This window comes from Paraburkholderia sediminicola (genome assembly GCF_046030555.1).
Lineage (GTDB): Bacteria > Pseudomonadota > Gammaproteobacteria > Burkholderiales > Burkholderiaceae > Paraburkholderia > Paraburkholderia sediminicola_E.
Genome location: NZ_JAQQCH010000025.1, coordinates 1 through 106,464 on the forward strand (window position 1 = coordinate 1; position 106,464 = coordinate 106,464).

Consider the following 106,464-nt stretch of genomic DNA (forward strand, 5'->3'; position numbering starts at 1 on the left):
GCAGCGTTTGCTGGCCACGCGTCCGGCTGGTTTGCCGAAATCGCTGGCGCAGTCGTTGATCGTCGAGGTGCCGCAAACGGGCTCGAACGGGGATAATCGCAGCGACAGTCCGTCCGCTGCCTTGACGGCGCTGCGAGACTGGCTGATCGGCGAACAGCAGCCGGTGCTGGCAGCACGCTGCGACGGTTATCTGTCGCATGTGCCGGCGGGCGCAACTGCGGTATTGTCTGGGCCCACCGGCGAGCGCAACACGTACACGCTGGGCGCGCGCGGCACGGTGCTGTGCATTGCATCGACGGCGAGCGGGGCGCGCGTGCAGTTTGCCGCGGCGCTGGCTACGGGAAATCGCGCCTTGTTCGAAGGCGCGGCTGGTGAACAATTGGTGTCGCAGCTGCCCGCCGCGTTGAAGTCATACGCAAGCGTGAAGAAGAGCGCCGATACGCCGTTCGACGCCGTGCTGTTCGAAGGCGATAGCGACGAACTGCTGGCGCTGGTGAAGGAAGTCGCGAAACGTCCGGGGCCCATTGTCTCGGTGCAGGGCGTCGCGGCTCGCGCGCTGGAGAGCGGCGACGAGGATTACGCGCTTGAGCGTCTACTGACGGAACGCTCAGTCAGTGTGAATACGGCAGCAGCAGGCGGTAATGCGAATTTGATGACGATCGGTTGAGCGAACCTCATCGATTACTTCAAAAAAACGGAAGCGGTACGGCGACCCCGAAAAACCGCTCCATCCACACCTGGTACCAAGGAGAAGCTATGCAACACAAGATGAAACAGCTGGCAGGCGCAGCGCTGGTTGCGGCAATGTCGCTGGCGGGGACGGCCAACGCTCAATCGACTGAAGACGTGAAGATCGGCTTTGCCGGTCCGATGACGGGCGCACAGGCGCACTACGGTAAGGACTTCCAGAACGGCATCACGCTGGCTGTGGAAGACATGAACGCAACCAAGCCTGTGATCGGTGGCAAGCAGGTTCGCTTCGTGCTGGACTCGGCCGACGACCAGGCTGACCCGCGCACCGGCACGACCGTTGCACAAAAGCTGGTGGATGACGGCATCAAGGGCATGCTCGGCCACTTCAACTCGGGCACCACGATTCCGGCTTCGCGCATCTATGCGAACGCGGGCATCCCCGAAATCGCAATGGCGACGGCGCCTGAGTACACGCAACAAGGCTTCAAGACCACGTTTCGCATGATGACGTCCGACACGCAGCAAGGTTCGGTCGCCGGCACGTTCGCCGTGAAGACTTTGGGCATGAAGAAGATCGTGATCGTCGACGACCGTACGGCTTACGGCCAGGGTCTGGCAGATCAGTTCGAAAAGGCAGCGAAGGCAGCAGGCGGTCAGATCGTCGATCGTGAATACACGAACGACAAGGCTGTCGACTTCAAGTCGATCCTGACCAAGCTGAAGTCGGTCAACCCGGATCTGGTGTACTACGGCGGCGCGGATTCGCAAGCGGCACCGATGGTCAAGCAGATGAAACAACTGGGCATCAAGGCTCCGTTGATGGGCGGCGAAATGGTTCACACGCCGACCTTCATCCAGCTCGCGGGTAACGCGGCGGATGGCACGGTGGCATCGCTCGCCGGCCTGCCGCTGGAAGAAATGCCGGGTGGCAAGGACTACGTCGCGAAGTACAAGAAGCGTTTCAACGAAGACGTGCAAACGTACTCGCCGTACGCTTACGACGGCGCAATGGCAATGTTCGACGCCATGAAGAAGGCTAACTCGACCGATCCGGCCAAGTACCTGCCGCTGCTCGCGAAGACCTCGATGCCGGCAGTGACGGCAGCGAACCTTGCGTACGACGGCAAGGGCGACCTGAAGAACGGCGGCATCACGCTGTACAAGGTTGTCGACGGCAAGTGGACGACGCTGCAAAGCGTGGGCGGGAAGTAAGCGGCTTCTCGCATGAGCATTTGAGTGTCACGCGTGGTTTTGGCGTGGCGCTCGCTGCACAAAAAAGCCCTGCAGCTCTTTTGAGCCGCAGGGCTTTTTCTTTGGTGCTTCGCTATGCGTGCAGGTCACAACGCAACATCACTCCCCTCGCAGCTTCCTCCCCTGCTCGCGAATCTGCTCCAACGTCGCCCCCGGTGTGCTCGCTTCCTGCGGCATGCGAATCTCGATCACTGCCGCGCGCTTCGCTTCCATCGAACGCTGCAACGCCGGCAGAAAATCTTCAGTCCGCTCCACCGTCTCTCCATGTGCGCCGAACGACTTTGCGAATGCCGCAAAGTCCGGATTCGTGAGACCGGTGCCATGCACGCGATTCGGATAGTGCCGTTCCTGATGCATCCGGATCGTGCCGAAGTGACCGTTATTCACGACGATGAAAATCACATGCAGGTCATACTGCATCGCTGTCGCAAGTTCTTGCGCGGACATCATGAAGCAACCGTCACCGGCTAACGCAACCACAGCCCGTTGCGGGTACATCGACTTCGCCGCGATTGCCGCCGGTACGCCGTAACCCATCGCGCCACTGGTCGGCGCGAGTTGCGAGCGGAAATGCCGATACGAGAAATGCCGATGCAGCCATGTCGCGTAGTTGCCTGCGCCGTTGGTGAGGATCGCGTCTTCCGGTAGATGCGCGCGCAACTGCTGGATGACTTCGCCCATTTGCACGTCGCCGGGAATCGGGCGTGGTTTGCGCCAGTCGAGATACGCGCGATGCGCTTCTTCCGCGGCGCCGGTCCATGCGAGCTTGGCGGAGGACGGCTTTAACACTGCAAGCAGCGCTGCCAACTCAGGCATGCCCGAGACGATCGGTAGATCCGCTGCATAGACGCGCCCGAGCTCTTCCGCACCTTGATGCACATGCACCAGCGTTTGTTTGGTCTTCGGAATGTCGAGCAGCGTGTAGCCGTTAGTCGTTGCTTCGCCTAGCCGTGGGCCGAGCGTGAGTAGCAAGTCCGCATCGCGGATACGTTGGGCAAGCGCCGGATTGATACCGAGGCCGACATCCCCCGCATAGTTCGGATGCTCGTTGTCGAGTGTGTCCTGAAAGCGGAACGCGAGCCCGATCGGCAATTGCCAATTCTCGATGAAGCGTTGCAGGTCGGCACATGCCGCAGGTGTCCAACCGCTGCCACCGGCAATTACCATCGGCCGTTGCGCGCCTTCCAGCAATTGACGTAACGCTTCGATCTGCGCTGCGGATGGCGACGCCGCCACACGCTTATATCTCGGCGCACTGGCTACGGCTTCACACGCGTCGCTCAACACATCTTCCGGCAACGACAACACGACCGGCCCTGGCCGCCCCGACGTCGCCGTGTGAAACGCATGGCTCAGATACTCGGGAATGCGCTTCGGATCGTCGATTTGTGCGACCCATTTCGCCATCTGACCGAACATGCGCCGGTAGTCGATTTCCTGGAAGGCTTCACGGTCCAGATGCTCGCGCGCGCACTGGCCGATCAGCAGAATCATCGGCGTGGAGTCCTGAAACGCGGTGTGCACGCCGATCGATGCATGTGTCGCACCCGGTCCGCGCGTGACGATGGCGACGCCCGGACGTCCTGTCAATTTGCCGACTGCTTCGGCCATGTTCGCGGCCGCCGCTTCATGCCGGCAGACGATGGTCTGGATGTGGTCGGTTTCGTCGTGTAGCGAATCGAGCACGGCGAGAAAACTCTCGCCGGGTACACAGAAAACACGTTCGACGCCGTGCGTCAGCAAGGCATCGACCACGAGGCGCGCGCCGGTGGTTTGGGCGGCGGAAGAATCAGAAACGGGAGCGTTCGGCAGCGACATTGCGATGAAGCCTCCATATGGGTTGGTAATGCTTCTGATCTTGATCAAGCGAGTTGTCACCGATAGCTTACGCCGACTGAGAGGTCGACGTCACTGCATGGCGTGATCCGTCAGATTGCGCAAGAGAATTTTTCGAGATGAATTTGACGCGTAGGATTGAACTAGTTTTACTAGGCGCGTCGAAAACATCGAAACCACAAGGCACCGAATTCGCAATTTTCGTGACCATGAACATTGAATATGATAAGTAATGCTAATAAGCCATCCGTTCTTGCTACCAGTATCAGGTCACGAAATGGAATCCGCCGAAGCGGGAGATACCATCGTCTCAGATCACGATGTGTGTGCCGCTGGCATGCAGGAATGCGCGCCAGGAAACGGAGCATATCCGGTCAGCTACAACCTTGGCTGGCACGGTGGCGTGCACCTCATTGCCCCTCGTGATGCGCACGGCACCGCTGCTCCGGTGCGTGCCATCGCCGATGGAACGGGCGTCTATGCGCGACAAACCGACGCCAGTGAAAAGGCAGCTTTGTCCTATCGCAATGTACGGACGGACGACGGCTGTGTAGTCATCAAACATTCGACGGAGATCGGCGATGGTGATAGCGCAAAGGTGAACTTCTTCTCGATCTACATGCATTTGCAAACGGTCATATCGTCGCTGGTTGCGGGTGGGAAAGTCTATCGGAAGGATGTAATCGGCATCGCGGGACAGGTATATGGGCAGATCGGTCAGATACATTTCGAAATCGTCTGCAATCAGGCGGACCTTGAAAAGCTGGTCGGGCGCTGCACAGGGCCGCTCACGGCGGCAACTGGCCGCAAAGACGCTATTTACGGCGATATCTGGTTCAGGGTGCCGAAAGGGATACCGGTGTTCGAAAATCGCGAGCCGCATCCGTATCGAGTAGATGATAGAGAGTCGCCACCCTGTGCCCTCATCACGCCACAAGCGGCGCGTACGACCGAGCAGGAGTACGTGGTTCAGATGCGATATCAACGAGGCGAATGCACGCTGACCACGTTTCACAAGGGTGTCGATGGACGGTATGTCGTTTTCGGATCACTGACGTGCGGTAGTGGATATGAATATGGGCTATACAGGGAGGCCAACCGGCTGAGGGCGAAATATATCGAGTTGAATGACTCGGCGGGAAGCGGCTATGCGGTTGTGCCGACGCCATGTGCAATTTACGAAATACTGCGTTTCGGGCGTACCTCAGGTACCGACGCGCTGCCTGCCGGCGCTAAATTCGGTCACTGGCGAAAAATCACGATGCCCGAAGCGGTTGGGTGGGTAAATTTGAACCTTACCGCTATCGGCGTCTATAGCGATGCAGACTTGCCGCATTGGGCCGGCTGGGGTCTCATTGACGACGATACGATGGCGAAAAGCCTATGTGGTTCGTCAACGATTAGACGCTGGCTCGATGTGAACGGTGATGGTCACGTGTCACACGCTGAAGCAGTGCAAGGCCTCCATGCTGACGCAGTGCGCACACGGTTGTCGAAAGCGATCTGCAAATTTCCGATCGAGTGGTCCAGAAACGAGGACTCCATCGAACGCCACTGGGGATGGCTCAAGGAACCGAGTGAAAGCTTGCCTGTGGCGCTGCCTGCGAACGATTTCAATTTGCTGAAGGCTCATATACAAGCTTTAGCGTTTTGGGAGGAGGTCCACGACCCACATCTCCCGCCCGTCGACCAATGCTGGCACTTTCCGCCCAAGGCTTTTATAGAGCATTTCAGGAAATGTGGATGGCTGAGCGCAAACGAACTTTCCCAATGTCTGCCTAGGACATCGCTGTCCGGAAATATTCCGTGGAATGTCGCCTTCGCGCGCGGAAGTACACATGCAAAACCGATAAATCTCATCTACCGAAAGTATCTGAATGAAAGCCGGATTCGGTTGGTGCATTTCCTTGCGCAGACGCATATCGAGACAGATACGCTTCGCACGATGGTGGAGGACTCGACGGGCTTTGGCTACGTTTACGGGCCCTTCTATGGCCGCGGCTATTCCAACTAACGTGGCCGTTCAACTACGATGCGTACGGGCTATATCGGGGCGTCGCCAGTCACGGGGTGTCAACATACGTGGACCCGCGTATCACTTCAACGTCAACGCATGTCTGGGCGGACGGCGCTGCAGCGCAGCGATGGTCGCCTCGATTCGATCCACACGTCGTTGCCACCGATCCAAATCATGCTGCCGAATCCGCAGCGATGTATTGGCTAGCGAAGACATTTCGCGGCAAGCACAACATCAATCGCGCGGCTGATCTTGGCACGTCGCCGGCCATAGTGGGTTTCATCAGCTGGCTCGTCAATGGAGGCGGCCACGGATATGCGAACCGTCAGCAGTTTGCCCTGCTTCTTGCCGAAGTATTGCTGGACCAGCCGCGCAGAACCGGTAGTGGACCTCTCAGTTACCCGCCGTTGTCGCCGCCCGGGAGTCCTGCACTTTGCACTGCGTTTCCACCTGCTGCGGTACCTTCGACCCAAACTGTAACGATTATCTATGCAGCACAAAAATCTTAGTTTCCTGATTTTTTTCGCAGCGATACCTGCATTCGCCGATGGCCTCCCGCCCTTGCCTCAGGCGTGGACCAACTCGCATTACGGTGAATGCTATCGTTCAATCGAATTAGGTATGGCGGTCGTGTATGGGTCTGACTATGCGGCCGATGACAACGTGGTGGGCAAGACAGCCAAATACGTTACTGGCGAAATGCTGCTTACCCAAGACCGAACAACGGGTACCAATTCACCGAGGACGATCTTCGAGAAACGCGGTGGGAGTCGATGGTGCGTCGTTTTGACATCACCGCCCGTAGCCAGCATTGACGCAGTTACAAGCAGAGAGAGCTCGGCTCGGCCGGCGCAATGGGTCACGCTTACCCAAGCAGCCCCCGGTTTTCCCGGAACAAAGGTTGTTTATTTGTGGAATCGGGCGAGGGCGCTTTATCTCCCTTCGAAGTGTTTTCGAGTTTCCCGGACAAAGGCCACAGAGTTTGCCTGCAAAGACGCGTACAGCTGACGTGTGGCGGCGCGTGCCGATGTCAGGGCGGCGCACGCCTCCCAATTCACATTGGGCGTCTTGCGTTGGTCGCACACCTGCCGCAAACCAAGTGTTCTCAACACTCTACGATATTTACCGCCAACCCACCGCGCGACGTTTCCTTGTACTTGGTCTTCATATCCGCGCCGGTCTGCATCATTGTCTTGATCACAGAGTCCAGCGACACATAATGTGTGCCGTCACCGCGCAGCGCCATTCGCGCCGCATTGACGGCTTTCACCGAGCCCATCGCATTGCGCTCAATACATGGAATCTGCACCATCCCGCCGACCGGATCGCACGTCAGCCCGAGGTTATGTTCCATGCCGATCTCAGCAGCATTCTCGACTTGAGCAGGCGTGCCGCCCATCACCGCCGCGAGCGCGCCCGCGGCCATCGAGCACGCCACGCCGACTTCGCCCTGGCACCCCACTTCCGCGCCTGAAATCGACGCGTTCAGCTTGTACAGAATGCCGATTGCCGCCGCCGTCAACAGGAAGTCGATCACGCCTTGCTCGTTCGAACCCGGCATGAAGCGCGTGTAGTAATGCAGCACCGCGGGGATGATGCCGGCCGCGCCATTGGTAGGCGCGGTTACCACGCGCCCGCCCGCGGCGTTTTCTTCATTCACGGCGATGGCGTAGAGATTGATCCAGTCGACCATCGACAGCGGATCGCGCAGCGCCAGCTCAGGATTCCCCGACAACGCGCGGTACAGCTGCGGCGCACGGCGCTTCACCTGGAACGGGCCGGGCAAGTTACCGTCTGCACCCGGATTGTTGATGCCGCAACCGCGCGACACACATGACTGCATCACGTTCCAGATCTTCAGCAAGCCGGAACGTATTTCCTCTTCCGTACGCCAGACGCGTTCGTTTTCCCACATCAGTTGCGCGATGCTCTTGCCGGTCGAATTGCACAGTTCGAGCAATTCGTTGCCGCTGCGAAACGAATGCGGCAATTGTTCGACGGCGCTCAGCACCTTCGTGTTCGGGGCGCCCGCCGTCACCACAAAACCGCCGCCCACCGATAGATACGTCGACTCGCGCAGCGTCTCGCCCTGCGCGCCGTACGCACGCAGTATCAGGCCGTTCGGATGCTCGGACAGCGCCTGGCGATAAAACGAAATGTGATCTTTCTGGACGAACGGTACGTCGTGCGTGCCGAGCAAGGCGAGCTTGCGCGACGCCTTAACTGCTTCAAGCCGCTGCGCGATCGTGTCCGGATCAACTGTGTCGGGCGCATCGCCCATCAAACCGAGCATTACGCCGCGATCGGTGCCATGTCCTTTGCCGGTCGCGCCGAGCGAACCGTACAGATCCACTTTTACTGACGCCGTCGCCCCCAGCAGCCCGTCGCGTTCGAGCCCTTGCGCGAACATCAGCGCCGCACGCATCGGCCCAACCGTATGCGAACTGGACGGACCAATGCCGATTTTGAAGAGGTCGAACACACTGACTGCCATTTACTGCTCCCTGCTGATAAAAGTTGGTTTAGCGCGCCGGTAGCGGCAAACACACGGCGAGCCACGCGGGCGGCGTCGGTGCGAGCTGCAGCGCGATCGGCGTATAGCGTCCATCGAGACGCGCCGCCAGGTGAAACAGTTCCGTCGCGTTTTTCGGATCCCATTGACCCGAATAGCCAGGCAAACCGGCCTCGCGACGTTTGGCATCGAACGGAACGCTCGAATGCACGAATTCTTCATGCGTTTTGCTGCCGTCCGCGTACGGCGTGAGCCAGTTCAGCGCGGCTGCCAGCGAGGCGCCGTTCTCCCCCCTCTCCGGCAACCAGTTTCGGTTGTGGCGGCGCGCAGCGAGCGCGGCGGTCACAAGCGGCTGCAGGTCGTAGGTGACGTAGTGCAGCGCGTCACGCTCGCCGAAGTCGAACGTCGAGCCGTCCGGCGCGATGTTGTCGCCGATATGCTCGTCGAACAGGCGCTGAGCCGCATTGATCATCTTGCGGTTATCCAGCGTGAACGCGGCCATCGAGATCAGTTTGATCCGGTGGCTTTGCCAGTTGTTCTTAAACGTGCCCTTGAGTGGCCGCGGCTGGGCATCGATCTGCCCGATGTAGCCGTTCGCGAGCTTCGTCAGGAACGCCATCGATGCGTTGCGCGTTTTCACCGGTAGCGCGCTCGCGGTCATGTCGTAGGCGAGGATCAGGCCTTCGAAATGGGTTTCGTCGATCGGATTGAAACTGGGTTGATAAGTCGTGACCCACGCATACAGCAAGCGATCGACCAACTTCAGATAACGGTCGTCACTGGTCGCGCGCCATGCGAGCGCGGCGTCACGCAGCAGATCGAGATCCTTCTCCGCCTCGACGCTCTGATCGTAGATGCCTTCGTGAGGCAGCGTGCCTTCGGTATGCAGTTTTGCCAGCGCATGCGGCGGGTCGTTCAGATGCGCCAGCACGTTGCTCACCAGCGCTTTGACCCCTGGATCGGCATTCGTGCGCTCGCTGGTTTGCAGCGCGGGCGCTGCACAAAAATTCATCGCGGCTTGCGCCTGCCGCAGCGGCAGCAGCACCGCCGCGCCTGCTAACAACAGTGTGCAAGTCTGCTGCCATGTCTGGGCTCGCGTTGCTCCGGTCCGGCTTTGCATCAATCGCACCTTTCGCGCCATGCGAAACTCCTCGTTAGGCTGATTCGGTGTGTGATGTTAGCCGTTTGCGGACACAAGCGACAGAACCGCGCAACGCCTGCTTACAACCTTCGGGCGATGCGCGGTCAAGGCCACGCTTACTCGTAATCGGCGATCGGCACGCAGGAGCAGAACAGATTGCGGTCGCCGTACACGTTGTCTGCCCGGCCGACCGGCGGCCAGTACTTCTTCGCAATCAGCGTGGGCAGCGGATACGCGGCGGTTTCGCGCGCATACGCATGCTTCCAGTCGTTCGCGATGACCACCGCTGCCGTATGCGGTGCGTGCTTCAGCGGATTGTCTTCGCGGTCCGAGCGACCTTCTTCGACGGCGCGAATTTCCTCGCGGATCGCGATCATCGCTTCGATGAAGCGGTCGAGTTCTTCCTTCGATTCCGATTCGGTCGGTTCGACCATCAGCGTGCCCGGCACCGGGAAGCTCATCGTCGGTGCGTGGAAGCCATAATCGGCGAGGCGCTTGGCGACGTCGTCGACCGTAATACCACTGGTGTCCTTGATCGGACGCAGATCGAGAATGCACTCGTGCGCGACCAGTCCGCCCGGGCCCGAATACAGCACCGGATAGTGCGGCGCGAGTTTCTTCGCGACGTAGTTCGCGTTGAGGATTGCGGTTTCGGTGGCAGCCGTGAGGTTCTTCGCGCCCATCATCGCGATGTACATCCACGAAATCGGCAGGATCGACGCGGAACCGTACGGTGCGCCCGACACGGCGCCAATACCGTTCGGCGCGCGCTCATAGCCCGACGAAATCTGATTTGGCAGGAATTGCGCGAGATGCGCGCCGACCGCGACCGGACCGACGCCCGGTCCGCCGCCGCCGTGCGGAATGCAGAAGGTCTTGTGCAGGTTCAGATGCGAGACGTCGCCGCCGAACTGGCCCGGCGCACACAGGCCGACCATTGCGTTCATGTTCGCGCCGTCCACGTAGACCTGACCTCCGTGCGCATGCACGATCTCGCAGATTTCGCGGACGTTAGCCTCGAACACGCCGTGGGTGGACGGGTACGTGATCATGATCGCCGCGAGCTTGTCGGCGTGCTGATCGGCCTTCTTCTTCAGGTCCTCGATATCGACGTTGCCTTGCGCGTCGCAAGCCACGACGACTACTTGCATGCCGGCCATTTGCGCCGACGCCGGATTCGTGCCGTGCGCCGAAGCAGGAATCAGGCAGACATTGCGATGGGCTTCGCCGCGCGACGCGTGGTAAGCGTGGATGATCAACAGGCCGGCGTATTCGCCTTGCGAACCGGCGTTAGGTTGCAGCGACACCGCTGCGTACCCGGTTGCCGTGACCAGCATCTCTTCTAGCTGATCGATCATTTCGCGGTAGCCGACGGTTTGCTCGGCCGGTGCGAACGGATGGATCTGACCGAATTCGGGCCACGTGACCGGCAACATTTCCGAGGTCGCGTTCAGCTTCATCGTGCACGAGCCGAGCGGGATCATCGAGCGGTCGAGCGCAAGGTCCTTGTCCGACAGGCTGCGCAGATAGCGCAGCATTTCCGTTTCAGAATGATGACGGTTGAATACGTGGTGCGTGAGGTACGCGCTCGTGCGTTCAAGCGCGGTGGGCACCGATGCGGTGTTCGACGCGGCAATGGCTGCGTCGAGTGCGTCGACTTGCGGCACATCTTTGGCGCCCGCCGCTTCTGCGAACACCGCGAGCAGATCGGCCAAGTCACGGCGCGCCGTGGTTTCGTCGATCGACAGACCGACTTGCGTACCGCTGACGCGGCGCAGGTTGATGCGCTTCGCCTTCGCGGCGTCATGCAGCGCTTGCGTGCGTGCGCCGGCTTCGAACGTCAGCGTATCGAAGAAGGTTTCGTTGACGAGCGTGTAGCCGAGTTGCTTCGCGCCTTCAGCCAGCAATGCCGCGATGCGGTTCACACGCAGCGCGATCGTCTTCAGACCACGCGGGCCGTGATAGACCGCGTACATGCTAGCCATGATCGCGAGCAGCGCTTGCGCGGTACACACGTTCGAGGTCGCCTTCTCGCGGCGGATATGTTGTTCACGCGTTTGCAGCGCGAGACGCAGCGCCGGATTGCCTTGCGCATCGACGGTCACACCGACGAGACGGCCCGGCATCTGACGCTTGAATTCGTCGCGCACGGCGAGGTAAGCCGCGTGCGGGCCGCCGAAACCAACCGGCACGCCGAAACGCTGGGTGTTGCCGACGGCAACGTCCGCGCCCCACTCGCCCGGCGGCGTCAAAACGGTCAGCGCGAGCAGGTCGGCGGCGACCACCACGTGGCCACCCGCTGCGTGGATCGCATCGGCGAGCGCGCGGTAGTCGCGCACGTCGCCGTTCACGCCCGGGTATTGCAGCAGCACGCCGAACGCATTCGCGGTCGCCGCGTCCGCAGCCGGGCCGACTTTCACTTCGATGCCGACCGGCGTGGCGCGCGTCTTTACCACTTCGATGGTTTGCGGTAACACGTCGTCGGCCACGTAGAACACGTTCGACTTCGGCTTGCCCACGCGTTGCAGCAGCGTCATCGCTTCGGCGGCGGCGGTGGCTTCGTCAAGCAGCGAGGCATTCGAGATCGCGAGGCCGGTGAGGTCGACGATCATCTGCTGGAAGTTCAGCAGCGCTTCCAGACGACCCTGCGAGATTTCCGGCTGATACGGCGTGTACGCGGTGTACCACGCCGGATTTTCCAGCACGTTACGCAGGATCACCGTCGGGGTGTGCGCGTTGTAATAGCCCTGCCCGATGTACGAGCGGAACACCTGGTTTTTGTCCGCCAGTTCACGCAGCGCGGCGAGCGCTTCCGCTTCGCTCTTCGGCTGGGCAAAGGGGCCGAGCGGCAGCGTTTCGGTGCGGCGGATCGTCTTCGGAATGACGGCGTCGATCAGCGCGGCGCGCGATGCGAAGCCGAGGGCTTCGAGCATCGCATGCTGGTCGGCCGAATCCGGGCCGATGTGCCGTTCGGCGAAGGCATCATGCACTTCGAGCGCGGCGAGCGAGAGAGGAGTGCGGTTCATCAGACGATCCGGGTGTTCGAGCTTCATGAGGTGTTCCTGCCGGTGCGGGCGTCCGTTCGACTGTCGAATCGGACGCGCCGCGCCTGTCGGGTTTAAACGTAATGGTGCAACTTGCGGCGAATCAGGCGCCGACGGCCTTGGCGTAAGCGTCCGCGTCGATCAGGCGATCCAGCGATGCGTCCGCGGCCGGCTTGATCTTGAAAAGCCAGTTCTCGTACGGTGCGCTGTTGACGCCATCCGGCGTATCGGTGACGGCCGGGTTCGCTTCGATGATTTCGCCCGAGACCGGCGCGTAGATATCGGAAGCGGCTTTCACCGACTCGATCACGGCGACGGTGTCGCCAGCGTTGACGGTCTTGCCCAGTTCCTGGACTTCGAAGAAGACGATGTCGCCGAGCGCTTCTTGCGCATGGTCGGTGATGCCGACCGTCAGCGTGCCGTCCGCTTCGGTGCGGACCCACTCGTGCGATTCGGTGTATTTCAGATCGGCCGGGATGCTCATCGGATGCTCCTATGCGGTGTGATTCGGTAGTGACTTAAAAAGTTAAACGTACGCGCCGGCTGCTTAAACTGCGAGCACCTTGCCGTTGCGCACGAACGGCAGTTTTACCACGCTTGCGGGGACGTTTTTGTCACGAATCTGGACGTGAACCGTGTCGCCCGGCTGCACGCCTTTCGGCACGCGCGCAAAGGCGATCGATTCCTGCATCGTGGGTGAAAAAGTGCCGCTGGTGATTTCGCCTTCGCCATGCAGCGTGACGACTTTCTGGTGAGCACGCAGCACGCCCGCTGCCTTGCCGTTTTCCTTCAGCAGGATCAGACCGACGAACGCGGCCTGCGAACCGTCCGCTTCAAGCTTGCCCTTGCCGACGAATTCGCGTGGCGAGGTCAGATCGACAGTCCAGGCGAGGCCGGCGTCGAGCGGCGAGACGTTGTCGTCCATATCCTGGCCGTACAGGTTCATGCCGGCTTCGAGCCGCAGCGTGTCGCGCGCGCCGAGACCGGCAGGGCGCACGCCTTGTGCTTGCAGCGCGTTCCACAGCGCTTCGACGTGATCTGACGAGACAATGATTTCGAAGCCGTCTTCGCCGGTGTAGCCGGTGCGGGCGACGGTGAGTTCGCCGAACGGCGTGTCGTCCACGCGCGCGGCGTTGAACGGCTTCAATGCTTCAGTGGCGGCACGCGCGGCCGGCACGGTTTGCCAGACTTTTTCGCGGGCGTTCGGGCCTTGCACGGCGACGATCGCGTAATCGCGGCGCGGCGTGATGGTCAAGCCGAAGCTGCCTTCGGCGTTGAGCTGGCCGAACCAGGTAATGTCTTTATCGGCGGTGCCGGCGTTGACGACCACACGGAAATGATCTTCGCCGAAGTAATAGACGATCAGATCGTCGATCACACCGCCGTTCGGGTTCAGCAGACAGGAGTAGAGCGCGCGGCCCGGCGTTTGCAGCTTGGCGACGTTGTTCGCCAGCGCGTACTCGAAGAAGGCGCGCACGCGCTCGCCGGTGAAATCGACGACGCACATGTGCGAGACGTCGAACATACCGGCGTCGGTGCGCACGGCGCGGTGTTCGTCGATCTGCGAGCCGTAGTTGACGGGCATGTCCCAGCCGCCGAAATCGACCATGCGGGCGTTGAGCGCACGATGGGTGGCGTTGAGCGGAGTGTGTTTGAGTTCGGTCATGGGGCCTCGGGCATCTCGCGAAACAAAAAAGGCCACGCGGCGCTACGCCTCGCGGCCTGCTGGCTGCGAGCGATTGCGTTGCATGGCCCCTCTGTCCTCGATACCTGAGAGATTGCGCTGCCGTGCGATGGTGAAGCCGTAATCGCTACGGTGAAACGCGCGCCCCTTCGGTGGGCAGCTTGCCAGAATCTGCTCGACGTACGTTCGATGTACGCGACGCAGACGGCTACTGCCGCTCTCCAGAGTGCGAAAAACCTGGGCCGTGAGGCGGGTTTTTCGACGCGGTCGGTCCTTTTGCCTGAGAGTTTGCGGGTGTGCCCCTTCGGCGGCGCGGCCTGCGATTTTCTGCGGCCAGCACGCTCTCCCGACGCGTGCGGCGAATGTACGCGAGGGTCGGTGGCTTGTCAAATAAAGGCCCGTAAGGGGCGTGGGCGTTGCCGCTGCGGGCTCGCGAATGTCAAAAAAAAGCGCGGGACGTGATGCCCGCGCTTCTTTGCTTCAGTGCCTGAACCGGCGCGATTATTCGCCGATGGCGTGTGCCGCGTTGTCCAGTTCCTGGTTCAGCACGCGCTGTTCGTCGCCGGACAGGCCGCCGCCGTGTTGCGCCGCCATGTCATGCGCTTCCTGACGGATCACGTCGAGGCGGTGGTGCAGCGCGCCGCCTTGCGGGGGCGGATAGTAGCCTTGGTTGACGCGAACGTCGATGCGGCGGCTCAGGTTGTCGATACGGCCGTTAACCTGATTCAGGCGCTGATCCGCGATCTGCTGCGGGTTCGGGCGCGGCGCCGGCGCGGGTTGCTGGGGGGCCACCACGCAGGCGGCCAGGGAACTGAGCAATGCGCATACTGCTACTGCGCGGACGATACGTGGCATGGACTCTCCGGAAGTCGTTGTCGTTTTGTTGTGCTACTGGGGTAGCAACGGATTGCCGGGGATTCGCGCTGACCGCGAACACGGGGTTATTTGTAACGTTATGTTCCTTTCGGGGTTGTCAGGCTTTTTGCCTGGGGCGGCGGCATTGTCAGTGTGCCGCCGCCAGACAGGCAGAAAACGCCCCGTAGGCAAAAGTTAGCGAATACGCTCAAACGGCAGCCGGGCGCCTTCTTCCGAACTCCTGGCGGCCAGTTCGATAATCGTCATCACGTCGACCGCGTCCTGAGCGCTGACAGGAAATTTCACGCCGTTCTGAATGGCGTCGGCCAAGGCAATATAAAAGCCGACGTATTCCCCGTTGCGCGTAGGCACTTCCCGCTCCACTTGCTGATCGCCTTCGATCACACGCAGTACCCCCGCCGCATTGCCGGCGCCGAACCCGTCATCGCCAGGCCGCAAGCCGGCTTTCAACTGATCTTCCTGCGTATCGAGCCCGTGTTTCACATAGCTCCCCTGCGTGCCGTGGATCGCAAACCTCGGTGCGACAAGCGCAGTCAACGCGCTGGCATGCAACACCACTTCGAACTCACCGTACCCCAGTTGAATGTGCACGTAGTCCGGCGCGCTGGCCTGGTCGCGATGCGTCCGAACGGTTGCGGACACGGTCTGCGGTGCGCCGAACAACGCCAATGCCTGATCGATCAGGTGCGGTCCAAGGTCGAATAGCAAACCGCCACCACGCGAAGCCTCCTCGCGCCAACGCTGCCGAACCTCCGGCCGGAAACGGTCGAAATGCGATTCGTATTGCGTGACGCGCCCCAACTCTCTGCCGGCGAGCAGGTCCCGCACGGTCAGAAAATCACCGTCCCAGCGGCGGTTGTGAAAGGGCACGAACAGCTTGCCGCGGGCGAGCGCAATGTTGGCGAGCGTGTGGGCATCCGCGGCAGTCAGCGTGACCGGCTTGTCGACTACCACGTGCTTGCCCGCCTCCAGCGTGCGGCGCGCCAGGTCGAAGTGCGTGTCATTGGGCGTTGCGATCACGACGCAGTCGATTTCTTCCAGCGCCAGCAGCGCGTCGAGATCGGCCACCACCTTCGCATGCGGATAATCGGCCAGCGCGTGTTCGGGCTGACTCGTCGCGATGGCCGTGACGCTGGCTCGCCCGCAATGCTCGATCACCGGCGCGTGAAAGGTCGCGCCGGCAAAACCGTAACCCATCAATCCAATCTTCAGCGATGCGGACATGCGTGTATTCCTGCAAAAACGGCGCGCCGCTTTGCCACCGCGGCGACGGCGCGCAACACTGTAATTGTGGCATGTCCCGAAGGGAGACTGTCGGCGGTGTCGAAGGCGGTTGTCAGCGGCGTCTGTCTGGACGGCCGTCGGCCGCCAGTTGTCGCAGCCGGGGTGGCGAGTTCGAGCATCCGTTTTTTGACGTCGGGCGAGCCGCCATCGCGGACACGCTCGTAGCCGTTCGTCAGCTCGTCTGTCGCGGCGTCCGCTTCAGTCATCCGTGTTAACATCGCTTCTCTCGTGCGGGAACGCAGGGAGCCGGAACACCCTCGCTGCCACGCGAGTCGCCTGTTCCAGCCGCCCGCCCCGCGCAGCATGCCCCCGGGCCTTCGGTCTCGCGATTCCGCACCTAAGCGCCCTCAACCGCATTACCCATCCACAGACGATGTCCGCAGGCCTGAACCCCGCTCAAAATGAAGCGGTCCGTTATCTTGACGGTCCGTGTCTCGTGCTCGCCGGCGCCGGCAGCGGCAAGACGCGCGTGATCACGCAGAAAATTGCGCACCTGATCGAGGCCAAAGGCTTCGAGCCACGCCATATCGCCGCCGTCACGTTCACGAACAAGGCCGCGTTGGAAATGCGCGAGCGCGTCGGCAAACTGCTCGAAGGCAAGACGCTCACCACGCCCGGCAAGGAAGGCCGCAAAGTGCCCGTCAATCAGTTGACGGTCTGCACCTTCCACTCGCTCGGCGTGCAGATTCTGCGGCAGGAAGCGGAACACGTCGGCCTCAAGCCGCAGTTCTCGATCATGGATTCGGACGACTGCTTCGGCATGATTCAGGAACAGGTTGGCTCGACGGATAAGGGCTTCATCCGCAAGATCCAGTCGATCATCTCGCTGTGGAAGAACGGCATGATCATGCCGGAAGAGGCGATCTCGATTGCCGCGAACGAAGATGAACATCAGGCCGCCATCGTCTACCGGAATTACGTGGCGACGCTGCATGCCTATCAGGCGGTCGATTTCGACGACCTGATCCGCCTGCCCGCCGAATTGTTCGCGAAGAACGAGCAGGTACGCGACCGCTGGCAAAACAAGCTGCGCTATCTGCTGATCGACGAGTATCAGGACACCAACGCGTGTCAGTACGAGCTGGTGAAACTGCTGGCCGGCAAGCGCGCGGCGTTCACGGCCGTCGGCGACGACGATCAGGCGATCTATGGCTGGCGCGGCGCGACGCTCGAAAATCTCGGGCAGCTCAGCAAGGACTTTCCGAAGCTGCATCTGATCAAGCTCGAGCAGAACTACCGTTCGACGGTGCGCATTCTGACTGCCGCGAACAACGTGATCGCGAACAACCCGAAACTGTTCGAAAAGAAACTGTGGTCCGAACACGGCATGGGCGACACGATCACCGTCACGCCTTGCAACGACGAAGAGCACGAGGCCGAGTCCGTCGTGTTCCGCCTGTCCGCGCACAAGTTCGAGCGGCGCGCGAATTTCCGCGACTACGCGATCCTGTATCGCGGCAACTTTCAGGCGCGCATCTTCGAACAGGTGCTGCGGCGTGAACGGATTCCGTATGTGCTATCGGGCGGCCAGTCGTTCTTCGACAAAGCCGAGATCAAGGATATCTGCGCCTATCTGCGCCTGATCGCGAACGCCAACGACGACCCCGCGTTCATCCGCGCGATCACCACGCCGCGCCGCGGCGTCGGCAATACGACGCTCGAAGCGCTCGGCTCGTTCGCGGGCCAGGCGAAAGTGTCGCTCTTCGAAGCGGTCTACATGGGCGGCATCGAGGCGCGCCTGTCGCCGCGCCAGATCGAACCGATGCGCGTGTTCTGCGACTTCATGCAGCGCCTCACGGATCGCGCAGAGAAAGATGCCGCCGGCACGCTGCTCGACGAACTGATGGACGCGATTCACTACGAAGCCTATCTGTACGACGCGTTTGACGAACGTCAGGCGCAGTCCAAGTGGCAGAACGTGCTCGAGTTCATGGAATGGTTGAAGCGCAAAGGTACCAAGGCTGAGCCCGAGGGTTCAGGGAATAGCGAAGCAACCGGCTACGACACTGCCGACGGCCTCGGCGACACCGGCAAGAGTCTGCTCGGGCTGATCCAGACTGTGGCGCTGATGTCGATGCTCGAAGGCCGCGAAGAAGATCCTGACGCGGTGCGGCTCTCGACCGTGCACGCGTCGAAGGGGTTGGAGTATCCGCACGTGTTTCTGGTCGGCGTCGAAGAAGGCATCATGCCGCACCGCGGCGGCCCGGACGACGAGCCGATCGACGACGCGCGCATCGAGGAAGAGCGTCGTCTGATGTACGTCGCGATCACGCGTGCGCAGCGCAGCCTGCATCTGAACTGGTGCAAGAAGCGAAAGCGGGCGCGCGAGACGGTGGTGTGCGAGCCGTCGCGCTTCATCCCCGAGATGCTGCTGGACGACGCGCCGCCGCCGACACCCGAAGAAGCGCCGATGTCACCGAAGGACCGGCTTGCGAGTTTGAAGGCGCTGTTGCAGAAGCCTTGAATGAAAAATCCCTGCCCGTGTTGCCACGGTGCAGGGATTTTTTTTGCTCTGCGATAACTGCGCGGAAGCGGTTTATTTCGCCGCGCTCACCATGTAATCGACGGCGGCCTTTACGTCCGCGTCGGAGGCAGTGGAACCGCCTTTGGGCGGCATCGCGCCCTTGCCGTGCAGCGCGTAGTTGTAGACCGTGTCGATGGGGTCTTTCAGGCGCGGTGCCCAAGCTTCCTTGTCGCCGAACTTCGGCGCGTTCAGCACGCCGGCCGCGTGACACGCCTGGCAAACCTGCTGATACAGCGCCTTGCCGGCTTGCGAGGCGTCCGCGCTTTGCGCCCCGCCTGCTGCCGGTGCGGCCGCTTGCGGCACGCTTGCCATGGCCGCCATCGCGGCGGCAGCCTGTGCGGCTCCAGCGTCCGAGGCACCCGCCGGCGCCGCAGCGGCAGCGCCCGAGGCGGCGGCTGCCGCACCTGCGACCGGTTGCGCCGGTTCAGGGAAGCTTCCGCCGGAATTGTTCGCCATGTAAACCACCGCGCGGGCGATTTCGAAGTCGCTATAGTCGTCCGGGCTGGTGCCGCCGCGCGGGGGCATCGCACCCTTGCCGGTCAGGGCCGTGTGCCATAGCGTGTCGAAGCCCTGCGAAATGCGCGGCGCCCAGTCGGCGGTATTGGTGAATTTCGGCGCGCCTGCCGCACCCGACGCGTGACACGCGGAGCAAACGGCTTTGTAAACCTCTTCGCCGGTCTTGTAGACGCGCGGCGCATTGGCGTCGCGAATGTCGACTTGGGCGAACGGCTTGATGCGCGCGTTGACCTCGGCTTCGGAGAGACTGTCTGTACCGGCGCCGGTGCGTGTCGAATTATCGACGTAGATCACGAGCAGAACGATGATGACGATCGGTACCGCAAAACTGGCAATGATCGCGGCGATGAGCTGCCCGGGGGTTTTGATTGGGGCTTCGTGTGGTGCTTCGCTCATGCTTGTCTCGTCTCCGTGGGTATGTGAGCGGTACAGCGTGACGGCAACTTCTTTTTCTTAATTCAGGCACGGACGATTATAGACGCAAGGTTTCGATGGCGGCGAGGGGCGGCGGCGAGGTGTTCAGCAGGCGTTTACCCGCATCGCGGGGTGCGGCCGGCACCGTCTGGGGAACGCCCGATCCCGCCATGCGGGCCGTCCGGTGGACGGTTTGGCCGAAACCGGGTATCCTTTCGGTCTCGCTTTGGCGTCGCTCCTGTTCAGGTTGCCGCGCTTTCGTGTTGAAGCGCCCGTAGCTCAATGGATAGAGTACTGCCCTCCGAAGGCAGGGGTTGCTGGTTCGATCCCAGCCGGGCGCACCAAAAACAGGCCGTAAAATCAAGGGCTTTTGCGAAGCACCGCAACGCCGTTGAAATCTTTTCGGTTTTTTGCAGCAATTCTGCTGCAGTGACCCCGCCGGCGCACCTATACCCTGTTCCCCAACTGAATAAGGAACAGGCGATGGCATCCATCACCAACCGCGGCCCCTTCCAGTATCAAGCCCAAATTCGCAAGAAGGGCTACCCCAGCAAGACCGAAACATTCGAGACCCTTGAGCAGGCCCAAAAGTGGGCTGCCGCCGTCGAGGCCGAGATGACGCTCGGCACCTTCATCGACCGGTCCGTCTTGGAGCGCACAACCTTTGGCGACCTGCTGGAGCGGTATGCCAGGGAGGAGACGCCGAAGAAGCGCGGCGCGGAAACGGAACTGGTGCGCATCAGCGCGCTGCAGAACCACGTTCTCGCCGCCCGACCGCTCTCGAAGCTTCGGAAAGTCGACTTCGCAAGTTATCGCGACGAGCGTCTTAAGACGTGTTGCGGTGAAACCGTCCGGCGCGAACTCGTCATCATCTCGGCCGTTTTTAGAACCGCCCGCGAGTTGTGGGAACTGCCCACGGGCAATCCGCTGGAGGGCGTCAAGTGGCCTCCGAAGGGGCAGCATCGCGAGCGGCGCGTGGAAGGCGACGAGGAGGTCCGGCTGCTGGAGGCGGCTAGCAAAAGCCGCACACCGTCCCTGCGACTCTGCGTCATTCTGGCGATTGAAACCGGCATGCGTTCCCGCGAGATGGTGCATCTGTGCTGGGAGCAGATTGACTTGGCACGGCACGTTATCCGGCTGGGCAAAGGCGAGACAAAAAACGGCGACGCACGTACCGTACCACTGTCCGAACGGGCAGAAGCAGCCATACGCGAACTCCCGCAACAGGCGTCTGGGCGCATTACCACGTTCTACGACTCGCGCGGGTTGCGTGCAGCCTTCGCCCGTGCTTGCAAACGTGCCGGCGTAACGGGCTTGCGACCGCACGACCTGCGTCACGAGGCTGCGTCGCAATTGGCGCCGAAGGTCGAGACAGCGACCTTGGCGAAAGTGCTGGGATGGCGCACCTTGCAGATGGTCATGCGTTACTACAACCCCACAGACGAGGAACTGGTGGCGGCTGTCCGGCAGTCGAGCATTCAACCCGCAGCCGCTGATGGTCCCATTCCGGGCTGATAACGGCCCTGGCTCCCGGACGCCAATGCCGGGAGCCGTCTTGGTGAACCAGTTGACGGTTTGTGGGAGGTCAGGTGATACTCCTGCCTAGTTAGGCGATAGCTGTTCTTCTGCCTGATTCTCCTTAGCGCCTCCTCACGTGTTGGCGCTTGTCAAATTGCCCCGTGTATGCGGGCACAAAGAACTGCTGCCAACGTCAGCCGGTTTCTCTTGTCCTCAATGTGCCTCGAAGGCCAGCGAATAGTCTCGACTTATCAGTGAAGGGGCGCCGGTGCGCTCCCTTTGCAATAGCAGGCTTTTCCGTTGGCTTTTGAACAAGGCCCGGCAGGGTAACGGCTCGCACGTAGCCCTGTCGTTGACTTGTTATAAATATCACCTGTCTTGGTCATAACCGAGACAGGTGCGGACCCGCGTGGGTGCGCTCGACGATATCCGGGCACGCGCACTACGCGGCAGACATCTGCGGAAAGGAGAGAAAGCGTATGGCACATTTGAAACTGGTTGCTGGGACGGACTTTACGGGCGTCGGGCGGAGGTCAGGCATCTACGATTCCGTCACCATGCAGAAAGGAAGCGAGGCTGAGCGGGAAGCGGCTGCGCGCAAGATTTTGAGAAAAATCAAGCTGCCCGGCGAGAACGAGACAATCGCGGAACTGTTGGCCGAACTGGACAGGAACGCATGTGACGAGAAGGCGTCGGAGATTGACCGTCATTTTCACCACTCCGAAATTTCCCTGCGACTTCATAAGTTCGGCATAACGGTCGGTCACTCGTCGTATTACGGTTGGAGGTTACGGACCGGCAAGGTCGTCGCGTGCCTCGCAAGTGGTTCTGACGAGCTTCTGGATATCTGTCCTGAACTTGAGCCATATTTAGACGTATTGTGCTTCCTCACGCTGTGAACAAGCGCATGCGCTACGCGAACGCGAAACACTGACGTCCGCGGCCAGCTGCCCGCTCCGGCTATCGTGCCAACCTGTTCCCGAGGCTATGCTTTCGGCCGTGGCAATACGTCGGAGCGGGCCCGCAGGACTTGGTAGAAGTGTGCGGTCCTCATCACGATGTACTTCAAGCCGTCGCACAAGCGCTCGGAATCGAGCGCTTGTCTGCTCATGGCGGTATTCGCGTTCGGGCAGGACGGAGACGCGCTTGGGTGGGGTTATCGGCGCCGCTACGGTCGTGATGGTGCGCGTCGCTAAACTGGATGCGCGGCCGGCGAAGAGGGCTCTGAAAATGGCGACGTAATCAGGCCATCCGTAATTCCAACCTCGGTTCAGGCCGAGGTTTCTCTTATCCGTACGCTGATGTCAGTTCTTGCTGCGGATGCGGATGGACGTGGGCGACCACACTTCGACGTACATCGGAGCGAGTTCCGGCAGGGCCAGGAAGCGCTGCTGCAACTCACGTCCGCCGAATACGCGTGGGGTCTTGTTCCCGGTCGACGTCCGGTTAATCGTCCCGTGGATGGGCGCCGTCTCGTCGCCGAAGAAAATTTCGAGGCGTTCGCCGCCTGTGCCCAGCAGGTCATTCGCGGCGATGCCGCCGTTGAAGAAGCCGCTTTTCCGGTAGCTCGGTTGCAGCGTGAATTCGAACGACCCTTGGGGGGCGGACTCGACCTCCTGAGGTTCCGTATCTGAGCCGTGGATTGCTTCCGGTGTGTCCGCCCCGGAATCGACAGGCGGCGTGTCATCGGTTACCTCCGCCGGCAGCAGCTCCACCAGTTCCGCCTCGCCATCACGGCTCTGCTCCTTCATGAGCCGGTTCGCGATGATGTTCCACTCGGGGCGCAGTGAGGCGATGATGCTCGATTCAAGGCCGGCGGCGAGATTGAGGTGGAACGGGCCATAGTGCATCAGCCCGGAGTCGGGCAGCGCGTAGACCTCGACCGCCGCGCCCTGGGCCAGCAGGTTGCAGATGTTGCGATTGTTCCGGATGTTGGTCGTGCTCTTGGGTCCGGGCGACCGGTAACCGGCCATGCGTTTGCGCAGGGTCTGCGTGGACACGCCGACGTACTTGACCTCACCATCGCAGACGAATGCATAGAGGATGTTGCGCTGCTCCGCGTGCTGCCGGAACGAAATCCGCAGCGCGCCGTCTTCAAGGAACCAGTCGCCAGCGACCTGGAAGCCGATATGGAGCAGTCTGTTCATCCGGTTTCGCGCAGTGCAGTACGAGAGAGCCACAGTGTACGTGGCTCTGCTCACGTGGCGATACGGCCACGTAGTTGCTCCGACGCGTCGCCGTGTGCCGTGGAGCCGTTTTCTCCGGTCGTCGCATCGCGCATGATGTGGGCCTCAGTCGGCCGCGGCGGCTCCTGGAGAGCACGGGTAAATTGCCCGCTGTGGCGAGAAACTCGAGACGTGTTCGTTGTCGGAAGAAGCCCCGCCGCTGGGCGGGGCCGAGAGAGTTGTCGAGAACACTACGTTGAAATTCCAATGCCGCTGTTCTACCCGCCAAGGTAGAGGGTCGGACGCGATGCCGCCAAGCATCGCGTCCGGCATCGACTGCAAACGGGCCGCCAAGCCCTTCCCGTATCGGGTACATACACCTTTCAACCGCTGGCAGTTTTCAAGCGCCCCAATGGGGGCTCGCCTCATGCTTGACTGATTAGGTCTCGCAGTCGGCTCGAGCTTTACTATCCGCCGCTCCCTCTCTTGCGCCGTCCCAGGTGCCACCCTGGTCACATGGCCGTCAGAGATTCCCACGTTAGCTCAACGCGTCAAACCCACGATTTGAGATATGGAGCCTCGAGTTCCGGAAGTCGCATACGCTTCATGGCCGAAGGCCACTTTCGCCCTACGATGTTCCATAGCATCGGGTTACCGTCCCGAAACCTTCATCGACTCATCACCCCAGTGGGGCATATCCAAGGGTCTTTACTCAGATGGGGGACTCACACCCCCAATTACAGGCTTAAGCTATCCAGAGACCCACGCATTTCCGCGTGGTGCCGAGCAGTCCAGGTTTCCCCTCATGCCCCTGCGCCATTTCTGGCGCCTCATCAGCCCACCTGCTGAGACCGGGTAACGCCGTTCGCTTCCGAACGCCCCCCGGTGCGGATTTTCGCCGCTTCACGCTGAACAGGGTTCGGCCTGGTTGCCCAGGCTCCCGTGTCCGTGTCGCCCAACTTCTTCGGAGTGGGTCGAAGGATGACTGTCGTCACCCAGCGCCCGTTGCAGCCCTACCAGCCAGCATTACCCGGCATAGAGCTACGGCGGTTTGCGACGATTTGGCGAATCGTCGCGTGGGGTTTCCCCCGGTGTATGTATGTGTGCAGTTGGCGGTCTGCCCGCTGGCTCCTGAAGAGGAAAGAGCCATCAGGCAGACTGCCGTGCGTGCGGTTGTACATCAGCTTTCGCTGGCATGCTTCCCTTCGCGCTGCGTCGTGCCTACCCGCGTATAGCTTCATCGCGCCGGCCCGACGGATGGTATTTCTCGGAACATCATTACGTGCGTCTGCGCTGCACCACCTCACACCGCAGACACACGCTCCTTTCGCTATACGCAGGCATGAAAATTTCTCGGAGCATCGCCTCATGCCTGCCTCTACCCCGATTGCCCGCAGCAAGACGGCTGCGCTCGCTCGCGTGCTCGACAGCATTCCGAAGGGCTACAGCCGATACACGCAAGGCAGCGTGAATGCGAGCAAGGCCGAGGCACTGGCCCGAAAATTTCACCTGCGCTACGGCATTGGCTGCACGCCCGCGCAACGCGTCACCAGGCGAAAGCTTGGGATGGCCAACGTGCTACTCGTGATGTACTGGCCAGACGGGTGCCAGCAGGTTGAGTGGCTGATGCTCGCGACGGACGGCCAGGGCATGGATGGCGAGAAGCTGCTCGACATCGCAGACAAGCCGCGCATGGCGTGGCTAGGATACGAGCTTGTACGGCGACCGGAACGAGGCCGAACGGCATGGACCTGGCGTCGTCCGGCGAGCGAGATGGTGGAGCATTACGCGCTCATCGCCGAATTCGGCAACAGGCGCCACGCCAATTCGTTGTGTTCGCTGCTGCAGCGTCTCGCCAACCAGCCCGGATTTCACGGCGTTCGCGAACAATCGAAGCGACTTTTTGAGGAGGCTCGCCGGCGTGGGCACGCGGGTGACCTTCCCTATTTGTACTTCGTGCAAAAGGTCTCCCATGGGGAATGGCTGCGCCTAGGGTAGTTGGACGTTCTACCTGGTACTCGACCCTCTAGGGGGGCGGCTGCCAGCGGTCCCTCAATTCGCCGCGCTGGAGCGCTTCACACCTGGCGGGGTGCCCCGTCCGCAGCTCCCTAATGGGCGCACAGGCCGGCGTGGGCGCCAGCTTGCGACTCCGGCCGAGAGGCCTCCGTCGCCCTGCGGGTGCCGACCGTCCTCGAGGACGGTCGTTGGTGACCTGGACGGCTCCCGGCTGACGCCACTTCCATACTGCTCTGTTGGTCCCGCTGATAGCGCTCAGAATGGAGCACAGGTGTGCCGGTGTGTGATGGTCGGAAAGCGACCTCAGCTAATACAGGCCGTACGAGCAGACTAGACCGTTTCTACGCGACTCTGGCTGGCCCGCAATTTCGCGTATTCGACCTAAGCGGTGTGATGGCACCTTCGCGCTGCCCATCGCCCATCGCCCATCGACCGTCGCCCGTCGACGGAGAGCCGTTTGCGGTAGCGCGAGCTTAATTAACAATAAGCCGACAACCATCAATGCTTTTTTCTTGCCAGATAACGTTATCCGTTGATAACATCCGGTCCAAACATTGTACGCAGGAACCCCGCGTATGTCGGCCACCGTGAGGGAAACAACGCTGCGCGAACTGGTCATGTCCGGTACTGTTACTGGCGCCTGTGCAACGGGTCAGCAGGGCGGGTATTCGATAGCGGTTCAATGCGGCTCAGCAGTCCGGACACTTGCAACCAGTCGTGGGGATGTACGTCTGTTCACGCTTGAACGTGCGAGCGCCTTTCTTAGCGCGCTCGGCATCATGAGATTCGAAGTCGACGCCACTCATTACCAACCCGGCCGACTGCGCAAACCAAGGCCGGACCGTGCAGAAGCGCTGCGAAAAACCCGCACGCGCCCAACACAAGAACCTTTGCTCTGAGAAAACCATGGCCAAGAAATCGCCTAAATCACGGCTGACTCTGCTGGAAGGCGGAGCCGGTGCCGCCACCGCGCTCCCGGCGCTCACCTCAATCGACCTGTTTTGCGGGGCGGGGGGAATTGCGGAGGGGTTCCGTGAGGCGGGATACCATTGCTTATACGGCAACGACATCATGCCGGAGGCAATTCAGACGTTTGCCGCCAATCATCCAGGAGCAATACCCGACTGCCGGTCCGTGGAGGACGTCGACCCTGCGGAGATACGAGCCCGTCTCGGCCTCGCGAAGGGGGAGCTGGATGTGTTGGTCGGGGGGCCTCCGTGCCAAGGATTCTCGATTAACGCGCCGGAACGCTTCATGAGCGACCCGCGCAACAAGCTGTTCAGACATTACGAACGGTTCCTCGAAGAATTCGAGCCAAAGGCATTCCTGTTTGAGAACGTGCCGGGCCTTCTGTCGCTCGCCGACGGGAAGGTATTCCGTCAAATCATCAAGGTCTTCTCGCAGCTGGGATACAAGGTCACAGCGAAGATTCTCTTCGCCGCGCATTACGGTGTTCCACAAGAACGCTGGCGGCTGATTTTGCTCGGGTCCAAATTCGACGAAGTGGCGCATCCGGTCCCCACGCACTATGCGACTGGGCGAGCTAACTTTCGGGGCGGCAACACCATGACGTTTCAGCTGACCGATTTGGACAGAGAAGTTCTGAAGCCCGCGGTGACAGTTTCTGAGGCAATCGGTGACCTGCCAAGGCTTGAGATGGGGGAGGGCTCGGACGAAGTCGGCTACACCATGCCGGCTCACAGCGACTATTCGCGGACTATGCGAAATCCCGAAGCCGTGACGTTTAATCACCACGCGGCAAAACTCTCGAAGCAAAATGCCGAGCGTATGAAGCACGTGAAGCCGGGCGGCTCATGGCGGGATATCCCGCACGAGCTTCTGCCGAAGGGCATGCAGCGTGCCCGCAAATCAGACCACACGAAGCGTTATGGGCGTCTGAAGCCGGACGGCCTTTCGGGAACTGTTTTGACAAAGTGCGACCCCCACTGGGGTACCGTGTTTCTGCCGGACCAAGACCGAACCTTAACTGTGCGCGAAGCGGCCCGGTTCCAATCGTTTCCAGACACATATAAGTTCCTCGGTTCACGAGTCTCGCAATACGAACAGGTGGGAAACGCTGTTCCGGTGCTGATGGCCCGAGCAATCGCGCTGACGCTTCGTGAGCATCTAACGGCGCATGCGCCAGCCGCCGTGACGGATGACCGGGAGCTCGCGCATGGCTAGCAGAATTATCGAATTTTTCGGGTACTCGCCGCAGGACCGCTCTGAGGCAGCACGGCAAGCACGCGACGAAAGGCGGTGCCCTTTCATGGGCGCTGTTTGTCAGAAGACGTTGAACGACGGCGAGATAAGCGGTGCATGTACGCTGAAGCCCGCTAACGGACCAGCGGTCATCTGCTGTCCCATCAGACTGTACGCGAGCCAGCATCGGATATTGCGAGACGTGGCGGAAGTGGCGTTCGACGGTGGCGTTGACCTTTACCCAGGTGCCCAGGCGCGCGAAGCTGCGGTGCAGCCCGGGCGGTCCCGAATCGCGGTATTCGGTAAGGCTTGGGGCGGCGAGTTGCGCCTGCCGAATCGGAGCGGTGTTGGAGGCTATTACGTTGACTGGGTGCTCGCGAAGCTAACCGAGGCTGGCGGTCTTGAAGAGTTCGTCGCGATTGAAGTTCAATCGATTGACACGACTGGAAATTATCGCGCGGAGAGAGAGGCATACCTGCGTGGTGAAGACTTTGCCAGCACCAGCACGGCAGGGTTCAATTGGGAAAACGTGAGCAAACGCATCTTGCCGCAGCTCATCTACAAGGGAAATGTTCTGCAACGCGAGCGCTTATGCCGGAAAGGGCTGTTTTTCGTTTCGCCCACGCCCGTATACCAGAGAATTGACCAGCGTCTAGGCCAAGGCTTGTTGGAATATCACTTGCAGACCGGCTCGATAAGCTTCATGTGGTACAACGTTGGCGACCCAGTCCCCGAAGGCGAACTCCGCGAGTTGCATCGAGAAGGTACGTTTACCACGTCTGTGGTTCAGGTTGCTAACGCATTCACCTCGCCTACAAACCTGCCCGATGCGAACGTCTACGAGCGGGCCATTCATAACGCGCTGTAGGGTAGTAATCAGCTTGGGTGTCTGACCCAGTCGGCGAGGTCATCAAGAAGGGCTTCCAGCGTCTCGACCGACTGTCCTCTAATACTGCATTCCCATACGATGCGAACGCGCCAGCCTCTCTCTCCGAGAAGGCGGAGAGCGCGTTCGTCGTTCATGCGGTTCCGCTCAATTTTGGGCGTCCAATATGCCGTGTTCGACGTGGGCGGTTTGAAGAGCTTGCAGGGCTGGTGCCCGTGCCAGAAGCAGCCGTGAACCTGAATGATTGCATGGTGCTTCGGGAGCACCAGGTCGGGCCTGCCGGGCAATTGGCTGACATGCAGGCGGAATCGAAGTCCACGCGCGAAAATACCCTTCCGTACCGCCATTTCTGGCTTGGTGTCCCTGCTCTTGATGCGAGACATTATCCGACTACGGGTTTTCGCGTCTACTTTATCCATTGGGAGCGCGGACTTCGATGTTTCGCACCGGATGCAAGGTGTCCATGTTCGGATAGAATAAGGTAATGTGGGGAGTGTGTGCGCTGACGAGGCGTTACGCGTGCTGCTCGGTGCGTAATGTAGCCAGTGAGTTACACCGCCAAGCATCTGACGAATTGCTAGATATGAAAATACAACCCGAAAATTGCGCAAGATACGAAACCAACCCCCTTATCGAGGTGGTTGCGCAGTTTCGGTTTCAACCCATTCTGGCGATTGGGAAAGAAGGACCCGTGGCGGTCCAAGAAGCGCTGGCAGACGCCGGATTTCCGAACCTTAGAAAGGAAGAGCCCGCGTCCATCAGTGTTACTTTCAGAGCGGATAGTGTTCAAGGAGCGGGGGCACCGAACGTTCCGCCGCCTGTTCTTAACAGTAGCGGGACGATTTATCATTTTGCGAGCCCAGATTTCAAGCAGACGTTTTCGGCTTGCGCGACCTTTGTTGCCTTTACTACAACCAGCTATAACAGGTGGACTGATTTTCAAGAAAAGCTGGGGAAACTGGCTAATATTTTCGCGCAGGCGTATAAACCAATTGTCGTAAATAGAGTTGGCTTGCGCTATAAAGACCTGATTGAACGTGAGTCTCTTGGCTTGGACGGCGTTAGTTGGGGCGATTTGCTGAATCCGATAGTTTCGGGGATTTTTTCCACTGACAGCTTCGTCGATGATATGGATGAATTGAGCGTCGAGCAACAAGCTTCCCAGACTCTTATGACGCTCCATGACTGTAATCTGCTGTTGCAATCCGCGCTACTTAGGTCAACGGAGAACGATAAGCAGCGAGCTTTTCTGATTGATTCGGATTTTTTCCTTGAACGCTCGAATGGCATAGATGTTCCGGAATCAATTCAGCTTTTAGATACCCTACACACGAACGCCAACAGCGTTTTCAGAAAATGTATTAAGGAGCCGCTTCATGCAGCTTTGCATCCCGTCGAAAGCAAGTAACTATTCGGGTGGGTTTAGCTTTGACCATCTGATTGGCCTCAGCTTCGTAGGTCGGACGACTCCTGCCTCCACAGAGGCATCTTATTATATTAAGCCGACCTCGCAGACCTCGCATGTAGCGCAGGAATGCTTCATTGAGGACCTGAGCTGCGTAGTCATTGGAAATGGTAATCGATACCAAGACATTGATAGGTTTGTGTTTGAGGTCTCGCGGTCATTGTCCCGCGCGGCGGCCAACGAGTCTGAGCCGAGGTGGCTAACGCAAGTCAATGCGATGGACAGCGAGACCGATATGCGGACTATCGCCGCGACCATTGAGTCGCTGGCTTCGGACCTTAAAGCTGGGCCCGAAAATGTTGATTTTGCCCGTGTCAATCGTCAGACACCGAGCCCTCAGCATTTGGTTGCTGTGCTTCGAACTTCCTTCGCCTTCAGGCATCGCGTCAGTGGCTGGGGCGAGTTGCGCGATTTTGCAAAGAATTACCTTGAAACTCGGGGGATTCATTCTGCGCGAGCGATGAAGGGCCTTGACCGGTGAGCAACTTCGCAGCACCCCCGTTAGAAGACGGATTTCTCTCATTAGCCACTCACACTGTTGGGGTGTGGGTGAGTCAAAGTGACGCAAGCCATGTGGCGCTGAGTTATCTGTTCCAGAAAGACTCGGGTGATTACGGCGTGTACGACTTTCATCTTTCCGGCAACGAGAGGTTGCTGAATGATGAAATTGACTGGCGAACGTGTCGAAAACAGCGTTTCGCGCATTGCATCGAACTCGACGACATTTCGAAAATTTCACTGCCCGGCTTTATTAACAAAGTGGTCGCCAATGAAAAAATATCGTTCGGCATTGATTGGCTGGGAAATATTGGGACGCTAGACCCAGCCACCGGCATTTACACTCCGCCGGCGGACAAACCCGGGTTTACGTGCGCAACGTTCCTCGACGAAGTGTTTCGAGCATTTGGCTTTGAACTCGTCGATATGCCGACCTGGCCGAGAGATGATGCTCAAACTATCAAGTGGCGGGACGACCTCGCTGACCGCCTCGAAAAGAACGGCAAGACTCCTGCTGAGGTAATCGCCCGAATTCGAGAAACGGACCCAGTCATGAGGCTACTTCCGTCGGAATTCGCCGCTGCTGCTGCGTCGGGTCTCGACGATTGGCCGCTGAATAAAGAGTCGGCTTTCGAAGCTGCATGCGAAATCATCGAAGATTTCAACAAGGCTCGCGGTAACAATTCTTGAACGCCTCTGCATTGCCCGAGGGCGCGTAGCTTTAGGTCATCCCGCCGAGTTGCGATGCTGCCCCTAAGGCTTCCCCTCGCGGCACGTAACAGGGGGGAGCTTATTCGTGGCGCGCAGGCTGTACAGCGTCGTGCGGGAAACGCCGAATTGGCGGCTGATTTCGGCAACCGACATGTCCCGGTTCTTCATCATCGCCAACGCTGCTTTGCGCTGCTTCGCGTCTAGGGCCTGCGGCCGGCCGCCGTGACGACCACGAGCGCGCGCGGCCTGGAGGCCCGCCAAGGTTCGCTCGCGAATCAGTTCGCGCTCGAATTCGGCGAGTGCGGCGAACATGTGAAAAACCAGTCTCCCGGTGGGGCCGCTGGTGTCAATAGACTCCTTTAACGACTTAAGCTTCACTCGACGCTCATCAAGTTCGCCAACGATTCGAATTAGGTCTTGAAGGCTCCGGCCCAGCCGGTCCAGTCTCCAGACGACGAGCGTGTCGCCCTCCCGCAGTGCTTTCAGGCAGTGTTCCAACTCCGGCCGCTCGGTCGTCTTGCCGCTCGCTTTGTCTTCGTAGAGGGTCATCGCACCCGCTGCTTTCAGCGCATCGCGTTGAAGGTCGAGCGTCTGCTCGACTGTGCTCACGCGGGCGTATCCGATAATCGTCATGCCGTACCTATTCCAGACGTTGATTGTTGAAGAGAATGTTGGACATCTGGATGGGTATAACGCGGTGCGTGGACCATGACGGTGTGCAGTGTCCAGAAAATCGTCGTTTTCTGTACGTCGGGGGAAAGCCGCAGCCCATTTCCCCGGGAGTCTCAAGCTCGGGTCGCAATAGTTATCGAAATATCAAGGGTGAAAGAGTGGTTTGATTGAGTTTGTCTGGTGCGTCAAGGTTGACAAATAAGGAACGGTCGCGCAAAATAAAACCGCGGCGCCGGGCCCACTAGTAATAGTGCGGGGGTTCGACTCCCCCGGTCGAATTAATTCGGGTGGCTTTTTTGCGGAATTTTTCCGCTTCCGTACGCATTTTCAAACTCCTCCCAATCTTGGCAAAGTGTGCCGCCGATGGTAATGGGAAAAACGTCCTGAGCAAGTTGAAGTTGTGCTCTGGTTGGGCAGGTTCCCCAAAATGTGCAATTGTTCATTTTTGTCTTGTCAAATATTGCGGAATTAAATTCGCAATTTAAAAATTCACCATATCTGATATCTGAGTTTAAAAAGTTTGCTCCTTGAAGGGTGCATCTTTCGAATTTCGCTCTTTGGAGTTTTGAGTCTTTGAAGTCTGCTTTGAGCATTTCGCTGTGATTGAAGGAAAAGTTCTCCAGGTTTGATTTTCCTCCAGAGAAATCGAAATGTTTTAATCTGCAATTGTTGAATGTCCAACCTTTCAGTTGACAGTTTTTAAGCCCTGATTGTGAAAAATTAAACTGATGAAAATCGTGAGGCCTTCTGGTTTGGAAACCCTCAAAAATTAAATTGCTCAAGTCAAAAGAGTCTGGTTTTACCTCGCTTATGGCCATCGTGGAAAGTCGAAGCAGCGCAAAGAACGCCTCGTAGTTGGGCACTTTAGATTGCGCGGTCAACCCTGCAAGCATCTGATGTTCCTCGATTATCCTGATTTCGTTTTGAGCCTTTCGCTCCAATTCAAGCTTTTCTTCTTGTTTCAGCCTGCTTTGTCTGATTTTTTGTATTGCCCGCTCCGCAACAAGGGTTAGCAAAAGAAAATCAACCAGGCTTGTATGAAAGTTAACTAGACAATTTTGCCAAAAGTCTTTGCTGTAGACGCCTTGAGTGAAATTGACGAAGTCAAGAGGATAGTTGTCCCAATGGATGCTGAGCCAAATTAGCGGAATCGAAAGAATTAAAAGCGTTAAAAAATTAAATCGCCAAATTCCATTTTCATGTGATACGAAGAAGTTTGCCAGTTTTCTTGATATTGTCTTCATTGGTGCGTGGGTAATTTTTGATTTTGCCGCGTGAATTCCTGTGTGAATGGAGAAGCTTAACTCGGCTATGCCATCTCCAACGTAAAATTTTGACCCAAGTGAGCCGCGGTGCACGAACGAGGCATACGGTTCGTGCGAACCGTATCTTAGTTGCTATTTTGTAAAAGTTGAACGTTAAGCCTATAAGTCGAACATGCGAAGACTAGGAGAAAGCAGGGGCCGGGCTTATCCAGGGGCGCTCTTCAGTCATTCGTTAGCCGTACGAGTTGCTACGGAAAACTCGCCCCTATTTCTACTGCTCTTCGTCGTCAGCAAGCGTTCCATGGTTACGTTTCCATGGCAAGCAATCATATGACTAGCCCCGATATAGACGTGGAGTGAACCTCACTTGGTGACCTCGTTCATTTCTGTCCTAGCTAAGGAACTATAAGAACTGGCTCGCGTAGTCCACAAACTTTGGTCGCGACACAGCTTATCAACCGGCAAAGCTGCTAGTTGGCAGCGCTGACGAAGCAGGCGTCGACCGGGTGTGGTGTGTCCGATGCCGATGTTTTGTCGGATGCTTCTCTGCCGAGACCGTTTGCGTTGGCAGAGATGCTGGAACTGTCCGGGACACTCCATTAGTAGGTCCACTACTGGCGCACTCGTGCAACATGAAGATGATAAGCACCCAGACCACCCACTGTATCCATCGCACCAGAAAATCAAGCAAGCAATCCAGGATTTCGCCGCAAAGGCCGAGAATGGCTGCCACCCAGGCAGCGACGCGCTCGACGCCATTCACGGCGCCGAAGTAGATGCGGCGGTTTAGCGGTGCCGGTTCGTTGTAGACCGGACGTCGGGGAGCGACCGTGGACTGACTCATAGCGATGGCCTCATTGCTGCGAGTGCGCTGCTAGCACGAAAGATGAGTCAGTCGTGCGCAGTCAGACTCAGATGTCGTCGGAGTACAAGTGCCGGCATGTTTCATGAAACAACACACCCTCGCTGTGCGCCCAATGCCAGGCTGCGTCCGAGAGGAAAAGACCTTGCTCGGCGGGTGCTTGAGCATTGGCGGTGGCTTCCAGCACGCGGGCGGCTTCCAGCGCGTCGGGGTAGGGCAGCAACACGCGTGAAGCGAGCCTGATGTTGCCTGCGGTCGGTCGGAAAAGTTCCCCCCACCACCAGTTGGGCAGCTCGATGCTGTCGTAGTCGAATACGTCGGCGTGACTGCGGAAAACAGCGACTGCCGCAGTCGGCTTGAACCAGGGGACCGAGACGGGGTGGTATTCCGGGCGGAAGGGCCGCGCTACTGGCAGGAGCGTGTCCGTCGGTAGCCAGCCGAGGAAACGCAGGTCTGCGCATGGCCGGGCGGTGTCAGCCGCCGGAGGCGGAAGCGAGACGCTTGCCATCTGCCGCCGGCAAGAATCGCTGTCGGGGTGGGCGAGTAGCAACACCGGCGCGCCAAGGATAGTGGCCGGATAACCTGACAGCAGGTCGCGCATCAGGAGCGCCGCCTTTGGGCGGAGCGCTGCCCGCGTTTCGCGCACCAGAGCTTCGGGCTCACCCGCCGTGGCGGTCACGAGCCAGTTTCGGAGTAGTTCGATGCTGCTTGGAATATCCGGGCCTGCTAAGGCCGCGCTCAGTGCAGGCTCAATCGTCTTTTTCATGTTTCTGAGTTTCTCCGGTGAGTGCTGTGTCATACGGCCATCGCATGTGCGACCTGTCCCGTTCGCCATCCTGTTCAGGAGCGGCGGTCGGGTCAAATCTTCTGCACATAAAGCAAGCGCATTCAGATAAGTAGGACTGCTATGCGTTTATTATGGCACGTATTAAAAAATCACCGCTTGACAAAATGCCTATTTCAAATGAACAGCTGTTGTTAAAAACGAAAATTCTATGAATAAATGCAGCCAGAATGGCATGACGCTGATACGCTTTTACGTGGGCCAATTAAAAACAACAAGACAATGGACGCAGAGAACACTGCTGTAGAAGGCCGCAAGCGGATTGACCCCTTGAAGACGATTGTCGACTACGACCTCGTGAAGATGGCGGCGGACCTCCACGGCCTGAAGCAGAACCGCGAATATTGGGAAACGGTGCCGGTGCCGAAGCGCCCGGACGGTGAACTACGTCACGAGTCGCTGCTCCAGGTTGGCGTCTTCGCGCTGCCGGTTATCGTGTATGTCGCCGTTGCCCAACACTTCGGCTACGGCCATGCCCTGTACGGCTTGCCGCTCTACTACGGCGTGTTCCGGCTGCTCGAACGCGCCCTGAGCCGGGCAATCGTCAGCAAGCGCCAGAAGGAAGAGGACCTCGACCGCGGCCGCTACGCGTTCACGAAAATCCTCGGCAACCGGCTCAGCCTGAAGTCGGAGGAAGTGACGTACGAACGCTTGCTGAAGATGGTGGGTGACTTCGGGCTGAATGGCATCTTCGGTCGCAACATGTCGATGGAAAAGAAGAACGCCATCCTGCGTCGCGTGAACGAAATCAAGGATGTCCAGCAGCGCCTCGACTACATCATCGACTGCTACGAGCGTACCAAGCAGTACGCTCCGGTTGTGCAGAAGAAGGAGTCGACCGCCGGCGCACGCAGCACTACTGCCGCAGCAACCGCTGCCGCAGCAGTTGCGGCTGCATCGGAGGACGACGACGTGTCGCCTTTCCCGGTGGTCAACACGATGACGGGTCTGCCGATGATTCAGGGCACTCCGTACGACGTTGGCGGCAACGTCTTCGGCCAAGGCACGGTGGGTGGCTTCGAGTAAGCCCACACCCTAGCTAACGCCGTTTACGAGGACGGTCGTCGGAGCGCAATCGTTCATGGTTGCCGTTCACGGCTCGAGCGAACCCGGGAGTGGTTCGGGCGACGACGTGCAGTTGCGGCGTCAGGTCTGCGCATGAACCTGTGACAGGACCCCGCTGACGAAAGACGCGGATTTATCCCTCGGGCGCGTGCCCGGCAGCGGAGAAAAAGCCCGCGCGAGGCGGGCTGGAGTTTTACTGCGTGGCAACTCGCCAGACCTCGAGGCGCAACAACTGGTAGTAGCGCTCCTCGTCTCCTGGTTCGTTAAGCCTGAAGGTCAAGGCTTGCTCACCCTTGCATAGTTTGACAATGAGCTGCTGAGCGTCTAGCTTCCCGGCCCAGCCAAATCTCTTGAATTGCCCAAGCGCGCCGCTGGCCCTCAACTCCATCAGGATGTGGCGCTCCCACTCTCCAGTTGGCTTTTCGCCTGGCGGTATTAATAATCTTCCGTCAGGGTCCTGCTCGATATCGAGCGGCGAACGCTGGTGGCCCGTCCACGGATTGAATGCCCAGGCGTGTCGATACTGCTCACGCCACGCAGCTGCGGTGTCGGGCACTGGCCCGCGTATGCCCATCATCGGGCAGTAAAGCATCTCGGCTGTCTGCACCTCGCCTCCTTTGTCCTCGCGCAGGAACGTCTCCTGCACGAACGTATAGGCCCGGCGAGGAGGGAGCGGCCAGGCTCTACGACAATCTGTTCGGCGGCGATTTCCTCCGGCATTGGTCGCACGTACGGCGGCAGCTAGACTGGCTACGCGAGGGCGCCTGTTCGTTTCGAATGCGTCAACTGGACCCCGAACTGCGAATTACCCAGCCCCAGGGTGCCCAGCGATAGGGCGAGACGTAAATCTCGCCTGTTTCGGTGTTCGTCCATCCGCCGCCCGGGAAGTGGCGGGCGCTTGCACCGCGCGGCAGACGCGCCTGTAGCCATTGGGGCAGGCCCGCGCGCTGAACCGCTGCCTTGCCGGGCTCGTCCAATCCACCGTACCCGAAGAGGCGGATGGCTTTCGGGAGATGGGCCATGCACTCGAACTTGGCCATGTAGCGAGCCCATCCTTTGACGACCCTGCAGCAGCGGGCCCACGTGGAGCCCCATGGCCACCATTGCGCCAGCTTCTTCATGTCGAGGATGAAGCCCCTCGGCAGCCAGAGCATCAGGTGGTAATGGAGCCGGCCTGCGCGTTCGAGAACCCACGTGTATGGCAGTCGGTGCCCGCGACGCTTCAGTGCCTGGCGTACGCAGTCGATGAATTTGCTGATGAGCTTGGAGCAGAACTGTTCGTTATCCTCGAACGTCAGCGTCAGCGCGACGGCACGCAAGCCTGTGGTTTTGGCCTGGCGGCGATGCTCCTTTGTAGCCCGCAGCAGCCTCTTTCGGGCTTTAGTTCTCCGCTTCGTCGCGGACAGCGTCGCACTTGTTTCGTTCTTTTTGACAAGTTCAGCGAAGCGGGTCGCGGCCGCTGCAGTCCGGGACGGACGGCTTGCTGCCGTCGGGGAAACAGAACACATATGGCACACCTCGTGTGTGCGCCGCTTCAGCCAGATAGCTGTCCTCAGTCGAAAAAATATGTCCTCCGCGTGCTGAAATGCGGCGGGTTGAAAAGTGTCCCGCGCCTATACTCAAACGTTCTGAAGGCATAGACGCGATTTGGCATCCCACCCTGGTTGCAGCCGGGGTGGGATTTTGAACATATGACTCAGTGTGAGCGGCGCTTGGCGACCTGCTCGGCCTTGGTCGGCCTGCCGCGGCGGCGCTTGACTGGCGGCGCACCTGCCACTACAGGCCGCTGACCAGGGGAGGACGGTTGGTCGGCGAGCCACGCTTCAACGTCGGTCGCCCGGAACCGCAGCAGGCGGCCCAGCTTGATGCAGGGGGGGAGGTCGCCGCCGGTGGAGTGGCGGTTATAGATGGTCTGCTCGGCAAGTCCGAGCGCGACTGCCAAGGCCTTGGCGGAGAGAAGGGGCTGGTCCACGGTCACGTTCCTGGAAAGCGCAGTCACATGACTGCCCTCAGTATATGAGCGTGAACTACCTGGACAATTGTGTGGCTACTCGACTGTGTACTCGTCTCTGAAAACTCTCTTGCCGCACGTGCAAATTTCGATGAGATGAAGCAGCTGGTTGAAATCGGCTGACGTTCGACGGTGCCGGCGACCGCTTCCCCGACTATATACAGTCTTACCAGGCCATCAGTTTTCTGCTGCACTTTTGCTGCACTGAGCCCCGTAAATCACGGTAAGATGGAGGAACTCAGGGTAAGGTAAGTCCTTGATTTTGCTGGGTCGAACCAGCAACCATCGGCTTGGGCGACGCCCTCCGAAGGCAGGGGTTGCTGGTTCGATCCCAGCCGGGCGCACCAATTCTGGTCAAGTTTCAACGCGATTTCCCCCCGCTAGTTGTGCCCCGCAGCTTTGTCCCGCCCGCGTTGTGCCTCGCTTTTGTATCCCGGTTCACCCGCGTAGTTTTTGTCGCGAACGACAGCTGTCATCGTGACCGCCTGCCGTCCGCCGGTTTTAATCTGGCCTCACACCTTCACACCTTCACCAGCAGCTTCCCAAGGTTTTTCCCTTCGAACAGCCTATTCAACGCGTCTGGCAACGCGTCAAACCCGTCGACGTACGTCTCCTGGTAAACGATTTCACCGTTCTTCACCCACGGCGCGACGGTCTGCAGCATCTCGTCCATCCGATACACGAAGTCGCGCGCCAGAATCCCCTGGATCGTTGCGCGCTGAAACAGCATGTGTTGCAGGAAGCGCGGAGCGAGGTCCGGCGTGTCGAGACCGCCGTCGTATTGAGCGATCGCGCCGCAGATCACGATCCGCGCACGGCGCTTGATGAGCGGAATCACCGCGTCGGTGATCATGCCGCCCACATTGTCGAAATAGACATCGACGCCGCCGGTTGCCGCTTGCAGCGCCGACTGCAAGCCTTCGAGCGTGGGATGCGCTCGGTAGTCGACCGCGCCGTCGAGCTTTAGCGTGTCAGTCAGAAACGCGCACTTGTCCGGGCCGCCGGCGATCCCGATGACGCGGCATCCGGCGCGCTTGCCGAATTGTGCGACCAGCGAGCCGACCGCACCCGCGGCGCCGGACACGACGAGCGTGTCGCCCGGACGCGGCCTGCCCGCTTCCATCAAGCCGAACCACGCGGTGCGTCCCGGCATGCCGAGTACGCCGAGCGCGGTTGAAACCGGCGCCGCGTTGGGGTCCAGTTTGGTCAGTTCGCTGTGGTGACACTTGGCGTACAACTGCCAGCCGCTATAGGCCGACACCCAGTCGCCTTCCTTGAATAGCGGGCTCGCCGACGCCACCACTTCACCAACCACGCCCGCTCGCTGCACGATGCCGAGCGGATGCGGCACATCGTAAGTATTGCGTTCGTGCTGCTGGATTCGAATGTACGGATCGACGCTAATAATGCGCGCCCGAATCAGCACCTCATTCGATGACAGATTGGCGTCGAGCTCGCTTTCGCGCAACTCGTAATGCTCATCGCTAACTCGCCCTTCGGGGCGCTTCACGTAAAACCACTGGCGATTTTGATAACTCATGTGAGGACTCACTGCTGTCGTAGACGGTGATCGATCTTACCAGCGGAGCCGTTGCACGCGCGGACCTGACGTCGCAGCCGGACGGACGTCGGGAGGCCAGGAGCCGCCGGAACAGGCGCCCGATCCCAAGCTTGTTGAAAGCCTCGCATCCCGCTAGAATCCCTCGGTCACTGGGGAGTAGCCTTCCTTCATCCATTGAAGGAGAGCGCGTCAACATACTTGGCCTGCGGGTCATGGCGCGTTCGACCGGGTCGGTTTGGCGAGACCATTGGCGTACTGCTTCGTTCTGGTCGGACGGGTCGCGGTGCGTCATGGGTTCGTCACCTACGTCCGACCGAGGAGTTATCCTGTGAAACATCGTTGTGCCCTGCCAGTCTCCCCGCTTGACCATCCGCTGTGCCGCTTCCCCTGTGGATTTGCAAGGAGCCGCGCATGACCGGTCTCCTGTTCGAACTTGCCCTTATGCTGGTCGTCATTCTGGTGGCGGCCGAGCTCTTCACCAATGCCCTCGAACATCTCGGCGAGCGCCTGAAAATTTCCGAGGGCGTGACGGGCTCGTTGTTCGCGGCGGTCGGTACCGCATTGCCCGAAACCCTCGTCCCGCTGCTCGCGATTGCCGGCGGCACGGGCGATAGCGCGGTCAATCAGGAGATCGGCGTCGGCGCGATTCTCGGCGCGCCGCTCATGCTCTCCACCCTCTCCACTTTCCTGATGACGCTCGCGATCCTCGGTTCTCGCGGCGCGGGCGGCTGGGTCACGCCGGAACGAACGGGTTTTACGCGCGATCTGAACTACTTCCTGTGCGCCTTCGTGCTGGCCGCCGCGGCGATGTACATTCCGCACGAACAGATGGCTGTGCGGGCGCTGTTCAGCGCGGCACTCGTTGGCGTGTACATCACCTATGTGGTGATGACGTTCCGTGCCTCGAACAAACTGGTCGACGCCGGCCACGGTACCGAAGCGCCGGGCAAGATGCTGCTGTCGCGTCTCGGCGTGCCGACCAATCTCGCGACCATTGCGGTGCAACTCGCGCTGGCGGTAGCGTTGCTGGTGTGGGGCGCGGAAGGCTTCATCCACGGTGTGCGGGGCGTGTCGCAGGCGCTCGGCGTCTCGCCGCTGCTGCTGTCGCTGCTGATCATTCCGATCGCCACGGAGCTGCCCGAGAAGGTCAACAGCATCCTGTGGATTCGTCGTGGCAAGGACACGCTGGCGTTCGGCAACATCACCGGCGCGATGGTGTTCCAGGGCACGTTGCTGCCGGCAATCGGGATTCTGCTGACGCCGTGGACGCCGCGTATCGAGGTGGTGACCGGCATCGTGATTACGCTCGCCGCCGCCGCGTGGCTGCGGATCAATGTGCGTGAGCGCGGCGTGCCGGTGTGGGCGCTGCTGGTGTGCGGCGTGCTGTACGCCAGCTATCTGGCGATCACGCTGACTCGCTAGGTGAGCGAGGAAAGGCTGGGAAGGCCGTGCAAAGGCTGCAGAAGACGCGGCTAAGTGCGGCCGTTCACCTTCAACCACTCTGGCTGGACGTACCACCGCTGCTAAAGCCGCAACCGTAGGCAATGCCGTAGCAACAGCGGCCTAACCGCCGCCTTCCCATCAGGCAGCAGCCCTTAATTGGACGGCGCCGCCGCCGCCGTTGCCGCGCTGTCCGGCTTGAACACCGTGTTCCAGTCATCCTTCATATCGACGACGAGCCAGCCTTTCGTGCCGGCTTCGTCCAGACCCTTGTCGAGCTTGCCGTTTTTCGCCGCGCGGTCGTACGCATACTCCCGTTCGCCGTCAGTGTGGTGCAGCAGCGCCGCGAAGCGCGGACCGTCGCCGGCCGAGGTCCATTCGAGCATCGGCACGTCGCCGTCCGCGTTACCGAACGCGATTACCGGGCGCCTGCCGATCACGCGGTCGATGGCGAGTGGTTTGGCCGCGCCGTCAACCAGATTGTCGACCCGCGCAAGCCGGGTCAGCGACACCGCGCCGTTCGCCTGGCTGTACCTGTATTTGACGGTGCTGCCGATCACCTGCTCCGGCGGGATGCCATACACCCGCTGCGCCAGGTCGCGGACGAACTCCACATCGCTACCCGTCACGAGATAGGTCTTGAAGCCGTTGGCGCGCAGATAGGCGAGTAGTTCGAGCATCGGCTGATAAGCGAGATCGGTGTAGGGGCGGTTAAAGCGTGGGTCGCTCGCGGAGTCGAACCATTCGTGCACGAGCGCGGCGAACTGATCGCTGGTCATGCCCGCATGCGCTGCGGCCAGCAGTTTCATCGAACCGGCGTCGCCGCTCGTCGCGACGCTCTTCAGATTACCTCTCAGAATCGAGCGGAACGGTTCCTGCCGCTTCCACTCCGGATGCCGTCCTGCCACCGTCTTCACCCGTTGCAGCGCGAACACCAGTTGTACCGAGGCGGGTTGCTCCGGCCACAACGTGCCGTCGTTGTCGAACACGGCGATCCGGTCAGCGCGCGCGATGAAATCCTTCGACTCGGGCGTGGTGACCAGTGTGACGAAATCGACAATCGAGCGTTTGGTCGCGGTGTCGTTCCACGACGCGAGCGTTGCGGCGCTCGACGCGCTGGCCGGCGACTCGCTCGCGTCGTGACGCGGCGTAACGGTGCAAGCTGAAAGAACCACAACGGTCAAAGCAATGCAGTACCGGTGCATCGTGCGAATCATGAAGGCCTCATCAAAAGCGGCGGGTCAAACTTTGAGCGAGCGCCAGTCTAATGGGACGCGGTGATTGTTGCAGCCCATTCTGTTGCTTTTTTGAGCGGCGACGTCGGTGCCGGTGATTTGCAACGGCATATGCCGCTATGCAGCTTCTTAATAGTCGATTGAAAAATACCCAAGACTATGGCAAAAATATGCAATAGGAATGGCTATAAAAAACTAATGCAGGCGGAAATTTCCGAGCTTTCGATCGTGTTACAAATTTATCTCTGTAATTTTCGGGAACGTTTGCTAGTATTTCGCAACGATGTTCCATGCTGTGAACCTTTCTACTTTCCGCATGCCTCGTTTGGTGCGGCGTCTCTTTAGTTTGAAGGAGCGTCCATGCAAGCCCTGTATCCGGCCGTATTGTCTTTCCAGCGTGTTCGAGAGACTTAGCGCAATTTAATCGCGCGCCTTATCTGCTTTGCATATTCCCGGCTGCGCGTGGCTGCTGGGTGGGTGAGCGCACGTCTGTGATTAGTTCGGTTTAGTTAGAAAATACGAATGCTTTTTCTTTGGCTTTATTTGCATTGAGCAAAGGAGCGCGTTCGCCTATAAGAAATACGCATAGACGAGGTGTGGGAATGGGTTGTAAATGCGTGGCTGGGTCGGCAGCGTTATACGCGGCCTCGGTGATGTTGTCGCCGGTGTTCGCTCAGGCATCGGCCGACGAAGCCAATAAAAGTAATAACCCGCTTAATCTGGCAGCCTCATTCAACATCCAGAATTACTACACACCGAGCGTGTTCGGCGCGAGTGCGCACACCAACGATCTGCTGCTGCGTCCCACCGTGCCGGTCGGCCCGAACAGCCTGATCGGCGTACCGGAGATCTTTCGCGCCACGCTGCCGGTGAGTACGCGTCCCGACCCGAGCGGAGGCTATAACACCGGCCTCGGCGACCTGAATCTGTTTGACATCTTCCTGCTCTCCCAAGGCGACGTGCAGATTGGCGTGGGCCCGCTTGTGACCATGCCGACGGCCACCGACCCGAGCCTCGGCACAGGCAAGTGGCAGGCTGGTCTTGCCGCTGTCGCCGTCAGTGCGACCAAGGCGCGGCTCCTCGGCGCGCTGGTGCAGTGGCAACACTCGTTCGCGGGGCAAAGCAGCCGGCCGACCACGCAGTCGCTCACCGCGCAGCCGTTCGGCATCTTCAACCTGCCGGGCGGCTGGTACATCCGCTCGACGGGTACCTGGACTTTCGACCTGCAGCACGGCAGCTATTACATCCCGGTCGGCCTCGGCGCCGGCAAGGCATGGAAGGGTGGCTCGACCATCTACAACGCGTTCATCGAACCGCAGTACTCCGTTGCCCATTCCGGCGCAGGGGTGCCGAAGTTCACGATCTTCGCGGGCCTGAATATGACGTTCGGCAAATAGACCGGAACCTGAGAGAAAGCAGACATGACATTGATTAAACGCCTGCACATTTGCGCAGTCGTCGCGAGCCTGTCGCTGACGATGTTGCCGACTACGCAAGCCGGTGCCCAGGGCGCCGCTTCATCCGCAACTGTCACGGCCTCACCGGACGAAGCGCGTGCGATCGCAAAGGATGCGTTCCTCTACGCGTATCCCATGCTGTTCAACTACAAGACGCTGTACCAGCAGGCGCTCGACTCGAGTTCGAAGTCTTATGTGGGCGGTTTCGGCAAATTCCGTCACTACTCGCAGCCGTACGGTCCCGAGAACAAGGAAATCGTCACGCCGAATAACGACACGCCGTACTCGTGGGCGTGGCTCGATCTGCGTCGCGAACCATGGGTGCTGACGGTGCCTGCTGTGCCGGACGAGCGCTACTACGTGTTCCAGTGGATCGACCTGTTCACGTACAACTTCGCGTACGTCGGCTCGCGCACCACGGGCAACGGCGCAGGTCACTATCTGTTCGCCGGACCGAACTGGCACGGCGACACGCCCAAGGGCATCGACAAGGTGTTCCGCTCCGAGACGGACCTGATCCTGACGCTCGGCCGCACGGCGCTCAACGGCGCGAGCGACGTCAAAAACGTTCAGGCGATTCAGAAGCAGTACAAGCTAACGCCGTTGTCCGCCTTCGAGCATACGGCTGCACCGCCACCCGTCGAGAAGCTTGATTTTCCGAAGTGGGATGAAGCGAGGGCGACCTCGGTCGACTTCATCGCCTATCTGAACTTCCTGCTGCAGTTCACGCAGCCGCCGGCGCCGTCGGAGAAGGAATTGATGGCGCGCTTCTCTAAGATCGGCATTGCGCCGGGCGCGCCGTTCGATCCAGCTGCCTTGCCGCCGGAAACCCGCGCCGCGCTCGAAGCGGGTGTCGCCGACGGCAAAGCGGCGCTGGCCGATGCAGAAAAGCACACCACCAGTTCGTTCAACCTGTTCGGCAGCCGCGCGGAGTTGAAAGACGACTACACCACGCGCGCAGTCGCCGCCGCGATGGGTATTTACGGCAACACCAAGGAAGAAGCGGTGTATGTCGGCACCCACGTCAATGCGGAACACCAGCAACTGCTCGGCTCGCAGCCTTACGTGCTGCACTTCGACAAGAAGGACCTACCGCCCGCGAAGTTCTTCTGGTCGATGACGCTTTACGACCTGCCTGCCCGCCATCTGGTCGCGAATCCGATCAGGCGCTACTCGATCGGCGATCGCACCAAAGGCCTGAAGTACGGCGCTGACGGCTCGCTGGATATCTACGTACAGAACACATCGCCGGGTGCGGACAAGGTCTCGAACTGGCTGCCGGCGCCCGCAGGCGCATACGACCTCATCATGCGGATCTACGGCCCCGACCCGACCGTGCTCGACGGCAGCTGGAAATTTCCCGTGCCGCAAACGCGCTGAGCCGCGCATGGACGAACCTGAGAGCAATATGAATAAGAAAACCGCAACATGGGTCACGGCTGCCGTGCTGGCGTCGGTCGCCGCCCCTATTCTGGCGAAGACACAGCAGGACCAGCCGGGCCACGCAACGGCCACCACAGAGTCGGTCGCCGGGCCGGTTGCCGGCTACACGATCTCCGAAGAATACGCACGTCTAGTCGCGCGCCAGACCTACTTCTGGGCATGGCCGATGGTGAACGTCTACGGCCGTCTGCTGGCGATGAAGCAGGTGCCGCAGCCGGGTTTGAACGGCGGCATCGTGCCGGTCGCGCCGCCCAATCACCTGTCGATGCTGCGCGACTATATCCAGCCGCAGGAGCGATTTGTCGCGTGTCCGAATCAGGACGTGGTCTACGGCTCCGCGATTCTCGATCTGAACCGGACGCCGGTGGTTGTGCAGGTGCCCGATTTTGGCAAACGCTTCTGGGTTTATCAGGCCGTCGATCTGCGTACCGACGGCTTCGCGAGTCTGGGCAAGATGTACGGCACGCGCCCGGGCTTCTATCTGTTGGCGGGTCCTGACTGGCACGGGCAGGTGCCGAAGGGCATCCGCCAGGTGTTTCGCTCGTCGACCGGCGTCGGCAGCTTCATCCCGCGCGTTTTCATGGACGACACACCTGAAGATCGCGTTGCGGTGCAGTCGGTGATTGCGAAGGTTGGCCTGTATCCGCTTGCCGAGTACGACGGCAAGATCAAAGAGACCGACTGGTCGAAACTGCCGAGCTTCGGTCCGACCGGAGGGGCCGCGGGCGGCAACGCCGAAGAGATCAAGTGGGTCGATCCCAACCGGTTCTGGGACGAACTGCCCACGGTGCTCGACGAGACGCCGCCGCAACGCGGCGAAGCAGCGCTCTACGCGCAGGCGCGCGCGGTGATCGCAGCGGCGCAGAAAGATCCGGCGATCAAGGCCGCTATTGTCGACGAAGCCGCCAAGGCTGAGGCGGATCTGGTCGCGCCACTGTTCAACTTCAACACCTTCGGTAAGCGGCTGCCGGCCAACTGGAACACCATCAGCAACGGCGCGGCATTCGGCACGGACTACTTCACGCGCACGGCGGTTGCGAAGTCGAACATCTTCGTCAACAAACCGAATGAGACGAAGTATTTCTACGCCGACGCCGACGCGTCCGGCCAGCGTCTCGACGGCAACGCGCACTACACGGTGACGTTTGCTAAAGATAGTTTGCCGCCGGTTAAAGGCTTCTGGTCGCTGACCCTGTACAACGCGCATCACTTCTTTTCGCCGAATGCGCAGAACCGCTACTCGCTCGGCACCAAGAATAAGGACCTGAAGTTCAATGCCGACGGCTCGCTGACGCTCTACGTGCAGAACACGAGCCCCGGCGACGACAAACTCGCCAACTGGCTGCCGGCGCCGGCCAATGAAGCGTTCTCGCTGTATGTACGCGCCTATTGGCCGCAGCAACCGGCACTTGACGGCAGCTGGACGCCGCCGCCGATCAAGCGCGAACCCTGAACAGCGTCGTCGTGAATGCGTGCGGCTTGCGGCCGCACTTCGTCCACACCTAGTCCCGCAGAGTGAGAATGCGGGAATTCAATTTTATGAGGATGACTATGAGTCGCCCAAACCGTTTGTCCAATAGCCGGCTGCTCGTGGGCAGGTTGTGCACGGGTGCGGTTCTTACTACCGTCGGTCTGTGTCTGTCACAGCAAGGGTGGGCTACAGAAGGTGGCATCGGCAGGCCGATCACCGGCATGCAGGTCACGCCGTACGCGGGCGTCGTGCCGCCTACGGACGACTGGATCGTCTCGGCCACCACGATCTACTACGAAGGTTCACTCGGCGCGAGCAAGACGATTCCGATTGCAGGCCAGATCACGGCGGGCGTCGATGTCACGGCTGTGTACACCATCGTCAACGCGGTCAAGACGTGGGGCATTACAGCGGGCGGCTGGAATTTTGCATCGTCGTTCGGGGTGCCGTTCCAGTACACCGACATCTCGTCGTTCCACGGCCGCTTGCCGAACGATCACAACACCCAGTTCGCCGATCTCTTCTTCACGCCGGTCGTCGCGGGTTATCACCTGACCAAGACTGACCACATCGCGTTCAGCGTGCAGATCTATGCGCCGACGGGCGGTTACTCCTCGAGCCGTCTTGCCAATGCCGGACAGAACACGTGGACTTTCACACCGACCGTTGCCTATACGAAGCTGTTCCCGAAGGAAGAAATCGAGCTGTCCGTGAACTACGGCATCGGCTTCTACACGGCCAACAGTGACACGCATTATCACAACGCGCCGGTCAGCGTGCTTGACCTGCTGGCACTCAAGCGCTTCGGCGGCTGGGGCGTGGGCGTAGTGGGCGGTTATATCCAGCAGCTCGGTCATGACAGCGGCGGCCTGGCTGATGTCACCGGTGGCAATCAGGGGCATTCGGTGGGTATCGGGCCGATGGTCACGTGGTCGGGAAAGGTCCAGAAAACGCCGGTATCGGCATCGTTGCGGTGGGTCAACGAGTTCAACGTCAGCAACCGGCCGAAGGGCAATGCGGTGGAACTGTCGGTCAGTGCCACCTTCCAGTAACGGAGCATGCGCATGGTGATCCGTCGTTGCTCGGCTTCGGCCCAGGTTTTCGCTATCTGATTGCCCGCAAGCTCGGCGTGACGATGGGTATCGACGTCGCGCATGGGCCGGGGCAGAACGCGTTTTACGTGCAGGTGGGCAGCGCGTGGCGCTGACCCGAACGATCGGCGTTGCCCGATCAAGGTTCACAAAAGAGACGGCTTATCTGCCCGGCAACCGTTGGCACGCCGGGTTGAAACAGGCCGCGATTCGGAGTTGTCTAGTTCGGCATGCCTTGCCGATGTATTGTTGATTCGAGGAAATGACGATGGAAAAACAAAAACGCTATCAGCGGCTCACCGCTGTCACGATTGCTGTCGCTACGCTTTGCATTTCACACGCAGCCCTCTCGCAAACCGCCGCGCCTAACAAGGACGCAACGGCCATCACGAAGCAGGAAAACGCCGAGGTCTATAAGCAACTGCCGTTCGACGACAAGCAGGACTTCGAAGACGCGCAACGCGGTTTCATCGCGACGATCCCGAACGGCGTTATCAAGACCGACGACGGCGGCATCAGCTGGAGTCTGAACAAGTACAAGTTCCTGGAGGGCCAGGCGCCGGATACGGTCAACCCGAGCTTGTGGCGCAACGCCCAGCTCAACATGTTCAACGGCCTGTTCAAGGTCACCGACCACGTCTATCAGGTGCGCGGCCTCGATCTGGCGAACATGACGATCGTCGAGGGCGAAAACGGCATCATCATCATCGACGTGCTGGTCACCAAAGAGGCGGCGCGCGCCGCGCTCGACCTGTACTACCAGCATCGTCCGAAGAAGCCGGTGCTGGCCGTGATCTATACACACAGCCACGCCGACCACTACGGCGGCGTGAAGGGCGTGGTCGACGAAGCAGACGTGAAGAGCGGCAAGGTGAAGATCATTGCGCCGGAAGGCTTCCTCGCCGAAGCCGTCAGCGAAAACGTGTTCGCCGGCAACGCAATGGGCCGCCGCACGCTCTATCAGTACGGTGCGTTCCTGCCGGCCAGCCCGCGCGGCCAGGTCGACGCCGGCCTCGGCAAGACCACTTCGTTCGGCACGCTTGGGCTGATTGCGCCGACCGACACGATCAGCAAGACGGGTGAGACGCGCACCATCGGTGGCGTGCAGTTCGAATTCCAGATGGCGCCGGGCACCGAAGCGCCCTCCGAAATGCTGATTTACATGCCGCAATTCAAGCTGCTCGATACCGCCGAAGACACCACGCACACGCTGCATAACCTGTATGCGCTGCGTGGCGCGCAGGTGCGCGATGCGTCGAACTGGTGGAAGGTGCTGAACGAAGCGATCGTGCGTTACGGCGACAAGACCGATGTCGTGATCTCGCAGCATCAGTGGCCGACGTGGGGGCAGGAGCGCGCAGTCAGCTACATCGCAGGCACACGCGACATGTTCAAGTACCTCCACGATCAGTCGCTGCGGCTCGCGAACGAGGGCTACACAATGACGGAGATCGGCGAGCAGATTCAGGTGCCGGATTCCATCGGCAAGAAGTGGTACAACCGCGGCTACTACGGCTCGGTGAACCACGACTCGAAGGCGGTGTACCAGCGTTATCTCGGCTGGTACGACTCGAACCCCGCGAATCTGCATCCGTTGCCGCCGGAAGATGAGTCGAAGGAATTCGTGCGCTACATGGGCGGCGCGGATGCGGTGATGGCGAAGGCGAAACAGGACTTCGACAAGGGTAACTATCGCTGGGTCGCCACCGCGATGAACAAGGTGGTGTTCGCCGATCCGGACAACAAGGCGGCGCGCAATCTCGAAGCGGACGCGCTTGAGCAGCTCGGCTACCAGACCGAAAATCCGACGTGGCGTAACGAGTACCTGATGGGCGCGTACGAACTGCGTAACGGCGTGCCGAAGGTGCCCGGCGTGAACACCGTGACGCCGGATGCGGTGGCGGCGATGAACCCATCGCTGCTGCTGGACTATATGGGTATCCGTCTGAACGGTCCGAAGGCCAACGGCAAACATACGACCGTCAACTGGGATCTCGGCAACGGTGAGAAGTACGCAATCGAGCTGCGCAATTCGGTGTTGATCTACACGCCGAACGCGACGCTGCCGAATGCGGATGCCACGCTGACCATGAGCAAGAAGGGATTCGCATCATTGTTGATGGGCGGCCAGACGCTCGACCAGGAAACGCAGTCGGGTAACGCCAAGGTGGCCGGCGATTCGCAGAAGGTGACCGAACTGTTCAGCATGCTGGATAGCTTCAATCCGATGTTCAACATTGTGACGCCGTAACAGTCTGCCTTGCAGGCGGCGCGGGCGGTTCGTTGCAAAAGCCGCTCGCGCCGATGTTCTCGACATCATCGATGTCCATGCTGAAGGACCCTGTGCCATGAAAACCACGATGAAACGATCCTTGTTGCTGCTCGCCGGCGTCGGCACCTCGCTGGTGGTGACGCTCGCCACGCCTGCGCAAGCGCTCGCCGCTGCGGCGGTGCAGCCCGCGTTGCAGCCTCTGCCGACCGTCTGGCCGCGCGACTTCGATAGCGCGCAGCAGCGCATCGAGCTGTATCAGCCGCAGGTGGAAGTGTGGCAAGGCAACCGGATCGAAGGGCGAGCCGCCTTCGCGGTCGGCGCAAAGAGCGCCACACCGAACTACGGCGTCGCGCATTTCACGGCACGTGCTGAAATCGACAAGACCCGTTCGACGGTACAACTACTCGACATCGTGATCGACCAGGTCGACATGCCGGCGACTCCCGCTGCTGCCGCCGGGGTGAAAACGGCCTTGCAGGCGCGCATTCCCAACGATGGCCTCACCACCTCGCTCGAACAGCTGCAGGCCAGCTATGCCAGCACTCACGAAAACGCAGAGCCCGGCCTCGCGGTGCAGAACAACGTACCCAACATCCTCTTTGCCGAGCGCCCCACGTTGCTCGTCCTGGTTGACGGCGACCCGAACTGGCGAGCGTTTGGCGACACGCACTATCAACGCCTGATCAACACGCGAGCCATGTTGCTCAAGGACGCGAGCGGCACGCTGCATCTGAACGCGGCGGGTTACTGGTACGACGCGACATCGCTCGACGGTCCGTGGCATCTGAACACGGCGCCGCCGCATGAGCTGGTCGCCGCGTCGGACAAAGCGCAAACGAATCTGAAGTCCGACCCGATGTTGCCCGCCGACGGCAAGAAGCCTGCGCGGGCGCCGGACGTCGTGGTCGCCGCGCAACCGGCTGAGCTGGTGGTGACGAACGGCAAGCCTTCGCTGCAACCGGTGAAGGGCGTGAATCTGCTCTCCGTCACCAACGCCGACCATGCGCTCTTCGTCGAGCCGCGTGACAACCATTACTACCTGCTGCTGTCGGGCCGCTGGTTCAGCGCAGCGAGCCTCGCCGGACCCTGGTCCTTCGTCGACGGCAAGAGCTTGCCTGCCGACTTCTCGAAGATCGCTACCGACGACCCGCATGCGAACGCGCTCGTCTCCGTGCCGGGCACGCCGCAGGCGAAAGAAGCGGCGATCGCCGCAACCATCCCGCAGACGGCGACCGTGTCGCGCAAGACCACGACGTTGAAGGTCGTCTATGACGGCGCGCCGAAGTTCGTCGGCATTGCTGGCACGTCGTTGTCGTACGCAGTGAATACGGCGACCCCCGTGATCCAGGCGGCGCCTTCGCAATTCTTCGCGGTTGCCAACGGGATCTGGTTCACGGCGAGTGCGGCGAGTGGCCCATGGCATGTCGCCGATACCGTGCCGGCCGCGATCTATACGATTCCGGCGGCCTCGCCCGTGCATTACGTGACCTATGTTCACGTCTATTCAGCGACGCCGGATACGGTGGTGGTCGGCTATACGCCGGGCTACATGGGGGTGGTCGTCAATGCGGACGGCACGGTCGTCTACGGCACGGGCTATGTGTACGCGCCGTATGTCGGCGAGGTTTACTACGGCTATCCGGCTACCTATGGCTACGGCGCGGGTTTCGCGCTGGGCACCACGGTGGGTTTTGCCTTCGGTTTTGCGATCGGTGCAACGTGGGGCGCGCCGTCGCCGTACTGGGGGCCGTATTGGGGCGGTGGTCCATGGAGCTGGCAATACGCCAACGTCAACCAGGCCAATATCTACGGCCGCTGGGGACAGGGCACCGTGACCCACGCGAGCGGCTGGAACGGCTGGACCGGCAACAGTTGGGCGGGATCGGCCGCGTCCGGTTTCAATCCGTACACCGGCGGCCACTTTCAGGCGAGCCGCGGTGCGGTCGAGAATGCGTACAACGGTAACTTCGCGGCCGGACGGCAAGGCTCGTTCAGCAATCCGTCGACGGGCCGCAGCGGCGCGGCGCGCGGCGGCGTGGCGGGCAACGAAGGCACCGGCGATTATGCGGCGGGCCGGCAGCGCGCCGGTTACAACGCGCAGACGGGACGTTACGGCGCGGCTGAAGCCGGTGTGACCGGCAACGCGTATTCAGGCGATCACCAGGCGGGCACGAAAGGCATCGTCGGCAATAAGGACACGGGGCGCGCTGTTGCGTGGAACAACGGCAATGTCTATGCGGGCAGCGACGGCAACGTCTACCGGCATGATCAGGGCGGCGGTTGGGAACAGCACAGCGCCGACGGCTGGCAGCCCGTGCAGCCGAACGCGAATCAGACCCAGCGGCTCGATTCGCTCAAGCAGGGTCATGATCTTGGGAATGCGCGGGCGAGCGGGCAGTTTCAGCCGCAGATGCAGCGGCGGTTTGGTGGCGGGGGCGGGCGGTTCAGGCGGTGAAGCGTCGGTGGGTTAAAAAACGCCCAGACTCCGGCTAAAGATATTTGTCGCCCTGTTGGCGATCCCGGATCTTTTTCGCGGGGCTTCCGTATGTCACGGAGAAAGCCTCGACCGCCTTCAGGACGATTGACCCGGCGCCCACCACGCTGTGCTCGCCAACCGTGATTCCATGACGCAATACGGCGCCGATGCTCACGGCAGCGTGGCTGCCGATGCGGCAATTGCCGCCGGTCGTCACGCCCGGCGCGAGGCTCGAAAAATCTTCCATGACGCAATCGTGATCGAGTGATGCCTTGGTGTTCACGATGCAGAACTGGCCCACGCGGCAGTCAGCATTGATAACAGCGCTCGCCATGACGACTGTGCCGGCGCCGATACGTACCCCTTTGCCGATGCTGGCTGACGGGTGGACGGCGCTGACGAACGGCAATTGCGGACAGACATTCGCCACCTTGGCGGCCACATTCGCACGAACGCTGTTATCCCCGATCGCCACGATCACTCCCTGCAGATCGTGTTCGGTAGCCAATCTGGTCAGATCGGATTCACCGCCAAGAACCGGATAGCCGAGCGTCTCTTCGCCAACCGTCCGAAAGGCGTCGATCAGCCCGGCGATCCGGTAGCGCCCCTGCTTTTCAACGATGTCGATAATGACTTTGGCGTGGCCGGAAGACCCGACAAGCACGATGTTTTGCATGGCTTACGTCCGGCTTTTAAGACCGGCTCAATTCATTGAATGCCGGCGATGATGCTAACGATGCGTTCGACCTGCACCGGGTTCAGATCGGGGAAGATGGGCAGGCACAGGATCCGTTTCGAAGCCGCGCTGGCGGCGCTCAGATTGTCCTTGTGCGAGGACGGCAAGCCGCGATACATCGGGAACTCGGAAATCAGTGGGTAGAAGTAGCGGCGCGCATAGATTTCGTGTTCCTTCAGGCGCTCATACAGGGCGTCACGGCTGATCGGAAAATTGTCTTCGACCTGAACGGGAAAGTACGCGTAATTTGCGACTTTTTCGCCCGCGTCCGACAGGCAGCGAATGCCGGGCACGTCAGCCAGTAACGCGCGATACTGCGCGTCGATCGCCTTGCGTTTTGCCAGGGCATTATCGACGTGTTGCAGTTGCAGCAACCCGAAGGCCGCATTGATTTCGCTCATCTTGCCGTTGATGCCGGCGGCCACCACCGTCACTTCGTCCACGAAACCGAAGTTCTTCAGATGGTCGATGCGCTGCTTCGTTTTCGCATCAGGACAGATGATGGCCCCGCCCTCAAACGTATTGAAGACCTTGGTGGCGTGGAAACTGACGATCGACAGATCGCCATGCTTGAGCACGCTGCCATCTTCGGTCTGTACACCGAACGCGTGCGCGGCGTCGTAGATGACCTTGAGGTTGTAGTTGTCGGCGATCTTCTGGATGGCTTTCACGTCGCAGGGATGGCCGTAGCAGTGCACCGGCATGATCGCGGTCGTTTGCGGCGTGATCGCCGCTTCGATCTTCACCGGATCGAGATTGAGCGTGTCCGGATCGACGTCCACGAAGACCGGCTTGATGCCGTTCCAGAGGAGCGAATGCGCGGTGGCTGCAAACGAGTACGGTGTCGTAATGACTTCGCCATTGATGCGCAGAGCCTGCAGCGCGGTCACGAGGGCCAGTGTGCCGTTCGCGAACAGCGCGAGATGCTCGACGCCCAGATATTCGCAGAGCGCCTTTTCGAGTTGCTGATGGAACGGCCCACCGTTGGTGAGGATTTTGCTGTTCCAGATCTTTTCGAGGTACGGCATGAACTCGGCCAGCGGCGGCAGATGCGGCTGGGTCACATAGATGCGTTCGTCGTCCAGCGACGTGATCGCACGAAGAGGCGCGCTAGAGCCCATGGTTTCCTCGCTGCTGTTTTTTAGTCCGGGTCACGGATGAATGTCTTTATGCCGTGTGAGCCAGGTCGCTGCCTGCTGTTTGCGAATCGTCTGCGCTGAAAGCCGCCGGCGCGAGACCGTCGCGCCAGCGCTGCCACATGAGATGGAATGCTTGCGACAGGCTGGCCGCGACGACTTCGGGCTGAAACACGGCCGATGCCTTGCAGCGCTCGCGCAATCCCGTGCGCAGCGCGGCGAGTGCAGGGATGTCCGAGGCCAGCGCGACGCCCCTGGCGACGAACTCATCCACATCGGCGGCCACGAAGTCTTCAAGGCCGGTGTGGCTCAGCCACGCGGCGGCTGCACGACTGGCCATAGTCTTACCGGCCATCGTCAAGGTAGGCACACCCATCCACAGCGAATTCAGGACCGTGGTCGAACCGGTGTACGGAAATGTATCGAGACAGATGTCGACCTGGAAGTGCTGCTGCAGGTAGACGGGCAGGGTCGAACGCGGGCGGAAGCTGAGCCGGTCGCGCGAAATGCCTTCCTGCACGAACCAGTTGATCAACGTTTCGTCGCCTTCGTCACCGGCCATCGAGCCGAGCACCATCCGCGAAGTGGGGAGTTCGCGAAGCAGCTTTGCCCAGACAGCGATCACGTCGGCACGCAACTTGTTCAGACGGTTGAAACTGCCGAACGTGATGTAGCCGTTGTGCATGGCCGGCAGGATGTTGACCGGCGGCGCGGTCTTTTCCGGCTGGAACGGACCGATGGCGGCAAGGTGCACGAGTTTCTCGGAGAACTGGCGCTCGATATCGCCGAACGGCGTGAAGAAGCGGTCGCTGAGGTAATAGTCCATCGCGTCGAGACCGGTGGTCGCCGGGTAGCCGATCCAACTGACCTGAATCGGCGCAGGTTTGCGCGCGAACGTCTGGAGCCGGTTACGGCCGGTGTGCCCGGTCATGTCGATCAGAATATCGATCTTGTCGGCGCGAATCTTGGCGGCGAATTGCTCGTCGGTCATGCCGGCGATCATGTTCCAGTGATCCGCGTGGCTGCGGAACCGCTGCGTATAGTCGTCCTCGACCACATGGTTGTAGTAGACGTGGAGCGTCAGGCTCTCGTCTTTCGCGAGCGGTTCCATGACCGGCATCAGGTACGAGGAGACGGCATGCCGGAACAAGTCGCCCGAGACAATGCCGACTTGTAAGCGGCGGCCCGGCGTGCGGTTATTGGTGTGCTTCGGCCAGGTGGCGCGTACCGGTGCTTCGTGAATTCGGGCAAATTTGCGATGCTCAGCGTAGATCTGTTCGGTATCGACGTCGGGATCGTGCGCGAGACAGAAAAGCAGATTGCTGCGGGTGAGCGAGTTTTTCGGCTCCAGCTCGAGCGCGCGACGAAACGAGGGGCTCGCTTCCTGCGAAGCGCCCTGGTCCAGCAAAACCACGCCCAATGTACCGTGCGACTCGGCGTGCTCGGGCGTCAATTCGACCGCGCGCTTGCACGACACGATCGCTTCACGGTGCCGTCCGCGGGCGGCGAGCACGAGCCCCAACACGCGATGGCCTTCCGAGTAGCTGGGGTTCAGCTCAAGCAGGGTTCTGCACTCGACTTCCGCGGCGGCGTGGTTGCCGGTCAAGCGTAGCAAGTCAGCGAGCGCGTTGCGTGCTTCGGCGTCGTCGCTGCCCAACGAGATCGCTGTCCTGAGCGGTTCGATCGCCTCTACGTAATGCCCCGCGCGATGCAAGGCGATGCCAAGGGAGCGCCACGCGAGGCCGTACGCGGGAAACCGTCCGGTCAGCTCGCGCGCGAGTTTGATGGCCTGTGGCAAATGGCCTTTGTTGAACAACGCGTTGAAGCGATTTATTTCCTGCGGGCTCGGGCGGCGCGTGTCGGTGACGGCGCGTTTGCTGTCGTCTGAACCGGCATCGGCGCTTTCCGCAGCGACGGAAGGCACCACGTCCGGCGCCACGGCGGTGGTCGGGAGCGTGGCGCCGTCGTGCGCCATGCGCGTGATCAAACCGTTAACGGCCGATCCACTCAACCCTCTTTGCTGACCCATTTCGAGCGCGAGCCATGCCGCCGGGATTTGCTCCGCGTCGATCAATGCGTTGATGTAGGCGACCCAGAACTGACCGTTATCCGGCGCGCCGCCCAGAGCGGCTTCGAGATAGGGCAGGGCGTCGGCGGGTTGCTTGCGCTGCACGAGCAGCACGCCTAGGTTGTATTGCACGTCCGTGTGATTGGGCCGCGCTTCGAGGATGGCCTGATACAGCGCTTGCGCGTCGTCCAGTTCTCCCTTGTGGTGGTGATCCAGCGCGGTTTGCAAAACGAGCAGAATGTCTTGCTCGAGTTGCTGTTCGGGCGTCAAGGGTTCAGCGGTCGGCTGCTCGTGAAGGAGAGTCATGGTCTCAGCGCAGAATGGTCTATGGCTGAAATTGTGCGGCGAGGCGACTGTTTCCGATGCTCGGAGATGACGGTAAAAAGACCGCCTGTTTGGCGCATGGCCACCATGCCTGGAAGACGGGATGGCCAGAAAAAATCAGGAAAAACCCAGAAAAAAGCCCGCACGAGGCGGGCCGAGGGAACGAGCGCGCCTGATTTCAGCGCGTAGTTCTTATTATCTGGTTGAGCCATTCGGCCGGTCGCGGCCTCTGGCTGGATTCGTCTGTTACAGCCGGGCCATTCGCTGATATTCGCCGGCAGCCTTGGTGCGGCCCATCGCGGCTTCGAACTCGGTGTGCAGTTCGTTCTGGGTGGTTTCCGCATCGGCGAGCAGCGCTGCGTCGATGGCCTGGATCCGGCGGATCATGTCCAGCGCGGTCGGTTCCTGCTCCGCCGACAGCGACATCAGCAGCGGCGAGCGCGCTTCGGTCAAGCGGGCCGCTTCCGGCCAGTCGGCGAGTGAGGCGGCCTGTTCGATTTCCCGGGTCATCGTCAGCAGCCGTTCGATCAGTTCGGTCTGGTTCATTTCGATCGGGTCCGTGGACTTAGTTGTTGTTGGCGGATGCCAGCGCGCCGGCACTGTTGGCGCCGCCGAACAGTGCGGTCAGGTATTGCGAATTGTTGTTCATCGTCGCCATCAGCGTGTCGAGCGCGGTGAACTGCGCCTGATACTGGCTCGTCAGTTGGGCCGTGTAGTCGGCGAGCGCGCTTTGCTGCGTGGTGATGCTCTTCAGATCGGTGTTCAGCGCGGTGTTGCGCGTATCGATGAGGCCGCCGGTCTGCGTGAAGTTGGTGATGCTGGCGTTCAACTGCTCGGCGATACCGTTGGTCGGGTTGAAGAGCGCCGCAACAGTTGCCGGGCTGCTCGTCAGCGCGGTGCTCAGCGCAGTGTTATCGACCACCATCGTGCCGTCCGCCGGGTCGTCCTTCAGCGTAATGCCGATCGCCGCCAGCGTGGTGCCCGTGGTGCCCGAGCCGACCGCGCCGCCGACAATATTGGCCAGCGCGTTCTGAATCGTCATCAGCGTCGAGTCGCCCAGCAGCGGGCCTTGCGACGAGGACGAGGAGCTGTATGACGTGAGCGTCGACATCGTCGTGACGACGGTGTTGTACAGGCTGACGAAATTGTTGATCGCGGTGCTTTCCGCCGCGGTGTCCTGCGAAATGGTCAGCGTCTGCGTGGTGCCGGCAGACGCGGTGGCCAGATTCAGTGTGACGCCGGAAATGGCGCTCGTCACCGAGTTACTTGCACTGCTGGCTGCGATTCCGCCGACCGTGAATTCCGCGTCCTGGGCAAAGCCGCTTTGCGACCACGCGCTGCTCGAATTCGCCGACGTGATCGACGATTGGCCGCCCGTGGTGCTGGCGGTCGAGGTCACGCCGAGGCTCGACAGGCCGGTGTCGGAGGTGATGTTGCTGGTCGAGACGTTGATGACGTTGGCTGCGCCGGAATTCGCCGCGCGCAGCACGAGGTGGGCGCCATCCGTACCCGTCACGATGGTCGCCGTAACGCCTGGATTGCCTGTACCGGTATTGATCGCGGCGGCAATGCCGGACAGCGTGTTGTTGGTGCTGTCGACATTGATATTCATCGACTGGCCACCGAGCGAAACGGTCAGCGTGCCGGTGCCCAGTTGAGTCGTGGCGCCGAAGGCTGCCGACGATAGAGCCTGCGAGCTGGCGACCTGCGTCACTGCCACCGAGTAGGTGCCGGCCACGGCGCCCGCACCTGCCGTTGCCGTCAGACCGGTGCCGCTGGCGGTTGCCGCGAAAGTCGACAGCGTGGTGCCGTTGGCGAGATTCGCGACGCTCGCCTGCAACGCGCTCAGCGCGGAGCTCAGGGCACCGTATGCGGACAGCGTGGTGTTGTCGGTAGTTTGTTGTGCCGTCAGCGCTGCGGCTTGTCCTGCGGTCTTCGCGTTCACGAGGGCCGTCACGAGCGTCCCCACATCCATCGACGTATTGCCGGTCGAGCCGCTGATGATCGACTGCGCGGCCGATTGCAGCGCGGCATTGGCGGCGGCGGTCGACGCGGCGGAAGACGTGTTTGAGATCGAGGACATGCGGAAGCTCCAGGCGTCTAGAAATCTGTATTGGGTGCTGCGCGATGCTACATCACTTCGTGATCGGAATGCACAGCGGGAGGCATGCCTCCCGTTGTTCGAAACCCGGAGATGCGCCGCACTCGCGCGTGGCGCATCTCCGTTACTACGTCAGCTCTTATTGCAGGAGCTTCAGAACTTGCTGCGGGTTCGAGTTAGCTTGCGCCAACACCGAGATACCAGCTTGTTGCAGCACTTGCGCCTTGCTCAGATTCGCCGTTTCTTGTGCGAAGTTGGCGTCCGTGATTTGCGATTGTGCCGACGACAGGTCGGTCGACTCAGCTTGCTGCGACGTTGCGATTGCCGTGAAACGGTTTTGCGCGGCACCCAGCGAAGCTTGCAGGTTGTTGACCGTTGCCAGCGCGTTGTCGATCGAGACCATCGCTTCGTTTGCACCCGTGACCGTGCTGATGTTCAGGCCCGAAACGGTCGGCGGGGCGTTGATCGCGTCGATCTGCGCAACTGCTGCCGTTGCGGCGTTTCCTGCCGTTGCACCCATAGAAGTTGCGAGTGCCGCCGTCAGCGTCAGGTTCGTGATTGCGGTGCCGGTGCCTGTGCCCGTGCCTGCGCTGAAGATCGCGGCGGTTGCCGTCGAGCTCAGAGCCTGGTTGTTCTGGTCCGTGAACGTGAAGCCGCCCTTGCCGTCCGACAGAACGTTGACCGACGTGATCGCCGCGCCCGTTGCCGTGTACGCGCCGCTTGCGTCCGTCGACACAGCGACGGTGCCGACGGTTTGACCCGTTTGCACCAGGCCGCCGCCGATCTTCGCAGCCGACATCGACTGGCTCAGGTTCAGGCTGATCGTCTGACCGACGTTTGCGCCGACCTGGAACGACACGTTGCCTGCCGAGCCGTCCAGAATGTTCGTGCCGTTGTACGTCGTTTGCGACGCGATACGATTCACTTCCGAGATCTGCGCCGCAACTTCCTGTTGCAGTGCCGCCTGGTCGCTCGACGACAGCGAACCGGTCGATGCTTGCACAGCCAGCTGGCGGATACGTTGCAGGCTGGAGGTCAGCGACGACAGTGCGCTCGATGCGGTTTGAATCATCGACACGCCGTCATTCGCATTCGACACGCCTTGATTCAGGCCGTTGATCTGCGTTTGCATACGCGTCGAGATTGCCAGACCTGCTGCATCGTCAGCCGCGCTGTTGATGCGCTTGCCCGACGACAGGCGGGTGATGGCTTGCGAAAGGGCGCTTTGCGAGCCATTAAGGTTTTGCTGTGCAACCAGCGAGTTGATGTTGCTATTGATTCCGAGCATGGAAAATCTCCTAAATAAGCCTTGAGCCCAATACGCCACGTTGGCATCGGCGGAAAGCACTCGTTCATTGCTGGCCGCCTCAGTGAAGGTTGACGGCGCATCTAAAAAAAACTTGAGGAACTTTGTGCAATAGCGACCCAATTGTTTATCGGGCCGGTTCGGCCGCCGCTCGTCTGTAAGCCGCTTGCAGCCTTGTTCGGGAGGTCCACTGCAGGTATTGAAAAGACGGCGTATTCTCTTTTCTCTTGAGACAAACCCTGGAGAAATCATGCAAAAGCGTCGGATTGGACGTTCCGAATTAGAGGTCGCGCCGCTTATGTTTGGCGGCAATGTATTTGGCTGGACCGCTGATGAAGCCACCTCGTTTTCGATCCTGGATGCATTTGTCGATGCGGGGCTCAACTTTATCGATACCGCCGATGTCTATTCCGCATGGGCGCCGGGCAACCAGGGCGGTGAATCGGAAACCATCATTGGCAAGTGGTTCAGGCAGAGCGGAAAGCGCGACAGGATCGTGCTCGCCACCAAGGTGTCCAAGCACCCGCAGCGCAAGGGCTTGTCAGCGGCGAACATTCAGGCGGCGGTCGAAGATTCGCTACGGCGCTTGCAGACCGATTACATCGATGTCTATTTTTCTCACGACGACGATGCCGAGACACCTCTTGTTGAAACGCTTGGCGCGTACCAGAAGCTGATTGAAGCCGGCAAGGTGCGGGTGATCGGCGCGTCGAACTACAGCGGTGCCCGCGTCGAGGAAGCGCTTGCCGTGTCCCGCCAGCACGGGCTGCCCGAGTACCAGTTGCTGCAGCCGGAGTACAACCTGTACGATCGTGCGGAGTATGAGCGTGAGACCGAACCGGTGGCGCTCGCCAATCAGCTCAGTGTGGTGGTGTACTGGAGTCTTGCAAGCGGCTTTCTGTCCGGGAAGTACCGTTCGCAGGCTGATCTGGCCAACAAGGCGCGCGGCAGCCGGGTCGAGAAGTATCTGAACGAGCGCGGCTTGCGGATTCTGGACGCGCTCGACCGAGTCGCTGAGCGGCACGGCAGCACGCCGGCGACCGTCGCACTGGCATGGCTGATTGCCCGCCCGAGCGTAACGGCCCCAATTGCCAGCGCGACCTCGGTCGACCAGCTCAAAAGCCTGGCTGCCGCCGTTCACCTGATGCTGACGGGAGCCGACATCCGTGAACTGGATGAGGCGAGCGCCTGATCGCGCAAGGGACCTGGCGCGATCGCTAAACCCCTGGTAGGATGGAGAGTTTCCTGATATCATCGGGAGTGAATTGAGATCTTTGCCTGTTTCGTCAATGTTTTTCATTGATGAAAGGTTGGCGAAACAGCAGCAGGCGCGGCTTTGGCATTACGTCTGTCCGCGTTCCGCGGTGAACTCCCCACCTCTCTTTTCCGGCCTCCGTGGCCGCTTTGCCTTTCGTTTCATTCGTGGTTTGGCCGGGTTCTGCCCGCGTTTGCCTGTTACTGGCCATGAATCGGAACGACCGGAGGGCCGGCGCGTGAGCGGTACCAAAAGCGGTAACCGCCACGCAATTTACCCCTATCAAGTGATTGAGTTAGGAATTACATGACGACGATTCTTCTGAAAGAAAACGAGCCGTTCGAAGTGGCGATTCGCCGCTTTCGTCGCGCAATCGAAAAGAATGGCCTGATCGCTGAACTGCGTGAGCGCCAATCGTACGAAAAGCCGACCACGGCACGTAAGCGCAAGAAGGCTGCTGCTGTGAAGCGCCTGCACAAGCGCCTGCGCAGCCAGATGCTGCCGAAAAAGCTGCACTAAGCACGCTTTTCCGCGCTGCATTACGCGCATTTCGCACGCCGAACGGCGGTGTGAGCTTCGAAAGAAGCCACATCGCCGTTTTGCTTTTGGGCGGTGGTTTTTTGCGGTGGGCTTTTGTGGTTGAGTTGCCGGCTTGCGTTTGGCGTCAGGCAGCGCTCTTCAGCCGTTCGGCAGACAGCCCGAATTGCCGGGCAATCGAGGTCAGACGCTCATGCCATTCCCACGTGCCGAACACATCGTGCACGTTTTGCAGGCAACTGAGCAGCGTGACGGTAGCTGGGTCGTACACATTGAGACGAGCGCGCAGCAGCGCCTTCTTAAGCGCAGATATGCCGGCATCCATATAGGCGGGCACCTCGACGGGCGCTTTGCCGATGTAGCGTACGGGAACGCCTTCCATCGCGGTCATGTAGTCGCGTGGCTTGATGAAGCTGCCAACCGGGCAGCCGCCGCAGTAGCCGCGATAGGCGCCGCCGCCGCGTGGCAGCAAGGCGGCGCGCTTCTGGCCGAGCAGATGGTCCACGGCCTGATCGAAAATCTCCTGATGGGTCAGGAAGTTAAGGGTTTTCATGGTTGGTCTCCCATGCGTTACGTAGCGGCTATTCGTTGTTTGAGCGCATGAATGGCAGTATCAGGCACGCGTCGATTAGCGAAGCCCGGACTAGCGCGACGAAAAGCCTTCAATTCCCGGGTTTGGCTTGTCTGCCTTTTGTGCTGGCCTGCTGATACCGACCGCCACCGCGGCTGCCAGCGCTCATTGCCTCTTTAACGGCCCGGCGCGAGAAAAGCGTAGACGGGCTTTACCGGATACCCGAGGGGCGCTTGCGACTGGAGCGGCGTCTTCAGAGGCGTGGCTCCACGAGATGGCGACCGCTGCCGCCTCAGCTGGCTTTGCGATTGCGGCCTTTTTTGCCGAGCGCGGCGCATCGTGCGCGGCACATGCAGCTCGCCTCATGGTCGTTCACCATGCCGACCGCCTGCATGAACGCATAGCAGATCGTTGAGCCGACGAACTTGCAGCCGTAGCGCTTCAGCCCCTTGCTGAGCGCGTCTGAAATTTCGGTCGATGCAGGTGCCTGTTTATACGATGCCCAATCGTTCTGGATCGGCGTCTGATCGACGAACGACCATATGAAGTTGGCGAGCGAGCCGTGCTCGGCCTGAATTTGCTGCACAGCGCGCGCATTGGTAATGGCCGACTCGATCTTGCCGCGATGGCGCACGATACTTTCGTCCAGCACCAGTGCATCGACATGTTTGGGCGTAAAGCGCGCTACCTTGTCGATGTCGAAGTCGGCGAATGCACGGCGATAGCCGGTTCGTTTGTTGAGAATTGTCGACCATGACAAACCTGCCTGCGCGCCCTCCAGCACAAGCAGTTCGAACAAATGCTGATCGTCACGCGAGGGCACGCCCCATTCGGTGTCGTGGTAGTGTGCGAGCGCTTCGCTCGATACCCAGTTGCATCGCTGTGTCACTTTCGCGCTCCCGCGTTGTCATGTCGCCCGTCAGCATAGCGGAAGCCGGGCGCGCTGCAAGCTGGCCATTCGGCCGATTGCCGGATTGAAACTGACCTGCCACGCTATGCGTTATTCACCCTTTGAACTCACTCGATTCGATGAATAAAGACCTCTTTTTGATCGGCATTGACGGCGGCGGCAGCGGTACGCGCGTCGTACTCGGCGACGCGCAGGGCCGCGAACTCGCGCAGGCGGCGAGCGGGCCGTCGGGTCTGGGCCTCGGTGTGGAACGCGCGTGGCAGGCCATTGGGGCCGGCTGCACCGACGCGTTTGCGCGCGTCGGCGTGTCGCTGGATTGGGCACGCTGCGTACTGGGTTGCGGGTTGGCAGGCGTCAATAATCGCGACTGGCTGGCCGCGTTTCGCGCGCAGGCGCCAGCGGTAGCCGGGCTCGCGGTGGAGAGCGACGTGTACACCACCTTGCTCGGTGCGCACGGCGGCGCGCACGGCGTGGTTGTCGCGCTCGGCACGGGCAGTCAGGCGGCCGCGCTTGAGGGCAATGGCGAATACCGAATCGCCGGTGGCTTCGGTTACCCTTCGGGCGACGAAGCGAGCGGCGCCTGGCTCGGGCTGCGAGGCATCGTGCACGCGCAGCAGGCGCTCGACGGGCGTGTGCCCCACGACGATCTGGCGCAGGCGCTGCTCGCCCATACCGGTGCACATGACCGCGACAGCCTTGTGGTCTGGCTGTGCGAAGCCAATCAGACGGCTTATGCACGGCTCGCACCGATCGTCATTGCGCATCGCACGCATCCGTTCGCGGCGCATTTGCTCGGTGAGGCCGGTATAGACGTGGGCAAGATGATTGCCGCGCTCGACCCTTCGGCGACGTTGCCGGTCGCGCTGTGCGGCGGTCTCGGCGCACCCTTGCGCGAGTACGTGCCGCAGATTTATCAGGACCGTTTGCGTGAGCCGTTGGCGGATTCCGCACACGGCGGCTTGCAGTTGGCGCAGCGCGAAGCCGTTCGCATCACCGGCTGAAAATCGCCTCGCATACCGGGTGCGATCTCACCGAGACGGCGCGCAACGGTAAAATACGATCTTTGACGCTGCCCGGCTGCTCACACTATGTACAAAGTCATTGCCACGGATCTCGACGGCACGCTGCTCAACGCCGACCACCAGGTGGACCCGTTCACGATTGCCACCGTGCGCAAACTGGAAAACGATGGGCTGCACTTCGTGATCGCGACGGGGCGCCACTACTGTGACGTCGCGGGCATTCGCGACTTGCTGGGCATCAACCCGTATCTGATCACGTCGAATGGCGCACGCATTCACGCGCCGGATAACACCGTGATCCACGCCGATGACCTGCCTCCGGCCATCGTGCAGCGGCTGGTGCAGCCGGACGTCGTCGGCGCGCATGGCCGCGTGATTGTCAATCTGTTCGCCGACCAGGCCTGGTTGATCGACCGGGATGCCCCAGACCTGCTGAAATTCCATCAGGACTCGGGCTTCACCTACGAGGTCACCGATCTGCCGAAGCACGACGGTGTTGACATCGCCAAGGCCCTTTACATCGGTGATCCCGCCGATCTCGCGCATATCTCGGCCAACCTGGCGCGCGAATTCGGCGACGCACTGTACGTCACCTATTCGCTGCCGGACTGCCTGGAGGTGATGACCGCGAACGTATCGAAGGGGCGTGCTTTGCAGATCGTGCTCGAGCGCCTCGGCGTCGACGCCTCGCAATGCGTGGCGTTTGGCGACAACATGAACGATATCGACCTGTTGGAAACAGCCGGCCATCCGTTCATGATGAACAATGCCAATCCCGATCTCATCACGCGTCTGCCGAACGTGCCGCGCATCGGCAATAACTTCGAAGCGGGCGTCGCGCATCATCTGCGCAAGCTTTTCTCGCTCGACGATGAACTGATGTCCTGAAAACGGAACGGCCCGCACCCTCTTTCGTGGATGCGAGCCGCTTCTTCAAGACCTTACGCAGCGCGGCGTTTAGCCGTGCCACCCGCCACGGCGATCGCCACGGTCATCGTGACCCCAGTGACGGTCGTTGTGATCCCAGCCGCGGTTATACCCGTGATCGCCGCGATAGTAGTCGCCGCGGTCGTAGCGGTGGTCCCAGCCGCCATTGCCGTAGTACACCGGCTGCGGCGCTGCATAGACAGGCGCCGGCTGGGCATAAACCGGCGCGCCGAGCGACAGGCCGATATTCAGATCCGTATGCGCTTGCGCGACGCCGCATGCGCCCGCCGCGAGTCCAGCAGCAACCAGCAAATGAGTGACGATGCGTTTCATGTTGTTCTCCTGTGAGGCGACGTATGTTTGTCGCACAGGACCAATCTACGCATTCCGGGCGTTCTCTACTGCGACGAGATGTTACGGACTGCAAGCATCGTCGCAGGCTTTGAAAGCTTATAGAAGGAACATTCGATCGCAACACGTGGGGTGCGTTTTCCACTCGGCGCCCCGCCGCATAAGGCTCTTCGGCTTATGAGGACGGGCCGGCGCCCAGTTGCCGGCGCCCGCTGCAAAAATCGGCCGGCCGCGCCCGTAATCACGGCTTACATCTGTATTACCCAATTAATCCGCTGAGCTCGTGGAAGCGCCCGCCGCGGCAGCAGAAGGGGCGTTCGGCAGCGCCGCGCATGGGCAATCCGTCGCGCGGCCGTTCAGTCCCTGGCGGTCAAGCTTGAAACTGGCGTGGGCCGTGCCGTTTTGCCAGTCGAGGCGAACAATATAAATACTGTCGAAGTCGTCGCTTTGCCAGTTGGGAACGTCGGCGGCATTGCCACCATGCGTGCTCATCATCTGACGCAACAACTTCACGATCAGCTTGTGCTCCCACGCGACGACAATCAGTTTGTTGCGATTGACCGGATTGACGAGCGTCGTCCCGAGTTGGTCGATCTGGGCGAAACCGTACGGCGTTTGCACTGGCATCTGGAATTGGATGGCAGTCGGCTCGATGGTCGCAAGCGGGCGAATATAGTAATAGGGGTGACCGCTGTCGTCCTTTTGCTGGCCGGGATCGGGGGCGTAGATCGCATCCGGTTTGCCGAACTTGGCGGCAATCACTGCCGGCAACGCCAGCGCACGGTTGAGCCCCTGGCAATTGAGCTGGCCGTAACCCTTGGCGGGTTTCTCACCGTGGCGCACGAATACGAGCGTTTCAGTATTGCCGTCCGCAGCGTGGGCAGCGGGTAACGCCAATACGCCAGCACACAGACCGCCGATCGAGAGTGCGACGCCATTCAGGAATCCGCGGAAACGGGTCATCGGTAGCACCTGTGCGAGCTTGGGAAGTCGCACGATTCTAGCAGCGGGCCATTGGCGGCTTGCATCGTGCGCACAAAACAAAGCGGGCGCCGTAGCGCCCGCTTTGACTGCCCGGATACGCGCACTCACTGATCAGTCGAGCGCCATTTCCTGCAAATTGCCGCGACGGCTTTCGGCGATGACCGGGTACAGCACGCCGGCGATCACCGCGCCGATAATCGGGGCGACCCAGAACATCCACAGTTGGTCCACCGCTGCGCCACCGACGAACAGTGCCGGGCCTGTCGAGCGCGCCGGGTTGACCGACGTATTGGTGACCGGAATCGAGATCAGGTGAATCAGCGTCAGGCACAGGCCAATGGCGATCGGCGCAAAACCGGCCGGGGCGCGTTTGTCGGTCGCACCGAGGATGACGAACAGGAAGAAGCCTGTCATGACCACTTCGCAAATGAAGGCGGCCGCGAGCGAGTAATGGCCTGGTGAGCGCTCACCATAGCCGTTGCTGGCGAAACCGCTGGCAACGAGGTCGAAACCCGGCTTGCCCGATGCGATCAACGACAGCACCAGCGCACCCAGCACCGCCCCGATCACTTGCGCAACGATGTACGGCAGCAGGTCGCGAGCCGGAAAGCGGCCGGCGACTGTCAGGCCGACGCTCACCGCCGGATTCAGGTGGCAGCCGGAGATGTGGCCGATCGCATACGCCATGGTCAGGACAGTGAGGCCGAATGCGAGCGCGACGCCCACGAAGCCGATGCCCAGACCGTGGACCGGGCCGGCGAAGTTAGCGGCGAGGACGGCGCTGCCGCAGCCCCCGAGCACGAGCCAGAAGGTGCCGAACAGCTCGGCAGCAAGGCGCTTTGACAACTGCATGATTGGTAATCCTAAAATGTTTGACGCTTGGAGTGGCATGAATGCTAAGCGCAAGTGCATGCCATTGAGCGCGCAATTCTAGGGAAAGACGGCCAGATTAGGTGTCAAGAATTGTCAATGTGGAGTCGCCTTTACCTATTATTACCTGATAAAGATCTCGTTTTACAATTCATCGACGCTTAATAATTATCAGAGGATATCTTCCTAAATCGGTATTATTGTCCATTGCGAATTTTTATAATTACAGCTAGTCTGCGAGCGAATGAGTTCTAAAAAAGGGGAGAACCGAAATGTCTCAATATGCAGACCTCAAGGCGCAGATCGCCAAATTGCAGGCACAGGCAGATGAAGCGCGTCGTACTGAAGTCGACAATGTTGTCGCCGACATCCGCCAAAAGATCGCTGAATACGGTCTAACCGCGCAGGACCTCGGCTTTGCGGTCGCGGCCAGGCGCGGACGCCCACCAAAAAAGGCGCCGCTGCCGGCCAAGTACCAGGATCCGAAATCGGGCAATACCTGGAGCGGTCGCGGCAAACCGCCAAAGTGGATTGTCGGCAAGAATCGCGAACGCTTTCTGATTGGCGCGGCTTGAATGCCCTGTTAGTCCAGGCGAAAGCCAACTGAAGGTTGATCGTCGCCTGGCTGTTTATTCGCGCTGCGCTAATCCCGGGATGGAAGCGTATCCACTCCTGTATTAAAAAAGCCGCCTCTGAGAGGCGGCTTTTTCGGAGTAGAAGCGGGTTAACTCCTGCTAACCGCTTGCGCAAACGATTCACCAGGCAAATTTACTCGTGATTGGCGTGTGAATCCGAAAGCGGCGTAAGCGGCAGAGGCACGATTTAAGCGGCTGGACGCATAAAAATATCAGCCGCTTAAGTGCGTCGCTCAGCCCACCGCGACCTGGCGCAACACTGGGCGGCGCGTTGCTTCGATCAGTGCCGAGTAGCCGTCAACGTAATTTTGAGCCATCGTTTTTGAGCTGAAGCGACGTTCGAACTGCGCGCGAATCTCCGTGCGAGACAGTTCGTCCAGACGTTGCAGCGCGGCCACCGCACCTTGAACGTCCTCGACAATGTAGCCGGTCACGCCGTGGTCGATCACTTCCGGCACCGAACCGCGGTTGAACGCGATCACCGGCGTGCCGCACGCCATCGATTCGATCATCACCAGACCGAACGGCTCTGACCAGTCGATCGGGAAAAGTAACGCCTTGGCGCCCGACAGGAACTCGGGCTTCTGCGCCTCGTTGATTTCGCCGACGAACTCCACGTGCGCCATGGAAAGCAGCGGCTCGATTTCCTTCTTGAAGTATTCCTGGTCGACCTTGTCCACCTTGGCGGCGATCTTCAGCGGCAAACCGCTTTGTGCAGCGATCTTGATAGCTGTATCGACGCGCTTCTCAGGACAGATACGGCCGAGGAACGCCAGGTATTCCGGCTTCTTGTGCGTCTGCGGCGTGAGCAATTGCTCCGGTAGGCCGTGGTAAATCGTGTTCAGCCAGTTGGCCTGCGGCAACGGCGCGCGCTGCGAATCCGAAATCGACACTACCGGCACATTCGAGAATGCGTCAAACACCGGTTGCAGTTCCGGCAAGTCCAGACGGCCATGAAGCGTCGTCACGAACGGCGTGTCCATGGTGGTGAAGAGCGGGAACGGCATGTAGTCGAGGTGAAAGTGCAGCACGTCGAACTCATGCGCCACCTTGCGCACCTTTTCCATCATCAGGACGTGCGGAGCCAGCGCATCGCGGATCGTCGGGTCGAGCCGCAGCGCACGAGGCCAGCAGGCGTCGAGGTTCGCGGAAGTGACCGAGTCGCCGCTCGCAAACAGCGTGACGTCATGGCCGAGGTCGACCAGCGCTTCGGTCAGATACGACACGACGCGTTCGGTACCACCGTAGAGTTTGGGCGGGACAGCTTCGTACAGCGGCGCAATTTGTGCGATTCGCATGCGTTTCTCCTGTTCAAAACGGCTTCGCACAGCGGCGCTCGAGTAGAGCGAGGAGCGAATGCCTGACGGACGGTTGGGCGCGGTAAGCCGCCGCCCGGGGGTGCTCCGAACCTGTATCGGGTAATCCCTTAGCTTCATTATCGGGATTGGCCGCACTAATTCGAGTTATTTTTCAAACGCTTAATGTTGTTACAGCGCGAAACATGATGCGTAACAGGTCGGCAGGAGAGTTGTCCGAATCGCCGGCAAGCCCGATTGGTGGACATCCAAACGCAGAGGAGAGTGAGCAAAGGACGCTCCCGGGACTGCAGCGCAGCCCCTACACCCCGTGCGCTGCGCAGAAGTGAAAACGTCTTATAATTCTTTTCACCGATGCAAGGTGCGGACCGAGAGCCACTCAGGACTCACCATTTGGTTCACATTTCTGCGGAATAATTATCCGAAGCGCATCGCGAATCCCAAGCTGCACACCGCTTCGCCTGCTCCAGCCTTCTCTCTGACCCACGCCGTGTAGGACAAATTCCTACACGAATGACGGATTAATCCGTCAGGCGGGCAGGGTGTCTGTCCGATTTTCGTCCGCTCCCCCTTTAGACACAATGCTTGCAAGACCAGAAACGAGCCGATTCGTGCGGTTTAAGTGCGCGCGTTCGAGCAAACGTTTCCGTAACGGCCTGACCAGCCAGATATACCCCGGGGGAATCATGAGCGCGACAAGCGAAATGCTCAATGAGATCAGAGAAGTCAACCTGTCTTATCTCCTGCTCGCGCAGCGCCTGCTGCGCGAAGACAAGCCGATGGGCATGTTTCGCATGGGGATTTCGGACCAGTTAGCCGACGTGCTCGCCAATCTGTCTTTGGCGCAGACCGTGAAGCTGGCGGCGTCCAACCAGGTGTTGTGCCGTTTCCGTTTCGATGACCATGCCGTGCTGTCCGCCCTTGCGGACAAAGGCAAATCCAGCGCCGTGGCTCAGGCGCATTCCGCGATCCTGATGGCAAGCCAGCCAGTCGAGCAGCTCGGCTGATGGCAGCTTGCAGTTCAAATAAAGCGATCAGGACGGGGGAAATGCAAGCGGATGGCATATAAAAGTGTTGTGCGGGAAGTCAGGGAAATTACCCTGGCCATCGAACTGATCGAACTCGGCGCGCGTTTGCAATTGCTGGAAGCGGAAACCAGCCTGTCGCGCGACCGGCTTATCAAGCTCTACAAGGAATTGAAAGGGGTGTCGCCACCCAAGGGTATGTTGCCGTTTTCGACCGACTGGTTCATGACCTGGCAGCCGAACTTTCACTCATCGCTGTTCTATAACATTTACCGTTTCATGGCCGACCACGGCGGCTGTCTGACGATCCAGTCGATTGTGAAGAGCTACCGGCTCTATCTGGAACATGTCCAGTTGCACGACGACGAGCCCGTGCTCAGTCTCACGCGCGCCTGGACACTGGTGCGCTTCTTCGACTCCGGAATGCTGCAAATGACCGCCTGCTGCCGCTGCGGCGGACATTTTGTCGCGCACGCGCACGATCCGCAGCACGCCTTCGTCTGCGGGCTGTGCCAGCCGCCTTCGCGCGCCGGTAAGACAAAGAAATTTGCCGACGCCCGGGCCCGCGAAAGCCTCGCTGCGCTCGAGATCTGAGCCGCGGGGCGGCGCCGGCCTGCCACCCGCAACCCGGCGCACACGCGCACACCCCCGTTCGGCGGCGCTTCCGGCCCGACCGGCCGGTGCCGGGCCTTGTTGGGCCTCATCGGCCCGGTTTAGCCCGCCTCTGGTTTACACCGGAGTGACGCGCCGCTTTTCCGCCAAAGTTTTCTGCTCCGTTGCCGTAAACCAGATTAACGACGGTCACCGTCGCTTCTTCGTGAGGGCTCGGCAGTGCTGATTTTCGTGGGAACACTCGTGACGCTTTTGTCCGTTTTCGGCGGTTACGCGCTGGAAGGCGGCCATCTTGGCGCGCTGCTGCAACCCGTCGAAGTGCTGATGATTGTCGGCGCCGGCGTCGGCGCGTTCATTCTCGGTAACGGGATGAAGACGATCAAGGCGACGCTGCGCGTCATTCCAACCCTGTTCAAGGGCGCGAAGTACAACAAGGACGTCTACATGGAGCTGATGGCGCTCCTTTACGTCCTGCTGGCCAAGGCGCGCAAGGAAGGCACGCTGACGCTGGAGGCCGACATTGACGATCCGTCGAAGAGTCCGATCTTCACGCAGTACCCGAAGATCCTCGCCGACCATCACATCATCGAGTTCCTGACCGACTACCTGCGTCTGATGGTCGGCGGCAACATGAACGCGTTCGAGATCGAAAGCCTGATGGACGAGGAGATCGAGACGCATCACCAGGAAGGCGAGGCGCCCGCGCACGCCCTGAACAAAGTCGGCGACGCCATGCCGGCGTTCGGGATCGTGGCCGCGGTGATGGGCGTGGTGCACACCATGGCCTCCGCCGACAAGCCGCCCGCGGTGCTCGGCGAGATGATCGCCCAGGCGCTGGTCGGCACCTTCCTCGGGATTCTGCTTTCGTACGGGCTGATCGGACCGCTCGCGAGCGTCGCCGAACAGCGCGTGACCGAGTCGACCAAGATGTTCCAGTGCATCAAGGTGACGATTCTCGCCAGCCTGAATGGCTATGCGCCGGCAATTGCCGTCGAATTCGGCCGCAAGGTGCTCTTCTCGACTGAACGCCCGTCGTTCGCCGAGCTGGAAGAGCACGTGCGCCGCGTGAAAGCCAAGTAACGGGCGCCGGGAACCGATTCGATGAGCAAGGACAAAGACCGCGCCATTGTCGTCAAGCGCTCTGCTCCGGCCAAAAAAGGCCATCACGGCGGCGCGTGGAAGCTCGCGTATGCGGACTTCATGACCGCGATGATGGCGTTCTTCCTGCTGATGTGGCTGCTGAGTTCGGCTTCCACGGTGCAGTTGAAGGGCATCGCCGATTACTTCAACCAGCCGTTGAAGATCACGTTGTGGGGCGGCGATCGCAGCGCCGAGGACTCGAGCATTCTGAAGGGCGGCGGCCGCGATATTTCGACCGACGCACAGGGCGTGACGCGCTCCACTGACGGCACCAACAATCGCGCCGAGCGCACGGTCTCTCATAGCAACGACGACTCGGACAAGCAATCACAGGGCGAACTGGAGCGTCGCGAGCAGGTCCGCTTGCATGATCTGCAAGTCAAGCTGATGGCCGCGATCGAAGCGAATCCGGTGCTGCGTCAGTTCAAGCAGCAGATCCGCATCGACTCGACGCTGACCGGCTTGCGTATCGAAATTGTCGACTCGCAAAAGCGGCCAATGTTCGCGACCGCAAGAGATGTGGTTGAACCGTACATGCGCGACATCCTGCGCGAAATCGGTCACACGCTGAACGACGTGCCGAACCGCATCATCGTGCAAGGGCACACCGACGCCGCGCAGTATGCAGGCGGCGAGAAGGGTTACAGCAACTGGGAACTGTCCGCGGACCGCGCCAACGCGTCGCGCCGTGAGTTGATCGCCGGCGGTATGGACGAAGCGAAGGTCATGCGCGTGCTCGGCCTCGCGTCGACGCAGAACCTGAACAAGGCGGACCCGATGGACCCGGAAAACCGCCGCATCAGCATCATCGTGTTGAACAGGAAGTCGGAGGAGGCGCTTGATCATGACGACTCCACCACGACCACCTTGTCGGACGACGCAGCGGGCTCCAAGCCGCTGCTGCAAAGACTTGCGCAACCGGTGACGGTTGCACCAAAGGTGCCGGCAGTAGCGTCGGCAGCCCAGTAACAGACAGCGATCGGCTGACCGGTCCATGCGCCGAGGTGGCGTGGACGGCCAGCCGGTTCATAGCGTAAGTGCAGCGAGGTTTTCATGATCAGGAACATCCTGGCAATCGACGATTCGGCATCGATGCGGCAAATCCTCGCCGCGACGCTGACGACGGCCGGCTACGAAGTGACGCTCGCGGCGGACGGCAATGAAGGGCTCGAAAACGCGCTCGCCATGTCGTTCGACCTCGTGTTGACGGACCAGCACATGCCAGGCAAGACCGGCCTCGATCTGATCACGGCGCTGCGCTGCAACCCGGCTTACCAGACGACGCCCATCCTCGTCCTCACGACGGAATCGAGCGAACCGTTCAAGGCGGCGGCGCGGGCCGCGGGAGCGACCGGCTGGATCGAAAAGCCGCTCGACCCCGACATGCTGACCGAACTGGTGGCGGCGTTAGCGGAACCGGACCAGGCATGAGCGCCCTATAAGCGCGACCTTTACACAAGTTATAGAAGCTTTCGACGCGGCGGCACAGCAGCCCAAGCCTAGACAGGAACTCTCGCGGTGACCCAGGCATGACACTCGACATCACTCAGTTCTATCAGACGTTCTTCGATGAAGCGGACGAACTGCTCGCGCAGATGGAGCAGTTGCTGCTCAATCTGGATATTGCGAACCCGGACCCCGAAGACCTCGCGGCGATTTTCCGCGCGGCGCATTCGATCAAGGGCGGCGCGGCGACGTTCGGTTTTACCGCGCTGACGGAAACGACCCACATTCTCGAATCGCTGCTCGATCGCGCGCGCAATAATGAACTCGTGCTGCGCAAGGACATGATCGACACGTTCCTCGAAACCAAGGACGTGTTGTCGGGCCAGCTCGCCGACTACCGCGCGAGCGCCGAGCCGGATGCGGCCACCGCGAAGGCGATCTGCGCGAAGCTCGAACAGTTGCACCACGAAAGCCGCTTCGGCACCGAGCCGGCCGCAGCACCGGTGGCGGCCGCAGCACCAGTACAAGCACAACAATTAGCGGTACAAGGCAGCACCCCGCCCGAGCATGTCGTCGAACAGGCGGTGCAGGCGGCGGGTGAATGGATTGACGGCGAACCGGCACAGACCGGGCAAGCCGGAGGCGCCGGTGAAGAAGCCGGCCCTCATCTGCAAATTACGCTACGGGGCGTAGGTGAGAAGGACCAGGAACTGCTGGCCGAAGAGCTCGGCAACCTGGGCAACATTGTCGGGCGGGTCAAAAGCGGCGGCGATTTGACGCTGTGGCTCCAGACCGATGTGACCTCCGACGACATCATCGCCGTGTGTTGTTTCGTGATCGACGAAAGTCAGATCACGATCGGCCGCGGCACCGCACCGGCGGACGAGACGCAGCAAGGCGAACCTGGAACGCCAGACGCTGCCGATTCGATCCCGGTGCAGGCAGTACAAACGGTAGAAGCAGTACAGGCGGAGCAGGCAGCATCGTCGGCACGAGTGGCCCACACCGCTGCACCCGCTCAAGCTGCCGTTACGCACGGACTGCTCGACGCCTCGGCGTCGTCAGCGAATACCCCGGTGCCCGCCGCGGCTGCACCCGCAGCGGCGAGCAGCGCACCGGCAGCCAGCGTGGCAACAGGCGCGACGGCGAGCAACGCACCGGCCGATCAGGACCGCAAGGCGCGTCCGGCTGCAGCAGCAGGCGGTGCGGAAGGCAGCTCGATTCGCGTTGGCGTCGAGAAGGTCGATCAGCTGATCAACCTGGTCGGCGAACTGGTGATTACGCAGGCGATGTTGGCCGAGACCACCAGCACGTTCGATCCGGCATTGCACGACCGGCTGTTCAACGGCATGGCGCAGCTCGAGCGCAACGCGCGCGATCTGCAGGAAGCCGTGATGTCGATTCGCATGATGCCGATGGATTACGTGTTCAGCCGCTTCCCGCGTCTGGTGCGCGATCTGGCCGCGAAACTCGGTAAGGAAGTGGAACTCGTCACCTTCGGTCAGGCGACCGAACTCGACAAGAGCCTCATCGAACGGATCATCGATCCGTTGACCCACCTCGTGCGCAACAGTCTCGACCACGGCATCGAAACCGTGGCGGCGCGGCGCGCGGCGGGCAAAGATGCAACTGGCCAGCTGGTACTGTCGGCCGCCCATCACGGCGGCAACATCGTCATCGAAGTAAGCGACGACGGTGCCGGTTTGCGCCGCGACAAGATTCTCGCGAAGGCAGCGAAGCAGGGCATGCAGGTCAGCGAAACGATGTCCGACGAAGAAGTCTGGAACCTGATTTTCCTGCCGGGCTTCTCGACGGCTGAGCAGGTCACGGACGTCTCGGGCCGCGGCGTCGGCATGGACGTGGTGAAGCGGAACATCCAGTCGATGGGTGGTCACGTGGAAATCACCTCGCATGCGGGCAAGGGCAGCACCACGCGAATCGTCCTGCCGCTCACCCTGGCGATTCTCGACGGCATGTCGGTCAAGGTCGGCAATGAGATCTTCATTCTGCCGCTGAACTTCGTGATGGAGTCGCTGCAGCCGCGCGCTGAAGACATTTACACGGTGGCCAACGGCGAACGCGTGGTGCGCGTGCGCGGTGAATATCTGCCGCTCGTCGCGCTGCACGAAGTGTTCAACGTCGAAGGCGCCAAGCAGGAACCGACGCAGGGCATCGTCACCATCATGCAAACCGAAGGGCGCCGCTTTGCGATGCTGATCGACGAGCTGGTGGGGCAGCAGCAGGTGGTCGTGAAGAATCTGGAAACGAATTACCGCAAGGTGCACGGCATTTCCGCCGCAACCATTCTCGGCGACGGCAGTGTCGCGCTGATCGTGGACGTGGCGGCGCTGAATCGCGAAACGCGCCATGCACATGGCGCGATGAGTCTCGCATGACGTCCGTCATGGCGTCCGTGAGGCGCGCAGTTTTCGCAACACTCACTCAATTTATTTCATCCCAACCGTTTGGGGGCTAACGTGGCAGAAGTCCAATCCATCAATTCGAGCGTTTCGAACGCAAGCGGTACGAATGGCCGCCGCGACGCGCAGCAGGCAGACGCCGGCGGTCAGGAATTCCTCGTCTTCACGCTTGGCGCCGAAGAGTACGGCATCGATATTCTCAAGGTGCAGGAAATCCGCGGCTACGACAACGTGACGCGGATCGCCAATGCGCCTGAGTTCATCAAAGGCGTGATTAATCTGCGCGGCATCATCGTGCCGATCGTGGACATGCGCATCAAGTTCCATCTGGGCCGCGTCGAGTACGACCACCAGACCGTCGTGATCATCCTGAACGTCGCGCATCGCGTGGTCGGCATGGTGGTGGATGGCGTGTCGGACGTGCTGACGCTCGCGGCCGACCAGATCATGCCAGCGCCGGAATTCGGCGCGACGCTGACGACCGAGTACCTCACGGGTCTGGGCACCGTCGACGGCCGCATGCTGATCCTGATGGACATCGAGAAGCTGATGACCAGCCGCGAAATGGCGCTGATCGAAACGCTTAGCGCCTAAGCGTCAACGCGTATCGATACATGTCGATGCGTGTCAATACGCGCAGTACGAAAGATAGATCGAACAGGGAGCACGAGATGCTGAGCAGGTGGTCGATTCGCACATCGTTGACGATGGTGGGGATCATTCTGGTGGCGCTGACCGTTGTGGTCGGAGCGCTTGGTCTAACCGCGTTGAACGGAGCGAGCCAGTCGCTCGACCGTATTGCGCGCGGCGACCTGGTGGCCATTCACGCGCTTGACGATGCTTCGTCGTACCTGTTGCGTTCGCGTCTCGCAGTGGACCGCTTCAACACGCTGTCGGCCGCGGGCAATGCGGACGAAGCGAAGAAAGCGATCGATCGCGCGCAGGAACTGCTGACCAAGGGCAATCAGAGCTGGCAGATTTATCTCGATGCGCCGAAGAATGGTATCGATCAGGTGCTTCTCGACGACGTGGTCGCCAAGCGTACGACGGTGATGCATGAAGGCGTCGATCCGGAGTTCGCAGCACTGAACGCGAACGACATGGCCGCGTATCACGCGATTGCCGATACGAAGATCAGCCCGATGTTCATCGCCTACGACGGTGCTGCATCGGCGGTCATCAAGGCATTGCAGCAAGGCGCGGTGGATCAGCAGGCGAGCGCGCAATCGAACATCTCGCTGATGACCACGTTGATCATCGGTGTTACCGCGATCGCGCTGCTGCTGGTGGTGGGCATTCGCTTCGCGCTGCGTGGCCTGATCGTGCAGCCGCTGAACGATGCGACGGCATGCTTCGAACGGATCGCCTCGGGTGATCTGTCCGAAACAATCGATGTATTCAGCCGCAACGAAATCGGCCGCCTCTTCGCCGGGATCAAGCGGATGCAGGACAGCATGTCGACGATGGTGAAGGCGGTTCACAGCAGCACCGAATCGATCGACACTGGCGCGCGCGAAATCGCCATGGGCAACACCGATCTGTCGCAACGCACCGAACAGCAGGCCGCGTCGCTTCAGGAAACCGCGTCGAGCATGGAGCAGCTGACCGGCACCGTGCGCCAGAACGCCGAGAACGCGCGTCAGGCGAGCCAGTTGGCCGTCAATGCGTCCGATATCGCGACGCGCGGCGGCGACGTGGTGAGCCAGGTTGTCACGACGATGCAGGGTATCGCGACCAGTTCGAACAAGGTCGTCGACATCATCGGCGTGATCGAAGGCATTGCATTCCAGACCAACATTCTCGCGCTGAACGCGGCGGTCGAAGCCGCGCGGGCTGGCGAACAGGGTCGTGGTTTCGCGGTGGTCGCAGGCGAAGTGCGAAGCCTCGCGCAGCGCAGCGCGAGCGCCGCGAAGGAAATCAAGGAACTGATCGGCGACTCGGTCGACAAGGTGCAAAGCGGCTCGGCGCTGGTCGGCCGCGCGGGCACCACGATGGAAGAGATCGTGCAGGCGGTGCGCCGCGTGACCGACATCATGGGCGAAATCAGCGCGGCTTCCGAAGAGCAGTCGAGCGGCATCGAACAGGTGAATCGCGCGGTCGTGCAGATGGACGAAGTGACGCAGCAGAACGCCGCGCTGGTCGAACAGGCAGCGGCTGCGGCAGCGTCGCTCGAAGAGCAGACGCGTCAGTTACAAACGGTGGTGAACGGCTGGAAGGTGGCCGGCGGGCAGGCGCATAGCACTGCGGCTGCTGTCCTTCCGCACACTGCGGCACGCCCGAACGGCGGCAAGCGTGGTAGCCAGCACGTGCAGCCCGCCAAGGCGGCGCCGCAAACGCCCGCGCACACGGCAGCGCACCCCGTGGCAAACACCGCGACACGTGCAGCACCGGCTTCGGCCACTCATGGTGCCGACACCACGCGTGTCGAACCGGCTCTCAAACCGAAAACGGCCCGTGCCGCTTCCGAATTCGCAGCACGTCCGGCCGCTGCAGGCGCGGCGACGGCAGGATCGGATGCGGATTGGGAAACGTTCTAGAAAGCGGCACAAGGACATGCGGTCATTCGACATCTCGCTCCCTGAGGGGCGAATCATCGAAGCACGCTTACAAGGCGTGTCGCGGGCCGACCGCGTGTTAGCAGAACTCGCGGGCAGGCGCGACCCCGCGAACACAATCCCTTTCGCCAGAAGCATTCTTTTGGACGAAAAGTTGGATGGCTCGTATTGCAGGCAGGGACTCTCATGATGGCAACGCGCGCACAGCAAGGCTCGCAACCGGCACGTCCGCAACCGGCAGGTCCGCAACCGGCAGGTCCGCAACCGGCACGTCCGGAGCGGGCGGAGCCGGCCAGATCCGGCGAGCAAGCACGGGATTTCGAATTCACGTCGGCGGATTTCGCTCGTATTCGCGATCTGATTCATCGCGGCGCAGGTATTTCGCTGTCGGATCACAAGCGCGACATGGCGTATAGCCGTCTGGCGCGCCGGCTGCGCACCCGTGGCCTCGAGACCTTCAAGCAATACCTCGATCTGCTCGAAGCGGAAAACGATCCGGCCGAGTGGGAAGCGTTCACCAATGCGCTGACCACCAACCTGACCGCGTTTTTCCGTGAAGCCCATCACTTCCCGATTCTTGCCGACTTCGTGCCGCGCCGCGCGCAGCCGGTGTCGGTGTGGTGCTCGGCGGCTTCGACGGGTGAGGAGCCGTATTCGATCGCAATGACGCTGATCGAAGCGCTTGGCGACAGCGGCGCGCGTCAGGCCACCGTGCTCGCCACCGACATCGACACGCAAGTGCTGGCGAAAGCCGAAGCCGGCATGTATCAGTTCGACCAGGTGAAACATCTGTCGCCCGAGCGGCTCAAGCGCTTCTTCCTGAAGGGCACCGGCGCGCACGCCGGCATGGTCAAGGTGCGCCCGGAAGTGCGCGCGATGGTGCGCTTCGAACAACTGAATCTGACCGACCGCGATTATCAGTTGCGCTCGCAGTTCGACGCGATCTTCTGCCGCAACGTGATGATCTATTTCGACAAGCCGACGCAGGCGCAGGTACTCGCGCGTTTCGAACCGCTGATGAAATCGGGTGGCTTGCTGTTTGCCGGGCACTCGGAAAACTTCACGTATGTGACGCAGGCGTTCAAGCTGCGCAGCCAGACCGTCTACGAACTGACGCGTGACGCGGGCGCCGCACGCACGCCGGCGCGTGCCACGAGTCATGCCGGCAGCGCAGCGACTAGCGGGGTGACAGTATGAGTAGCGCCTTGCCGATTGCTACCAATCTGTATTTCGACAATCACTTCAAACGCCCTGGCGTGAAGCTGTTGCCGAACGAGTTTTACACGACCGACGAAGACATGGTGCTGGTCACCGTGCTCGGTTCGTGCGTCGCAGCCTGCATCCAGGATCGCACGGCGGGCATCGGCGGCATGAACCATTTCATGCTGCCGGACGACGGCGCCGACGCCGGTCAGCCCGCATCGGATTCAATGCGCTACGGCGCGTACGCGATGGAAGTGCTGATCAACGAGCTGATCAAAGCCGGCGGCCGGCGCGAGCGCTTCGAAGCCAAGGTGTTCGGCGGCGGCGCGGTGCTGGCCGGCATGACGACGATGAACATCGGCGACCGCAATTCCGAATTCGTGCGCCGGTATCTGGCGCTCGAAAAAATCCGCATCGTCGCGGAAGATTTGCAGGGCTCGCATCCGCGTAAGGTCGCGTTCATGCCGCGCACCGGTCAGGTGATGGTGAAGAAATTGCGCCTGCAACAGGAAGCGGGCGTGGCCGAGCGCGAGCAGGCACTCATGCGGCAGAGCGCCGAAGCGCGCGCCGAGCGGCTTGCGGCGGCGCGCAAGCGGGTCGAGTTGTTTTCGACGCCGGCAGCAGCCCGGCCGAAGATCGAACTGTTCGGCTCGAATGCAGGCGGCGCGGCAGGCACAGCGAAGCCGCGCATCGAACTGTTCGGCGCCAGCCCGCGTCCGATTAAATCAAACAACGCCAGAACTACAGAGGAGGCGTGAGCGCTGTGCAAAAGATCAAAGTACTGTGCGTCGACGATTCGGCGCTGATCCGCAGCCTGATGACGGAAATCATCAACGGCCAGCCGGACATGACTGTCGTGGCGACCGCGCCCGACCCGCTGGTCGCGCGCGAACTCATCAAGCAGCACAACCCGGACGTCCTGACGCTCGACGTCGAAATGCCGCGCATGGACGGCCTCGACTTCCTCGAAAAACTGATGCGTCTGCGGCCGATGCCGGTCGTGATGGTGTCGTCGCTGACCGAGCGCGGCAATGAAATCACGCTGCGGGCGCTGGAGCTGGGCGCAGTCGACTTCGTCACCAAGCCGAAGGTCGGTATTCGCGACGGCATGCTCGACTACTCGGAAAAGCTCGCCGACAAGATTCGCGCGGCCGCTCGCGCACGCGTGCGCCAGGCCGCGCCGGTACATCACGCGGCTACGCACGCCGCGCATGCGCCGGCCGCCGCCGCGCCACTCTTCAACAATCCGCTGCTCAGTACCGAGAAGCTGATCATCGTCGGCGCGTCGACGGGGGGCACCGAAGCGATCCGCGAAGTGCTGGTGCCGCTGCCGCCGGATGCGCCCGCCGTCCTGATCGCACAGCATATGCCGCCGGGTTTCACAAAATCTTTTGCGCAACGCCTTAATGGTTTGTGCCGGATTACCGTTAAAGAGGCAGAGCACGGCGAACGCGTGCTGCCGGGACATGCCTATATCGCGCCCGGTCACGCTCATCTGTTGCTGGCCCGCAGCGGCGCGAACTATATCGCGCATCTGTCGGACGAGCCGCCGGTGAACCGGCACCGTCCGTCGGTGGATGTGCTGTTCCGTTCGGCCGCGCAGCACGCGGGCAAGAACGCGGTCGGCGTGATCCTGACCGGGATGGGGCGCGACGGCGCTGCCGGGCTGCTGGACATGAAAAAAGCGGGGGCATACACCCTCGCGCAGGACGAAGCGAGCTGCATCGTGTTCGGCATGCCGCGCGAAGCGATTGCGCTCGGCGCGGCGGATGAAATTGCCTCGCTGCAGGAAATGAGCCGTCGCGTGATGGCGCGTCTGTCGTCGATGGGTGACCGCGTGCAGCGGGTATGATGCGCGCGCCTGACGGCAAGCGCCAGGCATGGGACCGGAGTAAGCGCCGAAGCGCCAACTCCGGTCGACACGGATCGGATTGAACTGGCGGTCATGCGCCGCATCATGGATCAAGCAAAGGGAATGAAATGGATAAGGGAATGAAGATTCTGATAGTTGACGACTTTCCGACGATGCGCCGGATCGTTCGCAACCTGCTCAAAGAACTCGGCTACTCCAACGTCGACGAGGCGGAAGACGGTCAGGCCGGCCTCTCGCGTTTGCGCGGCGGTACGTATGACTTCGTGATCTCCGACTGGAACATGCCGAACCTCGACGGTCTGGCCATGCTCAAGGAAATCCGCGCCGACGCCCACCTGACGCATCTGCCGGTGCTAATGGTGACGGCCGAGTCGAAGAAGGAAAACATCATCGCGGCGGCTCAGGCCGGCGCGAGCGGTTATGTCGTCAAGCCGTTCACGGCCGCGACGCTCGACGAGAAGCTCAACAAGATTCTCGAGAAGATGGCTAAAGCCGGGAGCTGATGTGAATCTGCCGACCAACGCGCAAAGCGCTGATGCGGTGAACGAGACCGGCGACATCGCGTCCGACCGTATCCTCGCCCGCATCGGACAACTCACCCGCACGCTGCGCGACTCCATGCGTGAGCTGGGTCTCGACAAGCATGTCGAGCGTGCGGCGGAAGCCGTACCCGATGCTCGTGACCGTCTGAAGTACATCGCGACCATGACCGAGCAGGCAGCCGAGCGCGTGCTGTCCTCGATCGACGTCGCCAAGCCGATCCAGACGCAATTGCAGCAGGACGCGGGCGAACTCGACGCACGCTGGGAGCAGTGGTACGCGGCGCCCATTGAGCGCGAAGAAGTGCGCGCGTTGATGAACGACACGCGGACCTTTTTGCGCGGCGTGCCCGAGGCGACGAGCGCGACCAACACGCAGCTGATGGAGATCATGCTGGCGCAGGACTTCCAGGATCTGACCGGCCAGGTCATCAAGAAGATTACGGATGTCGTGTACCTGATCGAGCAGCAGCTGCTCGGCGTGCTGGTCGAAAACATCGCGCTCGAGCGGCGCGAGCAGTTCGCGGCGAATGCGGCGGCGCTCGCGGCCGAGCCGTCATCCACCGGCAGCCCGGAACATCTGCTGAACGGTCCGCAGATCAATCCGGAAGGCAAGGCGGATGTGATGCAGGATCAGTCGCAGGTCGACGATCTGCTGGCAAGCCTCGGCTTCTGACCTGCCGGGCGCCTGCAAGGGCGCGAAGCCGAATGGGTAGTTGCGGCAAGCCGCGTTCCTGCGTGCGCTTGCTGTCTGCCGACACAAACCACAGGCATACTACGGGCTCAAGCAGCGGCACGGTGTGCCGGTGAGAAACATTCACCGGTCGGTGGCACGGTAAGGTATCCCCTCCTGAATGCCACCGCAGCGGTGTCGTATGATCTGCATACATGCTGCCGGTTCGCACGAGGTGCGAACCAGGCAGCAGTAGCTCGGGAGGAGCCTTGTCATGTGGAGTCGTGTACGCCGCGCCGGTTTCGTTATGGCGCTAGCCTTACCCTGTTCGCTGTCCGCCGTGCAGCCCGCTTATGCGGGACTGGGCGGCGCCCCGATGACGCCCCCAGCGGATGCATCGGTTTCTTCCCGCACGGTGCAGTCCGGCACCAGCTCGGCAACGGCCGCTCAAAGCGTGATGCATTCTGCATCGAGCGCTGCGTCTTCCACCTCGGCTTCCGCGTCCTATACCGTGCGTGAAACCACGCTCGGCAACGGCACGGTGGTGCATGAATACCTCGCCGCGGATGGCTCGGTCTTCGGCATCGCCTGGCGTGGTCCGCAAATGCCGGATCTCAACGATCTGCTTGGCAGCTATTTCCCGCAGTACGTCGCCGGCGTAAAAGCCGCGCGCGCGGCGCGCGGAGGCGGCCATGGCCCCGTTGCGGTCGACCAGAGCAGCCTCGTGGTCCGCTCCGGTGGCCATATGGGCGCGTTCAACGGTCAGGCCTGGTTGCCGCCGGCGTTGCCCGCCGGCGTCAGCGGTTCCGACATCCAGTAAGGGCGAGGACGAACGATGCGAACCATGCAAAGTGCTGTGAAGCTCAGGGGCTGGATGCAGGCCGTCGTGGCCGTGGCGCTGGTGTCGGTGGTGGCCGCCTGCGGCGGTGGCGGCAGCAGCTCCAGTTCCAGTAACAATTCGTCGACCACGCTGAACGGCGGCTCGCTGCCGGCCAGCCCGACCCAGCAACCGATCGCCGCGACCGCGGCGAACACCGTGCCGATCACGGTCGCGCAGGGTGTGAGCGGCGTCATCAATATTCCAACGGTTAGCGTAACGGTATGCCCGCCGGGTTCGACGTCCAACTGTCAGACCATCAACAACGTCCAGGTCGATACCGGTTCGTTCGGGCTGCGTGTGGTCAGCTCGGTGCTGAATGCATCGTTGTTGCAAGCGTTGCCGGTCAGCACGGTGACGGGCAGCGGCGCGCAACTCGCCGAGTGCGCGACCTTTGCGGATGGCTACACATGGGGCACGGTGCGTACCGCGACCGTGCAGATCGGCAGCGAGACGACAACCGCGGGCATCCCGATACAGATCATCGGCGACATGGCCTCGAGCACCGTACCGTCGAAGGGCTGTAGCGGCTCTGCGGAAAATACCGTCAGCGATCTCGGCGCCAACGGCATTCTCGGCATTGGCACGGCGCTCACCGATTGCGGCGTAACCTGCGCGAATGCGACAACCGCCGCCACCTACAGTAATTATTTCGCGTGTCCGGGCGGCACCTCCTGCGCCCGTACCGCGGTGCCGACCAATCAGCAGGTCGCCAATCCGGTCGCTAACTTCGCGTCCGACAATAACGGCGTCATCGTGCAGATGCCGCCTGTGCCGAGTACCGGTGCGCCATCGGCCGCCGGCACGCTGGTGTTCGGTATCGGCACGCAGTCGAACAATACACTGGCGGCCACGCAGACCTTCACTACCGATGGCTATGGCGACCTGAACAACAGCGTCTATAACGGCACGACGGTGCAGGCGTTCTTCGATTCGGGTTCGAACGGCTACTTCTTCGCCGATAGCTCGCTCGCGCTGTGCAGCAGTAACTACGCCGGGTTCTATTGCCCGTCGACCGCGCAAACCCGGTCGATTACCCTGACCGGCGCGAGCAGTACGACAGCCAGCGTCAGCATCGGCATCCTGAGCGCGGCCACGCTGTTCAGCACTAGCAGCAACTACGCGTTCAACGATCTGGCCGGGCAGATCGGCGGCAGCAGCAGCTTCGATCTCGGTTTGCCGTTCTTTTATGGCCGTCACATGTATTACGGTTTCGATCTGACGGCGAGCGGCGGTCAAGCGCCTTACGTCGGCTTCTAAGGCGGTCCGTCGCGCGGGCGGGAATCCCCGCCCGAAACCCACCGGCAAGCCGCGCCACGCGGCTTGCCGGCTGCTCCATCCCTCGAAATACCCCCCTTTCTCCGCCCTTATCCGCCGATCGTCGCTTGCGTCGACCGGGAATAATCGCTCTCACTGGAAAGAGGCGTCGTGCCTCAGCCGACTGGAGAGCGTTTGTGGCAGAGGATAGCGACCTCGAAAAAACCGAATCAGCCACTCCCCGGCGCCTGCAAAAGGCGCGTGAGGAAGGGCAGATCGTGCGTTCTCGGGAGCTGTCGACGTTTGCGTTGCTGGCAGCGGGGTTCTTCGGCGTATGGGGCATGTCCAGCAGCATCGGCGAGCATTTGCAGGGCATGCTGCGCTCCGCCTTCACCTTCGACCATGCCACGGCGTTCGAAACCCGCCGCATGATGATCGGGGCGGGCGCCGCGAGCCGCGAAGGCCTGTATGCGCTACTGCCGGTTCTGGCCTTCACCGGCGCGGCCGCGCTGCTCGCGCCAATGGCGCTGGGCGGCTGGCAGTTGTCGTCGAAAGGACTCGAGCCCAAGTTCAACCGGCTCAATCCGATCGAAGGACTCGGCAAGATCTTCTCGATCAATGGACCGGTCCAGCTCGGCATGTCGCTCGCGAAGACGCTCGTGGTCGGCATCATCGGCGGCACGGCAATCTGGAATCGCCGCGAAGAGATTCTCGCGCTGGCGACCCAGCCGATCCAGCTCGCGCTCGCCAACACCGTGCATCTGATCGCGGTGTGCTGCGGCATGACGGTGGCGGGCATGTTCGTCGTGGCCGCGCTCGATGTGCCGTATCAACTCTGGCAGTTCCACAAGAAACTGCGTATGACGAAGGAAGAAGTGAAGCGTGAACATCGCGAAAGCGAAGGTGATCCGCACGTCAAAGGCCGGATTCGCCAGCAACAGCGCGCCATTGCGCGCCGTCGCATGATGACCCACGTGCCGAAGGCCGATGTGGTGGTGACCAACCCGACGCACTTCGCGGTCGCGCTGCAGTACACCGACGGCGAGATGCGCGCGCCGAAGGTGGTCGCGAAGGGCGTGAACCTGGTGGCCGCGCGGATCCGCGAGATCGCCGCCGAAAACAACGTGCCGCTGCTGGAAGCACCGCCGCTCGCGCGTGCGCTGTATCACAACGTCGAACTGAACCGCGAGATTCCGGGGCCGCTCTATGGCGCGGTCGCCGAAGTGCTCGCATGGGTGTACCAGTTGCGGCGTTTCAACACCGAAGGCGGCGTTGCGCCGGTCACACCGACCGACTTCGACGTGCCGGAGGACCTCGACAAAGGCGGCATATCGGACGATGAGGCCGAGCAGGAAGCCGCCGACACGCTTAACCCCGCTAACGACGACGCTTCAGGAGCCTCCGCATGAACGCTCGCGCCGGATTCCTGTCCCGACGGCCAGATGCCTTGAGCGGCACCAATTTGCGCGCCCTCGCCGGGCCGGTGCTGATCTGCATGATCCTCGGCATGATGATTCTGCCGTTGCCGCCGTTTCTGCTGGATCTGCTGTTCACCTTCAACATCGCGCTTTCCGTGATGGTGCTGCTCGTCAGCATGTACACGATGAAGCCGCTCGACTTCGCCGCTTTCCCAAGCGTGCTGCTGTTCTCGACCTTGCTGCGCCTGTCGCTCAACGTGGCGTCCACGCGCGTTGTGCTGCTCGAAGGCCATACCGGTCCGGACGCGGCGGGCCAGGTGATCGAGTCGTTCGGCCACTTCCTTGTGGGCGGCAACTTCGCGGTCGGTATCGTCGTCTTTATCATCTTGATGGTCATCAACTTCATGGTGATCACCAAGGGCGCGGGGCGGATCGCGGAAGTGTCCGCGCGCTTCACGCTCGACGCGATGCCCGGCAAGCAGATGGCGATCGACGCCGACCTGAACGCCGGTCTTATCAACGAAGAGCAGGCCCGCAAGCGCCGCCTGGAGGTCTCCCAGGAAGCCGAGTTCTACGGTTCGATGGACGGCGCAAGCAAGTTCGTGCGCGGCGATGCGATCGCCGGTTTGCTGATCATGGTGATCAACATCATCGGCGGCCTGATCGTCGGGATGGTTCAGCACAACATGGACTTCGCGTCCGCGGGCAAGAACTACACGCTGTTGACTATCGGTGACGGCCTCGTCGCGCAGATCCCGTCGCTCGTGATTTCGACGGCGGCCGGTGTGATCGTCTCGCGTGTCGCGACCAACGAAGACATCGGCACCCAACTGACCGGCCAGCTCTTCACGAATCCGCGCGTGCTGGTGATCACGGGCTGCATTCTGGTATTGATGGGCCTGATTCCGGGCATGCCGCACTTCGCGTTTCTGATTCTCGGCGGTGGCCTGATTCAGCTCGGCCGCACGATGAAAAAGCGCAGCGAGGCACGCAAGAACAGCGCGACGCTCGTCGATGTCGCACCGGCCGCGATGGCCCCGGTGGAAAACACCGAAGCCAGCTGGGACGACGTGACGATGATCGACACGCTCGGTCTCGAAGTGGGCTACCGGCTGATTCCGCTCGTCGACAAGAACTCGGACGGTGAACTGCTCAAGCGGATCAAGAGCATCCGCAAGAAGTTCGCGCAGGAAATCGGCTTCCTGCCGCCGGTAATCCATATCCGCGACAACCTCGAATTGCGGCCGAATGGCTATCGAATTGCGCTCAAGGGCGTCGAAGTGGGCGTCGGCGAAGCGTATCCAGGGCAGTGGCTGGCGATCAACCCGGGGCAGGTATCCGCCGCGCTGCCGGGCACGCCGACGCAAGACCCTGCGTTCGGTTTGCCGGCAATCTGGATCGATACGAATCTGCGCGAACAGGCGCAGGTGTATGGCTATACGGTCGTCGACTCGAGCACGGTGGTGGCCACCCACCTGAATCACCTGGTGGTCACGCATGCGTCCGAACTGCTCGGCCGCCGCGAAGTGCAGGCGCTGCTGGAACGGATGCAGAAGGACACGCCGTCGCTGGTCGACGATCTGGTGCCGAAGTCGCTGCCGCTCACCACGCTGCAAAAGGTGCTGCAAAACCTGCTGGAAGAAGGCGTGCCGATCCGCGACATGCGCACGATTCTCGAAGCCCTGTCCGAACATACGCCGAAGGTCACCGACGCACACGATCTCACCGCCGCCGTGCGCCTCGCACTGGGCCGCGCGATTACGCAGCAGTGGTTCCCGGGCGTGGGCGACATGCAGGTGATGGGCCTCGATTCGAATCTGGAGCGGGTGTTGTCGCAGGCGCTGTCTACGGGTTCCAATCCGGGCCTCGAACCGGGTCTCGCGCATACGCTGCTGAACGAAACACAGAAGGCGATGACGCGTCAGCAGAATCTTGGGCTGTCACCGGTGCTGCTGGTGCAGCACGCGCTGCGACCGATGCTCGCGCGCTTTCTGCGCCGCAGCCTGCCGCAGTTGAAGGTGCTGTCTTATGCGGAAGTGCCGGATACGCGCAATATCAAGGTGGTGAATCTGATCGGGGCGCACGGTTAAACCCCGCACGGTTACACCTGGCAGTTAGCCGAAGTTGTTCCAGACCGATGGTTTCCGCCGGCGCTCCTCGAGCGCCGGTTTTCATTTCGACGCCTAACTTTTCGCGCCGCAAGCGGGTGGCGGAGCACATGCTGCGTGCGCGAAAGCGCCGCTGGACGCCGCCGGAAAGCCTGTTTCAAACCGTCGTGCGTGTGAATCGAAGTGCGTTTCCATCGCCCGAATTACCCACCTTTAACGGTCTTTATCCATCGATCGTCACTCGACGGGTTTCGCAATAATGATCTCAATGGGAAGCGGTATGTTGCCGGTCCGTTAGTCCGTAAGTCCGTCTACCTCATCGGGGGTCCAGCTTGAACATTCGTAAATTTGTCGGCGCTACCAGTCGCGATGCTCTGCGTCTCGTGCGCGAAGCCTTGGGCCCGGATGCCGTCGTTTTGTCCAATCGCACGATGGACGACGGTCGCGTCGAAATCGTCGCATTGGCCAATAGCGACCTCGCCGCCATTACGCCGAAGGCGCCGCGCAGCAGCGCAGGCGCACCGCTGGCCGCGCCGATGAATGCGATGGCAGGACAACAGTCCGCGCTCGCCGCACCGCGCGCCAATCCGGCGATGCAAGCGAATCCGTATGCGAGCGGCATGCCCGATGTGTTCTCTTCGGTGTTCGGCGCCAGCCCGGAAGCGGGTGCCGAGAACGGGACGTCGTCCACCGCCAGCGCCGCTTCAAGCCCTGCTGCGAATTTCGCCGCAAGCGATGCCCTGCTTGCCGCCGCGAAGCCTGCCATTCCCGCCGCATTGAAGGCCGCGCTGCCGAACACCCCCAAGGCGGTGCCGGCCGCACCCGCTGCAGCGTCGCTGTCGCAACCGATCAGCATCGAACAACCGAGCGCCCGCGCCGCGGCGACGCGTCTGGCCGAAGACATCCGCGCCGATATGCTCAAAGCCGCCGGCGTGCCGGCCGCACTTGCAGCAGAAGTGCCCCGCACGATGGCCGAATCAAATCCCTGGCTGATCGATCACGCCCGCCGCATCGCAGCCGAACAGCAGCCGCAGGATGTGTACAGCGCACGCGCCGCAGCGATGACGCCAGCTGCCGCAATGGCCAAAGGCCTCGGCGCCGCCGTACAACCCGCCGCAGCGCAACCCACCGCCCAACCGGCCTCGCGCGCCTCGCAACAGGCTGCGGCCCAACCGGTCATGCAGCAAGTTGGCGATAAGCCCGAATGGGCCCGTGAAGCTGCGCAGATCGCCGCGCGCCGCGCCGCGCAGAAAGTTGCGCAATCATTGCCCGCCGGCGACGACGCCCGCACGCCCAATTCAATCGCCGAAGCGATCAAGGCGCGCATGGAGCAGGTCGTCAACGACACCGTGATGAGCGAACTGTCGTCGATGCGCGGGATGATGGAAGAACACTTCGCCGGCTTGATGTGGGGCGATCGCCAGCGTCGCACCCCGGCGCGCGCCGCGCTCACCAAGCACCTGTTCGCCGCGGGTTTCTCCGCGCAGCTCGTGCAGATGATGGTCGACAACCTGCCCGACGACGTCGAAAACATGGACGGCGGCATGGAATGGGTGCGTTCGGTGCTCGAATCGAACCTGCCGGTGATGGAAGACGAAGACGCGCTGATGGAGCGCGGCGGCGTGTTCGCGCTGATGGGCCCGACGGGCGTCGGCAAGACCACGACCACCGCCAAGCTCGCCGCGCGCTGCGTGATGCGCTTCGGCGCCAGCAAGGTGGCGCTCCTCACCACCGACAGCTACCGGATCGGCGGTCACGAACAACTGCGCATCTTCGGCAAGATTCTCGGCGTGTCGGTTCACGCTGTGAAAGACGGCGCCGATCTGCAACTCGCGCTCTCCGAGTTGCGCAACAAGCACATTGTGCTGATCGACACGATCGGCATGAGCCAGCGCGATCGTCTGGTCTCCGACCAGATCGCAATGCTGTGCCGCGCCGGTCAGCCGGTACAGCGTCTGCTCCTGCTCAACGCAACGAGCCACGGCGACACCTTGAACGAAGTCGTGCAGGCCTATCAGCGCGCACCCGACCAGCAACCGCTCGCCGGCTGCATCCTGACCAAGCTCGACGAAGCCACCAATCTGGGCGGCGTGCTCGATACGGTGATCCGTTACAAGCTGCCGGTGCACTACGTGTCGACCGGTCAGAAGGTGCCGGAGAACCTGTACGTCGCGACAAAGAAATTCCTGATCAAGAGCGCGTTCTGCATTCCGCGCGACAACTCCCCGTTCGTGCCGCACGACGACGACATTCCGGCGTTGCTGTCCGCGCTGTCCGCGCGTTCGACGGCCGAACTGCACGAGGTCCGCTTTGGATAAGTTCATGTCCGATCAGGCAGAAGGACTGCGGCGGCTGTTGGCGAGAAGCGGCTCGCGCGTGCTTGCCGTGACGGGCGGCTCGGCTGGCGTCGGCTGTACGACGACCGTGGTGAATCTCGCCGCGGCGCTCGCGCAGCAGGGCAAAGACGTGCTGGTGATCGACGAGTGCCTTGGCGAGAAATCGGTGAGTGCGATGCTCGGCGGCATGCGTAGCACGGGCAATTTTGCGGCGGTGATGCGCGGCCAGATGACGCTCGACGAGGCCGCCGCGCGGCACCCGCTCGGTTTCTCCGTGCTGGGCGCCTCGCGCCATAACCGCGAAGGCCATGCGGTCGCGCAGTTCGGCGTGGTGTTGCGCGGCTCGGCCGACATCGTGCTGATCGATGCGCAACTCGACCAGCACGGCCACCTTTCGCCCCTCGCGGTGCAGGCGCACGACGTGATGATCGTCACGCGGGTGGCCGCGCAAGCGATCACTGACGCGTACGCGTGCATGAAGCGTTTGCACTACGCACACGCCACCGGGCAGTTTCGCGTGCTGGTGAACCATGTACAGAGCGTGGACGATGCGCATACCGCCTTTGTGAACCTGGCCGGCGTGGCCGGACGCTACCTGACGGTGGCGCTGGAAGACGCCGGTTGCATTGCCGCCGATGCGCGGATGGCGCGAGCCCTGGAGTTGTCGCGGTGTGTCGTCGATGCTTTCCCATCGACACCGGCTGCGCGCGACTTCCGGCACCTCGCCGCCGAATTGCAGTACTGGCCGATGCGGCCAGCGATGTCGTCGCAAACGCCCTGGATGGCGCCTGCGACAGTTACAGCGGCGCAACACGCCGACCAACCGTCCGCGCAGCACGCCTAAGCGGCGGCACAAGGACAAGGGGAGCACGATGTATAACGCTCAGGGAAAGATTTCCCAAGCCGAAGTTCTGACGAAGTACGCACCGCTGGTGCGTCGCCTCGGCTTGCAGCTCGTAGCCAAGATGCCGGCGAGTGTCGATCTTGACGACCTGATCCAGGCCGGCATGATCGGACTGCTGGACGCGGCGAGCCGCTACAAGGAAGACCAGGGCGCGCAGTTCGAGACCTATGCCAGCCAGCGGATTCGCGGCGCCATGCTTGACGAGTTGCGCAGCAACGACTGGTTGCCGCGCAGCTTGCGGCGCACTTCGCGCGAAGTCGAATCTGCCGTACACAAGGTTGAACAGAATCTGGGCCGCTCGGCGAGTGAAACGGAGATCGCCGAGCATCTGCAAATGCCGCTCGACGAGTATCAGTCGATGCTCCAGGACCTGCACGGCAGCCAGCTGATCTATTACGAAGACTTCGACCGTTCCGCGGACGACGAACCGTTTCTCGACCGTTACTGCGTTGATCATTCCGATCCGCTGTCGGCGCTGCTGGACGACAGCCTGCGCTCGGCGCTGATCGAGGCGATCGACCGCCTGCCGGAGCGCGAGAAGCTGCTGATGTCGCTGTACTACGAACGCGGCATGAACCTGCGCGAAATCGGCGCGGTAATGGAAGTCAGCGAATCGCGGGTGTGCCAGTTGCACAGCCAGGCCGTGGCGCGCCTGCGCACGCGCCTGCGCGAGATGGCCTGGGCAAACGCCGAGGCGACGTGAGTTTGACGGATTGATGTTTGACCGGCGGTGCGTGCAACGTCCGCCTTCTCTTACGCGTCCGCCATCTCATGCTCCGCGGCCCGCGCGAGAAATGCCGAGCGTGACATGCCGCGCGCCTGGGCATAAGCGTCGATATCGTGAACCAGGCGCCCTCTGCGGGAGGGGAAAAACAAAAAGGGCTCGTCGACGACGAGCCCTTTTTGTTCAAAGCAATCTATTCAATTGCGTCAGCGCGTGAAACGCACGGCGCGAGCCGAATCTTCAAGCTGCCGGATGTGCCGGAATCCGCCCATCCGGTCCATAGAAACCGGTCTTCTGCGGCACGGCCACCTGCAGCGCCGTCAGCGCGCGCTGGTTGTAGTCCATTCGCACGCGGATCAGTTCACCGTTGCTCGTATTGAAGTGCCGCGCACGGTCGGCTGCTTTTTGCAGCAGCGCCCATTGCTCGGCGACCCGCGTATCCGCGCTGGCCGCGAGTTCCATGCCGGGCCAGCCGGGCGGCAAGCCCATTTCGGCGAGCAGCGTATCGCGGCTGGTCTCGAGCGTGGCGAGCACGCCGATCAGTTCGGTTTTCTTCTCGACGATCGGCGGCAGCAGTTCAAGCGGCGACAAGGCAGTCAGTGCCTTGGTTTCGAGCGCCAGAATCGAGGCGAATGCCTCGACGGCCGAATATTCTTCGATGAGGGTGGCAAGCAGGGCGTCTTTCATCTCAACAACTCGCTGAACACGACGGCTCGCGCATGATTCGCGAGCCGGGTTTGTCGAATGCCGCCCGGCAATTCACCGTACTTCGATGCGTCGATTAGTTGCCGGTCGACGAGGTTTTGCTTTGCAACAGTTCGCGCGCGGTATTCAGCACGCCGTCGGCGATCTTGCTCGAGTCCATCTGCAGCGAGCCGTCCTTGATGGCTGCCTTGATCGACTCGACGTGCGCCGTGTCGATATCGGCCGAGCCGGACGCCGCGAGACTGCGCAGATGCTGCGACAGACCCGACAGGCTGACGCTGGCGTCGCCCGAACCGCTGGTGGTGGTCGGCGAGCTTGTGCCCGCACTCTGCGCGTTGCTGTTCGCAGTCGCCGCGTCGCTTTGCTGCGAGCGGGACAAGGCGTCTTTCAACGTCGGCAGATTCGAATTGGTTGTGGAATCGACTTTCACGATTGGCTTCCTGAACGATTTGATCCTGATAACGGCAACTTGTGATCAAAACTTTAGCGCAATCGCTCCAGGTTTTGCCTTGTCTTTCAAGCCGATCCGGCCCCACGACGGGTTCGAGGTCCGCTGCACGGGCCGCGCCAGTCGTCGCGGCTGATTTCGCGCCGGCGCACCGGCGGCCGGAGGTGCTGCCGCGCGGCGTCACAACTGAATCTCCACCGTCGAACCATCCTTGACGATGCCGGAGATGATCTGGCCGTTGGCCGTCTTGACCCGTACCTGCTGCCCCGGCGACGCGTTGTTCATCGCGCTGCCTTCGGCCGAAATCGCGAAACCTGTGCCGGCCGCGACGACCCGCACCGTTTGTCCAATCGACACCGCCAGCGCGCTTTTCAGCATGTCGCGTCGCAGCGGCATGCCGCCGGCGACGCGCACGAGCGACACCGAACCGACCGCCTGCGACGGGTCCGTGACGATAGCCTGCGGCAGACCGGTCAGGTCGCCGTCGCGCGCGACGAGGTCGGCGGCCGTGAACACTTCGCCTGGCGCCATCGCGCGCGCAGCCAGATAGTAGGTGGCGCGCAGCGAAATGCGCGCTTGCAGATAAATGGTCCACGGCCGTTCCCCGGCGCAGCGCACGCCGACGGTCATGCGGCCCCATAGGCGCGCGCCGCTGGGCATGAAAGGTTCGAGCGTCGTGCAAGCGGCCAGGCCGCGTGGAAACGCTGGCGCGACGGTGATTTCAACCTTGCCGGGCAAGCCCGCCGACTGCTGCTGCAAGAAGGCGAGCGCGGCACTGCGAATCGCCTCGGCGTCTTGCTGGCCAGCCAGCGGGACGGGTTGCGCCACCGCGGCGGGCCGCAGATTCTGTTGCGCGACTGCCGGCGCCACCTGGCGCACCGATGGCGTGCGGGCGATCGTCGCGGGTGGTGTGGGCATCGGGGCGGGGGTTGGCGCCGGCTTCGATGCGACTGCCGTGGTCACGACGGGTTTGTCATTCGCATTCAACTGAGGCGGCTCGCCACGCGAGGCAAGACTGTCGAAGCCACCGGCCGCAGGCGCATTGCTGATTGCGCTTTCGACACCCTTGCTGGGCGGATTGGCGGCCACTGGCAGCACGCCGGCGCCTTGCCGCCCCGCGTTCAGCGCCGGCGTCACCACAACCGGCACGACCTGACGCGAGCCCGGCATCACATTGACGCGTGTAATCACCCCGGTGGGCGGCTCGGCTGCTGCCACGTTGCCGTTCCCCGGCGCGGGAATCGTCACGACCCCGTTCGCGTCGGGCCTGAAACTGGTGCGGATCATCTGCGGCGCGGCAGGCGGCTCGCCTGCGCCCGGAATGACGATCGAACCGCTCGCATTGGCGACACGCGTGAATTGATCGGCGTCACGCGCGACCGGCCCCGGTGTTAGCGACTGCGCGGTAGCAGCGGCGAGCGTCGCGGCGGAGCCTGTGCGTTTGGCGGGTGTTGCCTCCATCTGCGCGGCGAGATCGGCGAGGGCGGCCGGATTCTTTTCACCCGGGCCAGGAATCACGATCGGGCCACCGGCGTCCTGGGCCTGCTGAGCCTGGGTAGCGGCCGGTAGCACGATGCCGCCGGCGACCCATACCACCAGGTTCACTACGAGGCGAGTCAGGAGGCGCGATGACCCGCGCGATGCGCGCCGGACCACGCCCGCACCGACGCGATGCGCCGCCACGCTGCTTGCGCGGTGCGTCAGATCGAAGGTGGGCTGGTCCATCGGGTTTCTCCATCGAATGCATCGGTACGCCTTGCATTCTAGTGAGCGCCCCCATAGGGCAAACGTTGAATAGAAGCCCCCTTTCCCGGTTATTCGTCCGATTGCTACTTGCGTTCGGCCCATAAGATGCACTTCATGCAAAAAGGTCTTCCCGGCCGACGCAGGTCTCATGCGAGGCAAGCACGGGAAAACCTCGGGAACGTACTCCGGAGATTTCTATGCTGGACAAACTCGATGCCGAATTCGCCTTTGGCCGCCAGGCGCTCGATGTGCGCGCTTACCGGCAGGAACTGCTGTCGTCGAATATCGCCAACGCCGATACCCCCGGGTACAAGGCGCGCGACGTCGACTTCGCTTCGTCGCTGGCCGGCGCGCTGAAGAAGACTGACGGCGGGTCGGGTACGGGCGCTTCGAACAACTCGACGCTCGCCATGACGCAACCCGCCGGGGTGACGAGCGGCATGTCGATGGTGTCGACCGCGCCGGGCCACATGTCCGGCAACGCGACGCTGACGCCGACCGGCGGCACGCCGGACGACTACGGCAATCTGCAATACCGCATTCCGACGCAACCGGCGCTCGACGGCAATACGGTCGACATCGATACGGAGCGGGTGCAGTTCGCGGACAACACGTTGCACTTCGAATCGGGCATGACGGTGCTGTCGAGCCAGATCAAGACGATGCTGGCGGCGATCACGTCGGGCTCGTAAATAACAGGCACCCCAAAAAGACACAGCAGTACGCAGGAACAATCGCTACGGGAATTAACTTGAAGCCGGGTCGAACCGTGCAACTGCGTTGCATGGGACCGGAGTAAGAGCTAAAGCGCTAACTCCGGTCGACAGCGTTGCATGGGACCGGAGTAAGAGCTAAAGCGCTAACTCCGGTCGACATAGGAGAGGGAAGGAAACATGCCATCTTTGATGAACATTTTTGGTGTTGCTGGCTCCGCGATGTCAGCGCAGTCGCAGCGGCTCAACGTGACGGCGTCGAATCTCGCCAACGCGGACAGCACGACCGGTCCGGACGGTCAGCCGTACAAGGCCAAGCAGGTCGTGTTCGCGGTCAGCCCGATCGGCGGCGCGCGCTCGGGTTCCGGCCAGCAGATCGGCGGCGTGCAGGTCACCGGCGTGGTCGACGACCCGACGCCGATGAAGACCGCCTACGACCCCGGCAACCCGGCGGCCAATTCGGATGGCTATGTCACGCTGCCTAACGTCGACCCGGTGCAGGAAATGGTCAACATGATCTCGGCCTCGCGCTCTTACCAGGCCAACGTCGAGACCCTGAACACCGCCAAAACACTGATGCTGAAAACGCTCACGATCGGAACCTGAGGAGAGCTCCTTGACCACCAACACCACCATCGGCAGCAGCGGCACGACCGTGTCGCAAACGCTGCTCGATACGATGAACGGCACGAGCAGCGCCTCGAGCGCGAGCAGTTCTACCAGCTCGACCGGCAGCACCTCGGGCACTTCGGCGACCGATCTGCAGAACACCTTCCTGCAACTGCTCGTCGCGCAGTTGAAGAACCAGGATCCGACCAATCCGATGGACAGCTCGCAGATGACGTCGCAGCTGGCGCAGATCAACACGGTGTCGGGCATCAGCCAGCTGAACACGACGTTGAGCTCGCTCGCTACGCAGATGTCGGCAGGCCAGCAGTCGCAAGCCGCGCTGCTGATCGGCTCGACCGTGCTCGCGCCGGGCAGCTCGGTGACGGTCGCAAGCGGCAAGGCCAGCTCGTTCGGCGTGCAGCTCGCCAACTCGGTGGGCGATCTGCAGGTGGTCGTGAAGAACTCGGCGGGCACGATCGTCAACACGATCGACCTCGGCAAGCAGTCGGCCGGCACGATTCCGGTGGGCTGGACGCCGACCGACACGGCCGGCAACACGCTGCCCGACGGCACCTACACGATCAGCGCGGTCGGCACGATCAACGGCACACCGGCTACGGCCACGACGCTCGCGGGCGCGACGGTGCAAAGCGTCGTCATGCAGAGCAACGGTACGCCGGGCCTCGTGCTGTCGAACGGTTCGACCGTGGGGTTGACCAGCGTCGCCGCCATCCTCTGATTCAGATTCAGTCAGTTACGACTTTCCAGATACGGAGACCGTCATGGGTTACCAACAAGGTTTGAGTGGTTTGTCAGCGTCGTCGAGCGACCTCGACGTGATCGGCAACAACATCGCCAACGCGAATACGGTTGGCTTCAAGAGCGGCGCGGCACAATTCGCCGACATGTACGCCAATTCGGTGGCGACCGCGGTGGGCAACCAGGTCGGTATCGGCACCAAGCTCTCCGAAGTGCAGCAGCAGTTCTCGCAAGGCACGATCACCAGCACCAACCAGGCGCTCGATGTCGCGATCAACGGCAACGGCTTCTTCCAGATGTCGAACAACGGCTCGCTGGTCTACTCGCGCAACGGTGTGTTCCAGCTCGACAAGAACGGCAACATCACCAACTCGCAAGGCCTGCAACTGATGGGCTACGCCGCGAACAGCGCGGGCGTCATCAATACCGCGCAGACCGTGCCGCTCAGCGTGCCGACCGCGAATATCGCGCCGCAAGCGACCACCAAGATCGTCGCCGGCCTGAACCTGAACGCGCAAGACCCGCTGATGCTCGGCACGCCGGCTGTGACGCCGGCCCTCGGCACGGGCAGCACGCTCACCACCACCGGCGCGACGATCACGAACACCGCGTCGGGCACGAACAACGACAACTACTCGGTCAAGTTCGACACTACGACCACCCCGCCTACCTACACGGTGACGGATTCCACGCTCAACACGACCACCGCCGCCGCCAGTTATACGGCCGGCACGGCGATCCAGCTCGGCAACGGCCAGACCATCTCGTTCAGTGGCACGCCGGTCAACGGCGACACCGTCGCGATTGCGCCGACGCCGGTCGCGTTCAACCAGAACAGCTCGTCGACGTACAACTACTCGACCAGCACGACGGTCTACGATTCGCTCGGCGGCTCGCAGACGGTCAACATGTACTTTGCCAAGACGTCGGCTGGTACGTGGAACGTGTATGCGGGTACGTCGACTGGCACAGCGAGCCTGGTCGGCCACGCGAATTTCAATTCGTCGGGCACGCTGCTCGGCACGACCAACGCGAACGGCACGGCGACCACCACGCCGTTCGTGTTCAACTTCGGCATTCCAACCACGGATGGTTCGTCGACGCCGCAAAGCCTGACGCTGAACATTGCCGGTACGACGCAGTACGGCGGCAAGGACGGCGTGAACTCGCTGCAGCCCGACGGCTACGCAGCCGGCACGCTGACGAGCTTCACGATCGGCGCCGACGGCACGCTGACCGGCAACTACTCGAACCAGCAAACCGCGGCGCTCGGCCAGATCGTGCTCGCGAACTTCTCGAACCAGAACGGTCTCGTGAACCTCGGCAACAACGAGTTCCAGCAGACCGCCCAATCGGGTGTCGCGCAGATTTCGGTGCCGGGTGCGACCAACCACGGCGTACTGCAAGGTGGCGCGGTGGAAAACTCGAACGTCGATCTGACGAGCGAGCTGGTGAACCTGATCACCGCGCAACGCAACTATCAGGCGAACGCGCAGACGATCAAGACGCAGCAGACCGTCGACCAGACGCTGATCAACCTGTAAGCGACCGGGACTTTCCATCATGGATCGGCTGATCTACACCGCGATGTCGGGCAGCACGCAAGCGCTCGAACAGCAGGCTATCGTTGCCAACAACCTGGCGAACGCGTCGACCACCGGCTTTCGCGCGCAGCTGGCGACGTTCCGCGCCGTGCCGATGGCGTTCGGCGACGGCAGCTCGATCAACGACAACACCACGCGGACCTTCGTGCTGTCGTCGACGCCGGGCGCCGACTACACGCCGGGGCCGATCCAGCAGACGGGCAACCCGCTCGACGTGGCGATTCAGGGTCCGGGCTGGCTGGCGGTGCAAACCGCCGACGGCAACGAGGCTTATACGCGTGCCGGCAATCTGCATGTCGACGAGAACGGTCAACTGGTGAACGCCACCAATCAGGTGGTGCTCGGCAACGGCGGCCCGGTATCGGTGCCGCCGGGTGCGGAAATCACGATCGGCAAGGACGGCACGGTGTCCGCGCTGACACCGGGCGATCCGCCGACCGCGGTGGTGACGGTCGATCAGCTGAAGCTGGTGAATCCGGATCCGCAAACCATGACGCGCGGCGACGATGGTCTCTTTCGCACCGCCGACGGCAACGACGCCGACGCCGATCCCACCGTCACGCTGGCGCCGGCTTCGCTCGAAGGCAGCAACGTGAATCCGGTCAGCGCGATGGTCGCGATGATCACCAACGCGCGCCAGTTCCAGATGCAGACCAAGCTGCTGGAAAACGCCGACAAGAACGACCAGTCCGCCAACCAGCTGCTCAGCTTTAGCTAACGGATGGGACCGGACTAAGCGCTAAAGCGCTAACTCCGGTCGACATAGGAGAAGAAACATGAATCGCTCACTTTACATCGCCGCTACCGGCATGAATGCGCAACAGGCGCAGATGGACGTGATTTCGAACAACCTCGCGAACGTCAGCACCAACGGCTTCAAGGGCTCACGCGCGGTGTTCGAGGATCTGCTGTATCAGACCGTCCGTCAGCCGGGCGCGAACTCGACGCAAAACACCGAATTGCCGTCCGGCATCCAGCTTGGCACCGGTGTGCAACAGGTCGCGACCGAACGTCTGTACACGCAGGGCAACCTGCAGCAGACCGGTAACTCGAAAGACGTCGCCATCAACGGTCAGGGCTTTTTCCAGGTGCAGATGCCTGACGGCACAACCGCCTATACGCGTGACGGTTCGTTCCAGACCAACGCTCAGGGCCAGCTCGTGACGTCGAGCGGCTATCAGGTGATTCCGGCGATCACGATTCCGAACAACGCAACCTCGCTGACCATCGGCAGCGACGGCGTGGTGTCGATCACCGTCGCCGGCCAGGCCAACAGCCAGCAGCTCGGCTCGATGCAGGTCGCCACCTTCATCAACCCGGCCGGTCTGGATGCGAAGGGTGAAAACCTGTTCTCCGAAACCTCTTCGTCGGGTGCGCCGAACATCGCGCAACCGGGCCTGAATGGCGCCGGCACGCTGAGTCAGGGCTACGTGGAAGCATCGAACGTGAACGTGGTGCAGGAACTGGTGAACATGATCCAGACGCAGCGCGCTTACGAAATCAACAGCAAGGCCGTGACAACCTCGGACCAGATGCTGCAGACCCTCAGCCAGATGCAGGTTTAAGGCTTAGGGACTGGGAATTAAGAGGGCCCCCCAACCTGTCGCTTCGCGCCAGTCCCCCCGAGGGGGCGCGAAAACTTGGGGCGGCCCGGCGTTTTCTAAGGCGGTAATCAAGATGTCGCAATTCACTCGTAATCCGATTCATTCGCGCACCGCTCAGGCACTCGTGCAGCTCACGCTGCTCGCGACGCTGGGTGGCTGCGGCCTCGTGCCGAAGCAGCCGATCACGCAGCAACCGATGACGGCGCTGCCGCCGCCGCCGCCGCAGGCGCAATCGCCAGGCTCGATCTACAACCCGGGTTACGCGGGCCGGCCGCTGTTCGAAGATCAGCGACCGCGCAATGTCGGCGACATTCTGACGATCGTGATTCAGGAAAACGTCAACGCGACGAAGTCATCGGGCGCCAACGCGAATCGTTCGGGCAACACCAACTTCAACGTGCCGACCGCGGGCTTTCTCGGTGGGCTGTTCGGCAAGACAAACCTGAGCGCGACCGGCGCGAACGTGTTCAACGGCACCGGCGGCGCCAATGCGTCGAACACATTTAACGGCACGATCACCGTGACGGTGACCGGCGTACTGCCGAACGGCAACCTGACCGTGAGCGGCGAGAAGCAGATGCTGATCAATCAGGGCAACGAATTCGTACGTTTTTCCGGGGTCGTGAATCCGAACACGATTTCGAGTCTTAACGCCGTGTACTCGACTCAGGTGGCCGACGCGAAAATCGAATACTCCGCGAAGGGCTATCTCGACGAAGCCGAGAATATGGGCTGGCTGCAGCGGTTCTTCCTCAACGTGTCGCCGTGGTGATCATGCGTACCGTCATCTCCCACCTTCGCCACGTCGTGCAACTCGGCCGCTTTGGTCGCTTTGGCCAGATCGGTCGGGCATTGGCCGTCGTCGCGCTGGCTTGCGCGGCACTGCCGGCAGCCACGCCGGCCTATGCCGAACGTCTCAAGGACCTCGTGCAGATCCAGGGCGTGCGCGATAACCCGCTGATCGGCTACGGCCTCGTCGTCGGTCTCGACGGCACGGGCGACCAGACCACGCAGACGCCGTTCACCACGCAGACGCTCGCCAACATGTTGGCGAACCTCGGCATCTCGATCAACAACCAGGCGGCGGGTTCGAGCAACTCGCAGTCGTCGCTGTCGAACATCCAGTTGAAGAACGTCGCGGCGGTGATGGTGACGGCGGTGCTGCCGCCGTTCGCGCGTCCAGGCGAAGCGATCGACGTGACGGTGTCCTCGCTCGGTAACGCGAAAAGCCTGCGCGGCGGCACGCTGCTGCTCACGCCGCTCAAGGGCGCCGACGGCCAGGTCTATGCGCTCGGCCAGGGCAACCTCGCGGTCGGCGGTGCCGGCGCGAGCGCGAACGGCAGCAAGGTCCAGGTGAATACGCTGGCCGCGGGCCGCATCGCCGGCGGCGCGATCGTCGAACGCGCGGTGCCCACCTCGGTGTCGCAAGCGGGCACGATGCAGCTCGACCTGAACGATATGGACTACGACACCACGCAGCGTGTGGTGTCAGCGGTGAACAACGCCTTCGGCAGCGGCACGGCCATGGCGCTCGACGGTCGCACGATTCAACTGCGCGCACCGTCCGATCCGGAGCAGCAGGTCGCCTTCATGGCGCAATTGCAGAACCTTGACGTCAAGCCGGCGCAGGCCGCCGCGAAGGTGATCCTGAACGCGCGCACCGGCTCGATCGTGATGAACCAGATGGTCACGCTGCAAAGCTGCGCGGTGGCGCACGGCAATCTCTCGGTGGTGATCAATACGCAGCCGGTGGTGAGTCAGCCGGGCGCATTCTCGAACGGCCAGACGGTGGTGGCCAAGCAGTCGCAGATTCAGATGAAGCAGGACAACGGCGCACTGAAGCTGGTGACCGCCGGCGCAAACCTCGCCGAAGTGGTGAAGGCGCTCAACGCACTGGGTGCGACGCCCGCGGATCTGATGTCGATCCTGCAGGCCATGAAAGCGGCGGGCGCTTTGCGCGCCGACCTGGAAATCATCTAAGGAAGACGCAAGATGAATTCGGATACGACCAATTCCGCTAACGCGGCGAACGACCTGACCCAGCGCTTCGCGCTCGACGTGCAGGGCTTCGGCAAATTGAGTGCGCAAGCCAAGGCTTCGCCGCAAGCCGGCATGAAGATGGCCGCGCAGCAGTTCGACGCGGTCTTCACCCAGATGATGCTGAAGAGCATGCGCGATGCGACGCCACAGGACGGTCCGTTCGATTCGCACGACAGCGCTACCTTCACGTCGATGATGGATCAGCAGTTGTCGCAACAGTTGTCGCAGAAGGGCATCGGCGTGGCTGACGCCATGCTCAAGCAGATGATGCGCAATCAGGGCCTTCAGGCGGGCGGCGCGAATGGCGCAAGCGGCGGCCTGAGCGGCATGTCCGGTGCGCTGGGCGGCGGCGGTGGCGGCGACGAAGGCCAGAGCGCGGCGCTGAACGCGCTCGCGAAGGCCTACGGTAATGCGCAGGCCAACGGTCAACTGGCAATGGGCAAGGGCTACTCGGCCAACAGCTCGCTGACGCCGCCGATCAAGGGCGACGGTACCTCGCCGAAGGTCGACGCTTTCGTCGACAAGCTCGCCCAGCCGGCGCAAGCCGCCAGTGCGGCAACCGGCATTCCGGCGCGCTTCATCATCGGCCAGGCCGCGCTTGAATCGGGCTGGGGCAAGAGCGAAATCAAAAAGGCCGACGGTTCGCCGAGCCACAACGTCTTCGGCATCAAGGCGACCAAGGACTGGACCGGCAAGACCGTGTCCACGGTCACGACCGAGTATGTGAACGGCAAGCCGCAGCGCACTGTCGAAAAATTCCGTGCGTACGACTCGTACCAGGACGCGATGACCGACTACGCGAGCCTGCTCAAGGGCAACCCGCGCTATGCGCAGGTAATCAATTCCGCGCATGACGTGAATGGTTTTGCCAACGGCATGCAGCGTGCGGGTTATGCAACCGATCCGCATTACGCGAAAAAGCTGATGTCCATTATGCAGAAAATGGGCTGAGCTGCCGTTAATGCAGATGTGCGGTCGTAGTCGATCGTGCAATTGACCAGTTTGCGGTTTGATTTTCTCGAATAAAGAAGCATGCACGCGACGGGGCCAGGTGCATAACAAGACGGACGAGGCCGGCCGCCTACGGGCAGCCGGTCCACCCGCATAACCAGTGTGATTGCCGTCCGCATTCGATGAGCCCGGATTCCGCCGGCGGTATATTGGCGTTTTAACGTTTGCGGCAAATATTTCATTACATGCCCCTAAATTTTGGCTGAATGCTGCCGCTAATCAGTTAGACCCGATACCGGAAAGCGTTGTAATGTCCGGTTGAATGCGCGTGCTGCGGCTTCGATGAAGACCGCGCGAAAGCCCCGGCAGGAGCCCTGGCACGCGCCCGCAAGAACATGCATACCGGCAAGCCTATGGATACTACCCAGTCGCACGGCCAGACCGAAGCACCCGGCCAGTCGCACGCCACGCTAGACGAAAGCACACCTGATTTCGGCCGTCGCAATCCGCTGGAGATCGGCGTTCAGTTACGCAATCTCGTTAATCGAGGCGATTTCCTCACCGTCGAATATGCGGGCGGTCAGCTTGTCACGCGCCTGCTCGATGTCGACGTGCGTGCGCGCACCTTCACGTTCGATTGGGGCGCGCTTTCGGAGCAGAACAAAGGTTTGCTGGGCGCACCCCGCTGTCAGTTCCATGCGTCGCCGGACGGCGTGCGCGCCGAGTTCGCGACCGGCACACCGCGCGAAACCCGCTACGAAGGACTACCCGCATTCGAGGCCGATTTTCCCGAGGTGCTGTTCTACGTGCAGCGCCGCGAGTATTTCCGCGTCGATGCGCCGATTCTCGATCCCTATATGTGCATCGGCCGTTTGCCTGAAGGCGATGCGTTCCGCTTCGAAGTGCACGATCTGTCGCTCGGCGGTGTCGGCATGCGCACCACGGATGAACGCGTGGCCGAATTGCCGATGGGCACGCGGCTGCAGGATTGCGAACTGTCGCTCGGCGCATTTGGCCGGCTTTCGCTCGATCTGCAACTGGTGTCGCACCGCTCCACCGCATTGCCGAACGGGACGCAGCGCTATCAACTCGGCTTCCGTTTTCTGACGCTGCCGGGCAGCGCCGAAAACACGCTGCAACGTCTGATTACGCAACTGGAAATGAAGCGCCGCTCGCTGGTGCGGTGACGAAATGCCGCATGAGCGGCACCTGAGCATGGCTCACCTGCAGCGCGGTTTTTGAGTGACTGCGCATGAGGCAGAAAGCCCGGCAGCATAAGCCTCGCAAACGTTGAAACAAACGTCGAACAAGCATCGGAATGGCCCTCAATTTTTTCTCGTGAGAGCCGTTAAACAGGATGTTCAAGTAACGCGGTGGCATGTGGTCGGTGTCGCCCTTCAGGATGACGCATGTCGAGCAACCTCATCAATCTCGGACTCAGTGGACTGAACGCAGCCCAGTGGGGACTCACGACGACCGGCCAGAACATCAGCAACGCGTCGACGCCGGGCTATACGATCGAAACGCCGGTCTATGCGGAAAGCGGTGGGCAGTACACGGGTTCCGGCTATTTGCCGCAGGGCGTTTCGACCGTCACCGTGACGCGCCAGTACAGCCAGTATCTGACCACTGAGCTGAACAACGCGCAGAGCTCGGGCAGTTCGCTGTCGACGTACAACACCCTGATTACGCAGCTGAACAATCTGATCGGCAGTCCGACTGCCGGCATTTCGAGCGCGATCACCAGCTATTTCACCGGTTTGCAGAATGTCTCGAACAACGCCTCCAGTCTGGCCACCCGCCAGACCGCGATGAGTGGCGCGCAGACGCTCGTGAACCAGATCAATGCCGCGGGTCAGCAATACGACGCTCTGCGCCAGAGCGTCAACACGCAGCTCACCAGCACCGTTTCGCAGATCAACAGCTACACGCAGCAGATCGCCCAGTTGAATGGCCAGATCTCCGCGGCCAGCACGCAAGGTCAGCCGCCGAACCAGTTGATGGATCAGCGCGATCTCGCGGTGTCGAACCTGTCGCAACTGATCGGTGTGAACGTCGTGAACAGCAACGGCAGCTACAGCGTGTTCATGGCCAACGGTCAACCGCTCGTCTCGGCCGGCAACAGCTACAACCTCGGCACGGCGCCTGCGACGGGCGACACGAGCGAACTGTCGGTGCAGTATCTCGGCCAGGCCGGCGCGAACCCGGCCGCCACGCCGCAAAATCTGCCCGACAGCAAAGTCACGGGCGGTGCGCTCGGCGGTCTCCTCGCGTTTCGCAGCCAGACGCTCGATCCGGGCGAAGCACAGCTCGGCGCGATCGCGGTGAGCTTCGCTTCGCAGGTCAATGCGCAGAACAGTCTCGGCGTCACGCTCTCCGGCGCCCAGGGTGGCGCGCTGTTCTCGGTGGGCAGCCCGACTGTCTACGCGAATACGCAGAACACCGGCAATGCGTCGCTGAACGTCTCGTTTGCGAATGCCGCGCAGCCGACCACCGGCGATTACACGCTGGCCTATAACGGCACCACTTACACGCTGACCGACAATTCGAGCGGCAGCGTAGTGGGCTCGGCGACTAATCTGAGCCAGCCGATCAACGGCCTGAATTTCTCGACCACCGGCACGATGAACGCAGGTGATTCGTTCACGGTAGAACCGACCCGCGGCGCGCTGAACAGCTTTAACACCGCGACCACGGACCCGTCGGCG

At 61.4% G+C, this 106,464-nt stretch carries 90 protein-coding genes, 1 tRNA gene, 3 pseudogenes and 3 riboswitches; of the genes and pseudogenes, 59 read left to right on the top strand and 35 right to left on the bottom strand.

Annotation, left to right across the window (positions count from 1 at the left end; translation table 11 throughout):
- Together PQQ52_RS28020 and PQQ52_RS28025 are read left to right on the top strand one after the other, a co-directional pair.
- Positions 1-667, top strand: a pseudogene (locus PQQ52_RS28020) (trifunctional transcriptional regulator/proline dehydrogenase/L-glutamate gamma-semialdehyde dehydrogenase); the annotation flags it as partial.
- Positions 668-756: 89 nt separating this feature from the next.
- On the top strand, positions 757-1,905 hold the full coding sequence (locus tag PQQ52_RS28025) for a branched-chain amino acid ABC transporter substrate-binding protein (protein ID WP_408218669.1): 1,149 nt from the start codon (positions 757-759) through the stop codon (positions 1,903-1,905).
- 138 nt (positions 1,906-2,043) lie between these two features.
- Here the strand turns inward: PQQ52_RS28025 and PQQ52_RS28030 are convergent, their stop codons facing one another.
- Positions 2,044-3,762 (bottom strand): thiamine pyrophosphate-binding protein, encoded by a 1,719-nt coding sequence (locus PQQ52_RS28030; protein WP_408218672.1) that lies wholly within the window; start codon positions 3,760-3,762, stop codon positions 2,044-2,046.
- A 295-nt stretch (positions 3,763-4,057) separates the two neighbouring features.
- On the opposite strand from PQQ52_RS28030, the gene PQQ52_RS28035 reads away from it, so the two are divergent.
- Complete coding sequence (locus PQQ52_RS28035) at positions 4,058-5,794, top strand: M23 family metallopeptidase (protein WP_408218675.1); 1,737 nt, start codon at positions 4,058-4,060, stop codon at positions 5,792-5,794.
- Positions 5,795-6,902: 1,108 nt separating this feature from the next.
- Here the strand turns inward: PQQ52_RS28035 and PQQ52_RS28040 are convergent.
- The 7 genes from PQQ52_RS28040 to PQQ52_RS28070 form a co-directional block, all read right to left on the bottom strand.
- A complete protein-coding gene (locus PQQ52_RS28040; protein ID WP_408218678.1) occupies positions 6,903-8,291 on the bottom strand; it encodes an L-serine ammonia-lyase in 1,389 nt (462 codons plus the stop codon).
- 28 nt (positions 8,292-8,319) lie between these two features.
- Positions 8,320-9,450, bottom strand: coding sequence for an alginate lyase family protein (locus PQQ52_RS28045; RefSeq protein ID WP_408218681.1), 1,131 nt, complete (start codon positions 9,448-9,450; stop codon positions 8,320-8,322).
- 116 nt (positions 9,451-9,566) lie between these two features.
- Complete coding sequence (gene gcvP, locus PQQ52_RS28050) at positions 9,567-12,503, bottom strand: aminomethyl-transferring glycine dehydrogenase (RefSeq protein ID WP_408218684.1); 2,937 nt, start codon at positions 12,501-12,503, stop codon at positions 9,567-9,569.
- A 94-nt stretch (positions 12,504-12,597) separates the two neighbouring features.
- On the bottom strand, positions 12,598-12,978 hold the full coding sequence (gene gcvH, locus PQQ52_RS28055) for a glycine cleavage system protein GcvH (protein WP_408218687.1): 381 nt from the start codon (positions 12,976-12,978) through the stop codon (positions 12,598-12,600).
- Positions 12,979-13,041: 63 nt separating this feature from the next.
- Positions 13,042-14,160 carry a glycine cleavage system aminomethyltransferase GcvT gene (gene gcvT / locus PQQ52_RS28060; RefSeq protein WP_408218690.1) on the bottom strand — a complete coding sequence of 373 codons (1,119 nt, stop codon included), beginning with the start codon at positions 14,158-14,160 and terminating at the stop codon, positions 13,042-13,044.
- 81 nt (positions 14,161-14,241) lie between these two features.
- Positions 14,242-14,413: riboswitch (glycine riboswitch) on the bottom strand.
- A gap of 23 nt (positions 14,414-14,436) precedes the next feature.
- Positions 14,437-14,537: riboswitch (glycine riboswitch) on the bottom strand.
- 142 nt (positions 14,538-14,679) lie between these two features.
- Entirely contained in the window at positions 14,680-15,033 is a 354-nt protein-coding gene (locus PQQ52_RS28065) for a hypothetical protein (protein WP_408218693.1), read from the bottom strand.
- Between the two features lie 195 nt (positions 15,034-15,228).
- The gene (locus tag PQQ52_RS28070; protein WP_408218695.1) at positions 15,229-16,278 is read right to left on the bottom strand and encodes an oxidoreductase; all 1,050 of its coding nucleotides are present in this window, start codon (positions 16,276-16,278) and stop codon (positions 15,229-15,231) included.
- A 433-nt stretch (positions 16,279-16,711) separates the two neighbouring features.
- Here PQQ52_RS28070 and PQQ52_RS28075 point away from each other — a divergent pair, with 433 nt between their 5' ends.
- A complete protein-coding gene (locus tag PQQ52_RS28075; RefSeq protein ID WP_408218698.1) occupies positions 16,712-18,802 on the top strand; it encodes a UvrD-helicase domain-containing protein in 2,091 nt (696 codons plus the stop codon).
- A 72-nt stretch (positions 18,803-18,874) separates the two neighbouring features.
- Here PQQ52_RS28075 and PQQ52_RS28080 read toward each other — a convergent pair whose 3' ends face one another.
- The gene (locus tag PQQ52_RS28080) at positions 18,875-19,774 is read right to left on the bottom strand and encodes a c-type cytochrome (protein ID WP_408218700.1); all 900 of its coding nucleotides are present in this window, start codon (positions 19,772-19,774) and stop codon (positions 18,875-18,877) included.
- Positions 19,775-20,060: 286 nt separating this feature from the next.
- On the opposite strand from PQQ52_RS28080, the gene PQQ52_RS28085 reads away from it, so the two are divergent.
- The 3 genes from PQQ52_RS28085 (at position 20,061) to PQQ52_RS28095 (ending at position 22,209) form a co-directional block, all read left to right on the top strand.
- Positions 20,061-20,136: transfer RNA gene (locus PQQ52_RS28085), tRNA-Arg, on the top strand.
- Between the two features lie 139 nt (positions 20,137-20,275).
- Positions 20,276-21,307 carry a site-specific integrase gene (locus tag PQQ52_RS28090; RefSeq protein WP_408218703.1) on the top strand — a complete coding sequence of 344 codons (1,032 nt, stop codon included), beginning with the start codon at positions 20,276-20,278 and terminating at the stop codon, positions 21,305-21,307.
- Between the two features lie 482 nt (positions 21,308-21,789).
- Positions 21,790-22,209 carry a hypothetical protein gene (locus tag PQQ52_RS28095; RefSeq protein WP_408218706.1) on the top strand — a complete coding sequence of 140 codons (420 nt, stop codon included), beginning with the start codon at positions 21,790-21,792 and terminating at the stop codon, positions 22,207-22,209.
- A 405-nt stretch (positions 22,210-22,614) separates the two neighbouring features.
- Here PQQ52_RS28095 and PQQ52_RS28100 read toward each other — a convergent pair whose 3' ends face one another.
- Positions 22,615-23,457, bottom strand: coding sequence for a GIY-YIG nuclease family protein (locus tag PQQ52_RS28100; protein WP_408218709.1), 843 nt, complete (start codon positions 23,455-23,457; stop codon positions 22,615-22,617).
- A 1,386-nt stretch (positions 23,458-24,843) separates the two neighbouring features.
- Between PQQ52_RS28100 and PQQ52_RS28105 the strand changes: the two genes are divergently transcribed.
- From PQQ52_RS28105 to PQQ52_RS28120, 4 genes are all read left to right on the top strand, one after another.
- On the top strand, positions 24,844-25,473 hold the full coding sequence (locus PQQ52_RS28105) for a hypothetical protein (protein WP_408218712.1): 630 nt from the start codon (positions 24,844-24,846) through the stop codon (positions 25,471-25,473).
- A 593-nt stretch (positions 25,474-26,066) separates the two neighbouring features.
- Positions 26,067-26,390, top strand: coding sequence for a ParC-related protein (locus PQQ52_RS28110; RefSeq protein ID WP_408218715.1), 324 nt, complete (start codon positions 26,067-26,069; stop codon positions 26,388-26,390).
- Positions 26,391-26,397: 7 nt separating this feature from the next.
- Positions 26,398-27,675 (top strand): DNA cytosine methyltransferase, encoded by a 1,278-nt coding sequence (locus PQQ52_RS28115; RefSeq protein WP_408218718.1) that lies wholly within the window; start codon positions 26,398-26,400, stop codon positions 27,673-27,675.
- A complete protein-coding gene (locus tag PQQ52_RS28120) occupies positions 27,668-28,561 on the top strand; it encodes a NotI family restriction endonuclease (RefSeq protein ID WP_408218721.1) in 894 nt (297 codons plus the stop codon). The genes PQQ52_RS28115 and PQQ52_RS28120 overlap by 8 nt, the downstream gene beginning before the upstream one ends.
- 8 nt (positions 28,562-28,569) lie before the next feature.
- Here PQQ52_RS28120 and PQQ52_RS28125 read toward each other — a convergent pair whose 3' ends face one another.
- On the bottom strand, positions 28,570-29,145 hold the full coding sequence (locus tag PQQ52_RS28125) for a very short patch repair endonuclease (RefSeq protein WP_408218724.1): 576 nt from the start codon (positions 29,143-29,145) through the stop codon (positions 28,570-28,572).
- A 17-nt stretch (positions 29,146-29,162) separates the two neighbouring features.
- Between PQQ52_RS28125 and PQQ52_RS28130 the strand changes: the two genes are divergently transcribed.
- The 3 genes from PQQ52_RS28130 (at position 29,163) to PQQ52_RS28140 (ending at position 31,232) form a co-directional block, all read left to right on the top strand.
- Positions 29,163-29,987 (top strand): TIGR04255 family protein, encoded by an 825-nt coding sequence (locus PQQ52_RS28130; protein ID WP_408218727.1) that lies wholly within the window; start codon positions 29,163-29,165, stop codon positions 29,985-29,987.
- The gene (locus PQQ52_RS28135; RefSeq protein ID WP_408218730.1) at positions 29,956-30,525 is read left to right on the top strand and encodes a hypothetical protein; all 570 of its coding nucleotides are present in this window, start codon (positions 29,956-29,958) and stop codon (positions 30,523-30,525) included. The genes PQQ52_RS28130 and PQQ52_RS28135 overlap by 32 nt, the downstream gene beginning before the upstream one ends.
- Before the next feature lie 68 nt (positions 30,526-30,593).
- The gene (locus tag PQQ52_RS28140; protein WP_408218733.1) at positions 30,594-31,232 is read left to right on the top strand and encodes a hypothetical protein; all 639 of its coding nucleotides are present in this window, start codon (positions 30,594-30,596) and stop codon (positions 31,230-31,232) included.
- Between the two features lie 63 nt (positions 31,233-31,295).
- Here the strand turns inward: PQQ52_RS28140 and PQQ52_RS28145 are convergent, their stop codons facing one another.
- The 3 genes from PQQ52_RS28145 to PQQ52_RS28155 all read right to left on the bottom strand — a co-directional run bounded on the left by PQQ52_RS28145 (position 31,296) and on the right by PQQ52_RS28155 (position 34,818).
- Positions 31,296-31,886 (bottom strand): recombinase family protein, encoded by a 591-nt coding sequence (locus PQQ52_RS28145; RefSeq protein WP_408218735.1) that lies wholly within the window; start codon positions 31,884-31,886, stop codon positions 31,296-31,298.
- Between the two features lie 317 nt (positions 31,887-32,203).
- Positions 32,204-33,283 carry a pentapeptide repeat-containing protein gene (locus PQQ52_RS28150; RefSeq protein ID WP_408218738.1) on the bottom strand — a complete coding sequence of 360 codons (1,080 nt, stop codon included), beginning with the start codon at positions 33,281-33,283 and terminating at the stop codon, positions 32,204-32,206.
- 818 nt (positions 33,284-34,101) lie between these two features.
- Positions 34,102-34,818 (bottom strand): hypothetical protein, encoded by a 717-nt coding sequence (locus PQQ52_RS28155; protein WP_408218741.1) that lies wholly within the window; start codon positions 34,816-34,818, stop codon positions 34,102-34,104.
- A gap of 348 nt (positions 34,819-35,166) precedes the next feature.
- Here PQQ52_RS28155 and PQQ52_RS28160 point away from each other — a divergent pair, with 348 nt between their 5' ends.
- Complete coding sequence (locus tag PQQ52_RS28160) at positions 35,167-35,922, top strand: hypothetical protein (RefSeq protein ID WP_408218744.1); 756 nt, start codon at positions 35,167-35,169, stop codon at positions 35,920-35,922.
- A gap of 232 nt (positions 35,923-36,154) precedes the next feature.
- On the opposite strand, the gene PQQ52_RS28165 is transcribed toward PQQ52_RS28160, so the two are convergent.
- The 4 genes from PQQ52_RS28165 to PQQ52_RS28180 form a co-directional block, all read right to left on the bottom strand.
- Positions 36,155-36,607 (bottom strand): hypothetical protein, encoded by a 453-nt coding sequence (locus PQQ52_RS28165; RefSeq protein WP_408218747.1) that lies wholly within the window; start codon positions 36,605-36,607, stop codon positions 36,155-36,157.
- A gap of 136 nt (positions 36,608-36,743) precedes the next feature.
- Positions 36,744-37,469 carry a rolling circle replication-associated protein gene (locus PQQ52_RS28170; protein ID WP_408218750.1) on the bottom strand — a complete coding sequence of 242 codons (726 nt, stop codon included), beginning with the start codon at positions 37,467-37,469 and terminating at the stop codon, positions 36,744-36,746.
- A 188-nt stretch (positions 37,470-37,657) separates the two neighbouring features.
- On the bottom strand, positions 37,658-37,933 hold the full coding sequence (locus tag PQQ52_RS28175) for a helix-turn-helix transcriptional regulator (RefSeq protein WP_408218753.1): 276 nt from the start codon (positions 37,931-37,933) through the stop codon (positions 37,658-37,660).
- Between the two features lie 559 nt (positions 37,934-38,492).
- Positions 38,493-39,512, bottom strand: a complete 1,020-nt coding sequence (locus PQQ52_RS28180) for an NADP-dependent oxidoreductase (protein WP_408218755.1) — start codon at positions 39,510-39,512, stop codon at positions 38,493-38,495.
- 160 nt (positions 39,513-39,672) lie between these two features.
- A riboswitch (yybP-ykoY riboswitch) is annotated at positions 39,673-39,840 on the top strand.
- Between the two features lie 104 nt (positions 39,841-39,944).
- On the opposite strand from PQQ52_RS28180, the gene PQQ52_RS28185 reads away from it, so the two are divergent.
- Positions 39,945-40,955 carry a sodium:calcium antiporter gene (locus PQQ52_RS28185; RefSeq protein WP_408218758.1) on the top strand — a complete coding sequence of 337 codons (1,011 nt, stop codon included), beginning with the start codon at positions 39,945-39,947 and terminating at the stop codon, positions 40,953-40,955.
- 173 nt (positions 40,956-41,128) lie between these two features.
- On the opposite strand, the gene PQQ52_RS28190 is transcribed toward PQQ52_RS28185, so the two are convergent.
- Complete coding sequence (locus PQQ52_RS28190) at positions 41,129-42,190, bottom strand: HAD family hydrolase (RefSeq protein ID WP_408218761.1); 1,062 nt, start codon at positions 42,188-42,190, stop codon at positions 41,129-41,131.
- Positions 42,191-42,810: 620 nt separating this feature from the next.
- Between PQQ52_RS28190 and PQQ52_RS28195 the strand changes: the two genes are divergently transcribed.
- The 7 genes and pseudogenes from PQQ52_RS28195 to PQQ52_RS28225 all read left to right on the top strand — a co-directional run bounded on the left by PQQ52_RS28195 (position 42,811) and on the right by PQQ52_RS28225 (position 52,397).
- Positions 42,811-43,605, top strand: a complete 795-nt coding sequence (locus PQQ52_RS28195; RefSeq protein ID WP_408218764.1) for a hypothetical protein — start codon at positions 42,811-42,813, stop codon at positions 43,603-43,605.
- A gap of 24 nt (positions 43,606-43,629) precedes the next feature.
- Complete coding sequence (locus tag PQQ52_RS28200) at positions 43,630-45,045, top strand: DUF1254 domain-containing protein (RefSeq protein ID WP_408218767.1); 1,416 nt, start codon at positions 43,630-43,632, stop codon at positions 45,043-45,045.
- A 28-nt stretch (positions 45,046-45,073) separates the two neighbouring features.
- Positions 45,074-46,561: a DUF1254 domain-containing protein gene (locus PQQ52_RS28205; RefSeq protein WP_408218770.1), complete on the top strand. Its 1,488-nt coding sequence runs from the start codon at positions 45,074-45,076 to the stop codon at positions 46,559-46,561.
- 98 nt (positions 46,562-46,659) lie between these two features.
- The gene (locus PQQ52_RS28210) at positions 46,660-47,631 is read left to right on the top strand and encodes a SphA family protein (protein WP_408218772.1); all 972 of its coding nucleotides are present in this window, start codon (positions 46,660-46,662) and stop codon (positions 47,629-47,631) included.
- A gap of 38 nt (positions 47,632-47,669) precedes the next feature.
- Positions 47,670-47,786 (top strand): annotated as a pseudogene (locus PQQ52_RS28215) (BamA/TamA family outer membrane protein); the annotation flags it as partial.
- A gap of 152 nt (positions 47,787-47,938) precedes the next feature.
- Positions 47,939-49,921: an alkyl/aryl-sulfatase gene (locus tag PQQ52_RS28220; protein ID WP_408218774.1), complete on the top strand. Its 1,983-nt coding sequence runs from the start codon at positions 47,939-47,941 to the stop codon at positions 49,919-49,921.
- A 97-nt stretch (positions 49,922-50,018) separates the two neighbouring features.
- Positions 50,019-52,397, top strand: a complete 2,379-nt coding sequence (locus PQQ52_RS28225) for a carbohydrate-binding family V/XII (protein WP_408218777.1) — start codon at positions 50,019-50,021, stop codon at positions 52,395-52,397.
- A 34-nt stretch (positions 52,398-52,431) separates the two neighbouring features.
- On the opposite strand, the gene PQQ52_RS28230 is transcribed toward PQQ52_RS28225, so the two are convergent.
- The 6 genes from PQQ52_RS28230 to PQQ52_RS28255 form a co-directional block, all read right to left on the bottom strand.
- Positions 52,432-53,094: an acetyltransferase gene (locus PQQ52_RS28230; protein WP_408218780.1), complete on the bottom strand. Its 663-nt coding sequence runs from the start codon at positions 53,092-53,094 to the stop codon at positions 52,432-52,434.
- A gap of 32 nt (positions 53,095-53,126) precedes the next feature.
- The gene (gene vioA, locus PQQ52_RS28235; protein ID WP_408218782.1) at positions 53,127-54,275 is read right to left on the bottom strand and encodes a dTDP-4-amino-4,6-dideoxy-D-glucose aminotransferase VioA; all 1,149 of its coding nucleotides are present in this window, start codon (positions 54,273-54,275) and stop codon (positions 53,127-53,129) included.
- Between the two features lie 46 nt (positions 54,276-54,321).
- Positions 54,322-56,664 (bottom strand): tetratricopeptide repeat protein, encoded by a 2,343-nt coding sequence (locus PQQ52_RS28240; RefSeq protein ID WP_408218785.1) that lies wholly within the window; start codon positions 56,662-56,664, stop codon positions 54,322-54,324.
- 264 nt (positions 56,665-56,928) lie between these two features.
- Entirely contained in the window at positions 56,929-57,228 is a 300-nt protein-coding gene (fliT, locus tag PQQ52_RS28245) for a flagellar protein FliT (protein WP_408218788.1), read from the bottom strand.
- Positions 57,229-57,247: 19 nt separating this feature from the next.
- Complete coding sequence (gene fliD, locus PQQ52_RS28250; RefSeq protein WP_408218790.1) at positions 57,248-58,765, bottom strand: flagellar filament capping protein FliD; 1,518 nt, start codon at positions 58,763-58,765, stop codon at positions 57,248-57,250.
- 157 nt (positions 58,766-58,922) lie between these two features.
- On the bottom strand, positions 58,923-60,071 hold the full coding sequence (locus tag PQQ52_RS28255) for a flagellin (protein ID WP_408218793.1): 1,149 nt from the start codon (positions 60,069-60,071) through the stop codon (positions 58,923-58,925).
- 268 nt (positions 60,072-60,339) lie between these two features.
- Here PQQ52_RS28255 and PQQ52_RS28260 point away from each other — a divergent pair, with 268 nt between their 5' ends.
- Together PQQ52_RS28260 and rpsU are read left to right on the top strand one after the other, a co-directional pair.
- Complete coding sequence (locus tag PQQ52_RS28260; protein ID WP_408218796.1) at positions 60,340-61,281, top strand: aldo/keto reductase; 942 nt, start codon at positions 60,340-60,342, stop codon at positions 61,279-61,281.
- Between the two features lie 369 nt (positions 61,282-61,650).
- Positions 61,651-61,863, top strand: coding sequence for a 30S ribosomal protein S21 (gene rpsU, locus PQQ52_RS28265; RefSeq protein ID WP_006050883.1), 213 nt, complete (start codon positions 61,651-61,653; stop codon positions 61,861-61,863).
- A 145-nt stretch (positions 61,864-62,008) separates the two neighbouring features.
- On the opposite strand, the gene PQQ52_RS28270 is transcribed toward rpsU, so the two are convergent.
- Together PQQ52_RS28270 and PQQ52_RS28275 are read right to left on the bottom strand one after the other, a co-directional pair.
- Complete coding sequence (locus tag PQQ52_RS28270) at positions 62,009-62,434, bottom strand: hypothetical protein (RefSeq protein ID WP_408218799.1); 426 nt, start codon at positions 62,432-62,434, stop codon at positions 62,009-62,011.
- 310 nt (positions 62,435-62,744) lie between these two features.
- Positions 62,745-63,341: a DNA-3-methyladenine glycosylase I gene (locus tag PQQ52_RS28275; RefSeq protein WP_408218802.1), complete on the bottom strand. Its 597-nt coding sequence runs from the start codon at positions 63,339-63,341 to the stop codon at positions 62,745-62,747.
- Between the two features lie 140 nt (positions 63,342-63,481).
- Here PQQ52_RS28275 and PQQ52_RS28280 point away from each other — a divergent pair, with 140 nt between their 5' ends.
- Together PQQ52_RS28280 and PQQ52_RS28285 are read left to right on the top strand one after the other, a co-directional pair.
- The gene (locus PQQ52_RS28280; protein WP_408218804.1) at positions 63,482-64,363 is read left to right on the top strand and encodes a glucosamine kinase nucleotide-binding domain-containing protein; all 882 of its coding nucleotides are present in this window, start codon (positions 63,482-63,484) and stop codon (positions 64,361-64,363) included.
- An 87-nt stretch (positions 64,364-64,450) separates the two neighbouring features.
- Positions 64,451-65,272, top strand: a complete 822-nt coding sequence (locus tag PQQ52_RS28285) for a Cof-type HAD-IIB family hydrolase (protein WP_408218805.1) — start codon at positions 64,451-64,453, stop codon at positions 65,270-65,272.
- A 69-nt stretch (positions 65,273-65,341) separates the two neighbouring features.
- On the opposite strand, the gene PQQ52_RS28290 is transcribed toward PQQ52_RS28285, so the two are convergent.
- From PQQ52_RS28290 to aqpZ, 3 genes are all read right to left on the bottom strand, one after another.
- Positions 65,342-65,644, bottom strand: coding sequence for a PXPV repeat protein (locus tag PQQ52_RS28290; RefSeq protein WP_408218808.1), 303 nt, complete (start codon positions 65,642-65,644; stop codon positions 65,342-65,344).
- A gap of 285 nt (positions 65,645-65,929) precedes the next feature.
- A complete protein-coding gene (locus PQQ52_RS28295) occupies positions 65,930-66,625 on the bottom strand; it encodes a histidine phosphatase family protein (protein WP_408218811.1) in 696 nt (231 codons plus the stop codon).
- A 132-nt stretch (positions 66,626-66,757) separates the two neighbouring features.
- Complete coding sequence (gene aqpZ / locus PQQ52_RS28300; protein WP_408218814.1) at positions 66,758-67,498, bottom strand: aquaporin Z; 741 nt, start codon at positions 67,496-67,498, stop codon at positions 66,758-66,760.
- 290 nt (positions 67,499-67,788) lie between these two features.
- On the opposite strand from aqpZ, the gene PQQ52_RS28305 reads away from it, so the two are divergent.
- A complete protein-coding gene (locus tag PQQ52_RS28305; RefSeq protein WP_172165159.1) occupies positions 67,789-68,091 on the top strand; it encodes an H-NS histone family protein in 303 nt (100 codons plus the stop codon).
- Between the two features lie 293 nt (positions 68,092-68,384).
- On the opposite strand, the gene PQQ52_RS28310 is transcribed toward PQQ52_RS28305, so the two are convergent.
- Positions 68,385-69,449 (bottom strand): glycosyltransferase family 4 protein, encoded by a 1,065-nt coding sequence (locus PQQ52_RS28310; RefSeq protein WP_325043149.1) that lies wholly within the window; start codon positions 69,447-69,449, stop codon positions 68,385-68,387.
- Between the two features lie 704 nt (positions 69,450-70,153).
- On the opposite strand from PQQ52_RS28310, the gene flhD reads away from it, so the two are divergent.
- The 20 genes from flhD to PQQ52_RS28410 all read left to right on the top strand — a co-directional run bounded on the left by flhD (position 70,154) and on the right by PQQ52_RS28410 (position 92,556).
- The gene (flhD, locus tag PQQ52_RS28315; protein ID WP_006050893.1) at positions 70,154-70,474 is read left to right on the top strand and encodes a flagellar transcriptional regulator FlhD; all 321 of its coding nucleotides are present in this window, start codon (positions 70,154-70,156) and stop codon (positions 70,472-70,474) included.
- A gap of 51 nt (positions 70,475-70,525) precedes the next feature.
- Complete coding sequence (flhC, locus tag PQQ52_RS28320; RefSeq protein WP_408218817.1) at positions 70,526-71,086, top strand: flagellar transcriptional regulator FlhC; 561 nt, start codon at positions 70,526-70,528, stop codon at positions 71,084-71,086.
- A gap of 237 nt (positions 71,087-71,323) precedes the next feature.
- The gene (motA, locus tag PQQ52_RS28325) at positions 71,324-72,184 is read left to right on the top strand and encodes a flagellar motor stator protein MotA (protein WP_006050895.1); all 861 of its coding nucleotides are present in this window, start codon (positions 71,324-71,326) and stop codon (positions 72,182-72,184) included.
- 21 nt (positions 72,185-72,205) lie between these two features.
- Positions 72,206-73,213: a flagellar motor protein MotB gene (gene motB, locus PQQ52_RS28330; protein ID WP_408218820.1), complete on the top strand. Its 1,008-nt coding sequence runs from the start codon at positions 72,206-72,208 to the stop codon at positions 73,211-73,213.
- Between the two features lie 84 nt (positions 73,214-73,297).
- Positions 73,298-73,675 carry a response regulator gene (locus PQQ52_RS28335; RefSeq protein WP_408218822.1) on the top strand — a complete coding sequence of 126 codons (378 nt, stop codon included), beginning with the start codon at positions 73,298-73,300 and terminating at the stop codon, positions 73,673-73,675.
- Positions 73,676-73,773: 98 nt separating this feature from the next.
- A complete protein-coding gene (gene cheA, locus PQQ52_RS28340) occupies positions 73,774-76,086 on the top strand; it encodes a chemotaxis protein CheA (protein ID WP_408218824.1) in 2,313 nt (770 codons plus the stop codon).
- 81 nt (positions 76,087-76,167) lie between these two features.
- Entirely contained in the window at positions 76,168-76,704 is a 537-nt protein-coding gene (gene cheW / locus PQQ52_RS28345; protein ID WP_408218826.1) for a chemotaxis protein CheW, read from the top strand.
- Positions 76,705-76,781: 77 nt separating this feature from the next.
- Positions 76,782-78,647 (top strand): methyl-accepting chemotaxis protein, encoded by a 1,866-nt coding sequence (locus tag PQQ52_RS28350; protein WP_408218829.1) that lies wholly within the window; start codon positions 76,782-76,784, stop codon positions 78,645-78,647.
- Between the two features lie 204 nt (positions 78,648-78,851).
- Entirely contained in the window at positions 78,852-79,862 is a 1,011-nt protein-coding gene (locus tag PQQ52_RS28355; RefSeq protein ID WP_408218832.1) for a CheR family methyltransferase, read from the top strand.
- Positions 79,859-80,626: a chemoreceptor glutamine deamidase CheD gene (cheD, locus tag PQQ52_RS28360; protein ID WP_408218835.1), complete on the top strand. Its 768-nt coding sequence runs from the start codon at positions 79,859-79,861 to the stop codon at positions 80,624-80,626. The genes PQQ52_RS28355 and cheD overlap by 4 nt, the downstream gene beginning before the upstream one ends.
- A 5-nt stretch (positions 80,627-80,631) precedes the next feature.
- Positions 80,632-81,720: a protein-glutamate methylesterase/protein-glutamine glutaminase gene (locus PQQ52_RS28365; RefSeq protein ID WP_408218837.1), complete on the top strand. Its 1,089-nt coding sequence runs from the start codon at positions 80,632-80,634 to the stop codon at positions 81,718-81,720.
- Between the two features lie 128 nt (positions 81,721-81,848).
- Positions 81,849-82,244, top strand: a complete 396-nt coding sequence (gene cheY / locus PQQ52_RS28370; RefSeq protein WP_408218839.1) for a chemotaxis response regulator CheY — start codon at positions 81,849-81,851, stop codon at positions 82,242-82,244.
- A 1-nt stretch (position 82,245) separates the two neighbouring features.
- Entirely contained in the window at positions 82,246-82,956 is a 711-nt protein-coding gene (cheZ, locus tag PQQ52_RS28375; protein WP_408218842.1) for a protein phosphatase CheZ, read from the top strand.
- 271 nt (positions 82,957-83,227) lie between these two features.
- Positions 83,228-83,773 (top strand): DUF2844 domain-containing protein, encoded by a 546-nt coding sequence (locus PQQ52_RS28380; RefSeq protein WP_408218845.1) that lies wholly within the window; start codon positions 83,228-83,230, stop codon positions 83,771-83,773.
- A gap of 15 nt (positions 83,774-83,788) precedes the next feature.
- Positions 83,789-85,090: a DUF3443 domain-containing protein gene (locus PQQ52_RS28385; RefSeq protein ID WP_408218848.1), complete on the top strand. Its 1,302-nt coding sequence runs from the start codon at positions 83,789-83,791 to the stop codon at positions 85,088-85,090.
- Positions 85,091-85,284: 194 nt separating this feature from the next.
- Positions 85,285-86,496, top strand: coding sequence for a flagellar biosynthesis protein FlhB (gene flhB, locus PQQ52_RS28390; RefSeq protein ID WP_408218853.1), 1,212 nt, complete (start codon positions 85,285-85,287; stop codon positions 86,494-86,496).
- On the top strand, positions 86,493-88,595 hold the full coding sequence (gene flhA, locus PQQ52_RS28395; RefSeq protein WP_408218856.1) for a flagellar biosynthesis protein FlhA: 2,103 nt from the start codon (positions 86,493-86,495) through the stop codon (positions 88,593-88,595). Before flhB ends, flhA begins: the two co-directional genes overlap by 4 nt.
- Before the next feature lie 350 nt (positions 88,596-88,945).
- Positions 88,946-90,931 carry a flagellar biosynthesis GTPase FlhF gene (gene flhF, locus PQQ52_RS28400; protein ID WP_408218859.1) on the top strand — a complete coding sequence of 662 codons (1,986 nt, stop codon included), beginning with the start codon at positions 88,946-88,948 and terminating at the stop codon, positions 90,929-90,931.
- A complete protein-coding gene (locus tag PQQ52_RS28405) occupies positions 90,924-91,793 on the top strand; it encodes a MinD/ParA family ATP-binding protein (RefSeq protein ID WP_408218862.1) in 870 nt (289 codons plus the stop codon). Before flhF ends, PQQ52_RS28405 begins: the two co-directional genes overlap by 8 nt.
- A 28-nt stretch (positions 91,794-91,821) precedes the next feature.
- Complete coding sequence (locus PQQ52_RS28410; RefSeq protein WP_325044099.1) at positions 91,822-92,556, top strand: RNA polymerase sigma factor FliA; 735 nt, start codon at positions 91,822-91,824, stop codon at positions 92,554-92,556.
- A 50-nt stretch (positions 92,557-92,606) separates the two neighbouring features.
- Here the strand turns inward: PQQ52_RS28410 and PQQ52_RS34630 are convergent.
- From PQQ52_RS34630 to flgA, 4 genes and pseudogenes are all read right to left on the bottom strand, one after another.
- A pseudogene (locus PQQ52_RS34630) lies at positions 92,607-92,702 on the bottom strand (type II toxin-antitoxin system HicB family antitoxin); the annotation flags it as partial.
- Positions 92,703-92,817: 115 nt separating this feature from the next.
- On the bottom strand, positions 92,818-93,264 hold the full coding sequence (locus PQQ52_RS28415; protein WP_408218865.1) for a flagella synthesis protein FlgN: 447 nt from the start codon (positions 93,262-93,264) through the stop codon (positions 92,818-92,820).
- A gap of 94 nt (positions 93,265-93,358) precedes the next feature.
- Positions 93,359-93,712 carry a flagellar biosynthesis anti-sigma factor FlgM gene (gene flgM / locus PQQ52_RS28420; protein ID WP_408218868.1) on the bottom strand — a complete coding sequence of 118 codons (354 nt, stop codon included), beginning with the start codon at positions 93,710-93,712 and terminating at the stop codon, positions 93,359-93,361.
- A 198-nt stretch (positions 93,713-93,910) separates the two neighbouring features.
- The gene (gene flgA / locus PQQ52_RS28425) at positions 93,911-95,455 is read right to left on the bottom strand and encodes a flagellar basal body P-ring formation chaperone FlgA (RefSeq protein WP_408218871.1); all 1,545 of its coding nucleotides are present in this window, start codon (positions 95,453-95,455) and stop codon (positions 93,911-93,913) included.
- 218 nt (positions 95,456-95,673) lie between these two features.
- Here flgA and flgB point away from each other — a divergent pair, with 218 nt between their 5' ends.
- The 11 genes from flgB to flgK form a co-directional block, all read left to right on the top strand.
- A complete protein-coding gene (gene flgB, locus PQQ52_RS28430; RefSeq protein WP_408218874.1) occupies positions 95,674-96,168 on the top strand; it encodes a flagellar basal body rod protein FlgB in 495 nt (164 codons plus the stop codon).
- Between the two features lie 201 nt (positions 96,169-96,369).
- On the top strand, positions 96,370-96,795 hold the full coding sequence (flgC, locus tag PQQ52_RS28435; protein ID WP_408218876.1) for a flagellar basal body rod protein FlgC: 426 nt from the start codon (positions 96,370-96,372) through the stop codon (positions 96,793-96,795).
- A 10-nt stretch (positions 96,796-96,805) separates the two neighbouring features.
- Positions 96,806-97,537, top strand: a complete 732-nt coding sequence (locus PQQ52_RS28440) for a flagellar hook assembly protein FlgD (protein ID WP_408218878.1) — start codon at positions 96,806-96,808, stop codon at positions 97,535-97,537.
- A 43-nt stretch (positions 97,538-97,580) separates the two neighbouring features.
- The gene (locus tag PQQ52_RS28445) at positions 97,581-99,101 is read left to right on the top strand and encodes a flagellar hook protein FlgE (RefSeq protein ID WP_408218881.1); all 1,521 of its coding nucleotides are present in this window, start codon (positions 97,581-97,583) and stop codon (positions 99,099-99,101) included.
- Between the two features lie 19 nt (positions 99,102-99,120).
- Positions 99,121-99,879, top strand: a complete 759-nt coding sequence (gene flgF, locus PQQ52_RS28450; protein WP_408218884.1) for a flagellar basal-body rod protein FlgF — start codon at positions 99,121-99,123, stop codon at positions 99,877-99,879.
- Positions 99,880-99,937: 58 nt separating this feature from the next.
- Positions 99,938-100,726, top strand: coding sequence for a flagellar basal-body rod protein FlgG (gene flgG, locus PQQ52_RS28455; protein WP_408218887.1), 789 nt, complete (start codon positions 99,938-99,940; stop codon positions 100,724-100,726).
- Positions 100,727-100,838: 112 nt separating this feature from the next.
- Complete coding sequence (gene flgH / locus PQQ52_RS28460) at positions 100,839-101,537, top strand: flagellar basal body L-ring protein FlgH (RefSeq protein WP_408218889.1); 699 nt, start codon at positions 100,839-100,841, stop codon at positions 101,535-101,537.
- 2 nt (positions 101,538-101,539) lie between these two features.
- Positions 101,540-102,745 carry a flagellar basal body P-ring protein FlgI gene (locus PQQ52_RS28465; RefSeq protein ID WP_408218892.1) on the top strand — a complete coding sequence of 402 codons (1,206 nt, stop codon included), beginning with the start codon at positions 101,540-101,542 and terminating at the stop codon, positions 102,743-102,745.
- A 12-nt stretch (positions 102,746-102,757) separates the two neighbouring features.
- Positions 102,758-103,756: a flagellar assembly peptidoglycan hydrolase FlgJ gene (gene flgJ / locus PQQ52_RS28470; protein ID WP_408218895.1), complete on the top strand. Its 999-nt coding sequence runs from the start codon at positions 102,758-102,760 to the stop codon at positions 103,754-103,756.
- Positions 103,757-104,169: 413 nt separating this feature from the next.
- Positions 104,170-104,943: a flagellar brake protein gene (locus PQQ52_RS28475; RefSeq protein ID WP_408218897.1), complete on the top strand. Its 774-nt coding sequence runs from the start codon at positions 104,170-104,172 to the stop codon at positions 104,941-104,943.
- Positions 104,944-105,165: 222 nt separating this feature from the next.
- On the top strand, positions 105,166-106,464 hold a 1,299-nt coding region (gene flgK / locus PQQ52_RS28480), incomplete at its 3' end, for a flagellar hook-associated protein FlgK (protein WP_408218900.1).

Bases quoted from the DNA above. Each gene is read 5' to 3' on its own strand.
- PQQ52_RS28025 (WP_408218669.1), top strand. From the start codon at position 757: ATGCAACACAAGATGAAACAGCTGGCAGGCGCAGCGCTGGTTGCGGCA.
- PQQ52_RS28030 (WP_408218672.1), bottom strand. From the start codon at position 3,762: ATGTCGCTGCCGAACGCTCCCGTTTCTGATTCTTCCGCCGCCCAAACC.
- PQQ52_RS28035 (WP_408218675.1), top strand. From the start codon at position 4,058: ATGGAATCCGCCGAAGCGGGAGATACCATCGTCTCAGATCACGATGTG.
- PQQ52_RS28040 (WP_408218678.1), bottom strand. From the start codon at position 8,291: ATGGCAGTCAGTGTGTTCGACCTCTTCAAAATCGGCATTGGTCCGTCC.
- PQQ52_RS28045 (WP_408218681.1), bottom strand. From the start codon at position 9,450: ATGGCGCGAAAGGTGCGATTGATGCAAAGCCGGACCGGAGCAACGCGA.
- gcvP (WP_408218684.1), bottom strand. From the start codon at position 12,503: ATGAAGCTCGAACACCCGGATCGTCTGATGAACCGCACTCCTCTCTCG.
- gcvH (WP_408218687.1), bottom strand. From the start codon at position 12,978: ATGAGCATCCCGGCCGATCTGAAATACACCGAATCGCACGAGTGGGTC.
- gcvT (WP_408218690.1), bottom strand. From the start codon at position 14,160: ATGACCGAACTCAAACACACTCCGCTCAACGCCACCCATCGTGCGCTC.
- PQQ52_RS28065 (WP_408218693.1), bottom strand. From the start codon at position 15,033: ATGCCACGTATCGTCCGCGCAGTAGCAGTATGCGCATTGCTCAGTTCC.
- PQQ52_RS28070 (WP_408218695.1), bottom strand. From the start codon at position 16,278: ATGTCCGCATCGCTGAAGATTGGATTGATGGGTTACGGTTTTGCCGGC.
- PQQ52_RS28075 (WP_408218698.1), top strand. From the start codon at position 16,712: ATGTCCGCAGGCCTGAACCCCGCTCAAAATGAAGCGGTCCGTTATCTT.
- PQQ52_RS28080 (WP_408218700.1), bottom strand. From the start codon at position 19,774: ATGAGCGAAGCACCACACGAAGCCCCAATCAAAACCCCCGGGCAGCTC.
- PQQ52_RS28090 (WP_408218703.1), top strand. From the start codon at position 20,276: ATGGCATCCATCACCAACCGCGGCCCCTTCCAGTATCAAGCCCAAATT.
- PQQ52_RS28095 (WP_408218706.1), top strand. From the start codon at position 21,790: ATGGCACATTTGAAACTGGTTGCTGGGACGGACTTTACGGGCGTCGGG.
- PQQ52_RS28100 (WP_408218709.1), bottom strand. From the start codon at position 23,457: ATGAACAGACTGCTCCATATCGGCTTCCAGGTCGCTGGCGACTGGTTC.
- PQQ52_RS28105 (WP_408218712.1), top strand. From the start codon at position 24,844: ATGCCTGCCTCTACCCCGATTGCCCGCAGCAAGACGGCTGCGCTCGCT.
- PQQ52_RS28110 (WP_408218715.1), top strand. From the start codon at position 26,067: ATGTCGGCCACCGTGAGGGAAACAACGCTGCGCGAACTGGTCATGTCC.
- PQQ52_RS28115 (WP_408218718.1), top strand. From the start codon at position 26,398: ATGGCCAAGAAATCGCCTAAATCACGGCTGACTCTGCTGGAAGGCGGA.
- PQQ52_RS28120 (WP_408218721.1), top strand. From the start codon at position 27,668: ATGGCTAGCAGAATTATCGAATTTTTCGGGTACTCGCCGCAGGACCGC.
- PQQ52_RS28125 (WP_408218724.1), bottom strand. From the start codon at position 29,145: ATGCTTGGCGGTGTAACTCACTGGCTACATTACGCACCGAGCAGCACG.
- PQQ52_RS28130 (WP_408218727.1), top strand. From the start codon at position 29,163: ATGAAAATACAACCCGAAAATTGCGCAAGATACGAAACCAACCCCCTT.
- PQQ52_RS28135 (WP_408218730.1), top strand. From the start codon at position 29,956: ATGCAGCTTTGCATCCCGTCGAAAGCAAGTAACTATTCGGGTGGGTTT.
- PQQ52_RS28145 (WP_408218735.1), bottom strand. From the start codon at position 31,886: ATGACGATTATCGGATACGCCCGCGTGAGCACAGTCGAGCAGACGCTC.
- PQQ52_RS28155 (WP_408218741.1), bottom strand. From the start codon at position 34,818: ATGAAAAAGACGATTGAGCCTGCACTGAGCGCGGCCTTAGCAGGCCCG.
- PQQ52_RS28170 (WP_408218750.1), bottom strand. From the start codon at position 37,469: ATGTGTTCTGTTTCCCCGACGGCAGCAAGCCGTCCGTCCCGGACTGCA.
- PQQ52_RS28180 (WP_408218755.1), bottom strand. From the start codon at position 39,512: ATGAGTTATCAAAATCGCCAGTGGTTTTACGTGAAGCGCCCCGAAGGG.
- PQQ52_RS28185 (WP_408218758.1), top strand. From the start codon at position 39,945: ATGACCGGTCTCCTGTTCGAACTTGCCCTTATGCTGGTCGTCATTCTG.
- PQQ52_RS28190 (WP_408218761.1), bottom strand. From the start codon at position 42,190: ATGATTCGCACGATGCACCGGTACTGCATTGCTTTGACCGTTGTGGTT.
- PQQ52_RS28195 (WP_408218764.1), top strand. From the start codon at position 42,811: ATGGGTTGTAAATGCGTGGCTGGGTCGGCAGCGTTATACGCGGCCTCG.
- PQQ52_RS28200 (WP_408218767.1), top strand. From the start codon at position 43,630: ATGACATTGATTAAACGCCTGCACATTTGCGCAGTCGTCGCGAGCCTG.
- PQQ52_RS28205 (WP_408218770.1), top strand. From the start codon at position 45,074: ATGAATAAGAAAACCGCAACATGGGTCACGGCTGCCGTGCTGGCGTCG.
- PQQ52_RS28210 (WP_408218772.1), top strand. From the start codon at position 46,660: ATGAGTCGCCCAAACCGTTTGTCCAATAGCCGGCTGCTCGTGGGCAGG.
- PQQ52_RS28220 (WP_408218774.1), top strand. From the start codon at position 47,939: ATGGAAAAACAAAAACGCTATCAGCGGCTCACCGCTGTCACGATTGCT.
- PQQ52_RS28225 (WP_408218777.1), top strand. From the start codon at position 50,019: ATGAAAACCACGATGAAACGATCCTTGTTGCTGCTCGCCGGCGTCGGC.
- PQQ52_RS28230 (WP_408218780.1), bottom strand. From the start codon at position 53,094: ATGCAAAACATCGTGCTTGTCGGGTCTTCCGGCCACGCCAAAGTCATT.
- vioA (WP_408218782.1), bottom strand. From the start codon at position 54,275: ATGGGCTCTAGCGCGCCTCTTCGTGCGATCACGTCGCTGGACGACGAA.
- PQQ52_RS28240 (WP_408218785.1), bottom strand. From the start codon at position 56,664: ATGACTCTCCTTCACGAGCAGCCGACCGCTGAACCCTTGACGCCCGAA.
- fliT (WP_408218788.1), bottom strand. From the start codon at position 57,228: ATGAACCAGACCGAACTGATCGAACGGCTGCTGACGATGACCCGGGAA.
- fliD (WP_408218790.1), bottom strand. From the start codon at position 58,765: ATGTCCTCGATCTCAAACACGTCTTCCGCCGCGTCGACCGCCGCCGCC.
- PQQ52_RS28255 (WP_408218793.1), bottom strand. From the start codon at position 60,071: ATGCTCGGAATCAATAGCAACATCAACTCGCTGGTTGCACAGCAAAAC.
- PQQ52_RS28260 (WP_408218796.1), top strand. From the start codon at position 60,340: ATGCAAAAGCGTCGGATTGGACGTTCCGAATTAGAGGTCGCGCCGCTT.
- rpsU (WP_006050883.1), top strand. From the start codon at position 61,651: ATGACGACGATTCTTCTGAAAGAAAACGAGCCGTTCGAAGTGGCGATT.
- PQQ52_RS28270 (WP_408218799.1), bottom strand. From the start codon at position 62,434: ATGAAAACCCTTAACTTCCTGACCCATCAGGAGATTTTCGATCAGGCC.
- PQQ52_RS28280 (WP_408218804.1), top strand. From the start codon at position 63,482: ATGAATAAAGACCTCTTTTTGATCGGCATTGACGGCGGCGGCAGCGGT.
- PQQ52_RS28285 (WP_408218805.1), top strand. From the start codon at position 64,451: ATGTACAAAGTCATTGCCACGGATCTCGACGGCACGCTGCTCAACGCC.
- PQQ52_RS28290 (WP_408218808.1), bottom strand. From the start codon at position 65,644: ATGAAACGCATCGTCACTCATTTGCTGGTTGCTGCTGGACTCGCGGCG.
- PQQ52_RS28295 (WP_408218811.1), bottom strand. From the start codon at position 66,625: ATGACCCGTTTCCGCGGATTCCTGAATGGCGTCGCACTCTCGATCGGC.
- aqpZ (WP_408218814.1), bottom strand. From the start codon at position 67,498: ATGCAGTTGTCAAAGCGCCTTGCTGCCGAGCTGTTCGGCACCTTCTGG.
- PQQ52_RS28305 (WP_172165159.1), top strand. From the start codon at position 67,789: ATGTCTCAATATGCAGACCTCAAGGCGCAGATCGCCAAATTGCAGGCA.
- PQQ52_RS28310 (WP_325043149.1), bottom strand. From the start codon at position 69,449: ATGCGAATCGCACAAATTGCGCCGCTGTACGAAGCTGTCCCGCCCAAA.
- flhD (WP_006050893.1), top strand. From the start codon at position 70,154: ATGAGCGCGACAAGCGAAATGCTCAATGAGATCAGAGAAGTCAACCTG.
- flhC (WP_408218817.1), top strand. From the start codon at position 70,526: ATGGCATATAAAAGTGTTGTGCGGGAAGTCAGGGAAATTACCCTGGCC.
- motB (WP_408218820.1), top strand. From the start codon at position 72,206: ATGAGCAAGGACAAAGACCGCGCCATTGTCGTCAAGCGCTCTGCTCCG.
- PQQ52_RS28335 (WP_408218822.1), top strand. From the start codon at position 73,298: ATGATCAGGAACATCCTGGCAATCGACGATTCGGCATCGATGCGGCAA.
- cheA (WP_408218824.1), top strand. From the start codon at position 73,774: ATGACACTCGACATCACTCAGTTCTATCAGACGTTCTTCGATGAAGCG.
- PQQ52_RS28350 (WP_408218829.1), top strand. From the start codon at position 76,782: ATGCTGAGCAGGTGGTCGATTCGCACATCGTTGACGATGGTGGGGATC.
- PQQ52_RS28355 (WP_408218832.1), top strand. From the start codon at position 78,852: ATGATGGCAACGCGCGCACAGCAAGGCTCGCAACCGGCACGTCCGCAA.
- cheD (WP_408218835.1), top strand. From the start codon at position 79,859: ATGAGTAGCGCCTTGCCGATTGCTACCAATCTGTATTTCGACAATCAC.
- cheY (WP_408218839.1), top strand. From the start codon at position 81,849: ATGGATAAGGGAATGAAGATTCTGATAGTTGACGACTTTCCGACGATG.
- PQQ52_RS28380 (WP_408218845.1), top strand. From the start codon at position 83,228: ATGTGGAGTCGTGTACGCCGCGCCGGTTTCGTTATGGCGCTAGCCTTA.
- PQQ52_RS28385 (WP_408218848.1), top strand. From the start codon at position 83,789: ATGCGAACCATGCAAAGTGCTGTGAAGCTCAGGGGCTGGATGCAGGCC.
- flhA (WP_408218856.1), top strand. From the start codon at position 86,493: ATGAACGCTCGCGCCGGATTCCTGTCCCGACGGCCAGATGCCTTGAGC.
- PQQ52_RS28410 (WP_325044099.1), top strand. From the start codon at position 91,822: ATGTATAACGCTCAGGGAAAGATTTCCCAAGCCGAAGTTCTGACGAAG.
- PQQ52_RS28415 (WP_408218865.1), bottom strand. From the start codon at position 93,264: ATGAAAGACGCCCTGCTTGCCACCCTCATCGAAGAATATTCGGCCGTC.
- flgA (WP_408218871.1), bottom strand. From the start codon at position 95,455: ATGGACCAGCCCACCTTCGATCTGACGCACCGCGCAAGCAGCGTGGCG.
- flgB (WP_408218874.1), top strand. From the start codon at position 95,674: ATGCTGGACAAACTCGATGCCGAATTCGCCTTTGGCCGCCAGGCGCTC.
- flgC (WP_408218876.1), top strand. From the start codon at position 96,370: ATGCCATCTTTGATGAACATTTTTGGTGTTGCTGGCTCCGCGATGTCA.
- PQQ52_RS28445 (WP_408218881.1), top strand. From the start codon at position 97,581: ATGGGTTACCAACAAGGTTTGAGTGGTTTGTCAGCGTCGTCGAGCGAC.
- flgF (WP_408218884.1), top strand. From the start codon at position 99,121: ATGGATCGGCTGATCTACACCGCGATGTCGGGCAGCACGCAAGCGCTC.
- flgG (WP_408218887.1), top strand. From the start codon at position 99,938: ATGAATCGCTCACTTTACATCGCCGCTACCGGCATGAATGCGCAACAG.
- flgH (WP_408218889.1), top strand. From the start codon at position 100,839: ATGTCGCAATTCACTCGTAATCCGATTCATTCGCGCACCGCTCAGGCA.
- PQQ52_RS28465 (WP_408218892.1), top strand. From the start codon at position 101,540: ATGCGTACCGTCATCTCCCACCTTCGCCACGTCGTGCAACTCGGCCGC.
- flgJ (WP_408218895.1), top strand. From the start codon at position 102,758: ATGAATTCGGATACGACCAATTCCGCTAACGCGGCGAACGACCTGACC.
- PQQ52_RS28475 (WP_408218897.1), top strand. From the start codon at position 104,170: ATGGATACTACCCAGTCGCACGGCCAGACCGAAGCACCCGGCCAGTCG.